Source organism: Clostridium sp. CX1 (assembly GCF_025398335.1).
Lineage (GTDB): Bacteria > Bacillota > Clostridia > Clostridiales > Clostridiaceae > Clostridium_AM > Clostridium_AM tanneri.
On record NZ_JAODOO010000002.1, the window covers coordinates 288,357 to 369,165 of the forward strand.

Annotated in this window: 69 protein-coding genes and 1 other RNA gene (1 of these 70 running past the window's edge); 21 read left to right on the forward strand and 49 right to left on the reverse strand. The window is 32.8% G+C overall.

Annotation, left to right across the window (positions count from 1 at the left end; genetic code table 11):
• Positions 1 to 462, reverse strand: partial view of an aldehyde dehydrogenase gene (locus N4T77_RS03280; protein ID WP_261670385.1) — the 5' end (the start) only. Its footprint begins 912 nt before the window's first position; 462 of the gene's 1,374 nt are visible here — the first part of the coding sequence; it begins with the start codon at positions 460 to 462; its stop codon lies beyond the left edge, outside the window.
• A gap of 292 nt (positions 463 to 754) precedes the next feature.
• Between N4T77_RS03280 and N4T77_RS03285 the strand changes: the two genes are divergently transcribed.
• The 3 genes from N4T77_RS03285 (at position 755) to N4T77_RS03295 (ending at position 3,843) form a co-directional block, all read left to right on the forward strand.
• On the forward strand, positions 755 to 1,951 hold the full coding sequence (locus N4T77_RS03285; protein ID WP_261670309.1) for a glycine C-acetyltransferase: 1,197 nt from the start codon (positions 755 to 757) through the stop codon (positions 1,949 to 1,951).
• A 37-nt stretch (positions 1,952 to 1,988) separates the two neighbouring features.
• Positions 1,989 to 2,945 carry an L-threonine 3-dehydrogenase gene (locus N4T77_RS03290; protein ID WP_261670311.1) on the forward strand — a complete coding sequence of 319 codons (957 nt, stop codon included), beginning with the start codon at positions 1,989 to 1,991 and terminating at the stop codon, positions 2,943 to 2,945.
• A gap of 160 nt (positions 2,946 to 3,105) precedes the next feature.
• A complete protein-coding gene (locus N4T77_RS03295) occupies positions 3,106 to 3,843 on the forward strand; it encodes an NADPH-dependent oxidoreductase (protein WP_261670312.1) in 738 nt (245 codons plus the stop codon).
• A 196-nt stretch (positions 3,844 to 4,039) separates the two neighbouring features.
• On the opposite strand, the gene N4T77_RS03300 is transcribed toward N4T77_RS03295, so the two are convergent.
• From N4T77_RS03300 to N4T77_RS03315, 4 genes are all read right to left on the reverse strand, one after another.
• Complete coding sequence (locus tag N4T77_RS03300; protein WP_261670313.1) at positions 4,040 to 4,408, reverse strand: NifB/NifX family molybdenum-iron cluster-binding protein; 369 nt, start codon at positions 4,406 to 4,408, stop codon at positions 4,040 to 4,042.
• Between the two features lie 14 nt (positions 4,409 to 4,422).
• The gene (locus tag N4T77_RS03305; protein WP_261670314.1) at positions 4,423 to 4,788 is read right to left on the reverse strand and encodes a helix-turn-helix transcriptional regulator; all 366 of its coding nucleotides are present in this window, start codon (positions 4,786 to 4,788) and stop codon (positions 4,423 to 4,425) included.
• 119 nt (positions 4,789 to 4,907) lie between these two features.
• Positions 4,908 to 5,549: a leucyl/phenylalanyl-tRNA--protein transferase gene (gene aat / locus N4T77_RS03310; RefSeq protein ID WP_261670315.1), complete on the reverse strand. Its 642-nt coding sequence runs from the start codon at positions 5,547 to 5,549 to the stop codon at positions 4,908 to 4,910.
• Positions 5,550 to 5,613: 64 nt separating this feature from the next.
• On the reverse strand, positions 5,614 to 6,720 hold the full coding sequence (locus N4T77_RS03315) for a glycoside hydrolase family 113 (RefSeq protein WP_261670316.1): 1,107 nt from the start codon (positions 6,718 to 6,720) through the stop codon (positions 5,614 to 5,616).
• 180 nt (positions 6,721 to 6,900) lie between these two features.
• Here N4T77_RS03315 and N4T77_RS03320 point away from each other — a divergent pair, with 180 nt between their 5' ends.
• Entirely contained in the window at positions 6,901 to 8,487 is a 1,587-nt protein-coding gene (locus tag N4T77_RS03320) for a cell wall-binding repeat-containing protein (RefSeq protein ID WP_261670317.1), read from the forward strand.
• Between the two features lie 461 nt (positions 8,488 to 8,948).
• Positions 8,949 to 9,626: a uracil-DNA glycosylase gene (locus N4T77_RS03325; RefSeq protein ID WP_261670318.1), complete on the forward strand. Its 678-nt coding sequence runs from the start codon at positions 8,949 to 8,951 to the stop codon at positions 9,624 to 9,626.
• Between the two features lie 52 nt (positions 9,627 to 9,678).
• Here the strand turns inward: N4T77_RS03325 and tkt are convergent, their stop codons facing one another.
• Positions 9,679 to 11,661, reverse strand: a complete 1,983-nt coding sequence (gene tkt / locus N4T77_RS03330) for a transketolase (protein WP_261670319.1) — start codon at positions 11,659 to 11,661, stop codon at positions 9,679 to 9,681.
• A gap of 375 nt (positions 11,662 to 12,036) precedes the next feature.
• On the opposite strand from tkt, the gene N4T77_RS03335 reads away from it, so the two are divergent.
• Entirely contained in the window at positions 12,037 to 13,341 is a 1,305-nt protein-coding gene (locus N4T77_RS03335; RefSeq protein WP_261670320.1) for an aminotransferase class V-fold PLP-dependent enzyme, read from the forward strand.
• A 157-nt stretch (positions 13,342 to 13,498) separates the two neighbouring features.
• Here the strand turns inward: N4T77_RS03335 and N4T77_RS03340 are convergent, their stop codons facing one another.
• Entirely contained in the window at positions 13,499 to 15,214 is a 1,716-nt protein-coding gene (locus N4T77_RS03340; RefSeq protein ID WP_261670321.1) for a methyl-accepting chemotaxis protein, read from the reverse strand.
• 233 nt (positions 15,215 to 15,447) lie between these two features.
• Between N4T77_RS03340 and N4T77_RS03345 the strand changes: the two genes are divergently transcribed.
• A complete protein-coding gene (locus N4T77_RS03345) occupies positions 15,448 to 16,566 on the forward strand; it encodes a DUF5667 domain-containing protein (protein WP_261670322.1) in 1,119 nt (372 codons plus the stop codon).
• A gap of 121 nt (positions 16,567 to 16,687) precedes the next feature.
• Here N4T77_RS03345 and N4T77_RS03350 read toward each other — a convergent pair whose 3' ends face one another.
• The 7 genes from N4T77_RS03350 to N4T77_RS03380 all read right to left on the reverse strand — a co-directional run bounded on the left by N4T77_RS03350 (position 16,688) and on the right by N4T77_RS03380 (position 25,384).
• Positions 16,688 to 18,898 (reverse strand): UvrD-helicase domain-containing protein, encoded by a 2,211-nt coding sequence (locus N4T77_RS03350; protein ID WP_261670323.1) that lies wholly within the window; start codon positions 18,896 to 18,898, stop codon positions 16,688 to 16,690.
• A gap of 194 nt (positions 18,899 to 19,092) precedes the next feature.
• Positions 19,093 to 21,693: an ATP-dependent chaperone ClpB gene (clpB, locus tag N4T77_RS03355; protein ID WP_261670324.1), complete on the reverse strand. Its 2,601-nt coding sequence runs from the start codon at positions 21,691 to 21,693 to the stop codon at positions 19,093 to 19,095.
• A gap of 191 nt (positions 21,694 to 21,884) precedes the next feature.
• Positions 21,885 to 22,676, reverse strand: coding sequence for an EFR1 family ferrodoxin (locus N4T77_RS03360; protein WP_261670325.1), 792 nt, complete (start codon positions 22,674 to 22,676; stop codon positions 21,885 to 21,887).
• A gap of 161 nt (positions 22,677 to 22,837) precedes the next feature.
• Positions 22,838 to 24,052 carry an LL-diaminopimelate aminotransferase gene (locus N4T77_RS03365; protein WP_261670326.1) on the reverse strand — a complete coding sequence of 405 codons (1,215 nt, stop codon included), beginning with the start codon at positions 24,050 to 24,052 and terminating at the stop codon, positions 22,838 to 22,840.
• Between the two features lie 156 nt (positions 24,053 to 24,208).
• Positions 24,209 to 24,406: a cold-shock protein gene (locus N4T77_RS03370; RefSeq protein WP_261670327.1), complete on the reverse strand. Its 198-nt coding sequence runs from the start codon at positions 24,404 to 24,406 to the stop codon at positions 24,209 to 24,211.
• Positions 24,407 to 24,595: 189 nt separating this feature from the next.
• Positions 24,596 to 25,141 (reverse strand): hypothetical protein, encoded by a 546-nt coding sequence (locus tag N4T77_RS03375; protein WP_261670328.1) that lies wholly within the window; start codon positions 25,139 to 25,141, stop codon positions 24,596 to 24,598.
• Positions 25,142 to 25,231: 90 nt separating this feature from the next.
• Entirely contained in the window at positions 25,232 to 25,384 is a 153-nt protein-coding gene (locus N4T77_RS03380; RefSeq protein WP_261670330.1) for a hypothetical protein, read from the reverse strand.
• A 347-nt stretch (positions 25,385 to 25,731) separates the two neighbouring features.
• Here N4T77_RS03380 and N4T77_RS03385 point away from each other — a divergent pair, with 347 nt between their 5' ends.
• A complete protein-coding gene (locus tag N4T77_RS03385; protein WP_261670331.1) occupies positions 25,732 to 26,841 on the forward strand; it encodes a DEAD/DEAH box helicase in 1,110 nt (369 codons plus the stop codon).
• A gap of 104 nt (positions 26,842 to 26,945) precedes the next feature.
• On the opposite strand, the gene N4T77_RS03390 is transcribed toward N4T77_RS03385, so the two are convergent.
• From N4T77_RS03390 to N4T77_RS03420, 7 genes are all read right to left on the reverse strand, one after another.
• A complete protein-coding gene (locus N4T77_RS03390; protein ID WP_261670332.1) occupies positions 26,946 to 28,055 on the reverse strand; it encodes a ribose-phosphate pyrophosphokinase in 1,110 nt (369 codons plus the stop codon).
• A gap of 249 nt (positions 28,056 to 28,304) precedes the next feature.
• Positions 28,305 to 29,606, reverse strand: a complete 1,302-nt coding sequence (locus N4T77_RS03395) for a pyrimidine-nucleoside phosphorylase (RefSeq protein ID WP_261670333.1) — start codon at positions 29,604 to 29,606, stop codon at positions 28,305 to 28,307.
• Between the two features lie 17 nt (positions 29,607 to 29,623).
• Complete coding sequence (deoB, locus tag N4T77_RS03400) at positions 29,624 to 30,805, reverse strand: phosphopentomutase (protein ID WP_261670334.1); 1,182 nt, start codon at positions 30,803 to 30,805, stop codon at positions 29,624 to 29,626.
• Between the two features lie 24 nt (positions 30,806 to 30,829).
• On the reverse strand, positions 30,830 to 32,056 hold the full coding sequence (locus N4T77_RS03405) for a NupC/NupG family nucleoside CNT transporter (protein ID WP_261670335.1): 1,227 nt from the start codon (positions 32,054 to 32,056) through the stop codon (positions 30,830 to 30,832).
• A 212-nt stretch (positions 32,057 to 32,268) separates the two neighbouring features.
• Positions 32,269 to 32,916: a deoxyribose-phosphate aldolase gene (deoC, locus tag N4T77_RS03410; protein WP_261670336.1), complete on the reverse strand. Its 648-nt coding sequence runs from the start codon at positions 32,914 to 32,916 to the stop codon at positions 32,269 to 32,271.
• Between the two features lie 214 nt (positions 32,917 to 33,130).
• Complete coding sequence (locus N4T77_RS03415) at positions 33,131 to 33,529, reverse strand: cytidine deaminase (protein ID WP_261670337.1); 399 nt, start codon at positions 33,527 to 33,529, stop codon at positions 33,131 to 33,133.
• Between the two features lie 89 nt (positions 33,530 to 33,618).
• Positions 33,619 to 34,554 (reverse strand): sugar-binding transcriptional regulator, encoded by a 936-nt coding sequence (locus N4T77_RS03420; RefSeq protein WP_261670338.1) that lies wholly within the window; start codon positions 34,552 to 34,554, stop codon positions 33,619 to 33,621.
• Between the two features lie 379 nt (positions 34,555 to 34,933).
• On the opposite strand from N4T77_RS03420, the gene N4T77_RS03425 reads away from it, so the two are divergent.
• Together N4T77_RS03425 and N4T77_RS03430 are read left to right on the forward strand one after the other, a co-directional pair.
• Positions 34,934 to 37,024, forward strand: coding sequence for a helix-turn-helix domain-containing protein (locus N4T77_RS03425; protein WP_261670339.1), 2,091 nt, complete (start codon positions 34,934 to 34,936; stop codon positions 37,022 to 37,024).
• Between the two features lie 142 nt (positions 37,025 to 37,166).
• Entirely contained in the window at positions 37,167 to 38,564 is a 1,398-nt protein-coding gene (locus N4T77_RS03430) for an MATE family efflux transporter (protein ID WP_261670340.1), read from the forward strand.
• 120 nt (positions 38,565 to 38,684) lie between these two features.
• Here N4T77_RS03430 and N4T77_RS03435 read toward each other — a convergent pair whose 3' ends face one another.
• Genes N4T77_RS03435 through modA form a run of 3 tightly spaced genes read right to left on the reverse strand, consistent with a single transcriptional unit; the run spans position 38,685 to position 41,288 of the window.
• The gene (locus N4T77_RS03435; protein ID WP_261670341.1) at positions 38,685 to 39,749 is read right to left on the reverse strand and encodes a sulfate/molybdate ABC transporter ATP-binding protein; all 1,065 of its coding nucleotides are present in this window, start codon (positions 39,747 to 39,749) and stop codon (positions 38,685 to 38,687) included.
• A gap of 2 nt (positions 39,750 to 39,751) precedes the next feature.
• Entirely contained in the window at positions 39,752 to 40,438 is a 687-nt protein-coding gene (gene modB / locus N4T77_RS03440) for a molybdate ABC transporter permease subunit (RefSeq protein WP_261670342.1), read from the reverse strand.
• Between the two features lie 46 nt (positions 40,439 to 40,484).
• The gene (gene modA / locus N4T77_RS03445; protein ID WP_261670343.1) at positions 40,485 to 41,288 is read right to left on the reverse strand and encodes a molybdate ABC transporter substrate-binding protein; all 804 of its coding nucleotides are present in this window, start codon (positions 41,286 to 41,288) and stop codon (positions 40,485 to 40,487) included.
• A 234-nt stretch (positions 41,289 to 41,522) separates the two neighbouring features.
• On the opposite strand from modA, the gene N4T77_RS03450 reads away from it, so the two are divergent.
• Positions 41,523 to 42,494: a helix-turn-helix transcriptional regulator gene (locus tag N4T77_RS03450; RefSeq protein ID WP_261670344.1), complete on the forward strand. Its 972-nt coding sequence runs from the start codon at positions 41,523 to 41,525 to the stop codon at positions 42,492 to 42,494.
• 98 nt (positions 42,495 to 42,592) lie between these two features.
• Here N4T77_RS03450 and N4T77_RS03455 read toward each other — a convergent pair whose 3' ends face one another.
• Positions 42,593 to 43,234, reverse strand: a complete 642-nt coding sequence (locus N4T77_RS03455) for a flavodoxin family protein (RefSeq protein ID WP_261670345.1) — start codon at positions 43,232 to 43,234, stop codon at positions 42,593 to 42,595.
• Between the two features lie 331 nt (positions 43,235 to 43,565).
• Between N4T77_RS03455 and N4T77_RS03460 the strand changes: the two genes are divergently transcribed.
• Positions 43,566 to 44,459 (forward strand): DMT family transporter, encoded by an 894-nt coding sequence (locus N4T77_RS03460; protein WP_261670346.1) that lies wholly within the window; start codon positions 43,566 to 43,568, stop codon positions 44,457 to 44,459.
• Positions 44,460 to 44,609: 150 nt separating this feature from the next.
• On the opposite strand, the gene N4T77_RS03465 is transcribed toward N4T77_RS03460, so the two are convergent.
• Positions 44,610 to 45,740, reverse strand: coding sequence for a tetratricopeptide repeat protein (locus N4T77_RS03465; protein WP_261670347.1), 1,131 nt, complete (start codon positions 45,738 to 45,740; stop codon positions 44,610 to 44,612).
• A gap of 428 nt (positions 45,741 to 46,168) precedes the next feature.
• Between N4T77_RS03465 and thiS the strand changes: the two genes are divergently transcribed.
• From thiS to N4T77_RS03490, 5 genes are read left to right on the forward strand one after another with little or no spacing between them, the layout of a single operon-like run.
• Positions 46,169 to 46,363: a sulfur carrier protein ThiS gene (thiS, locus tag N4T77_RS03470; RefSeq protein ID WP_261670348.1), complete on the forward strand. Its 195-nt coding sequence runs from the start codon at positions 46,169 to 46,171 to the stop codon at positions 46,361 to 46,363.
• Between the two features lie 3 nt (positions 46,364 to 46,366).
• Positions 46,367 to 47,170: a sulfur carrier protein ThiS adenylyltransferase ThiF gene (gene thiF / locus N4T77_RS03475; RefSeq protein WP_261670349.1), complete on the forward strand. Its 804-nt coding sequence runs from the start codon at positions 46,367 to 46,369 to the stop codon at positions 47,168 to 47,170.
• A 15-nt stretch (positions 47,171 to 47,185) separates the two neighbouring features.
• The gene (locus N4T77_RS03480) at positions 47,186 to 47,953 is read left to right on the forward strand and encodes a thiazole synthase (RefSeq protein ID WP_261670350.1); all 768 of its coding nucleotides are present in this window, start codon (positions 47,186 to 47,188) and stop codon (positions 47,951 to 47,953) included.
• Between the two features lie 2 nt (positions 47,954 to 47,955).
• On the forward strand, positions 47,956 to 49,110 hold the full coding sequence (gene thiH / locus N4T77_RS03485; protein WP_261670351.1) for a 2-iminoacetate synthase ThiH: 1,155 nt from the start codon (positions 47,956 to 47,958) through the stop codon (positions 49,108 to 49,110).
• 9 nt (positions 49,111 to 49,119) lie between these two features.
• Complete coding sequence (locus tag N4T77_RS03490) at positions 49,120 to 49,704, forward strand: thiamine phosphate synthase (RefSeq protein ID WP_261670352.1); 585 nt, start codon at positions 49,120 to 49,122, stop codon at positions 49,702 to 49,704.
• 53 nt (positions 49,705 to 49,757) lie between these two features.
• Here N4T77_RS03490 and N4T77_RS03495 read toward each other — a convergent pair whose 3' ends face one another.
• The 5 genes from N4T77_RS03495 to N4T77_RS03515 all read right to left on the reverse strand — a co-directional run bounded on the left by N4T77_RS03495 (position 49,758) and on the right by N4T77_RS03515 (position 58,318).
• Entirely contained in the window at positions 49,758 to 51,830 is a 2,073-nt protein-coding gene (locus N4T77_RS03495) for an MASE3 domain-containing protein (protein ID WP_261670353.1), read from the reverse strand.
• A 267-nt stretch (positions 51,831 to 52,097) separates the two neighbouring features.
• Entirely contained in the window at positions 52,098 to 53,300 is a 1,203-nt protein-coding gene (locus tag N4T77_RS03500; RefSeq protein WP_261670354.1) for an MFS transporter, read from the reverse strand.
• Positions 53,301 to 53,302: 2 nt separating this feature from the next.
• Positions 53,303 to 53,725 (reverse strand): MarR family winged helix-turn-helix transcriptional regulator, encoded by a 423-nt coding sequence (locus tag N4T77_RS03505; protein WP_261670355.1) that lies wholly within the window; start codon positions 53,723 to 53,725, stop codon positions 53,303 to 53,305.
• A gap of 179 nt (positions 53,726 to 53,904) precedes the next feature.
• Positions 53,905 to 54,366, reverse strand: coding sequence for a peptide-methionine (R)-S-oxide reductase MsrB (gene msrB / locus N4T77_RS03510; protein ID WP_261670356.1), 462 nt, complete (start codon positions 54,364 to 54,366; stop codon positions 53,905 to 53,907).
• A 37-nt stretch (positions 54,367 to 54,403) separates the two neighbouring features.
• Positions 54,404 to 58,318, reverse strand: coding sequence for an AAA domain-containing protein (locus tag N4T77_RS03515; protein ID WP_261670357.1), 3,915 nt, complete (start codon positions 58,316 to 58,318; stop codon positions 54,404 to 54,406).
• Positions 58,319 to 58,608: 290 nt separating this feature from the next.
• Here N4T77_RS03515 and N4T77_RS03520 point away from each other — a divergent pair, with 290 nt between their 5' ends.
• Positions 58,609 to 59,199 carry an NUDIX hydrolase gene (locus N4T77_RS03520; protein ID WP_261670358.1) on the forward strand — a complete coding sequence of 197 codons (591 nt, stop codon included), beginning with the start codon at positions 58,609 to 58,611 and terminating at the stop codon, positions 59,197 to 59,199.
• A 93-nt stretch (positions 59,200 to 59,292) separates the two neighbouring features.
• Here N4T77_RS03520 and N4T77_RS03525 read toward each other — a convergent pair whose 3' ends face one another.
• From N4T77_RS03525 to N4T77_RS03560, 8 genes are all read right to left on the reverse strand, one after another.
• Positions 59,293 to 59,967 carry an isochorismatase family cysteine hydrolase gene (locus tag N4T77_RS03525; RefSeq protein WP_261670359.1) on the reverse strand — a complete coding sequence of 225 codons (675 nt, stop codon included), beginning with the start codon at positions 59,965 to 59,967 and terminating at the stop codon, positions 59,293 to 59,295.
• A gap of 27 nt (positions 59,968 to 59,994) precedes the next feature.
• Positions 59,995 to 61,005 carry an ADP-ribosylglycohydrolase family protein gene (locus tag N4T77_RS03530; protein WP_261670360.1) on the reverse strand — a complete coding sequence of 337 codons (1,011 nt, stop codon included), beginning with the start codon at positions 61,003 to 61,005 and terminating at the stop codon, positions 59,995 to 59,997.
• Positions 60,998 to 61,948, reverse strand: a complete 951-nt coding sequence (locus N4T77_RS03535; protein WP_261670361.1) for a carbohydrate kinase family protein — start codon at positions 61,946 to 61,948, stop codon at positions 60,998 to 61,000. The genes N4T77_RS03530 and N4T77_RS03535 overlap by 8 nt, the downstream gene beginning before the upstream one ends.
• Positions 61,949 to 61,956: 8 nt before the next feature.
• Complete coding sequence (locus tag N4T77_RS03540; RefSeq protein WP_261670362.1) at positions 61,957 to 63,027, reverse strand: ABC transporter ATP-binding protein; 1,071 nt, start codon at positions 63,025 to 63,027, stop codon at positions 61,957 to 61,959.
• Entirely contained in the window at positions 63,027 to 63,821 is a 795-nt protein-coding gene (locus N4T77_RS03545) for an ABC transporter permease (RefSeq protein ID WP_261670363.1), read from the reverse strand. The genes N4T77_RS03540 and N4T77_RS03545 overlap by 1 nt, the downstream gene beginning before the upstream one ends.
• A gap of 3 nt (positions 63,822 to 63,824) precedes the next feature.
• A complete protein-coding gene (locus tag N4T77_RS03550) occupies positions 63,825 to 64,643 on the reverse strand; it encodes an ABC transporter permease (protein ID WP_261670364.1) in 819 nt (272 codons plus the stop codon).
• A gap of 176 nt (positions 64,644 to 64,819) precedes the next feature.
• Positions 64,820 to 65,920, reverse strand: coding sequence for an ABC transporter substrate-binding protein (locus N4T77_RS03555; protein ID WP_261670365.1), 1,101 nt, complete (start codon positions 65,918 to 65,920; stop codon positions 64,820 to 64,822).
• A 337-nt stretch (positions 65,921 to 66,257) separates the two neighbouring features.
• On the reverse strand, positions 66,258 to 67,313 hold the full coding sequence (locus tag N4T77_RS03560) for a tubulin-like doman-containing protein (protein WP_261670366.1): 1,056 nt from the start codon (positions 67,311 to 67,313) through the stop codon (positions 66,258 to 66,260).
• 149 nt (positions 67,314 to 67,462) lie between these two features.
• Between N4T77_RS03560 and N4T77_RS03565 the strand changes: the two genes are divergently transcribed.
• Entirely contained in the window at positions 67,463 to 68,293 is an 831-nt protein-coding gene (locus N4T77_RS03565; protein ID WP_261670367.1) for a helix-turn-helix domain-containing protein, read from the forward strand.
• 337 nt (positions 68,294 to 68,630) lie between these two features.
• Here N4T77_RS03565 and corA read toward each other — a convergent pair whose 3' ends face one another.
• The 5 genes from corA to N4T77_RS03590 form a co-directional block, all read right to left on the reverse strand.
• Positions 68,631 to 69,590: a magnesium/cobalt transporter CorA gene (corA, locus tag N4T77_RS03570; RefSeq protein ID WP_261670368.1), complete on the reverse strand. Its 960-nt coding sequence runs from the start codon at positions 69,588 to 69,590 to the stop codon at positions 68,631 to 68,633.
• A gap of 20 nt (positions 69,591 to 69,610) precedes the next feature.
• Positions 69,611 to 70,384, reverse strand: a complete 774-nt coding sequence (locus N4T77_RS03575) for an ADP-ribosylglycohydrolase family protein (protein ID WP_261670369.1) — start codon at positions 70,382 to 70,384, stop codon at positions 69,611 to 69,613.
• Between the two features lie 175 nt (positions 70,385 to 70,559).
• Positions 70,560 to 72,323 (reverse strand): PAS domain-containing protein, encoded by a 1,764-nt coding sequence (locus N4T77_RS03580; protein ID WP_261670370.1) that lies wholly within the window; start codon positions 72,321 to 72,323, stop codon positions 70,560 to 70,562.
• A gap of 242 nt (positions 72,324 to 72,565) precedes the next feature.
• Entirely contained in the window at positions 72,566 to 73,777 is a 1,212-nt protein-coding gene (locus N4T77_RS03585) for a multidrug efflux MFS transporter (RefSeq protein WP_261670371.1), read from the reverse strand.
• A 103-nt stretch (positions 73,778 to 73,880) separates the two neighbouring features.
• Entirely contained in the window at positions 73,881 to 74,711 is an 831-nt protein-coding gene (locus N4T77_RS03590) for an AraC family transcriptional regulator (RefSeq protein WP_261670372.1), read from the reverse strand.
• A gap of 187 nt (positions 74,712 to 74,898) precedes the next feature.
• On the opposite strand from N4T77_RS03590, the gene N4T77_RS03595 reads away from it, so the two are divergent.
• Entirely contained in the window at positions 74,899 to 75,159 is a 261-nt protein-coding gene (locus N4T77_RS03595) for a thioredoxin family protein (protein WP_261670373.1), read from the forward strand.
• Between the two features lie 107 nt (positions 75,160 to 75,266).
• Here the strand turns inward: N4T77_RS03595 and N4T77_RS03600 are convergent, their stop codons facing one another.
• Positions 75,267 to 75,884, reverse strand: a complete 618-nt coding sequence (locus N4T77_RS03600) for an acetate uptake transporter (RefSeq protein ID WP_261670374.1) — start codon at positions 75,882 to 75,884, stop codon at positions 75,267 to 75,269.
• Positions 75,885 to 76,146: 262 nt separating this feature from the next.
• Between N4T77_RS03600 and ffs the strand changes: the two genes are divergently transcribed.
• Positions 76,147 to 76,412, forward strand: an RNA gene (gene ffs, locus N4T77_RS03605) — signal recognition particle sRNA large type.
• Between the two features lie 95 nt (positions 76,413 to 76,507).
• On the opposite strand, the gene N4T77_RS03610 is transcribed toward ffs, so the two are convergent.
• The 4 genes from N4T77_RS03610 to N4T77_RS03625 all read right to left on the reverse strand — a co-directional run bounded on the left by N4T77_RS03610 (position 76,508) and on the right by N4T77_RS03625 (position 80,713).
• Positions 76,508 to 77,218 (reverse strand): VCBS repeat-containing protein, encoded by a 711-nt coding sequence (locus tag N4T77_RS03610; RefSeq protein ID WP_261670375.1) that lies wholly within the window; start codon positions 77,216 to 77,218, stop codon positions 76,508 to 76,510.
• A 155-nt stretch (positions 77,219 to 77,373) separates the two neighbouring features.
• Complete coding sequence (locus N4T77_RS03615; protein WP_261670376.1) at positions 77,374 to 78,243, reverse strand: site-2 protease family protein; 870 nt, start codon at positions 78,241 to 78,243, stop codon at positions 77,374 to 77,376.
• Between the two features lie 350 nt (positions 78,244 to 78,593).
• Positions 78,594 to 79,550, reverse strand: coding sequence for an alpha/beta hydrolase (locus tag N4T77_RS03620; protein WP_261670377.1), 957 nt, complete (start codon positions 79,548 to 79,550; stop codon positions 78,594 to 78,596).
• 317 nt (positions 79,551 to 79,867) lie between these two features.
• Positions 79,868 to 80,713, reverse strand: coding sequence for a methyl-accepting chemotaxis protein (locus N4T77_RS03625; protein WP_261670378.1), 846 nt, complete (start codon positions 80,711 to 80,713; stop codon positions 79,868 to 79,870).
• Between the last annotated feature and the right edge of the window lie 96 nt (positions 80,714 to 80,809).

Consider the following 80,809-nt stretch of genomic DNA (forward strand, 5'->3'; position numbering starts at 1 on the left):
TATTAGTTTAACTACTACCTTTGAAACATTTGTTGTGAATTCAGAGGGTTTTATTACTACACAATTCCCTGCAGATATGGCCCCTATAAGAGGCTCAATTACTAGTTGAAAGGGATAATTGAAAGGTCCCACTATTAATACGGATCCATAAGGTTCTGAGTATATGTAACTTTTTGAGCCAAAGTGAACCCTTGGTGTTCTCACAGTTTTTACCCTTACCCATTTCCCTAAGTTTTTAATAAAATGCCCTATACTATCATATAAATATCCTATTTCTGTGGCATAGGCCTCAAATTCTGGCTTATGTAAGTCCTTATATAGTGCATCAATTATTAACTTCTCATTTTCACTTATTCCTTTTTTAAGCTTTTTTAATTGATTTATTCTAAAATAGATATCTTTTGTTTTTCCTTCATAGAAATACTTTTTTTGTTCCTCTAAAGTATTTAATACTTCTTCCATATCCAACTTTTATTCCTCCTATCTTATCTTATATTATACTACTACAATAATTTTTATTATAATTTATGGTTGTACTTAATAGATTAATATAAGGGTATCTTCATTATCTATTACTAAAATAAAATTCAATTATTTTCCAATCCCTTTAGAAGGAAAATAATTATAAAATCACGAATGATTAATAAAAAAATAGGAATTCTATTTAGTGATAGAATTAATTAAAACAAAATATAATTAGACAGAAATAAAAAGTAAATATAAGATTAATTTAAAATTTCAAGGAGGCAAAGCTATGGGAAGTAAAGCACTAGAAAAATTTCTGACAGAAAACTTAAACGACTTAAAAAGTAAGGGTCTTTATAACGAGATAAATACAGTAATAGGTGCCAATGGGCCAATTATTGAAGTTAACGGTAAAAGGTTAATAAACCTTTCATCAAACAACTATTTAGGCTTGGCTAATAACGAAAGAATGATAGAAGCCAGTATTAAGGCTACAGAAAAGTATGGAGTTGGTGCTGGTGCTGTAAGAACAATAAATGGAACTTTAGATATTCATGATCAATTAGAAGAAACCCTAGCAAAATTCAAACACACAGAAGCAGTTATAACCTTCCAATCAGGATTTAACTGCAATATGGGCGCTATTTCCGCTGTAATGAATAAAAATGATGCAATACTATCAGATTCATTAAACCATGCATCAATCATAGATGGCTGCCGTCTATCAGGATCTAAGGTTATCAGATTTGAACACGCTGATATGGATGAACTAAGAAAAAAAGCTAAAGAAGCTAGAGATTCAGGACAATATGAAAAAATAATGGTTATAACCGATGGAGTTTTCTCAATGGATGGAGATATAGCACCACTGCCTGAAATGGTAAAAATAGCAGATGAATTTGATTTAATAACTTACGTTGACGATGCCCATGCTTCTGGTGTACTTGGTGAAAATGGTTCCGGTTCTGCAACTCACCATAATCTAGTTGGTAAAATAGATTTCCAAATAGGAACACTATCAAAAGCTATTGGAGTAGTTGGTGGATATGTAGCAGGAACTAGAGATTTAATTGACTGGTTAAAAGTTAGAGCAAGACCATTCTTATTCTCCACTTCTATGACTCCTGGTGCAGCAGCAGCATGTATAGAAGCAATTAATATACTAAGCGAAAGCACAGAGCTTGTAGATAGATTATGGGAAAATGGAAGATATCTAAAGAAAGGCCTTCAAGAGTTAGGCTTTGATATCGGTCATAGCGAAACTCCAATTACCCCTTGCATTATTGGAGATGCTGATAAGGCTCAAGAATTTAGTAGAGAATTATTTAATGAAGGTGTTTACGCTAAATCAATAGTCTTTCCAACAGTACCATTAGGAACAGCAAGAGTGAGAAACATGCCAACAGCTGCACACACTAAGCAAATGTTAGACGATAGTTTAGAAATATACGCTAAGGTTGGAAAAAAACTAGGCATAATAAAATAAATAAGGCTTTAATACTTTAATTTAAGGAGGAAATAACATGAAAAAAATATTAGTAACAGGATCACTAGGACAAATCGGATCAGAATTAGTTATGCATATGAGAAATATTTATGGAAATGACAATGTTATTGCAACGGATATAAGAAGAATAGAAGGTATGCCAGCAGTTGAATCTGGTCCTTTTGAAATAGTTGATGTTTTAGACTCAAAAGCTATGGCAGAAGTAGCAAAGAAACATAATGCTGATACCATAATACATCTTGCAGCCTTATTGTCAGCAGTTGCTGAAGCAAAACCAGTATTAGCTTGGGAAATTAACATGGGAGGACTATTTAATGCCCTAGAAGTAGCAAGAGAACTAAACTGCTCCTTCTTTACTCCAAGTTCAATTGGTGCCTTCGGACCTTCAACACCAAAGGTTAAAACTCCACAGGATACAATTCAACGTCCTCAAACTATGTATGGAGTTACTAAAGTGTCTGGTGAGCTTCTTTGCGACTATTACTTTAAGAGATTTGGAGTTGATACTAGAGGAGTACGTTTCCCAGGACTTATATCCTATGAAACATTGCCTGGTGGCGGAACAACTGACTATGCAGTTGATATTTATTATGAAGCATTGAAAAATGGTAAATATACTTCCTTTATTGATAAAGGAACCTTCATGGATATGATGTATATGCCAGATGCCCTAAATGCTATAGTTACTCTTATGGAAGCAGATCCTAAGAAACTTATTCACAGAAACGCTTTCAACATTACAGCTATGAGCATTGAGCCAGAAATGGTAGCAGCTGAGATTAAGAAGCATATACCAAGCTTTGAAATTAATTATGATGTTGATCCAGTAAGACAAGGAATTGCTAACTCATGGCCAGATTCTATAGATGACAGTGCAGCAAGAGAAGAATGGGGCTTTAATGCAAAATATGACCTAGCACTAATGTCAAAAGATATGTTAGAAAAATTAAGAGTAAAATTAAATATTAAATAATTTAAACTAAGAAGCCTGCGGTTTATACCGCAGGTTTTATCATTCTATAACATTATTATGAATAAAATAATCTCTCCTACTTATACTACCTGTAGCACAATAATTTGATACTATAGGTTTTTACCTTTCTAAAAAATACTTAAAGGAAGGAAGTTAATAAATGAATGAGACTATTAAGATAATCCAGAATCATAGATCCATAAGAAAGTACCTAGATAAAGATATACCTCAAGAGGTGCTAGTAGACATATTGAAGGCTGCACAATCTATGCCTACTTCTATCAATGGTCAGCAGGTTTCCATTATTGTTGTAAAGGATAAAAGTAGAAAGGATGTAATATCAGAGTTATCCGGTGGTCAGCCATGGATAAGTGCTGCTCCAGTTTTTTTAGTCTTTGTGGCTGATTTCTACAAGACATATTTAGCCTGTGAAAAAAACAAAACTACCCAAGTAATACATGAAAGTATAGAAGGAACCCTAGTAGGTACCTTTGATGCTGGAATTGCAATGGGAGGAACTATAGTTGCTGCTGAATCTTTAGGATTAGGAATTGTGCCTATTGGTGGCATTAGAAATAATCCTGAAAAGATAATTGAGCTACTGGAACTTCCTAAATATACTTATCCTATAGCGGGACTTGTTCTCGGATATCCCGAGGATTTATCCAAGGAAAAACCAAGACTTCCCTTTGAAAGCTTTATTCATAATGAAAGCTATGACAAGGAAAATCTTAAAGGTCATATAGACAATTATGATGATACTATGAGTAAGTACTATGCTGAACGAGGAGATAAGCAAAGCAACTGGTCTAGCCAAATTGCCCATGCCTATAAGGTTGTTTATTTTCCTAAGGTATATCCTACCATTAAAGAACAAGGCTTTAAAAACGATAAATAGCTACAGTTGTAAATATTATTACTGTACTGGTCTAAAGGGCTGTGGCACTAAGAATAAATTTTACATCATATTGTATTTGTTATTGAGTTGCAAACCAATATATTGTATGCAAATTTCTTAATGCTACAGCCTCTTTAATATTTTTACTGTACTACATTACTAAAGTTTTTATATTTTGCCCCTAACCTACTTAACTTTAATGCTCACAGTCATGATGGTTGCAAGTATTGTTAATAGAAAACTCCATTAGTTCATTTTTCTTTAGCAGTTCAATATTTTTCAACACCGTTTCATTAACAGCTCTATATACTTTTATTCCTCTTGCAGTTAGTTTATTTATAGCCCCTGCACCGATACCGCCAACTAAAATAGCGTCAACCTCTTCTCCTGAAAGTGCTTTCATTGGCTGGCACATTCCATGTTGATGATTTAAATCCCCGTTTTGAATTGCCTTTAATTCTTCTTTCTCTGAATCATAAATTAAGAATAATGGTGCTGTACCAAAATGATTGAACGGAACACTGTCTAACCCCTTATTTTCTTTTACTGGAACACATACTTTCATTTTTATTCCCCTTTCTAAACTTTATTTTTCTCACAACATTTATATTTATTTGCTTTGCAAGCTGCCTTACAATCCATAGGTATATCTACTGTAAATTTACAGTTACCTAAGGTTTTATCACCCTTTAGCTCATTAATAAAATCCGTTAGAAGCAGTAATGCTGTCTGCTGTAAATTATAATAGACATAGTACCCAACCTTTTCTCCTATAATAATTTCCGCTTCCCTAAGTATCTTTAAGTGCTGGGATACTGCCGCTTCTGAAATGTTCAAATGTCTAGAAATACCTTTTGCACAAATTTTTCTCCTTGAAAGTATAATTAATATTTTTAATCTAGTTTCATCTCCTAATGCTTTAAATATCTGTACTATATCATTCATAGATTTCTCCTATAATTTTAATTAAGCATTTCCTTAATTAAATAATACCTCACTTAACTAAGTCTGTCAACTAAATCCATTTATTCCTTATTAAAATATATAAAGGCCAATGCTCACTATTAAGCATTGGCCTTTATAATATTCAAGAATTCTTCTCTAGAGATATTTATTGCACCTAGACTTTCAAGATGTTTAGTATAAACTTGACAATCTACCAATGCAAAATTTTCTGCTTCTAATCTCTTGCAAAGAGTTATGAAGGCTGTTTTAGAAGCATTGTCCATAGTTGAAAACATTGATTCACCAAAAAAGCACTTTCCAATAACTATACCGTATAAGCCCCCTACTAATTTATCTTCATACCAGGCTTCTACAGAATGAGCAATTCCCAATTCATGAAGCTTGCAATAAGCTTCTATCATATCCTCAGTAATCCATGTACCACTTTCTTTTCTTACATTTCCACAGTTAGATATTACTTCCCTAAAGGAGGTATCAAAGGTAACTGTATACCTATTTTTCTTAAGCAGCTTTTTCATAGAATGGGAAACCTTTATATCCTTTGGATAGATAACAAACCTAGGATCTGGAGACCACCAAAGTATGGGATCTCCTTCTGAAAACCAAGGAAATATGCCATTTTTATAGGCAAGCAGTAGTCTCTCAGGAGATAAATCCCCTCCTACTGCTAAAAGTCCATCTTCCTCTGCAAGGGAGGGATGGGGAAATATTAAATCCTCTGGCAATCTAAATATAGTCATAATTAATTCCTCCAAATTTTCTATATACCTATCAATATTCCCTAAAATATATGTAAATAAAGCTTTATTCCTTTGGCTTATACCAGTTTCTAATAACTGCAGTACTCTCTTCACTTGGATAATATCTCTTATCACTACTTGTTTCACCTATAGCAAATATGGAAAAACCTAAAAACCACTGTTCCTTTTCAAAGTTTCTTCTATATGCCTCAAAACAATTTGCCTGCTCAATATTATTTACAACATCATTCTGATATGGATTCCAAGGATGTACAGAGGCACTGTTGGTTTTTGGAAAACCTAGTTCACCAAAGAAAATAGGTTTGCCCCATTTATCATGAAAGTTTTTTATTTCCTGCTTTATATTCTGTTTCCTATCGTATATTTCCGAACTTCCTATGGAGCTAGCCAAAGCTTCTATAGTATTTGTATCTCTGTCTGTAAGCTCAAAATATGCTGCAATAGAAATAAAATCTAGCTTTGAAAATAATTTATTATTCAACTTTTTTTCATAATCTACAATGGTTTCTGGTTTCCAATGGGCTGTATACCACCATCCAGTTCTGTAGGTTACCAGCCCTTTATAATATTGTCTCACGTAATCTATAGTGTCACACCAATAGCCTTCTGCATATTCCATATGTACAAAACTAGAACCTATATTTAAAGCATCTACATGATAAGGAACTGCTACCTCATCGATGAGTACCTTTAACACCTTTGTTTTCCAATTCCAAAAGAAAGCATCTATATTGTCCGGCTTCCAGGCAGTTTCATACTTACTACCATTATCTATCCATGGGTAGGGTTCTAATATTATGTTTATATGTTTACCCCTTAATTTTTTCATCAGGCTTTTTGCCCTCTTTATACTGCCTTCATCTACTGTCATATCACTAGAAGACAGGTTGTCTATATTTATCACTATAGGGATATTTAAAGTGTTTAGCTTAAACTTATCTATATCCCTTAGAACCTGTTCTATATTATAATCTGTAGATAGATTTCCAGATTTAATTTTCACTTCAAATTTTTCGTCTAGTGTTTTTCCCTGAAGTTTATTTATTTTTTTATTTATGAAGCCCCTAGCTTCTGGGTTAGTTTTTATGAAATAGCCTAAAGCTATTATAATAACCAATATAAAAAATAGTGCTATTTTTTTCTTACTCATCTCTTTCTCCCGTTCTGCTATATTGAATTTTAAATTCCCTCTAAAATATTATAACTGTTTTAATAAAACAAATCTATGTATATGCAAAATAAGCTTTTCTTGCCATCTGTGGAAAACCTTATATAACCTTGATATAATAAGGAGAGCCCCTATATTATTAAAATGAGGTGTATATGTATTATGAAAAAACTAAAGCTAAACTTATTTTTAATTTTTACTATACTTTTAATATCATTATATAATTTTAAGGTTCAGGCTTCTCCTAATATTACAAGGATCTCTGGAGATAGCAGATATAAGACCTCTATAGAAATAAGTAAATATGGCTGGAATAAATCAGATTATGTAGTCTTGGCTTCCGGTGAGAATTTTGCTGATGGCCTATGTGCTACTCCCCTGGCTAAAAAGTATGATGCTCCTATTCTTTTGACAGAAGGAAGGGATTTGTCTCAGGATATTTCTGAGGAGCTATCAAGATTGAATGCCAAGAACATATTAGTTATAGGCGGAACCGCTGTAATATCAGACTCAGTAAAAGAAGCTTTAGAAAAGCTAGGCTATAGTTGCAGAAGAATATCTGGACAAGATAGATATGAAACCAGTGTTAAAATCGCAGAGGAATTAGATACTCCTAAGGAACTAGTAGTTGTTAATGGAGATAACTACCCTGATGGATTATCCATATCTCCTGTAGCTGCTATGAAGGGAATTCCTATTCTATTAGTTAATTCCAATATTATACATAATTCAGTGTTAAACTATATCAAGGATAAAAAAATAAACACCACTTATGTTATTGGAGGTCCAAACTCCATAAATCTATCTGTACTAAGTGCTTTTAGTAATGCTACTAGGATATATGGAGATGATAGGTATTCTACAAATATGAAGGTATTTCAACAATTTTTTGACGCAACCTCATTAAATTCCTCCTATATTGCCAGCGGAGAAGGCTTTCCTGATGCTTTAGCCTGTTCTGCTTTATCCGCTAAAAACTTAAAACCCTTACTTCTTATGGACAAGTCTGGTACCACTGAATCCTATAAATACATATACTCTAACAAGGACAGCATAGAAAATATGATAGTTGTTGGTGGCGGCGGTTCTATAAGACCAAGGGTGGTAAATAATTTAATGGGTGTTCCAAATAAACTTATAGATAACTTAAATTCTGTAGGAAACTCCTCGCAGGTTATAATTGTAGAGTCACCTTCCACAGGAACTTTCCAGGTTACTGCTTCAGCCTATGAGCTTATTGATGGAAAATGGTCAGAGTATATATCTCCCTTCAGTGCTGTTATAGGTATGAATGGATTTTCCACTAATAGACATGAAGGCGATAAGACAACTCCTGTTGGTGCCTATCATTTTCCCTTCTTATTTGGTTGGAATGGAAATCCTGGGTTTAAGTATCCCTTTAGAGCAGCAGGTCCTTATGATTACTGGGTAAGTAATACTACCTGGGATGAGTATAATGTTTGGATGACTTATAAGGGTGATCCTAAAAAAAGATTTGCAGACTATGAGCTTTTATCTTCTCAACCATTATATAAATATGCTGCAGCAACAGATTTTAACTATAACTCAGATAAAATATACGGCAAAGGCAGCGGCATATTCCTACATATAGCCCCTTACTCCGGCGGAGGAACCTTAGGTTGTGTAGGAATGCCTGAAGACAAGCTTTTAAAAATACTGCTGTGGATGGATCCATCAAAAAATCCAGTAATAATTATGGGTCCTACCGCTGAATTAAATAGCATGTAATACTTAATCAAAAAAATATCAATTTGCTTTAAATATACTATTGTGTTAGACCCCTAAATATGCTATTATAATTACATCAAGAAACAACAATTTTCTTGGTAAAGCATTCTGAAATATGCGTTACGCTCTTGTTTTGAACCTACATTTAAGCTACGGGAGTCCGATAAGTTAGATATGGAAATGTACTTTCTTATGAGTCCTTTTTACGGCATTGAAGGCGATTGAAACATCTATGCTGACACCCACCTATCGGGAGATAGGTATCAAAATTAGAGTACCGGTATTTTGGACATTTAATTAGAATTTAAAGCCAACGCTTATTTTAAGTGTTGGCTTTTAGCTTTTCTATAACACATAGAAAAAATTATTTTGACGGAGTTTGTAATAGAGCCTATACTTCTATTTTTCTAGTTTATCTGATATTATTAGACTATCTTAATAAATTTAGGCAGGGTGATAACATGGCTGTTAACATTAAAAATGACTGGATGGACTTATTGAAAAATGAGTTCGAAAAGGATTATTACAATCAATTAAGAAAATTCCTAATAAAAGAATATAATTCTACCATTATATATCCAGATAAATATGATATATTTAACGCCTTAAACTTTACAGCATATAAGGATGTAAAAGTGGTTATATTAGGTCAGGACCCTTACCATGGTCCTAATCAAGCTCATGGTCTTAGCTTTTCAGTAAAACCAGGGGTAGCTATTCCTCCTTCGCTGGTTAATATATACAAGGAATTGCAGGATGATCTTGGCTGCTATATACCTAACAATGGCTACTTAAAAAAGTGGGCTGATCAAGGAGTACTTTTGCTTAACACCTCATTAACAGTAAGGGGTGGGCAAGCGAATTCTCACAGGGATAAAGGTTGGGAGATACTTACTGATAGAATAATATCTATACTTAATGAAAGAAAAAAACCTATTGTTTTTATTCTATGGGGCAGTAATGCTATTTCTAAGAAAAAACTTATAACAAATAATGATCATTATATAATTACTTCTCCTCATCCAAGTCCTCTTTCAGCTTACAGAGGTTTTTTCAATAGTAAGCCTTTTTCAAAGACCAATAACTTTTTAATGTCTATAGGTGAAAAAGCTATTGATTGGCAAATTGAAAGTATTTAAGAACAGCTATTAGCTGCAGTCTAACTATGCAGTTAATAGCTGTTTTTGTTCCCTATTTCAATATATTTAACGCTTTCTCTACTACATTCTCTACAGTAAATCCAAATTCTTTAAATAATATTTCTCCTGGGGCAGAAGCTCCAAAGGTATCTATGGAAATTATATCTCCATCAAAACCTACATACTTGTGCCAACCAAAGGAACTAGCTGCCTCTACTGCCAGTCTTTTTCTTATATTAGAAGGTAGTATACTCTCCTTATACTCTTTACTTTGTTTTTCAAATATCTCCCAAGAAGGCATACTTACAACTCTTGCATCTATTCCCTTTTCCTTTAAAAGCTTTGAGGCTTCATATATCAATTCTACCTCTGAGCCACTAGCCATAAGTATAATGTCTGGCTGGGACTTTTCGCTGTTCTTTAAAATATATGCACCCTTTAAAGCTTCCTTTGAACTTTCCTTATATAGAGGTAAATCTTGTCTTGAAAGCACTAATGCTGTTGGTCCATCTTTTCTCTCTAAAGCATAAATCCATCCTGCAGCAGTTTCCTTTGAATCAGCTGGTCTAAATACTGTAAAGTTCGGAATACTTCTAAGAGAAGCTAAATGCTCTATTGGCTCATGGGTAGGACCATCCTCTCCAACTCCAATGCTATCATGGGTGAGAACATATACTACTGGCAGCTTCATAAGGGCAGATAACCTCATAGCTCCTTTCATATAATCACTGAATACAAAGAAGGTTGCCACAAAGTTTCTAAGACCGCCATGAACTGCAATACCATTGGCAATGGCAGCCATAGCATGCTCTCTTACTCCATAGTGAAGATTTGCTCCACTTCTATCCTCTGCTGAAAAATCCCCTTTATCCTTCATATAGGTTTTATTTGAAGGAGCTAAATCTGCAGAACCTCCAATTAGATTTGGAACTAATTTGGCTAATTTATTTATTATCGCTCCAGAAGATGCTCTTGTAGCCATCTTCTTATCGAAATTCCAAAGCTCTTCATTGTTTAGTAAATCCACAGGAAGTTCCTTGCTGTGCCAAGGGTCCCATTCCTCTGCAAGCTCTGGATACTTGTTTTTGTAGTCTTCAAAGAGCTTATTCCAGTTCTCCTCCTCCTTCTTCCCTTTAGTCTTAAGGGTTTCCATATGATCTCTAACTTCCTTAGGCACATGAAAATCTTCACTATAAGTCCATTTTAAGAACTCCTTTGTCTTGTGAATATTCTCTATTCCCAAGGGTTCACCATGAACAGAAGCTGTTCCCTGCTTAGGTGATCCATATCCTATTTGAGTTTTTACTATTATTAAACTTGGTCTTTTTTTATCTTCCTTTGCAGTACCTATTGCTTTGGTAATTTGTTCAATATCATTGCCATCTTCAACAGTTAATACCTGCCAGCCGTAAGCTTCATAGCGTTTTGCTACATCTTCTTTAAAGGCAATATCCGTGTTTCCCTCTATAGATATATTATTAGAGTCATATAAAAGTATAAGTTTACCTAATTCTAAAGTACCTGCTAGGGATGCTGCCTCTGCAGATACTCCTTCCATCATACAGCCATCTCCAGTTATAGCATAGGTATAATGATTTATTACCTCATAGCCTGGTTTGTTAAACTTATTAGCTAAGTATGCCTCTGCCATTGCCATGCCTACTGCATTGGCTACACCCTGGCCTAAAGGTCCTGTGGTAGTTTCAACCCCTACAGTATGACCATACTCAGGATGTCCTGGTGTCTTACTTCCAAGTTGTCTAAAGTTTTTAACATCCTCTACAGTAAGTCCGTATCCAAAAAGATGAAGTAGAGAATATAACAGTATAGAACCATGTCCAGCAGACAGCACAAATCTGTCTCTATTTATCCACTCTGGGTTTTCTGGATTATGATTCATTTGCTTTGCCCATAGAGCATAGGCCATTGGAGCTGCACCTAGCGGCAGACCTGGATGCCCTGACTTTGCTTTTTCAACACCTTCAGCAGATAGTAGTCTTATAGTATTTACTGTTAACTCTTGAATATTTTCCATTTTATAAGTTCTCCTCTCTTAATTACATGAAGCTAGTATAATATATAGTATGACTCTAAGTTTATATAATATTAGTCCTAAACGCTAAGTGCAGTAAAAGTACCCTATAATGCTTATGAAGTGGAAACTTGAATCAGATGGAGTTTCAACTCCATCTGATTCTTAGTTGAACGAATCCAGGGACGTAGTCGCTCTTTACTCCCTCCTAGAGAAAAGTAGAGAACCAAAATCTTTGATTTTGTGTGAATCACTTTCACACCGTGCGAGGAAGTATTAGAGCGGGTAGTCATCGGATAAATTACTACAAAATAGGGAGCCTAAGGTTGTCACTCCCTTTGCAACTTTGCATATTATTATCATAAGGAGTGATTTACTATGAGTCATAATAAAACAAAATTAGATTATAGATCCATGGTAGTGGGTGTAGATGAAAAGGTTCCTATCAGAGGTAGAAAAGTAACAGCGGCCATAAATTTTGATAATGCGGCTACTACTCCTCCACTTAAGTATGTCCTAGAGGAAATAGGAAGCTTTTCAAAATACTATTCCTCAATTCACAGAGGAACGGGATTTAAATCAGTATTTTCCTCTAAACTATACGAGGATTCTAGAAAAACAATATGCAAATTTGTTCACTGTAATCCTGATAAAAACACAGTGATTTATGTAAAAAATGCTACAGAAGCTATAAATAAGCTATCCTACGCTTTTTCCAACTTAGAAAAAGATTGTATAGTTTTATCTACACGAATGGAGCACCACTCTAATGACTTGCCTTGGAGAAATAAGTTTAAAGTTGATTATATTGATGTAGATGAAACCGGAAGACTTCTAGTAGAAGATTTAAAAAGCAAGTTGAAAAAATACGGCGGAAAAGTTAAATTAGTATGTGTTACTGGTGCCTCAAATGTTACTGGGTACAAAAATCCCATATATAAGATAGCTAGCATCTGTCACAGATATGGTGCAAAGATACTAGTTGATGGTGCTCAGCTGGTTCCTCACTATCCTATCTACATGGAATCCTCAAAGAAAGACGAGGAGATAGATTTTCTTGTTTTTTCAGCCCATAAAATGTATGCTCCCTTTGGTATAGGGGTACTTATAGGCCCTAAAGAATTTTTTATGCAGGCTGAACCTGACTATGTTGGTGGTGGAACCATAGATATTGTAACAGATGACTCTGTAACCTGGGCTAAGCCTCCTGATAAAAACGAAGCTGGTACCCCTAATGTTATGGGGGTTATAGCCTTAACTGCCTCAATTCATACCTTGATGAAATTAGGCATGAAAAATATAGACAAATATGAAATGGATATCTATAATTATGCTCTAAGTGAGCTAAAGAAAATACCCGGTGTTACAATATATTGCGATACAGACAGCCCTAGGGATAAGGTTGCAATTTTACCTTTTAATATAGATGGTGTTTATCATGAAGAAACAGCAAAATTACTATCACAAATGTCCGGAATTGCAGTAAGAAGTGGTTGTTTTTGTGCACATCCCTATGTAAGACGACTTTTAAAAATTCCAACTGAAGAAATGAAATTTTATCAGGACAACAAAAGCGCCAAACGTCCTGGGATAGTTAGACTTAGCTTTAGTTTTTATAACACTTACTCTGAAGTGGATGTGCTAGTAAAAACTATAAAAAAAATTATTAAAAATAAGTCTTAAGGATGATTATTCATGGATGAAGACAATTAAAATTCCTATTGCATAAGGCCTAAGTTATCTACTAACATTTATAATATTATATTTTATAAAACTTTAAGCCAATGCTTCTAAATATTAAGCACTGGCTTTTATTTTTTTAAACTATAAGATAGACTTTCTATAAATTAAACTCTTCAACAAGCTTTTCTAATTCTTTGGCGCTTTCTGCATTGTTATTTGCTTCCCTTATTACAAGTCCATTTTTATTATTAACTTCAGCAGTACTAGAAGCAATATCTTCTGAAGTCTTTGCCACCTCTGACACAGAAAGGGCAACTTCCTCCATGCTTTTTGATATATGATCTACAGAAGTAGAAATACTCTTAGAAACCTCTGCAAATTTCTCTACTATATTTTTTACAGTATGTCCATCCTTTTTATATTCACTACTTATTAAAATTAATTTGTCATAATCCTTAAGAACATCCTTCTCCACAAACATTAAAATATTCTGAGAGGAGTTTGTCAGTTTATCAACTGCCTTTAAGACTGTATCCACTTTACTTTGTATTTGTGCAACTGCTTTTGATGACTCTTCTGCAAGCTTTCTCACTTCTTCTGCAACAACAGCAAAGCCTTTTCCCTGCTCTCCAGCTCTAGCCGCTTCTATAGCTGCGTTTAGTGCAAGAAGGTTAGTTTGATTTGATATTGCATCTATGCTTTTTGCCATTTCTAATATCTCATTTACAACCTTTGCTTCTTCCAGCGCCTTCTCTAAACTTACCCTTGTTTGGCTATATATCTTTTCTGCACTTTCCCTTGATTGAATAGATTCATTATTCATAGAAGCAGCTTTTTCTTGTATATTTAAAGCAAGATCTAAGCCCTCCTGTGCTTTTTTAGCAGTTGTATTTACCTCCTCCTTTACTGTTAAAGACATTGAAGCAACTTCTTCAACTGCAGCAGAACATTCTTCCATTCCAGCTGAAATTTCTTCCGTAGAGGCAGATATTTGCTCAACTTCAGCGCCTATCTCTGCAAACATCTGGTTTGCAGATTCGCTGCTTTCCAGAATGGTAACACTCTTATTTTTAATTTCGCTCATACTTTCATTAAGCTTTTCAACGGCATTATTTAGAGATGCGATGATTTGTCCTATTTCATCCTTAGAAACTACCTTCATCTTAAAATTAAGATTTCCTTTTGCTAGCTCTAAAGCACCCTTTACTACTTCCTGAAGTTGACTTATGATACTTTTTCTTATAACATAGGTAGAAAGAACTCCAACTATAACACTTGTTGTTAAAAATATAACCATCAATTTTGAAGAAAGGGAAGCAGTTTGTCTAATAGTATCTCCTTTAGACTTAGACATTTCTTCTTGTAAGGTTATTATAGTTTCTATATTTTGTATCAAATTATTCTGTGGCTTTTCTATTGTAGTCATTACACCTTGAAGTTCTGCATTTGTTAGTCCACTCTTCATACCAGCCTCTATAGCCTTCCCAAAAGCAGAAAAAGTAATTTCGTCGTTAGCTAATAGCTCTTTATATACTTCTTTACCTTTTTCAGTGTAAATTAGCGCTCCTAGCTGCTTTTCCTTATCTCTGTAAAGCTCTTCATTTTCCTCTATTATTTTTTTCTGTTCTTCCATGTATTTCGGTTCATCGCTAATTGCTATATTTCTTACACTAATAGCAATTTTGTTAATATGACCTCTCATTTCATAGGATAAAGATACTTTTTTGTTGTCAGTAGAAATTAGATCTTCTACTATTTTATTAGTTTGGTTTAGACGAATTATTCCTAGTGAAGATACTGCCACTACAAGAATAATCATTAATGAAAATCCAATAAGCAGCTTGTTAGACAATTTAATCTTGTTAAAATTCATAAGACCCCTCCCAATGCATAATACTACTGTATGTATAAAAATCGACAGTATATATCATTTATCGCTACTATTTGTAAAACCTTTACTTAAATTTCTAAATTTTTGTATAAAAATTAATGTTAAATTTCTATAGTATTTTTAAAAAAATATTTATGCCCCCCCTTAAAAAGTAAAATACTTCCCGTATATATCTGTGAAAAGAATATGATAAGGAAATTTAGGGAGGAACAATCATGAAAAAAATTGCATTATTTGTTACAGCTTTAGCTGTATCTTTAAGTTTAGGAGGAAGGGCTTTTGCAGATACAACTGCTGAATCACTTGCAGACAAGGCTGGCATAACACCAGATAATACTATATTGTATCCTGTAGATCAAGCTTTAGATAACTTGAAGATTGACATGGCTTCCGGTGAAGAGAAAGAGGCTGAGGCTTTAGTTGAAGTAGCAGAAGAGAGACTTGGAGAAAGTGAAGTAATGGTCACTGAAAATAATGGTGAGCTTTCCACAGAAGCCTTAAATGAGTACAATGAAAAAATGACAGAAGCTCAAGATAAAGTAGATAGTGCTATAGAAAAAGCAACTGATGGTACTACAGACAGTGCTATAAAATTAGAGGATTTAGAAAAACTAGAAACAACAATAGCTGATAAACAAACAAAATCTATAGAGGTTCTAAAAGGCATAGAAAGCAAAGTTTCTGGAAACGCTAAAGAAACTTTAGCTCTAGTTATAGAAATGCAAACAAGAAAGAAAGAAGCAGTAGCGGCAGTTGCTCAAGAAAGACAAACACTAATTCAAAATAAGCAGGCAGTAAAGACTGCTGAAAAGAATCTAGAGCAAGCTAAAAAAGCTGGCGACCAGCAGGCAGTAAAAACTGCTGAAGAAAGCTTAAAACAAGCTCAACAAGCACTAGCTACTCAAACTGAAAAATTCAACCAAGTAGTTGCTACAAAGAAAGAAGCTATGAAAGGAGGAGTAGGTCAGTTAAAGAAACAAGCAAACAAAGAGAAAAAAGAAGAAGCTAAGGATGACACTACACCTCAAGAGGGTACTACCACTGAAAATAAGGATACATCAACTGTAACTGCTCCAGCAGAAAACAGCGAGACTACAACAAAAACAGATGGTACTGAGACAACTACAACTACTGAAGCTCCTGTTAACAACGATAGTACAGTTACAAATACTACTAAAGTTGATGTAACAGAGAAGGTAAATAAAGGTCAAGAGGTAAAAACTAATAAAGAAAATAACTCATCAAAGGAAAATAATGCTAAAGAAAATAAAGGTCAGCAAATAAAATCTGATAAGGAAAATAATTCATCAAAAGAAAATAAGTCTAATCACTAAAAGGGCTTAAACTAAAAGCCAGTGCTTGCATTGCTTAGCACTGGCTTTTAAGCTTTTCTAAACAAATAGTTTTCCTAAGGGTTAACTACAGTGTATTATTAAAATATCTATAAATTTCAATCTAAAGTATAAACTCACTTTTTTCTCCAGTATAATACAATGTTAGTTGGTGCAGTGCTCTAGTGCAAGCTATATAGAGAAGTCTTTTATCGAAGTCACTTTTATAATTGACTTTAGAAACATTATAGACAAGCACTACGTCAAATTCTAAACCCTTGGCTAAATAGGAAGGCACGACTAATAAGGAGTTTTTCTTTTCATAATTTCTATCATTTAAAACCTTTATATCTATGCTGTCCTTTAATCTAATTTGAATATCCCTGGCCTCTTCTTTAGTTTTACATATTATAGCTATTGACTTATATCCCCTTTGATAAAACTTACGTACATCTTCACAAAGAGATTTATCTAGTTGATTTAAATCCTCCATAAATTTAACTTCCGGTTCTGACTCATGTCTCTCGAAAGATATAATATCCTGTTTTTTATTAAGCAGTCTTTGATTAAAGGCATTAATTTCAAAAGAGGATCTATAACTTTTATTTAGAGTAACCTTAAAGGATTTTGCTTTGAGAAGTATACGCTCCACATAATCGTATATATTGTCATCTCCACTTCTTTCCAAGGTCTGGTTAAAGTCCCCTAACACAGTATATTTTGCGTTTCTAAATAATAGATTAAAAATGTGATAGTGAATAGGATAATAGTCCTGTGCCTCATCTATTACTACCTGTTTAATTTCACCAAAGTCTTCATTACCTGCCATTTTAAGCTTAATGTATAAAAGAGCAGCGGAATCCTCATAGGATATAAATCCTCTATTAAGGTTTTTATTAGTTTCAGTTATAATTTTTTCTATGTTATCAGGCAGCTTAATACCTTTAGATAACCTAAAAAACAAGTCCTTATCCTTAAAAATCAGCTTATATAATCTCATGTAATCTATCTCAGTAAAACTGTGAATGTACTCCATAAGTTTATTAGCTTCTTTAATAGCTATAAGCCTACTAAAGGACTTTATTTCAAGACTATGAGATTCCGTAGTTCTTTCCACAACCTTTTCAATGGCTTCAAGTCTTTTCTTTCTTAGAGGATGAATCTTATTGAGTATCATGTTTTCTAGTCTCTTTAGCCTTTTGGCTGCTGGCATATTAATCTTATTATTAAGAAATACATCTTTTAACTGTTGTGCTGTTTCAATTATTTTCCCGTTATAGTAAACATCTTTAAAGGGAATTAATTTTCTCTCATAGTATTTAATCACTCTATCAATTATTTCTACAAATTCACTGGAACCCTTAAATTTTATACTTTCAAGTTTAATAACAAACTCTTCGCTTCCCTGCAGCTCCATGAGCCTTTCCATCTGATTTTGTCTTTTCTCACCTTGAACAAAATCATCAAAGGTTAGCTGTTCTACATTTTCTTCTCCTAGCTCTGGCAGTACGTCAGATATATATTTACTAAATATTGAATTAGGAGAAATTATCATAACATTATTTGCACTTAACTTTGAGTTTAAGCCTTCATAAAGTAAAAAGGCTATTCTATGCAGTGCAATAGAGGTTTTTCCACTTCCTGCTGCGCCTTGCACAATTAAAAGATCACTTTCGGTATTTCTTATAATAAGATCCTGCTCCTTTTGAATAGTTTCAACTATACTTTTCATTTTAGGAGAAGAGTTTCTGCCTAATATCTCCTGAAGTATTTCATCATTTATTTTTATACTGCTGTCGAAAAAATACTTAAGCTTAGAATCTTCAATTTTATACTGCCTTTTTAGCAAAACCTCTCCATTGACAATACCTGCTGGAGACTTATAGAAAGCCTTTCCTAATTCATTTCTATAAAATATGCTGGATATAGGAGCTCGCCAGTCGTATACATAGATATCCTCCTTTTCCGAATCCATTAAATTACATAGACCAATATAAATTTTCTCCCTATCCCCAAAGCCTTCTTCCGAAAAATCAAACCTTCCAAAGTAGGGAACTTTAATCAGCCTATTATATCTGTCAATTCTTTTTTCTGTTCCTATATAATCTCTTGTTTTTGTATCAGCTTCATTTAAATATGCTATCATCTCTGGTATTTTGTCAAAGTCCTCTGAACCGTGAGAAGTATTCTCCCACATTTCTCTTCTTGAAGATATAACATTACCTAGTTTTAAATTTAAAGCTTCCTCTTCCTTTTTAATTTCCTTTTTAATAATAGATAAAGTTTTTTCAAGATAATCTAATTCTTCTTTTTGGCTCTCATCAAAATTATTCATTTAATCACTCTCCTATAATTTTAAAATAAAATCTTGACATTACCATTAATGTTGTGATAAGATTATTGTGTAAAATAATTAATTATGATAAAATCGTTATAATTCTGCACAAAACTTAATTATACTCTTAGAATATAACTTTGTAAAGATAAAAGCCAATGCCTAATTAAATTAAGCATTGGCTTTTGAATATGCTATTCAACTATAATTACAATATTATCATCCTTACCATCTACAACTATAGTAGAGCCATCGTAAACTTCACCGGCTATTATTTTTCTAGCTATATTAGTTTCCAGAGTGTTTTCAATATATCTTCTTAGTGGTCTAGCTCCATAAACTGGATCATAACCTTCCTCCGCTAAAAGCTCTTTAGCCTCTTCAGTAACCTTCATAGTGATATTTCTGTCCTTAAGTCTCTTTCTTACATCTTGAAGGAATATATCTATTATTTTCTTAATACCTTCATTGTTTAGTGGTCTAAATAATATAATGTCATCTAATCTATTTAAAAATTCAGGTTTAAATCTTCCCTTCATTTCCTTCATTACTGCATTCCTAATATTTTCATCAATAGAATTTTCACTTTTATTTTCAAGAAGATAACTGCTTCCTATATTAGAAGTCATTATTATTATTGTGTTCTTAAAATCAATAGTTTTTCCTTTATTGTCTGTAAGCCTTCCGTCATCTAAAATTTGAAGAAATACATTAAAGACATCCTCATGGGCTTTTTCTATTTCATCAAATAAGATTACTGAATAGGGTTTTCTTCTAACAGCTTCTGTTAGCTGTCCTCCTTCTTCATAGCCTACATATCCTGGAGGTGCTCCTATAAGTCTTGATACTGAATACTTTTCCATATACTCAGACATATCTATTCTAATAATATTTTCCTCACTATCAAAAAGATTTCTAGCTAAGGTCTTTGCAAGCTCTGTTTTACCTACTCCTGTTGGTCCCAGGAATATAAAGGAACCTATTGGTCTTCTTTCATCCTTCATACCAGCTCTCGCTCTTATAACTGCATTAGACACACTTCTTGTTGCCTCTTCTTGACCTATAACCCTCTTTTGTAAATCCTCTTCAAGGTTTAACAGTTTTTCCCGTTCTCCTTCTACTAATTTAGACATAGGAATTCCAGTCCATTTAGCTACTATTTCAGATATCTCATTTTCCGTTACCTCTTCTTTTAGTAGAGCACCTTCATAATTTTCCTTCATTTCCTCTTCTTTTTTCTTTATTTCAGCCTCAAGCTTAGGAATAAGACCATACCTCAATTCTGCTACTTTATTTAAGTCATATTCTCTTTCGTATTTTTCAATGTTTCCTCTTGCCTCATCTAATTGCGCCTTTAGATTTCTTATTTGGAGTATATGTCCCTTCTCTTTATCATATTTAGCTGTCATTTCATCATTTTTTTCCTTAAGCTCTGCAAGCTCTTTGTCTAACACTTCTAGCCTTGATTTTGATGCCTCATCATTTTCCTTTGATAAAGCCTCTTTTTCCGTTTCTAATTGAAAGAGTTTTCTTCTAACCATATCTAATTCTGTTGGAAGAGAATCTATTTCGCTTCTTATCATAGCACCAGCTTCATCAATTAAGTCAATAGCCTTATCTGGCAGAAATCTTCCTTGAATATATCTATGTGATAGCTTTGAAGCTGCCACAATAGCAGAATCATGAATTCTAATACCATGATGAATTTCAAATCTTTCCTTCAACCCTCTAAGTATAGAAATAGTATCTTCCACAGTAGGTTCATCTACAGTTACCTTCTGAAATCTTCTCTCTAAGGCCTTATCCTTTTCAATATACTGTCTATATTCATCAAAGGTAGTTGCACCTATACAATGAAGTTCTCCTCTGGCAAGTAGTGGCTTAATAAGATTGCCAGCATCCATAGCTCCTTCTGTTTTACCAGCTCCCACTATGGTGTGAATTTCATCTATAAATAATATTATTCTTCCATTGGAGCCTTGCACTTCCTTAAGTACAGCCTTCAATCTTTCTTCGAATTCCCCTCTGTATTTAGCTCCAGCAATTAAAGCTCCCATATCTAAGGAGAATATTATCTTATCCTTTAACCCTTCAGGAACATCTCCTCTTACAATTCTTTCTGCTAGACCTTCTACTATAGCAGTTTTACCTACACCTGGCTCTCCGATTAATACTGGATTATTTTTAGTTCTTCTCGAAAGAATTCTAACAGTTCTTCTTATTTCTTCATCCCTTCCTATAACAGGATCTAACTTATGCTTTTTAGCTAATTCTACTAAGTTTGTTCCATACTTAGCTAATGCATCATAGGTTCCTTCAGGATCTTGAGTATCCACCCTTTGACTACCCCTTACTTGAGATAACACCTTCATAAACTCTGATTTTTTTATATCAAATTTAGCTAATAGGCTTCCTACCAACCCTTTATCATCTATATCCATAATAGCTAACATAACATGTTCTACACTAATGTAGGAATCCTTAAACTTTTCAGCTATAGAATCTGCCTTAACTAAAACCTCTTCTATTCTCCTAGTTGCATAAACCGCTGAGTTTTGAGCTCCTTCTCCTAAAACTTTAGGCATCTTATCTAACTGAAGGTGTATATCTTCCTTTAAAGCCTTGATATTCACACCTATCTTCTCAAATATGTTAGGTACTAACCCATCTTCTTGGTTTACTAAAGCTGAAAACAGATGAATTACATCTACCTGTTGATGGTTATACTTAACCGCTGTTAGTTGGGCATCATTTAAACTTTGTTGTACTCTTATAGTCATTTTTTCTATGTTCATATTCAGCTTCTCCTCTCCTGTTGTTATTTTTAATCTATAATTAAATAATAATACAAAGGTCAAAGAAAGTCAAAGTGCATTTTTACTTTGATTTTATGTCTATTATATTCAAAAACAGCAAACCAATGCTTAGTCCTATTAAGCATTGGTTTTTCATACAGTATATTTAAGTATACTTAATTACAATTCCATTAACTATTTACCTTCATTTCCTCTACAGTAATATTAGGATTTTTGTATCTTCCCTTACTCTCTGTACCTTTACCATATTGAATAGCTCCAACTGGACAAAGATGAATACAGGCTAGGCATTGAGTACAGACTTTTCCCCATTTAGGTTTTCCCTCTACCTTTATAGTTTTGCAGTTACATACACTTTCGCAAATACCACAGCCTGTGCAATTATCCTTTGCATAAAACTTTTTAGTATTAGCAGCACCTTTAGCAAATAGAGGATTGATAACACCGGTTAAAAGACCTGGCATAGCTCCCTTAGTAATTTGAAAGACATTCTTCTTTCTTTCCTTTATAACTTTGTTTATATTTTTTAAGCTTTCTTCTGCAGCTAAAAGCTTTTTCTTCTCTATTTCCTTTGAGTCAACATTACCCATGATAATGTAGTTGTTAGGCATTTCAATAGAAAAGCCACTATTTAAATTTAAATTCTTTTTCCTTAAGGCATCACCTAAAACCTTCATAGTGTTTCCTATATTTGCCCCACAGGTTGCTACAGAAAAAATGTAGTTATCTTTATAATTATTAAGTTTTAGTTTTTCAATAAACTCAATAACCATCTTCGGTGGTGCCCAAGCGTACACTGGATATACAAAACCTATAACTTCATTATCCTTTAGAGTATAATTGAAGTCAGCATCTTTTTTGCCCATTTCTGCTGCTATAGATATTAGCCTATCATCGTTATCCTCCGCAATGCTTTTGGCTACTTGCAGTGAATTCCCCGTTCCAGAAAAATAAAATATCATATTATCCCCTCTTTTTTCTTATACTTTATAATTATTATATTTTATCATAAATAGGTGTGAATTTTTGCTATAATCTAAAAAGCTTTTTAACATTTTTTCACAGAAAGTTTAAGGTCAATGCTCAAGTTTTATTGAGCATTGACCTTTAGAACTCTATTCTTTTAAAGTTTATTAATTCTTTCCATGGCGTCTAAGGTATTTTCATAAGTACCGAAGGCAGTAAGGCGGAAATATCCTTCTCCCTGTGGACCAAATCCAATTCCTGGTGTACCTACAATATTGGCATTTTCTAATAGGTAGTAGAAAAACTCCCAGGAGGTTATGTTTTTTGGTATTTTCCACCAAATATAAGGTGCGTTTACACCACCATAGACAGAATAACCTGCCGACTTTAATCCTTTAAGGATTAACCTTGCATTATTCATATAGTAATTCACTTGCTTTTTTATCTCTTCTCTTCCCTCTTTAGAGTAAACTGCCGCTCCAGCTCTTTGAATAATATATGGCGCACCATTGTATTTTGTTCCATGCCGTCTAGCCCAAAGTGCATTCAGCGAAACACTACCACATTTTAAAGCCTTCGGAACAACTGTATAGCCAAGTCTTACACCTGTAAAACCAGCACTTTTTGAAAAACTCTTCAGCTCAATAGCACAGTTTTTAGCACCCTCACATTCATAAATGGAATGAGGTACATTGTCTTCAGAAATATATGCCTCATAGGCTGCATCATATATAATAATGGCCTCTATTTTATTAGCATAATCAACCCAAAGTTGCAGCTGTTTCTTTGTAAGCGTTGAGCCTGTTGGATTATTAGGCAAACAAAGATAAATAATGTCTGGTCTTTCCTTTGGAAGCTCTGGCACAAAATTATTATCTGGAGTACATGGCAAATAGATAACGTCGCTCCATCTTTTTGTAATTCTATCGTAGTTTCCCGTTCTTCCAGCCATTACATTTGTATCTATATATACAGGGTACACAGGATCACAAACAGCAATTTTATTATCCACACTAAATATTTCCTGAATATTACCTGCATCGGAATTTATGCCGTCGCTTACGAATATCTCCCCTATTGAAATATCAATTCCTCGAGATTTGTAATCCCCCTTTACGATGGCATCACGTAAAAACTCATAACCAAGTTCCGGTCCATATCCTTTGAAAGTTTCTATATGTGACATTTCATCAACGGCTTCATGTAATGTATTAATGATGTTTTGTGCTAAGGGCTGAGTAATATCGCCAATCCCCAGGTGAATAACTTTCTTATCAGGATTTTTCTCCTTAAAGCTAGCTACTTGCTTTGCTATTGTTGAAAAAATATAGCCTTCTGGCAACTTCAAATAGTTATCGTTAATCTTGTACATAATAAAGCCTCCTTGCTGCACTATAACATCATTATATTCAACAAATCTCTGTTATGGCACTATCTTCTACAGGAGGCATAGTTTCATTATTATATTATTAAACAATTAAAAACCCCTTAAATAATCATATTATTTAAGGGGTAAAATATTCACTAATTAGATAACTGTAATATTTTCTGCTTGAGGTCCTTTTGGTCCTTCAACTACGTCGTAAGAAACTTCTTGACCTTCTACAAGTGTTTTAAATCCATCAGAATTTATTTGAGAAAAGTGTGCGAAAATGTCTTTTCCATCTTCTCCTGTAATAAATCCAAATCCTTTTTCTGAATTAAACCATTTAACTGTACCTTTCATGACTGTACCTCCGAAATTTTATTTTTCTTAAACTCTTTGTAATAATCCACAAATAAAATTTCGATATTATAATACTATTTTTTAATAAGTACTAACTGAAATATAATTGTGTTAAAATTAATTACGATTTGCTTAAGCGATTTTTATATTATATCACTCTTTATTATATAAATCAAGTGGTTTTTTCTACTAATCTACATAGGTAACAGGAACATTACTTATTCCTAACTCCTTCGCTGCTGCATATTGATCCTGACCTGATACCATAACCATAGTTTCTTTTCTTACTGTAATTGGCTTATTAAACTTGTTATTATTTTTCATATAGCTTATTGCCTTGTTTTTTGCACGTTTTACAGATAAGTCCTCGTTATCATTTACTATCCTTGAGATATCTATTATCTCATCTGTTCCCGTTGGTAATTCATAATTTAAATCTATCTCTCCATCCTTATCCTTTGGTAAATTAAATATTTTTATCGACGATGCCTCTACAGCTATAAAGGGAACGCCTTTGCTATTTACGCAAGCCTTCAATTTGCCTTTAATGACAAAGTAGTTTACATCCTTCATACCCGTTGATGCATTTTTCCAATAATCCTTTTTAACAATTACTCTGCAAACGGATTCCTTTTCATCATAGGTACCTATTTTAAATAGTAAATTAACATCTCCACTGTCCAATCTATTTGCCTTTACAGGTATTCCCTTAATTATAATTTCACCTTGATTCATAAGTTAAATCCTCCTTGTAATTTCATATAATTTACTAGCTTTACAACAAAATTTTTAAAAAGAAAACACCTAGAAAGTACAATCTACTTTCTAGGTGTTATTAACTAAAATTATATTTAATTCTATATTAATCCTTCCAAAAACTACACAGCTCACAGCAGCAATACTATGTTCACCTTTAATGTGTTTATACATATTAGAATCCATTCCAAATGTAGAACCTTTTTCATTACAAGCTAACATAATCTTCACCACCATTAATTTATTTTACAGTATTCATTAAGATGTTTTAGACTTTATCTTTACCATTAAAGATATTGTATCACTATACCTATAAACTTGCAATGCAAATTTATTCTATATTAAAATTTATAATCTACAATATGATGTTATTATTTTCAAATGCTTATGTAAATATTCATAAATTGATAGCTTTTACTAATCCTCTATATTAATATTTGCCTCTCTAATGTATAATAATACTGTTAATGGCTTATAAGAACCTCCATACTATAAAACTATTAGCATTAAATTACAGCCAAGTTACTTAGTTGAAGTAAATATAAATTAACGATGAAAGGTATGAAAAAATGAATTTTAACGAATTAGGAATAAGTGCAGATATTATAAACGTACTAAAGCACACAGGTATTACTACACCAACAGCAGTTCAACAGGACAGTATCATCCCTATTAAAGAAGGAAGAGATGTTATAGCAGAGGCACAAACTGGTACAGGGAAAACCCTTGCCTTTTTGATTCCTATTTTTGAAAATATATCACCTAAAGTAAACTCAGTTCAAGCATTGATTGTATCTCCAACAAGGGAGTTAGCTATTCAAATAACAGAACAAGCTATGAAACTTAAGGAGGCTAAAGATATAAATATATTAGCAGCCTATGGTGGTAAAGATATAGGTTCCCAGCTAAAAAAACTAAGTGGGAGCATTCACCTAATTATTGCCACTCCTGGTAGACTTTTAGATCATCTGGACAGAAAGACAGTAGATCTTACTAAGTTAAAAACCTTAGTGCTAGATGAAGCAGATCAAATGCTATTAATGGGTTTTAAAAACGAAGTAGAAGCTATTATAAAAGAGACTAACAAAAAGCGTCAGACACTGTGCTTCTCTGCCACTATGAATTCAGAGGTTAAAAAATTAGCTTATAGATATATGAAGGACCCTTTAACAGTTACTGTAGAAAAAGAAGAAGTTACTCTTAGCAGTATTCAGCAACATGTTGTTGAAACTACAGACAGAAGAAAGCAAGATGCTTTATGCAAGGTTTTAGATGAGGATAATCCCTTTATGGCTATTATATTCTGCAGAACTAAAAGAAGAGTAGATGACCTTGAAATGGCTCTACATAGACGTGGATATAACTGTGAAAAATTGCATAGTGATATAATTCAGTCAAAACGTGAAAGAATCATGAAAGCCTTTAGAAACGCAGACATTCAATATTTAATAGCTACAGATGTGGCAGCTAGGGGTTTAGATATAAGCGGAGTGGGTCATATATACAATTATGATATTCCTGAAAGCGTAGAGTCATATATACATCGTATTGGCAGAACTGGAAGAGCTGGAGAAAGTGGCTACACTTGTCTTTTCATAGATCCAAAGGATAAATTGACTTTAGAGGAGATAGAGAAGTCTATAAAATTTAAAATTCCTAGAAGAGAGTTAGATTTATAAGATTTATTTTCTGTAAGTCCATTTTTCAATAATAGCTTCAAACAGAGAAAGGGCTTCTCTCTTATGTTTTCACACATTTTGAGACAGCCCCTCTAAACAACATTTTACTTGTTACTTAATAATTCCTCAATAACCCTAGTGGCATCTAAATAAGAAGATATAGATTTATTATAGTTCAATTTATTTACAACCATTGCAATAAAGAAAGACATATCTACCTCTCTAAACCACTCCGCTTCCTTTACATGTGGAGGTATATAAGTCAGGTTTGTTGAATAAACCCTCTTTATTATTCCTTCTCTATAAAATCTCTCGAACTTTTCTATTCCTTCAGTAAAGAAAGCAAAGGTAGCTGCTACATAGACATTTTTTGCGTTACGCTTCTTAAGCTCTAAGGCAATGTCAAATACAGATTCCCCTGAGGCTATCATATCATCAACAATTAATACATCACAGCCTTCCACATCTCTTCCCATATACTCATGTTCTACAATAGGATTTTTACCATTTACAACTCTTGAGTGATCTCTTCTTTTATAAAATAAGCCTACGTCTACCCCTAATACACTGGAATAGTAAATTGCCCTATCCATAGCACCGGTATCTGGACTTATAACTATCATCTTGTTCTTGTCTATCTCTAAATCTTCCTCATCCTTTATGAAAGTCTTAACTATATCGTAAGTAGGATACAGATTTTCGAAAGAAGTTAGTGTAATAGCATTTTGAACATTAGGATCATGAGCATCAAAGGTTATTATCTCATGTACTCCTAGCCTTTCTAATTCCTGCAGAGCCATTGCACAATCAAGGGATTCTCTTCCTTTTCTTCTGTGCTGTCTTGATGCATATAGCAGGGGCATTATTACCGTAATTCTTTCTGCCTTTCCTCTAATTGCAGAAATCGTTCTCTTAATATCTTGAAAGTGTTCATCTGGTCCCATGTGATTCATAAAACCAAACATTTTATACTCTATACTATAATTTCCAACGTCACAAAGTATGTATACATCTTTTCCTCTTATAGACTCTTCTAATTTTATTTTTCCTTCACCATTAGAAAATCTTATGTTCTCACTTTTAATTAAATAGGACTTATCTTCATCTCTTTTTTCTCTAATATGGTAATTTATTTTTTCTCCAAGTTCTCTACAGCTTTCTAATGCTACTATACCTAATTCACCATTAAATAAAGGGTTTGTAATATTATCCATCTCAATCCTCTTTTCTTAAAGTACTGCTATTTTCCTGTTATATTATAAGTTATCTTAGCTATTTATGTCTATACATAATTATATGTTTATGCAAGAAATTATACTGGATACCTGAATCTATATATTATTACATATTTATATAACAGGTTATCTTAGTTACCTATATCTGTAGGCTAGTATTAATTTAACTCCTTTAACCTATAAAAATAAGCAGTAGGTTTTTTAAAGTCCTACTGCTTATAAATATGCTTATTCTGTAATTATTTTGTGGATTAACACTGGATTTACTGATTCACTGCTTATAGAAATGTTTGCATAAATCTTATCCATTACGCTTGCTACATCTTCACGATTTGAGTAAATAGTTACAAGGCTTTCTCCCTTTTCTACCTTGTCGCCTACTTTTTTACGTAACATTAATCCTACAGCTAAATCAATTTCATCTTCTTTTGTAGCTCTTCCTGCACCTAAAATCATAGCTGCCACACCGATTTCGTCAGCTACAATGTTAGAAACATATCCACTTTCCTTAGCTGGAACTTCAATTATATATTTTGCTTGTGGTAACTTTTCTGGACTGTCTACAACAGATGCATCTCCACCTTGGTTCTTTAAGAATACTTTGAACTTCTCTAAAGCTTTACCATTTTTCATTACTTCAACAAGCATTTCTCTTGCTTCCTCTAATGTACTTGCCTTTTTAGCTAATACAACCATTTGGCTTCCAAGAGTTAAAACAAGTTCTGTTAAATCCTCTGGACCTTCTCCTTTTAAAGTATCAATAGCTTCTTTTACTTCAAGAGCGTTACCAATAGCAAATCCTAATGGCTGTGACATATCAGAAATTATTGCCATAGTGTTTCTTCCTACGTTGTTACCTATTTTAACCATTGCACGAGCTAAAGCTTCTGCATCTTCATTAGTTTTCATAAATGCTCCTGCACCAGTTTTAACGTCTAGTACTATAGCATCAGCTCCAGCTGCAATTTTTTTACTCATTATTGAACTTGCAATTAAAGGAATTGAGTTAACAGTTCCAGTTACGTCACGAAGTGCATATAACTTCTTATCTGCTGGAGTTAAGTTACCACTTTGACCAATTACAGCAACCTTATCACGGTTAACTAATTCAATAAACTGATCCTTAGTGATTTCTACATGGAAACCTTCAATAGCTTCTAACTTATCAATAGTTCCTCCAGTATGACCTAAACCACGACCAGACATCTTAGCTACTGGTACATCTAGTGCAGCTACAAGTGGTGCTAAAACAAGAGTTGTTGTATCACCAACACCGCCTGTTGAGTGCTTATCTACCTTTATACCTTCGATTGCTGATAAATCAATAGTTTCTCCAGAATTAACCATTGCCATTGTTAAATCTGCTCTTTCACGGTCATTCATATCTTGGAAGTATATAGCCATTGCTAAAGCACTTGCTTGATAATCAGGAATTGTTCCTTTAGTATAGCCTTCTATGAAAAATTTGATTTCTTCTGTTGTTAATTCTTTTCCATCACGTTTTCTTGCAATTATGTCTACCATTCTCATTTTTTCATACCACCTTTTTATATTAATTTTTGTAAAAAGCTTTCGCCATACTTTGGCATTTGTATATTAAAGTTGTCTGAGATTGTTGCTCCTATATCAGCAAAGGCTTTACGTACCCCTAATTCCTTTCCTTCCTTAAATCTCTTGGAATAAGCAAGTAATGGTACAAACTCCCTTGTATGATCTGTTCCCTTGTAAGCTGGATCATTTCCATGGTCTGCTGTAATTATAAGCAGATCATCTTCCTGTAATTTTTCAAAGACCTCTGGTAATCTTCCATCAAATTCCTCTAAAGCATCTCCGTAACCAATAGGATCACGACGATGTCCATAAGCCGCATCAAAATCTACTAAGTTAAGAAAACTGATGCCCTGGAAGTCTTCATCTAGTAAGGAAATAAATTTATCCATTCCATCCATGTTAGAAACAGTTTTAATTGATCTTGTTACACCTTCTCCATTAAATATATCTGAGATTTTTCCAAGAGCAATAGAATCTAAGTTAGCCTGCTGCAGATAATTCATTACTGTATCGCCAAAAGGCTTTAAAGCGTAGTCATGACGATTAGAAGTTCTCTTGAAAGTATCTACAGATCTTCCCACAAATGGTCTAGCAATAATTCTTCCAAGTGTATAAGGCTCTTCTAGAGTTATTTTACGGCAATACTCACAGATTTTATACAGCTCCTCTAAAGGTATAATTTCTTCATTGGCAGCTATTTGAAGTACTGAATCTGCAGAGGTATATACTATTAGTTCTCCTGTTTCAAGTTGTCTTTCACCAAATTCCTTTATAATCTCTGTTCCACTAGCTGGTTTATTGCCGATAACTTTTCTTCCAGAGAAAGTTTCTATTTTTTCGATTAATTCCTGAGGAAAACCATCTGGGAAAACACGGAAAGGTGTATCGATGTATAGGCCCATCATTTCCCAATGGCCAGTCATTGTGTCTTTTCCACAGGAAAGTTCCTGCATCTTTCCAAAGTAAGCCTTTGGATGAATAGCTTTTTCTACACCTTTAATGTCATGAATATTAGATAACCCTAACTCAGCCATATAAGGCATATTAAGTCCATTTTTAGCTTCAGCAATATGAGCTAATGTGTTGACACCTAAGTCATCAAATTCCTTTGAATCTGGTGACTCACCAATACCTACTGAATCCATAACAATGACATGTATCCTTTTAAAAGCTTTCATTATTAATTCCTTCTTTCTTTTACTTTATACGATTAATCCAACAATAGTTGCTGTTAATACACTTACTAGAGTTGCACCATATAGTAATTTTAAACCAAAACGTGCAACTACGTTTCCTTGTTCTTCATGAAGTCCCTTTACTGCTCCTGCAATAATTCCTATAGATGAGAAGTTTGCGAAAGAAACTAAGAATACTGAAACAATGGCTGTTGCTCTTGCTGATAACTGAATAGTTCCACCTGCTAATAGGTTCATTGCAACGAACTCGTTAGATACTAATTTAGTTGCCATTATGCTTGCTGCTCCTATTGACTCATTTAAAGGTACTCCCATTAAGAATGCAAATGGTGAGAATACATATCCCAGCATATCCTGGAATGAAATACCAAATATTCCTTTGAACATTGTATTAACCATAGCTATTATTGCTACAAATCCAATTAACATAGCTGCAACTATAACTGCTACCTTGAAACCATCCATAATATATTCTCCAAGAACCTCGAAGAATGTTTGTTTCTGCTTAACTTGAGAATCACTTGTTATAGCAGCTTCTGCTAATGCTTGTTCTTGTTCAACTTCTAAAATATCTTCTTCATCTGTTACAGTATATGGATTTATAATTGAAGCTATAATAAATCCACCAAATAGGTTTAATACTAATGCTGTTACAACATACTTAGGTTTTAAAAGAACCATATAAGATCCTACGATTGACATAGATACTGTTGACATCGCTGAGGCACATAGAGTATATAGACGATGTTTTGGTAATAATCCAAGTTGTTTTTTAACTGATATAAATACCTCTGATTGTCCAAGAATAGCTGATGCCACTGCATTATAAGATTCTAATTTACCCATTCCGTTTACTTTACTTAAAACTAGTCCAATATATTTAACTATAAAAGGAAGTATCTTCCAGTGTTGTAAAATACCAATTAATGCTGAAATAAATACTATTGGTAAAAGAACACCGATAAAGAATGTAAACTGGTTATCATTAACTATACCGCCAAATACAAAGTTTACACCTTCTGCGGCACATTTAAGTAATACTTCAAAGCCACTTGCTATACCACCTACTAAGATATTACCTGCTTCTGTATTTAATAGCGCAAATCCAAGTATGAATTGTAAAACAATCATTGTTACAATAGGTTTGTATTTTACATTTTTCTTATCGCTGCTGGCAATCCATGCAAGTCCTAGTGCAACAACTAAACCTATAATTCCTATAATATATTTCATTCAAATGCTCCTCCTTATAAACTATAAGTTTATTAATACCATATTATATAACGATTACAGCTAAAAATTTTTATTCATATTTACTGATAAAAAAAATAAATTTTAACATCCAGCTTTGTATTTATACTCTAAAACCTTAGGTTGTCACAAAACTGGATGCTGCTCTTAGTAGTATTTATAAATAGCTATTTGTTATCTAAAGATTCCACTACTTAATTTTCAGAAACGATAGCAATACTTGCGCTTGCACCGATACGACTTGCACCAGCTTCTATCATTTGCATAGCTTCTTCTTTGTTATGAACACCACCGGAAGCTTTAACACCTATATTTTCACCTACTGTTTTACGCATTAATCTAATATCTTCTACAGTAGCTCCACCTTTAGAGAATCCTGTTGATGTCTTTACAAAATCTGCACCTGCTTTTTTAGATAACTCACAAGCTCTTACTTTCTCCTCTTCTGTTAAAAGACAAGTTTCAATAATTACCTTTACTAAGGCTTTTCCCTTTGCCGCTTCAACAACAGCTCTGATATCTTCTTCTACATAAACATCGTTTTTATCCTTTAACTCACCAATGTTTATAACCATGTCTACTTCTGTAGCACCATTTTTGATAGCATCCTTTGTTTCAAAAGCTTTTGTTTCAGTTGTACTAGCTCCTAGAGGGAATCCTATAACAGTACATACATCAACTCCAGTATCCTTTAGTCCTTCACTTGCTGTCTTAACCCAAACTGGATTTACACAAACAGATGCAAATTTATATTCTCTTGCTTCCTCTATTAACTTAAGGATTTGCTCCTTTGTTGTATCCGGTTTCAACACAGTGTGATCAATCATCTTAGCAATGTTCATTTATATATCTCCCTTTCTTGTTTAAATTATAGTAATATAATAAAACCTTTTTGAACATTTGTAAAGTAATTAATGAAAATTTGTTCAAAATAATATTTTACAAATTATTCAATGATTTATAGATCTTTTAGTGGTAAAAAAGTAAAAGCATACTTTATTGTAACCTTTTATAAAGAAAAGGATTACAATAGTATGCTTTAAATTTAATATATCATTACTTTTCCAGATCCTTCTTTGTGAAAGCCCCTGGTAAAATTTCCTCCAATGATTTAACTATAAATTCGTTTTCATTCTTTCCTAAGATTATTTTAACATCTTCTGAAGCAAATTCTGCTATTACCTGTCTGCATATGCCGCAAGGGTAAGTGTAGTCGTTTTCTACTCCTACTATAGCTATTGCTTTAATTTCTCTATGACCTTCTGACATTGCTTTAAATATTGCTGTTCTTTCTGCACAATTAGTTGCTCCATAGGATGCATTTTCTATGTTACAACCTGTATATATTGTTCCATCTTCAGTTACTACTGCCGCTCCAACTTTAAAGTTAGAGTAAGGAACATAAGCATTCTTTCTTCCTTCAAAAGCCTTGGAAACTAACATTTTGTAATCCATATCAATTACTCCTTTTCCTATTGATTATGATTTTATAATAAAGGTTTTTTGCACATTTGTAAAGATATAAATGAAATTTTGTTCATCCTCTATTCTAAAAGCTTCTTTGCAGTGTATTGATCTGTAATTAAAATATTGGCATTTTTTCCTTCTAAGGCTCCTTTTATCGCTCTTACTTTATATTTACCACCTGCTACTAGAATAGACTTTTCCTTTTGTTTAAGAGAATCTAAGGATATTCCTATAGTACGACTATTAATTTGTTCGCAACAGATTTGACCTTTTTCATCGAAAAATCGAGCACAGATATCTCCTACGCTTTTTTGCTTTAATAATTCCTTCTCTTTTTCACTTAAGTAGCTTAAACGAAAAAGTAGTGCTTCATCATGAATTGCACCAACGGTAAAGATTGCTACATTTGCTTGAACTCCCATTTCCATAGTGTTTTTGATATGGCGGTCTTCCTCTACCAGTTGTTTTACAGTGGCACTATCAAAAATTACTGGCAGCGGTAAGTATCTTGGTACTGCTTGAAAAGCTTCAGCGAAAAAAACTGTTGTTTCTGATGCATATGTGTTTTCTTCCGAATGACTGATACCTCCATTTAACTGAACTACTTCTACACCTTTAACATTTTGCGGAACAAGCCTTTTAGCCACTTCATACATAGTTGTTCCCCAACTTACTCCAAGTATGTCTCCATTTTTTATAGTATCCTGTAAATATTCTGCTGCTTCCTTACTGATATATTCTCTTATAGAAATATGATCATCTGTTGGTGAAAAGACAACACGAACATCTCTTAGGTTGTATTTCTCCTTTAATTGATGAGCTAACTTGTCTAAATCAGCAAAGGGGTCCATAATATCAATCCTAACGTAACCCTTTTCTTTGGCGTATTGCAGAAGTCTTGATATAGTTGGCCTTGATATGCCAAGCTGCGTCGCAATTTGCTGCTGGCTATAATCTGATTGATAATAGAGTCTTGCTACTTCCACACTTAATTGTTGCTTTTCATTATCCATAATTTTCACTTCCTATCCTTTTGCTATTTTCTAGAACTATTATATTGTGCTTTGCATAATAAAGCAAAGTGTAAAGCAGTAATAATGATTACAAATTCTATTTCCACTATAGTTTAAAGCTTCTATAGACTTCTCTATCTATTTAGAGATCCCTTTTAATATTATACATAAAAATAACTAAATATAAAATTCATCTATTATTTTAAATTCATTATAACTTATAGTGATTTTTAATACAATTATTTACATCAGCAACTTCACTTTTTAGAAAACATATATGTTAAAAAGTTAAATTATTCTTAATACAAAGCATTTTTACCTCTAGATATGATAAAATTTAAATGACAATACTATTAAATTAAGGAAATGAGGATGATTTATGAGAAGGGAATACGTAACTTTTACGGAAGAACTTCCAGTTAACATTAGCTTAAATACCATTAAGGAATATCCACTACACTGGCATAAATGTATAGAAATAATATTTGTTTTGAAAGGCACCGTATATGTTCAGATAGAGTCTGAAACCTATGAGGTTCGAGAAAGGGAAATTGAAATAATCAACGAGGACGAGCCTCACAGAATATTTTCTGATGATGAAGATAATAAAATACTAATATTTAAAATGGATGTGGAATTCTTTGAAAAGTACTACAACGACGTGAAAAATATTTATTTTTACACTAACTCAACAAAGGAGTGGGCACAGGAAGAAGAAAAATATCAAGTCTTAAGAAGATTTTTATCTATACTTGCCTGTGAAGCAATTCAGAAAAGCGATGATTATGACGAAGAAATAGAAAAGCATATGGTAAAGTTATTATTTCATTTGGTCAATAACTTTCATTATCTATTATATGATGAAGAGGATTTAAAGGAAAATGATATACAATTCGAGCGATATCACAGAATATCTAAATTTATTTATAATAACTATATGAATAAGATAAGCTTACAGGATATAGCTGAACGTGAATTTTTAAGTTCCTATTATCTATCTCACGAAATAAAAAATATGGCAGGTATTAATTTTAAGGAGTTTTTAAATTCTACCAGAGTTCATGAATCTGTTAAGCTTTTATTAGACACAGAAAAAACAATATCGGAAATTTCCGAGGATGTAGGCTTCTCTCATACCAGATATTATAATAAGTATTTTAAGATGTATTATAATGTAACCCCTCTTCAGTACAGAAAAAAGAATAATATACCTGAAAAGAAATATGAAAAATTTAAAAAGTATGAAGAACTTAATATAGAAGAGGCTATTGATTACATTTCTCCCTACCTTGAAGATTATGATAGATTTAACTACGAAAAAGAAATAATTAAGATAAATGTGGATGTGGCTAATCTAGGCGAAGACCTTAATGACTACTGGAAAGAGATAATAAACTTGGGAGATGGAATAGAACTATTAAAGGAAAGAGAACAAAGCTTTGTAAAGGATATTCAAAAAAACATAGGTTTTAAATACGGCATAGTTCAGTACTTATTTCATAAAGATATGAGAATTTATTTTAATAAAAACTTAGATTTTCTTAATTGGAATGAAGTTGAGAAGCTTATGGAGTTTATGGTGGATATTAAGCTTATTCCCATGATTATATTGGATAAGACCTTTGATGAAATAGAGTTGTTTTTAAGACTTCTAGAGAGTTTTATACTATATTTTCTAGATCTCTATGGTATTGAAGAAATCCAGAATTGGAGATTTAGAACAGCAAAGGATCTCCCACAGGATTATATTGAAGCTGCCCAAGAAATATTTGATAAGTATGAATTAGAGGACATAATAGAAGAAGCCTTTGAAGAAGATACCACAGTAAACTCTATTTTTGATACTTCCTACATGCTTCCTTATATAATCCATAACTTCATAAATGAAAAAAAGGATATGTTGTTCTTAAAAGCCTATGATACTGTAGAAGAAAATTCTGTAATGAGCAATGAATTATTCTTTGGTTCACCAGGCATAACCACCCTTAACGGTATAAGAAAAGCCTCCTATTATGCATATTACTTTTTATCAAGACTAGGAAATGTTTTAATTAAGAAGGAGGATGGCTATATCGTAACAAGGCATGAAGATAACTATCAGATTCTTATCTACAGCTTTAGCGAAGACCTTAATGAGATTATAGAAAATGAAAACTCAGCAAAACATAAAAGAAAAAAAACTGTTACTGAAAGAGAAATATCTTTATCTCTTAAGAACCTTCAATATGATTATAAGGTAACAATGTATGAAATAGGGCAAGAAACAGGATCAGCTTTTAATAACTGGACTCTTATGGGAAAACCGAAAAGGCTTACCGATGAAGAAATGGAGGTTTTATATAATATCTCCCAACCAAGAATATTTTTAGATTTTGCAAAGAAAAAGCCTGTATATAACTTAATATCAAAGATAGAAGGGTATGGAGCTGTACTAATTACCCTTCAAAAAGTACAAAAACACCTTTTTTAGGGTGTTTTTTTGTTATTTCACAGTTTATGAATAATGGAACTTCTGCAACTTTGTACTTTTTGTTCAGCAACTAAGTGAATGTTGGAATTATAGGAAAACCTTATAATAGAGGTATGAATAAAAAAATTTGAGGTGAAAGTTTATGTTAGTAGATGGAGACAGGAAAAATGAAAAAATCAACTTCCTTACAGAAGATATAGGAAAACTGTTACTAAAGTTCTCCATTCCAGCTATACTGTCCTTGTTTGTAGCTGAAATGTATAATATGGTTGATTCAGTATTCTTAGGTCAAGTTATAGGACCATTGGGAATAGGAGCATTAACTATTGCATTTCCAGTACAGAGATTGTTTCTTGCCATAGCAATGCTTGTTTCAATAGGAACTTCCAGTGCAGTTGGAAGAAGTTGTGGTGAGAATGACTATTCAAAAGTTAAAAAAATAATTCCAAATGCCTTTATTGTGTTAACTTTAATAATTGTATTTTTAGCAGTTGGAATATATATATTTAGAGATAGTTTAATTATAAAATTAGGAAGCAGCGAAAATATATTTCCCTATGCAAAAGCATATATATCAATTATTTTAATAGGTTCACTATTTCAGGGGTTAATGTTCTTGATGTCCTATATCTTAACTGCCTTTGGAAACACAAAAGTTCTTTTATCAAGCATTTCTATCGGTGCAGTATGCAATGTTTTTATGAATTACCTTTTAGTGGTTAAATTTAATTTTGGAGTTGAAGGAGCAGCAATTGCTACCGTTGCTTCACAAATATTTGCCTTTGCATATGCTCTTATGAAATTCATAGAAACTAAAAAACAGATGAATTTAACCTTTGAAAGCAAATTTGATATAAGTATAGCTAAAGGAATAGTACTTGTTGGTTTTTCTACATTTATAGTTGAAATATCCGATGCAATACTATCCGTAGTACTAAATAAGGTACTTGTTAATATAGGTGGAGACACTGCAATTGTTGCTGTTGGTCTTATAAGCAGAGTGTCAATGATTTTATTCATTACTGTTATAGGTATAAGTTCAGCTCTTCAGCCTATAGCCGCTTATAATTATGGGGCAGAAAACTACCATAGAGTGAAAGAGATAGTTAAGCTTTCAATAAAATCTGTTACCATAACATCAATTTTTCTATGGGCACTGACAATGATATTTGCAAAGGATATTATCGGAGTATTTGTTAACGATCAAGCTATCATCAATTACACTGTTGCCGCTTTTAGAATAGTAATTTCAGTATTTCCTTGTGTAGGAGTATACTTTATTGCAATTTACTACTATCAAGCAATGGGAATGGCAAAGTCCTCCTTATTACTTTCAGTGTTTAGAGAAATACTAGTTCTTATTCCTCTTCTTCACATTATGGTGTACGGATTCAACCTTGGAGTATTGGGAGCCTGGGCAGCTTATCCTGCTGCAGACATTATCTCTTTCATAGTTGCAATAGTATATATTAAATGCAATAGAGCTGAAATGGAGGAAGAGATTCCTATAAAGACAAAAGCAAGAGTTGCTACAGCATAGCTGGCAGCTTTCAAAATTTAAGTACAGTTATTCCTAATATTATATTAATTTAAAAGCCAATGCTTAGTTTTTAAGCATTGGCTTTTGATTTTTTAATTTAACTATTTCCAAACTCTTTTCTTACTTAATCATAAAAACTTTTTCCGGATTAATATGTATATTCAATGGTTGTTGTAATCTTTTTAAAGTTTCCCACTTTTCTTTTGACACTTCCCATTGTAAACTTTTAGTTTTGACATATGGTTTTTCTTCAACACTGTCTAAATAAAGGGTAACAGAAAAAGGACTTTCTTTTACATAATTTATTTGACATTTACAAACATTATTCTTCCCCTGCTCCTCTGTAAGAATAATATTATGTGCTCTGATGCCTACATAGGATAAAGGATCACTTACTTTTTTATTAAGCTTAATTGTACATCCCCAATCTAAAGCTTCTACGGTATTTTCATCTATTAGTTTAGTTCTAGAAATATTTTTACATCCTGTAAGCTGTGCTGCTGAAAGTGTGGGCGGATTCTCAAATATATCCTCTCTACTTCCACAAGCTGCTACCTTCCCTTTACTAAGTACTACTAGTTTGTTGCAAACACGATATACCTCATCCATGTTATGGGATACAAATACTGCAGTACCTTTGTACTGGGATAAGGTATCAATAATCTTTTTTTCCATTTCACCTCTTAAATAGTTATCTAAAGCAGAAAAAGGTTCATCAAGCAATAGTGCTTCCGGGTCTATAGCTAATGCTCTAGCAATAGCAACCCTTTGCTGCTGTCCTCCGGAAAGCTGGCCTGGAAATCTGTTTTCAAGTCCTTGAAGCTGCATCATTTCTATTTTCTCATCAACTATTTTAGCCTGCTCTTGCTTTGATAGATTTTTTATTCCAAAGCTAATATTTTGAGTTACAGTCATGTTAGGAAATAATGCGTAGTTTTGAAATAGAAAGCCAATCTTCCTTTTACGGCTTGGAATATTTATTCCTTTTTCTGAATCATAAAGAACTCTTTCATTTAATACAATTCTTCCTTTACTTGGATTTTCTAAACCGGCGATACATCTAAGTGTCATACTTTTTCCAGAGCCTGAAGCCCCCAGTAAACCAAGAACATTGTCATCAGTATTAAATTTTACTTTTAAATCAAATCCAGGCAGCTTTTTTTCAATATCAACATAAAGTCCCATTTTTATCTTCTCCTAAAACCACTTGTGAATTTTCTTTGATGTTCAGACCAATAATTCATTAATAGCATCACTGTTATAGAAATTCCGACGATTAATATAACCCATATAAGTGCCTTATCCATTTCCCCACTTTCAGCGGCAAAATAGATTGCAACAGGAATAGTTTGTGTTTTTTGTGGTATGTTTCCTGCCACCATAAGGGTTGCTCCAAATTCTCCAAGACATCGTGCGAAGGAAAGAACTGTACCTGCTGCTATGCCTGGCCATGCTAAAGGCAATATAACCTCTGAGAATACTCTCCACTCAGATACTCCTAGTGTTCTTGCTGCACTTACAATATTATTGTCTATTTGTTCAAAAGCTCCCTTTGTTGTATTATACATAAGAGGGAAAGCTATTACACAAGCAGCTATTACTGTAGCAGGCCATGAAAAAATTATAGTAGTTCCGAACTTTAAAAGCAACTTACCAATAGGTCCATTTTTGCCGAATATTAATAACAAAAAGAAGCCTACAACTGTAGGTGGCAGAACAAGGGGCAATGTAAATATAATATCTATTATAACCTTAAACTTACCCTTATAATTTGTCATCCAATATGCTGCAGCAATTCCAATAAAAAACGTTATAAATGTAGCTACAAAGGTGGTTTTAATTGAAACCACTGCTGGTGAAATATCAAAGCCCATGTCTTGTCCCTCCATCAAAATTAACACAAAAGATTAATTATATATTCTATCTTGCAACCTTAAATCCGTATTTTTCAAATACAGCCTTAGCTTCATCACCTTCCATAAATTTAACAAAGTCCTTTGCTGTTTCTATATTCTTACTTGCTTTAACAACACCAACTGGATATACTACAGGCTTATGAGAACTTTCCGGCGCAGTAGCTGCAACTTTAACTTTATCAGAAACCTTTGCATCTGTTAAATAAACAAGGCCTGCATCTACATTTCCTGTTTCAACCCAAGTTAAAACTTCTTTTACATCTTTAGCAAAAATAGATTTTGGTTGTACTTTATCAGATATTTTCAAAGATGTCAAAATCTCTTGTGAATACTGACCTACTGGTACGCTTTTTGGTTCACCAAGTGCCACTTTCTTGACTTTATCCCCTGCTATACCATTGAAATCTTTAACTACTGTTGAATCCTTAGGCACAATTAATACTACATCATTTTGCAAAAGATTTTTTACTGTGCCCTCTTCCATAAGATTTTTACTCTTTAAAGCATCCATTTGCTTTGCAGCTGCAGACATAAATATATCTGCTGGAGCCCCCTGTTCAATCTGTTGCTGTAGTGTCCCCGATCCTCCAAAATTATATGTAATCTTAACCTTTGGATTTTCTTTAGTATATAACTGTTTTATCTCCCCCATTGCATCCTTTAAACTTGCAGCAGCAGATATAGTTAGAGTTACAGCTTCTTCATTTTTACTCTGACTTGTTGAAGCATTAGTACTTCCACAACCAACAGACATAGCTAAAGTTGCAAAAATCAAAGTAGATAATAATGTTTTTTTAAACCCTTTCACAAAAATCCCCCCAATAAAGTTATTAAAATATATTGTATACAAAACATAATATAACATGACATAACATATTAATAAACCAATATTATTTATGTTTTGTACTGTAACGTTATGTTTATTATAATTTTATTCTGTTACTTAATCAAGTATTTCTGGAAAATATATGATATAATTACATTGATAAAGTTTTAATTATATATATTAATTTGTTATTGTACCAATGAAAGGAGACTATTTATGTTAGAAGATACATCATTAACTGCCCAAGAAGTAGCAGACATATTGAAAATCACTAAAAATACTGTATACGAATTAATAAAGCGTGGAGATTTAAACGGTTATAAAGTGGGAAAAAAAATTAGAATTGATGTAAAAGATGTGGAAGATTATAAAAATAAGACTAAAAATAGAAGAGGTACTAAAACCGATGTTCAAGAAAAAAATATTTCCACCGCCACTAATTCATATGCTTTTTCTATCAATGATACAAAAGTATACTCTAGCAATGAATTTGTAATTTGTGGCCAAGATGTACTTCTGGATATACTATCTCGTTACTTAGAACTTAATTCCCAAGGAATCCATGTGCTTCGTTCCTATGCAGGTAGTTTTAATGCCTTACTTGGACTTTATCATGGGAAAGTGCAGATAGCTACTTCTCATCTATGGGATGGTGATTCTAATGAATATAATATACCTTACGTACGAAGAATGCTGCCTGGTATTCCATCATTAATAATTCACTTGGCCTGCCGTACCCAAGGCTTTTACGTACAAAAAGGTAATCCAAAGGGTATTAAAGGCTGGGAGGATTTAAAAAGACCGGATATTAATATAGTTAATAGAGAAAAGGGCAGTGGCTCAAGAGTTCTTCTCGATGAACACCTAAGACTTATTGGAGTTCCTGGATACACAATAAAGGGCTACCATCGAGAATGTGTTTCTCATCTAGCTGTAGCCAGCACTGTTGCCCGTGGTGAAGCAGATATTGGATTAGGAAATGAAAAGAGCAGTCAACAGGTACAGGGAGTTGATTTCATTCCATTACAGAAGGAAAGATATGAATTAGTTATGAAAAAAGAAGATATGCACAAAAAACCCTTCAAAGCAATAATTGATATTATTCGTTCTGAAGAATTTAAAATGGAGCTTTCAGGAATAGGCGGATATGATCTTACTGAAACAGGAAAATTAATAGCTGAATTATAGACTAAAGAATATTTAAATTGTTAGGTGCTACCTAAGTATTATGAATTAAAACAACAACATTTAGGTAGTACCTGATACCATTACTGTTCAAGTAAAAGTTATTTTACAAGTCTCACTCCTATATGGAAGGCCTTATCACAGTCCTTAGGAAAGACTTCTTTGCGTATTCTTATCTTTTCATCTAATTCAAACATATCTGAAACTACCTTTGAATAGTCATCAAATTGATAAGCATCAGCAGAATACATATATTCTGACTCCTCACCAAAAAACCTCTTTAGCATCATTTTATTAGCATCAAATTGTTTATCATAACCTATGTCCTTGAGGATTTTTTCTGGCGCACCCATAGTATATATAAAGGCTGTAGGCATTTTTTTAGGAGTAAGCTTAGGACTTTTAGTATATTCTACTAAAGGAAACATTAATCTTTCTATAAATGATCTAGTTTCTCCAGTAACAGCTCCCAAATACATAGGTGAACCTAAAATCAAAGCATCTGCTTCCTGAATCTTTTCTAATACCGCAGTAAGATCATCTCTCATTGCACATTTACCATAGCTTTTTCCATCCTTTATCCTACATGCAAAACAGCTAGTACATCCTTTAAAATTCAAATCATATAGATGGATTAGTTCTGTTTCTGCTCCTTGTGACGCTGAGCCTTCAAGAGCTTTATTCAGCAAAGTGGCAGTGTTCCACTGCTTTCTTGGACTTCCATTAATACCTATTACTTTCATAATTCAATTCCCCCTAACAGATTATATACTACCATTATAAGTACAAGTAATTTCTAGTAATAGTGCGCACTTTTTTGATATATACTACCCTTTTAGTTACCATATAACTAACTTAACTTAGATAAGAGCTTCAGTTCACTCCATTTCTGAGGCAAAAGAAGCTGAAGGATGCCGGTGCAGCTGGCCTTTGCATAATGAGTGAGGCAATGACTTGCCTAAACCCTTTAGATTTTAAATTCTTTTTAGATGAACAAAGTTATAGACATATGTTTGCTATGGTCTTAAAATATAATAGGAAGTTAAAGCTTATCAAAAATGGAGGAATTTTATTATGCAATCACATTTAGGAGTATTGGCTGCCTTAGCCACAGCAGTATGCTGGACAATCACCGCTGTAGCCTTTGAGTCTGCAGGGAAAAAGGTTGGTTCCCTCAGTGTAAATATAATAAGACTTTTTATAGCCTTTGTACTGCTTTCAGTTTACAACCTTTTCACTAGAGGATTTCTTTTACCAACGGATGCTTCCGGTTTCACCTGGCTATGGCTGCTGTTATCAGGAGTAATAGGCTTTGTTTTAGGAGATTTATTTTTGTTTCAAGCCTATGTAGAAATTGGTTCCCGTATATCACAGCTTATAATGTCTATAGTTCCGCCAATAACTGCTGTTACTGGTTATTTTCTAATGGGAGAAAAAATAACCCTATTAGGCTTTATAGGAATGACTACAACTATTGGAGGCATTGCCCTTGTAATACTGACTAAAGATTCTGATGAGGAAAAAATCACTTTTTCCAGACCTTTGAAGGGACTTACTTATGCCTTTCTAGGTGCATTAGGACAGGCTTTCGGACTGGTTTTCAGTAAATTTGGAATGGGTGACTACAGCCCTTTTGCTGCCACTCAAATTAGAATTATAGCTGCAATCTTTGGTTTTTGTATTGTTATTTCAGTAAAAAAATACTGGGGAAATGTCTATACAGCTATGAAGGATAAAAAGGCTATGAAAAATATAACCGTCGGCTCTATATTTGGACCTTTTATTGGTGTATCCTTATCTCTACTTGCTGTTCAACATGCACCTACAGCTATTGTTTCAACAATAACCTCTATAACACCTATATTAATCATACCTGCCTCTATTATGATTTTTAAGGAAAAGATAGTGGCAAAGGAGATTTTTGGATCTGTCGTGGCTCTTATAGGAGTTACTCTGCTATTTATATAAATCTTATAACATTACTAAGCATTATAAACCTTTTGCTTTTTAAACAAAATTTAGTTAAAAAATAGAGAAGGGACTTTTCATATTGCAGCTTTATGCATTATGAGACAGTCTCGTCTGACAGTGCTTACTTTTTAAGCACTGTCTTTTAAGTTACTTATTATTTATTTCACTAATCATTCCCCTAGCATATTCTGCATATTCAGTATTTGGATAGTCGCTCTTAACTCTTTCAAAGAATGTTAGAGCCTTTGTGTTATCGTTAACTTCTTTATAGCAGTTTCCTATTTGGTAAAGAACCCATGGCATAATATCTAATTCCGGTGCTACCTGTTCAACTTTTAAAAGTTTTGGCAATGCTTCTTGATAATTTCCTTGCTTATATAGTTTATTACCTTGGTTATATATGGTCCATACATCATTTGTCTTTATACTATTCCATAGTCTATCAAACCTAGACTTTTCCATCTCATCTAGTTTTAAAGACTTTAATATTATTAAGTTATCCAACGCCTTTTCATAATTTCCATCGTAATAAAATTTTTCAGCATCATTTAAAGTTGAATTAAGGATAGTTTTATTATTATAGTTGTCAAGTTCTTCCTTTGTAACTTGAAAATTCTTTTGCAGTGTTTTTTGTTTTTCATCCATTCTTTTATTCTTTTCCCTTGTAGCTCTCTGCTTTTCAAGTTCCTTATCTTCTTTAGTCTCAGCCTTACCAGCACTGTTGAAAATACTTTTAATAGCAGAAGACTTACTATAAGCTGCTGCTGATATGGTGATTATTATAGCTAAGGCTAAAAATAATACAGCATACTTTCTTCCAGAATTCTTGGACCTTTTTATTTTATTATTTCTAGATAACCTTGAAACTCTGTCTCCCTTCACATAGTTATCAGCGTCAAAATCAGTATTTTTTATGGTATCCAGACCTTTTCCGCTAGTTACATCCCCTTTTAATTCTTGCAAATACCTGTTTGCTGATACAGTATAGATGTCATATTTAGCTAGTTTATTTAAAACTTTCTCAGCCTTACTATATTTCTTTTTATAAAAGTAGCAAAGGCCTAAGAGTTTTAATGCTTCAGGAAAATCCGGATTAAGAGATAAGGACCTTTTCAGGTCATTTATTGCCATCTCAACACATCTTATTTTTAAGCTTTTAATAGCCCTGTTATAAAAAGCTATGGATTTACGAATAGCCTTTGGAATCTCATGTGCATTAAATTCCTCATCACTGATATTAATAGGATTCATTTTGTCTATCTCATAGTTAAAATTCATCAATCTAGTCCCACCTTTATTTCAAATACATAATTTATTAAGTTTAAAACATGGCAAACTTCTATATATTACAATTAACGCTAAATTATATGTAATAATTATATATTTTTAGACATTATTTTTCAATATATTACAAAAATCAATATTTTAATGTAGCTTTAAGGTTATAGGATACAGATTTTCCCCTCTCCAATATTACTACTATAAAACAAACATACTAAAAGCCGTGAGTTATATTAATTCCTTGGCACTACGAGCTTTACTGCCTTTCATAAGTATTTCTTTAAAGATAAGGCTTGACCAAAATATACGAATATAGTATAATCCAATTAATTGCAACAGAAGCACAAAATGGGGTACACCACCGAAAGGGTGTAAGTCTCATTTTGTGCTTTTTTTGTCTAAAATTTTAGAAAGGTAGTGAGAAAGTGAAGGTTAATGGAATCACAATTTTTTTAGAGAAAAATCAAAGTTTATATGATTTTCTGAAGGCTCAAAATTATGATATGTGTAAAATTGCAGTTGAGCGGAATGGCAAAATTGTTCCAAAGGCAACTTACAAAGATGTTGAACTTTACGATGAAGATACTATAGAAGTTGTTAGGTTTGTTGGAGGAGGTTAAGCAATGAAAATAACTGTAAATGGAAAGAAATTTGAATTAGAGTGTAAAACAGCCTTTGAACTAAGAGACCAAATGGGAAATGAAAAGGATATTGTAATTCTCAATGGTTTTCAAATAGATGAAGATTGCAAAGTGTCAGAAGATGATGTTTTAAACATAATATGCAAAGGTACTATGCCTAAGAAAGATGAACTTGAGAGCATGATGATGGCAAGACATACTCCAAATGTACATAGAAAGTTAAAGGAAGGCAAGGTGGCCATAGCTGGATTAGGGGGACTTGGATCTAATATTGCAGTTATGCTTGCAAGAATAGGTGTGGGACAACTGCTTTTAGTTGATTTTGATGTTGTTGAGCCAAGTAATCTCAATAGACAAAGTTATTATATAAGCCATTTAGGAATGCCTAAAACTACGGCTTTAAAGAAACAGATAGCGGAAATTAACCCTTTTATAAAAGTAGAAACCCAAAACGTAAGAGTAACAGAGGATAATGTTAAGGAGCTCTTTAGTGGGTATGATATTATTTGCGAGGCCTTTGATAAAGCTGATGCAAAATCAATGCTGGTAAATGTGGCACTAGAACAGCTTACAGATACTAAAATAGTCTCTGCTTCTGGTATGGCTGGCTATGATAGTTCTAATTTAATTAAGACAATAAACCCAATGAATCGCTTATATATGTGTGGAGACTTGGAAAATGGAGCAAGAATTGGAAAGGGATTGATGGCACCAAGAGTGCAGATCTGTGCTGGTCATCAAGCAAACATGATTTTGCGATTGTTACTTGGAATAAATGATGTATAGGAAAGGATGTTGAAAATGGGTGATAGTTTAATAATTGGCGGACATGAGTTTAAATCAAGGTTTATATTAGGTTCAGGTAAATATTCATTAGAATTAATAAAAGCAGCTATTGAAAGCGGTGAAGTAGAAATGATTACTCTAGCCTTACGCCGTGCAAATACAGGTGGAGAGGAAAATATATTGGATTATATACCGAAAAATATTACGTTACTGCCTAACACTTCTGGAGCAAGAAATTCAGAGGAAGCAGTGAGGATTGCACGTCTGGCAAGAGAAATGGGCTGCGGCGATTTTGTAAAGGTAGAAGTAATTCATGACTCTAAATACCTAATGCCAGATAACTATGAAACAATAAAGGCTACAGAACTTCTTGCAAAGGAAGGATTTATTGTTATGCCCTACATGTATCCAGATCTAAATGTGGCAAGGTCTCTGGTAAATGCCGGAGCAGCAGCAATAATGCCTTTAGCTGCACCAATTGGAAGTAATAAAGGGCTTTGCACAAAGGATTTCATAAAAATCCTGTTAGATGAAATAGATTTACCAATAGTTGTAGATGCCGGTATTGGCCGTCCATCACAAGCCTGTGAGGCCATGGAAATGGGTGTTGATGCAATTATGTGCAATACTGCAATTGCAACAGCAAGAGATATTCCATTAATGGCAAAGGCATTTAGACAAGTCATTGAAGCAGGCCGTGCAGCCTATCTTGCTGGCCCTGGACGAGTATTGGATTCTAAGGCAGAGGCATCTAGTCCTTTAACTGGATTTTTGGAGGAATAGTTATGGAAGTCAGTAGAACAAACCCTATGGAATATCTAGAGGACATGGAAGTAATAAGCTCTGATATTATGGACAAAGTCTTAAGATTAGTAGAAGAATATGCTTACCATCAATACACCGAAATAGATGTACAGAAAGCTCTATTGAAAGATACTCTCTCAATAGATGATTATGGTGCCATATTATCTCCGGCAGCAATGCCCTATTTAGAAAAGATGGCTAGAAAATCAATGCTAGAGACCAAGAAGCACTTTGGTAACTCTGTTTGCATTTTTACACCATTGTATATTGCAAATTTTTGTGAAAACCATTGTGTATATTGTGGCTTTAACTGTCAAAATAAAATCCATCGTGGAAAGCTGTCTTTAAAAGAGATAGAAGAGGAACTTAAGGAAATTGCCTCTACAGGATTAAAAGAAATTTTGATTCTCACCGGTGAATCCCGCCATAAGTCTGGAGTAGAATATATTGGCGAAGCAATTAAATTGGCTACAAAATATTTTTCTACCATTGGTATTGAAATCTATCCTCTAAACTCAGAGGAATATGCTTATTTACATCACTGTGGTGCAGATTTTGTTTCTGTTTATCAGGAGACCTATAATACAGATAAATATGAACAGGTTCATTTAAAGGGACCAAAACGAGTTTTTCCCTACCGTTTTCACTCCCAAGAACGTGCACTTCTTGGAGGAATCCGTGGTGTTTCTTTTGGAGCATTGCTTGGTCTAGATGATTTTAGAAAGGACGCCTTTGCAGCAGGTTTACATGCCTTTTTTATACAGCAAAAATATCCTCATGCAGAGATTTCCTTCTCAGTACCTCGTTTAAGACCTTACCTTAACAATGCAGATAATAATCCTAACGATGTTCATGAAAAACAGCTTTTGCAGGTTATGCTTGCTTATCGTTTGTTTATGCCCTTCGCTGGAATTACAATATCTACAAGAGAAAGGGCTGGTTTTCGTGATAACGTTGTAGGAATGGCTGCTACAAAAATATCCGCTGGCGTAAATGTTGGAGTAGGAGGTCACAAAGAGGAACAAAAAGGGGATGAACAATTTGAAATTTCTGATCCCCGCAGCCTTGCTGAAATACACCAGATGATTTTAGACAGAGGATTGCAGCCGGTCTATACCGACTATATCAGAATATAGGAGAAATATATGCTAATTTGTGTAACTAATCGAAAACTCTGCAGGGATGATTTTCTTAAACAAATAAATTTAATAGCTAAAGGAAAACCTAAGGGAATTATGCTAAGAGAAAAGGATTTAAACCTGTGCCAATATGAAAATTTGGCTCTAAAAGTAAAAAGTATCTGCGATACTCATCAGGTACCACTTATTATAAATGAAAAAATTGAGATTGCAGCTAAAATGAAAATACCCTATATTCATTTATCAATGGCAGATTTAAGGATATATAAGAAGGAGCTGCATCAATTTACTCATATAGGAGCTTCAATTCACTCCACCTCTGAGGCAAAAGAAGCAGAAAAATTAGGCGCTACCTATTTGGTTGCTGGACATATATTTGCCACTGATTGTAAAAAGGGAATACCTCCAAAAGGAATTTCATTTTTAAAAGAAGTGTGTAATTCCGTTGTAATCCCTGTATTTGCTATTGGAGGAATTACAAAGACTAAGGTAAAGGCTGTGAAAGATGCCGGTGCAGCTGGTGTTTGCATAATGAGTGAGGCAATGACTTGCTTAAATCCTTTAGATCTTGCAGAGAGCTTTAACTTTTAAAAAGGGACATATGCTTGGGGACTCTGCCCCCAAGCCCCTATTGTCTCATTTTGCTAAAAATATATATCAGAAAATTCTATATGCACTGGATCTATCCTATCACTATCTGCGGCAATTTCAAGATCAGCTTCATTAAAATCCAACACTTTAGTTGGAAACTGCATCTTAAATTCACTACCCTCTCCATACTTGCTGTTTACAGTAATTTTACCTCCCTGCATATCAACAAGGGCTTTTACAATAGAAAGTCCCATTCCGCTGCCCTCATGATTTCTTGTTAGGGACTTGTCCACTTGTCTGAACTTATCAAATATCACTTCAAGCTTTTGCTTTGGTATTCCAATTCCTGTATCTCTAACAGATATAATAATACTCTCTCCCCTGTCCTCTATTAATACAAATATATCGTCTCCTGGATTTGTGAATTTAACTGCATTGGAAAGAAGATTAAGCATAATTCTTTCCATTTTTTCTATGTCACAGGCCATTATTTTTTCCTCTACATCAGTATCAAACACTAATCTAACCTTCTTAGTTTCTACGTATTGAGCAACAGATAAAGTTATTTCCTCAATTACATTTACAATATTACAATTAGTAAGACTTAGTTTTAAAAATCCTGAATCTATTTTTGTACTATCAATTAGGTTGTTAACTAACCTAAGAAGTCTATAACAATTATGCTTTACTGACTTTATATTTCTTTCTAGTTTTTCTCTAGTATTGTCCGAGGAATCGTCAATAATATATTTTTCTATAAATTGTACTGTAGCATGTATAATATTTAAAGGAGTTCTAAACTCATGGGAGATGTTAGCAAAAAACTCCCTTTTTAAGTTATCGTATTCTATTACTTCGTTTAGTAATTTTCGTTCAGTTATGTCTCTAACAACACTAATAACAACATTTTTTCCTTCTTTTACAGAACAAGTACTTGTAATATCAACATCTACAATTTGTCCATTGAGTTTGATAAACTTCTCTTCAACTATTGGCACAATACTTGACTCTTCCTTTAAGTTATCTAGTCTTTTATAGAGCAAACTGTGATAATCTTTATGAATAAAGCTGGATAACATCTTCCCTTGGATTTCACTAGAGTCTGATGCTCCCAAAAGCTTCTTTGCCTCGTCATTTACAAGTTGTATCTCTCCATCTACATGAACAAATATAGCATCAGGTAAGTTGTCTACAAGGGTTTTATATCTTTTTTCACTTATGATAAGCTCATTTTCTGTAATTCTATGTTTCCTTATTTCTATCTTTAATTTCTCATTAGATTTTTCTAACTCTTCAGCTTTTAGCTTTAATGCTTGATTTGTTTCACTTAACTGATAAAATAGAAGTTCATAGGGATTTTTAATACATATAGTACTTACAACTTTGTACATAAGGTAAGAAGATACTGCATACATTACATGACCAATCATATTAGATATATCAAAAACATCTGAATATAGGGTAAAAAATATTTCTGAAACAATCATTATTGCAAGAGAAAATATCATATAAGTATATACACTTTTATCAAAGGCCTTCTTGTTCTTCATTAAAATAAGAATTGAAGCTATTGATATTAATGCTATTACGTATTCACCTAGTTTTTTAAATAAAGTTAATCCTACTCCTGTTACATAACAATCAGGGAATATCCCCCATAAAAATACAGACAATAATAAAAATATAGATATTATGAGGTAAATTAGAATTGAAGTCTTTTCCTTCAACTTTTTCTCGATAAAAGTAAATGCTATAAGAAGAGAGACACTTTGTAAAAATCTTGTAATAATCCATAGTTGTGTAGCTAAATTTGCTGTATCTCCATAAAATATTCCAATACCTTTATAGGTTAAAGCATGAAGCAGATTAAAGAAACCAGAAAAAGCAAATGAAATTCCTAAGAAAGTAAAATAACTATTGTTTGATATTTTGTAGGTATTTATAGCAATTATAGAAACACTAAAGTAAAAGATTACGGTGGCTACTTCAATAACAGTGTGAAACAATAAATAATTTATAAAGCTAATATAGATTAAGATTACTCCTAATGTGGTTGCTAAAATTATTTTCTTAAAAACCTCTGGTTTAACTAGGGCCTTATCTTTGTCCATAATTTTAGTTTCCATGTTTAATCAACTCCATTTCTTTTATATAATAACATAAATGTTAGAATAAAATTATTTACTAACGATTATTATTTAGTAATAACCATTATTAGGTAATTATCTTACTTTGTTTTCATATTATAACATTATATTCTAGGTTTTTCAAATTTTTCACAAATCCTACTTTGTAATAAAAGAAAATATCAAAAAGCCAATGCTTAGTATTGTTAAGCATTGGCTTTTACATTTTATATACTCCTTTTTATCTTAGCCTTGAAGGATTTGTCTTTAGGCAGACACTGACTCATCAGATTCCTCTATGTAGGCTATTTTTCTACCATGTAGAAAATAATATAGGAAAAGACAAAGAAATATCACTACTGCCATAATCATATACAAACCACGATAACCAATTAATGGCACAAAGTAACCTAATATAAATGGTCCAAGACCTACACCTAAATCTTGAAAAATAAAATTAGTAGAAGTTGCTAGTCCCATGCGGTGCTTAGGTGAAACTTTTACTGAAATCGCTTGGACACTAGAGGAAGTAGTACCATATCCTAGCCCCACTAAAGCTCCAGCTAATAAAAGTGAGAAGCCTTTGTGGCTTTGACTAAGAATAACTAAAGCTATAGCAAACAATAAAATAGCTGGATACATAACAAAGTTTTCACCTTTTTTATCAAAGCATCGTCCAGTAAAAGGGCGTGAGACTAAAACAAACACTGCATAAACTATAAAGAAAAAACTACCTATGTTAACCAGATTAATTTCCTTAGTATAGGAAGTAAGGAAAGTAAGAATGCTGGAATAGCCCAGAGCAATTAATGCAGCAATAATGGAAATGGGAATAGCTTTTATTTCAAAGAAACTTTTCAGTGAAAAACCTTTTCTCTTTTCTAATTGCTCTTTGGTAAATTCTAATCTTGGAATCTTTATAAAGAACACAGCAATAAAACTAAATACTAAAAATATAATACATATAACAAAATTCATGTAAAAGGTACTATGTCCAACTATAAACATCCCTAGAAAAGGTCCAATTGCGGCAGCAACAGTAACACTTAATGCATAATAACCGGTACCTTCACCACGACGATCCTGTGGAATAATTTTTGCTACAATTGTCCCTGTTGCTGTTGAGGCAATTCCCATTGCAGCTCCATTTAAAAAACGGTTAATCAAAAGAAATGCCATACTATTAACTAAAACATATAGACATGTAGTAAACAAAAATAAAATAAAGCCTATATAAAGCATCTTTTTCCACCCTACTTGATCAATATATCTACCAGAAAAGATACGTGCAATAAGTATTCCTATGACAAATATTCCAGAGGCTAGCCCTGCTTCACTAGGTGAGGCATGAAACTTTTCCGTTGCAAATAGGGTGATGGTCACCATTAATAAGTAAAAAGTAAAATAAAGAAAAAAGTTGGCTGTGGATACAATTAAGAAATTCTTAGTCCACAATTTAGATTTATTCATTTTTATTTCTCCTTTTCTTTTGTAATGTTTTCTAGTATTTTAGGAAGTACTTCAAAGATATTTACCTGTTCCTCAAAGGGAATATCTTTCATTACGCTATACTCTAACTTTGTTATTTTTTCACGACATAATTGATAAATCTCTTCTCCTAATTCCGTTAGCTGAATTATTTTTTCCCGTCGGTTTTTAGTTACTATTTCCTTTACTATAAGTTTTTCCTCCAAGGTATGGACTCTCCTAGTAACACTAGGCTTTTCTATATTATAATGGCTAGAAATATCCACAAGAGAAGATGGTCCATTGGTTTTCAAGTAAATAATAACTTGCCATAGGGAGTAAGAAAGATCATATTCTCCTAATAGCTCATTTAATTTGCTTATAAGCGGTCGATATATTGTTAAGAATCGTTGAAAAAAACCTTGCATTTCACTACCTCCTGAAAATTGTTACCCTGGTTAACTGTTACCCTAGGTAATTATACCCCTTTTTTTCTTAATGTCAAGAGGCCTAATAAAAAGCCAATGCTTAACAAAATATAAGCATTGGCTTTCTTAATAATTATTTTTAGCATTTAACCTACTACATGATTCACAGAATTATATCCTTACTTATCATTGTCCTCTACTAATGGAATGTATTCTTCATACCCTTCTTCCTTCATCTTTTTAACAGGAATAAATCTTAAGGCAGCAGAGTTGATGCAATATCTTAAGCCGCCTTCTTCCACAGGTCCATCTGTAAAAACATGACCAAGATGGGAATCTGCATGCTTACTTCTAACTTCAATTCTATGCATGCTATGACTAAAATCCGCCTTCTCCTTTATAAACTCTCTGCTTATAGGCTTTGAAAAAGCTGGCCAACCGCAGCCAGAGTTAAACTTGTGAGTTGAAGCAAATAGAGGCTCACCAGAAACAATATCAACATATATTCCCTTTTCAAAGTGGTTATCATAAGTGTTATTAAAGGGTCTTTCCGTTGCATTTTCTTGTGTAACCTTATACTGAAGCTCATCAAGCTTTTTTAACAATTCTTCTCTACCAGGCTTTTTGTAATCTCTGGCCATAAAATCCCTCCTTAAATCTTTATATAATTCTATCCTGTTAAACCCCTTTATTGTCTCCTTCTGTAAGCTGATTAACTATTCTATCAACTTCCTTATTAGGATTTCTCCACCAGTCCTTGCTCCATATTCTTATGATTCTCCACCCTCTAGATTCTAAATATCTCTGTCTATGAATATCTCTTTCCCTAGCTGACTTTGAACTATGATAGGTTGCTCCGTCACACTCTATGCCTAAGATATAGCTTGAAGTCCTTGTATCATATATTGCTAAATCAATTTTATACCCGGATACTCCTACTTGGGTATCAACCTTATATCCTCTTTTAACCAAGGCTTCATATACCTCTGCTTCAAAATCGCTGTCATGTCTTCTTTCTCTATTCCTATTAACATCGCTGTCTAGAAGACTATTTAGGATTAATTGTGCTCCTTCTTTATTTCCCTTTGATACTTCTCTAACGTACTGGAGATACCTTTTAAAGAGCCTAGGACCATTATTTTTTGAAGAATCAACACTTAATTCCTCTGGCTCTATTGAGGTTAGAACATATATCTTCTTTTTAGCTCTGCTTATTGCAACATTTAACCTGTTTTCTCCACCATCCTGTGAAAGAGAACCAAAGTTCACAGATACTCTTCCATTTTCATTTTTAGCATAGGCTGTGGAAAATATTATGATATCTCTTTCATCTCCCTGCACATTTTCAATGTTCTTCACAAAAAGACTTAAATCTTCATTATTTTCTTCCCTCTCTATCTCTTTAACATATGCCTTCTTAAACTCCTCATCTTTCTGACCTCTCTTTTCCAGCATATCTTCAATAAGGGATTTTTGATTTATGTTAAAGGTTATTATTCCTATGGTTTCTTTATTTTTTCTCTCTTTAAATAGCCTTGCTACAATATTTACTATTTCCTCCGCTTCCCTTTCATTATACCTATCTATCCATCTGCCTTCCACCATTATTCTTTCTATAGGAGCTCCATATTCACTTTCACTTTTTAAGTTTGGCGATACTTGAAGTCTTCCTCCATAGAAGGCATAGTTTGAGAAATTGATTAGTTCATCATACTCTGAACGATAATGATAGCTTAGGTGAACGCTATTATAATTTACCTTGGCAAGGTCCAGTAAACTTTCCTCTTCAAGAGCTGCTATGTTATCCATATCCTCTTCTTCATCACAGCCATTAAATCTGGAATTAAAAGTTGAAGATGGTTTAAGCTGCTTATCATCCCCTGCTACTACAACTTGTTTTCCTCTGAATATAGTTGGAATAGCATTTTCTACAAAGATTTGTGATGCTTCATCAAAAATCACTATATCAAAGATCTTTTCCTTAAGAGGAAAAACCTCTGACACAGTTTCAGGGCTTAAAAGGAAACAAGGAAATATCTTTAATATCAAGTCACTGTATTCTTCAAAGTATTTTCTTATAGGCAAAAGAGATCTTTTTTTATTTGCTTGCCTTTTAAACTCTCTAAAGTTACTCTCCTCTGCTAACTTCGGTATTTTTTCTGCCCATTTATCTAAAATATATTGTCGACTTAATTTTTGCTTTATAGCCATACTATTTTCTACGTCTTCAACTATACTGTTAAAAGAATTTATTTGTTCAAGAACCTTTTGAACCTTTTCTTCCTTTTCTATTTCTAAAATATTATAGAGTATAGTAAATTCCAAAAGAGAATTTATTCTTTTCCTCATCACCGTTATATTGCTATTATAAGCATAATTTAATATCTTACGTTCTAACTTCTCAAGATTTTTCACAGTTATTAGATCATCTCTGTACTTCTCTATTGTATTTAGTGCATCTATAATATCTAGAAAGTATTCAGTTAAATCCTCACCCTTTAAGAATTTTTCAATAATCATATTATAAGCTTTATCATTGAGAGCTTTTTTTACAACTAATATGTCCTGAAAAGCTTTCTGTATTGGTAGATATATTTTTACTACCTTATCTATAAATTCCCTCTCTTTTACGTAAAATTGTTTTCTATTTTCTTCTTCCAATCTTTTATTTTCAGAATAGCTTAACCAGTAGCCAATGCTCCACCATCTTCCATCATTTATCTTATTAAGAAGAGAATTATTATATTTTTCATTAAGTACTACTGCTAACTTTTCTGCTTCTTCCTTATCTAGTTCATAGGAATGCTTCTTAAATAAACTCATTAATCCTTCATAGATTTTATCTTCCTCTAAGCTAATCTTTATAATGTTTTTTATAGGTAGTACCATAGCTTCTATCTTTTCAGATAACTCATCTATGTCCATAAAGTTCATTGTAGGATTAACATCTTCTATAAAAGGATTTTTACTGAGAAGTTCACTATACTTCTGAAAGGCTTCCACCTCTTTATCTTTAATTCTTTCTATAGCGTTTCTTAATTCGTAATATTTTCCTTCCTTAAAATCATTATTTTTTTTGAATCTATTAAAGTCTTCATATCTTTCATCTTCTTTTCCTATTATCCCTTTTGTTTTGGAATACATTTCCTGCAGTGAAATGCCATAACTCCTTTCCTTATGAAGCACTTCACCTACAAGTTCTAGAAGCTGAATTCTGTCATCTATAGACTTAGCTAACCTTGCTATTTCCTCTTTGCCTTTATTTGTGGCAGCTTCACTTTCCTCTAATGCTTCTGCAATAAAAGAATAGAATCTTTTTTTATCTCCATTTATATCATGGATAAGCACAGACTTCTTATTTAGTTCTTCCAATCTGTTATATATTACATCAAGTGCTGCTCTTTTTTCAGATACCATTAGCACAGTTTTATCCTTTGCCAGAGCATCTCCTATAATATTGACAATAGTTTGTGATTTGCCTGTACCTGGTGGTCCGTATATGACCAGCTGTTTTGAGTCGTTAACCTTCTTAACTGCTTTTTCCTGACTATAATCTAAAGGAGATATTAAATATAGGTCCTTTTCACTAAAGGAAAGTTTACCATGTTCTTCTTTTTCCTCTTCAACAACTGTGCCTACAGAATTACTTTTAAGAAGCTGACTTAAAAGTTCATTGTCAGTTTCCATAGTTTCCAATTCCATATAATCCTTATATATAGAGTTTGCCATTGGAAATTGTCCCACTACTATATAATTTTTAACCTTAATCTCACCTAAACTGTATTTTGGAATAGTATTCTTTTTATAATCATTAAACTTCAAAGGCTCAGTTTCTTCATAGTTTACTATAATACTGTTGTCTTTTAAGTCCTCTATAATCTTTAGTATAAAATCCTCTTCTATATCCTCAAACTCTGTTTCTATAGCTGGTAACTTAATTTCATTATGTTTGGAACAGGCCATTAAAAAAACTTTATTAATGAGAACAGGCCTATCTACTATATTGTTGCAATACCACTGATCTCCATTTCTTGAAAAGGTAACAGGAAATAGTACTAAAGGTGCTCTTACAAAAGTTTCATCTTTAAGATTCCCCTCAACAAAGGGATAGCCAATATACAGCTCATATCTGCCTGTTTCCTTATGTATATCACCTATTTCCTTATGTAGTGCTTTTAAACTGGCAGAAAAATCAATTATCCTTTCCCCATTTTCATTTATCTTTGCCAGTTCCCAGTCTAACTTTTCATTAAAGGTTTCTTCAATTACTAAAAGTTTATCTTCTAGTACTTTCATATCTAGCTTTTCTTCTTTAAGTTTTTCTATTTCCAGTTTTTTATCTTTAGGAAGTTCTTTTCTTAAAATTTCTTTTTTGTCATTTACATAGGCATAGGAGTCCTCTAGTAATAGAAAGCTTTTACTTTCTCTGTTTAACATCCACTGAATAAGTTCCTCAGCTATTCCTTTTCTTATATCTTCAAGCTTAACTATATCAAAGGCTCTCTTTTTAGGAAGTGTCATGCTTACTAGACTTCTGTTTCTTCCGCTTAAATTAATAAGTCTCTCCTTATATTTCTGGAGAATTTCCTTCATAAATCTTCACCTCAACCAAAGATAGTACAGTTTTTTGCTATAAATGATCCATACTATGTTTATTAAAAGTACTTAGCTAATGCTAATTCCTTGTATGCATTATAAAATAATTATGCCCAAGTGAACCATATTATAGTACTAAAGTATTTGACCATTAAAAGATATCTACTTGTGCTTATCATTTTTATGAAAAATAGATTTGCCATTAGCTGCTGGTAATATGTATAATTTATTTATTAGGAAGATTTTAACTGAAATTTTTTACAAATTAACTATAAGGGGTGATGTTAATGAAAGATAAAAGAATAACTAAGCTGACTACTTTAGCAGAAACTAAATTTTTAAGTCTTTTTAATGCTGAATACAAAAACAAAAAAGGAGCTACAAAACACTGGACAATTGCTTCAAGAAAAAGCCTTGAAATTTTAAAGGAGCAGTACTTCCAAGACAGGAAAGAAAAAGTGGATGCAGTTGTTATGAATGCTATTCACAAGGAAAGTAAAAAACTAGTATTAATAAAACAATTCAGGGTTCCTTTAAATGACTTTATCTATGAACTTCCTGCAGGTCTTATAGATAGTAATGAGAGCATTGAATCCGCTGTAGCTAGAGAATTAAAAGAAGAAACTGGACTCTCTCTTTTAGAAATTGATGAGGAAAAGACAAGAAATATAGCTTATGTTTCACCTGGAATGACAGATGAATCTTTGGCTTTAGTATACTGCAGCTGTACAGGTGAAATAACAAGCAAATATCTTGAGGAGAATGAAGACATCGAAGCTATGCTAATTTCTCGCAGTGAAGCAGAAGAATTGCTAAAAAAAGATGTTAAAATGGATATAAAAGCATATATGGCACTTCTAAGTTTTATTAACTGTTAGTAAACTTGGATTTTAAAAAAACGTACTAAATTTTTTCAGTACGTTTTTTCATTACATAATAGTATTTTTTTAAGATCTGAAGCTGTCCATCCCTTATTCTATAGTTTTAATCAATTCAACACCATTTCCCGCCATAATAAATGATGCTACAATATTTAAAAGGTCTGCTTTATGTGTTCCAAGATCATAGGTCTCCACCGTATCCATAGGAACTATTATCCTTGACTCTATATCCTTTATATTATAATAAGCCTTTGCACAATTTGAAAATTGTTCAATACATATATCAGTGCAATCACCTATTACGATCATATTGGTTATTTGGGAATTCTCCTTTAGCCACTGTTGGAATTTGTCTTCAAGAAAACCATTGGTAGAATTTTTTTCTATAAGGGTATAGCCACCAACTTCCTTTATTTCATCGATAATCTCACTCTCTAAGCTTCCCTTAATACAGTGAGGCGGATATGCCTTAAGCTCAGGGGATTTATCTGTGTGACTATCTGCAAAGGCTATAACTGGTATGTTATTTTCTCTGCATAATTTCATTGTTTCCACAGTATTTTCTATTAAAGACTTAATTCTCGGGCTGTACAAACTGCCTTCTTTACAAAAACCATTTACCATATCTATTATTATTAGCACAGTATTTTTAGGATTTAAGTCTTTTATATGCAATGATGGTTTACTGTTTAATTCATCTAGCATTTTCTCAAAGGCAGATTTTAATTCTTCTAAAAATAAATATCTATTTCTCACACTTTCCATGCTTATCACCCTCAATTAATAATTTTTTTATTTAAAGTTACTCTTTCTTTTATCTCTAGCAGAAAGAATATTCTCAGCCATCTTGTAAAAATCTATATGATTGGTCTTTTCTACATGTGATTTCCACTGATCTCTAATACTTGATGCACCGCCGAAAGCACCACAGAGGGCACCAACAATAGCACCATTAGTATCAGCATCATCGCCGATATTAATTACTGCAGGTAAACATTCCTCATAAATTCCACCGCCAGCATAAAAAACACCTAAACTTAAAGGAATAGACTCATAGCTCTTCATACCTGCTCCAATTAATCGGTACAGCATTTTACAGACTTCATCTAAGCTTTTATCCTTATTGCTGTCTACAACCTTTATAGCCAGTTTTATTCTTTCTTCAACGGAAGGCGACGGTATATCATACCCCTTTTCTTCTCCATAATGTGCTCCATAAATTGCTGCTTTCATCACCTCAGAAATTGGCTCCTTCCCTTCTACTGCACAGGCTACAGCAGCTGCTACAGCACAGGTGGAAGCTGCTCCTGGCTTGCTGCCGTGAGATACAATGGCTGATTGAAAGGCATCCTCTACAGCATTTTTTACATCTCCATGATGGAAGATTCCTATTGGTGCTACTCTCATAGCACCACCGTTGGTATCTCCCAATCTCGCTGCCTTAATATAATCTTCTCCGCTTATAATAGAAGTTAGAAATCTTCTTGTGCTTGGCCCAATAACCGTTGTTTCCAACATCTTATTTTTAATTGCCCATTGTCTCATTTTATCTACAAAAAGCTCTACATGAAAGCCAGCTTTCTCTATTAAAACTGACGCAATAATAATACTTTCTTCAGTATCATCGGTTATTTCTCCTTTCTCTAAGGAACCATGAGCCCTCTGCTCTGATGATGGTTTGTTAAAGCCTAAAATCCTTCCATAGGATTTTTCTATTTGATTCGGTGTCATAAATGATGCAGGCATTCCCATAGCATCACCTATAGCTGAACCTATTAAAGCTCCATAAGCCCTATTAAGCATGATTAGTCTCTCCTTTCATAAGTCTTTCTACATCTTCCAAGCTATACTTTCCATTTGGTCCCATAAAAGTGGTATTTAAAGCACCGCAGGCACTACCTATGCTAAGCACTTCTTCAAATTCAAGGTTATTTAAAAAACCATAAATACATCCTGCTGCAAAGCTATCTCCTGCTCCTGTAGTATCCATTGATTTTACATTATAAGCTGCCCCTTTGTATTTTTTGTTGCCTTTATAAGCAGTGATTCCCTCTCCTCCATTTTTAATTATTAAGTATTCTATCTTATATTTTTCTATCCATTTATCAACCTCTTCCTCTGCATTTAACTTTATTTTGATTTTCTCTAGTTCATTAGCATTAGGTATTAAAACATCACATAACTCTAAAATTGAATATAATATTTCTGACTCTATTTCACCTACTAAAGGACCTGGATCAAACATAACAGAAGCTCCTCTTTCTTTAACCTCTTTTATAAACCTTAATATTTTTGCTGCATAGCTACTTAATAGATAATACCCTGTTAAATAGACAAAGGCAGTTTCTTTTACCAAATTAGGCTTTATGAGGCTATAGGAAAACATCTCTTCACAGCCCTTATAACTCATAAAGGTTCTCTCTGTAGCAGAATCTAAAACTACAATGCAATAACCTGTGGTTTTATTTTTTTCTACAGCAACACAGTCATTATTAATATTGTTTTCTAGGAGAAACTTTTCTATTGTATCGCCATCTTCATCCATGCCTATAGCAGATACAGGATATGCATCAATTCCAAGATTTTTTAGTGCACAGGCAACATTTATTGTACATCCTCCTACCCTGTTAAAGGAATCTGTAATTAAAGTATCCTCTCCCCTAATGGGATACTTATTTACTAAAATATATTTATCAACTATTATCCCGCCCATAACAAGGACCTTATTTTCCTTAATTACTGTCATAAAATCACCTACTCATTTAAAATAATACTACTTGCTTTATCCCAGGTTAAATATACATTATCTCCGTTTTTAACTTTTTCTTCTCCAAAGAAATTCTGCTGCTGCACTATCACTTCTTCTCCCATAACCTCAACCCTGTATATAGAAAGGTTACCTGCATAGGTAATAAATTTGATTACTCCCTTTAAAAAAGTCTTATTACTAGGCTTTTCTTTTTCAATAGAAATTTTCTCTGGTCTAATTGAAAGAACACAATTTTGATTTAAATTTAGCTTTTCTTCCGCTTCTATATGTATCCTATCTCCATTTTCCATTTGAAGACAGTAGATATCCTCTCTGATATCCCTTATTACTCCTTTAAAGAAATTTGATTGTCCTAAAAACCCTGCTACAAAGGAGTTAACTGGCTTTTCATAAATAGCATGAGGAGTATCTAATTGTATAATTTCACCTTTATTCATAACTGCTATTTTATCAGATAAAGTTAAAGCTTCTTCCTGATCATGGGTAACGAAGATTGTTGTTATACCAACCTTTTTTTGAATTTGACGTAATTCAACCTGCATATCAACCCTTAATTTTTTATCTAAGGCACTTAAGCTTTCATCTAAAAGCAGTAATCTTGGTTTTATTACTAATGCCCTAGCAAGGGCAACTCTTTGCTGCTGTCCTCCAGATAATTGCTTAGGCTTTCTCTTTTCGAAGCCAGTTAACTGTACCATTTCAATTGCTTTTGCTACTTCTTTTCTAATTTCGCTTTGTGACATCTTTCTTTGCTCAAGTCCATAAGCAATGTTTTGCTCAACATTCATATGAGGAAACAGAGCATAGCTTTGAAATACCATTCCTATATTTCTTTTATACACTGGGATTTTATTAATCACTTCATCCTCTATTATTACATCTCCTCCATCTGGACTTTCGAAACCTGCAACAATTCTTAAAGTTGTGGTTTTTCCGCAGCCGGAAGGTCCCAGCAGGGATAAAAAGGTTCCCTTTTCAATACTTAGGTCTACGTTGTCTAAAACTGTATTTGAATCGTACTTTTTACTTAATTTTTTTATTTGAAAATATGACATTAAGCTCCCCTCCTAAATATATTTTTAAGGGATGATTGCATAAGAAGAGCAATAAGTATAATTATTATTAAAGAAACAGCTAAAATAATCGTTGCTACTGCATTAATCTCCGGTGTAAATCCAAATTTAATTGAAGAATATATTTCAATTGGCAGAGTACTATTGCCAGTAGGAATTAGAAAATAAGAAATAACAAAATTATCAAAGGATATCATAAAGGATAAGAATCCTCCTGCAATAACTGCCGGAAATATGGCAGGCAGTATTATCCTTCTAAAAGTTGTCCATTCATTTGCTCCAAGACTGTAGGATGCCTCTTCTATTGCTTTATCCATATCAGAAACTCTAGCACCTATTACTAATACTGCATAAGGCAGTGAAATAATAACATGTCCAATTATTAATATAAATAAATTCTTGCTTAATCCAACCTTCATTAAAAATAGTAATAGTGATAATCCCATAATAAGCCATGGAATTGTCAACGGCATAAGGACTATAGAGTTCACAGTATTCTTTATTTTTTTCTTTCCTTCAGGGATTTCAAGGACCAAGGCAGTTCCTAGAATTACACAGAGGACAGCTGTAATAAAAGCAATATAAACACTGTTAATTGCTGCATTTATCAGTTTTGTATTATTAAAAAGCTCTAAATACCATTCAGTGCTAAAGGTAAAAGGAAGTGCATTATATCTTGATTTATTAAAGGACATCACCGCCATAACAATTATTGGCATGTATAGAAATGTGAATATTAATAGGGCATAGGTCCATCCAAATATCCGCTTTTTCACCTGCTACACCTCCCTGTTAAACTTAGAAAATATGCCTAGAGATACTAGCACCAAGGCAAGAAGTATAAAGGCTATTGCTGCACCAAAATTCCATCCATAGATTTCAAAAAATTGATCTTCAATAATTGTTCCTATAACGGAACCATTTACTCCACCTAATATTCTAGGTTCAACAAAGCTTCCAAGACATGGTATAAATACTAAGATAGAACCTGTTAGAATTCCTGTTTTACTTAAAGGAAGAGTAATATTTATAAAGGTGTTAAAAGCAGTAGCTCCAAGGCTTTTTGATGCTTCTATAATAGAATCGTCTAATTTTTCCAAGGACATATAAATTGTAATAACCATGTATGGAAAGAAAATATGTGTAAGTCCAATTATAACTGCTGCCTGTGTAAACAGAATACCTAAGCTACCATTTCCAATTATGTGAAGCTTTCTTAGAAATATCTCTAATATGCCACCATCTCTAAGAAGGTTGAGCCAGGAGTAGGCTCTAACAAGTTCGCTTGTCCAAAAGGGTATGATAATAAGAAGAAGCATAATTCCTTTGCCCTTTCGAACAATTTTAGCCATAATATAGGCCATAGGGTAAGCTATTAATAAACAAATAACTGTTACAATAAAACTTATCTTTATAGTTTTTGCAGTTAGTTTTACATATAGACCTTTAGAAAAAAAATCTATGTAATTTTGTAATGTAAAGCTGGCTGATTGTCCATCACTTAAAAAGCTAAAATAGAGCATTATAAATAATGGTACAATACCAAAGGCAATAAGAACAAAAAGTGCAGGGCTCATAAGTAGATAGTTTTTCTTCATTTCTCTTCCTCCATTCAAAATCACTTTTTGTTAAATATGGATACTTCAATCTAGAATTAAGTCTATGTATAGGTATATATTAGTGATTCTGAAGTCATATTCAAAAATTACTTATGATAGAGAAGAATTACTAATATATACCCCGCACAAATTAAATCTTAAATTTATATATCACACTATTTTGCCTTAACTTCCTGCCATAATTCATTCCAAGCTTTCTTAGTTGCTTCATCCTGATAAGATATAAAGTATAGTTTACTTAGCACAGCTTCGCTCATGAAGTTGTCTTCAACTAATTTTGGATCAAGAGCAGCTATTGCAAGTTTATTTGTGGGAGCTGGTCCGCCGGATTTTGCCCAGTTTTCCTGGAATTCCTTACTGGTCATAAAGTCAATGAATTTATAAGCTAGGTCTTGATTTGGTGCATTTTTCACTATACTCCAGTTATCAACCCAACCAATAGCACCTTCTTTTGGTACCACAAATTTTATTGGCTGTCCCTCTTTTTTCATGGAAGCAGATTGTCCACTCCACATAACTCCAAGGGCTACTTGGTTGTTTGCAAATAATTTAGACCACTCATCACCAGTTTTCCAATAGGTCTTGTTTAGTGGCTTTTGTTCAAGAAGTTTATTCTTAATTGCATTTAAGTCACTTGGTTTATTTGGGTTTTGTCCAAGTGCAATAGCTGTAAGCATTACTGCATCATTGAAATCATCTCTAAATCCAATTTGTCCCTTATACTTTTCATCCCATAGAACATTTACACTATCAATATTTTCTTTGATTATATTTGTGTTATAAGCTAATGCTGTAGAACCCCAAACCCATGGAACAGCATAAGTCTTTCCATTCATACTGTTTTCAGGTAAGTTCTTAAACTTATCTACTATGTTCTTATAATTTTCTAATTTATTAGTATCTATTGCTTCAAGTAAATCCTCTTTTTCTGCTACTGGAAGTACAGAAGCATTAGGAAGTACTACGTCTATTTTGCCTTTTCCATCAGTTCTTAGCTTTGTGAGTAATTCTTCTTCTGAAGACATATAAATATGTTCAACCTTACATTTATACTTGTCTTCAAATTCTTTTACTACCTCTGCTTTGTCTGAGCCATAATCCTTCCAGTTAACTACTACAAGAGTTTTAGCAGCACTATCAGACTGTTGTCCACTGGTTGCTTGATTTGACTTTAAGCCACAGCTTGTAAAACCAACTGTAAAGATAGTTGTTATCACTAGTGCCATTCCTTTTTTCAAGAAACTTTTTCTACTCATTTTTATTCCTCCTATAAATAATTAAATTAAGATATTTTTATTATTGTTATTTCTACATATGTTTACATTTCTGTATACATATGTACTATTTCTATATTCCATATATTCTATATATTCTTAAAATACCCTTCTTTTTTGCAAGAAATGGTAGTCAAAATAAGATTAGGAATGCATGCATTCCTTTCTGATTAAATATTTTATATAAAAAAATCACATGAGGTTTAATCCTCATGTGATTTTTTATTTCTATACTTTAAACTTTATACTAACCTGTACTAACATTTAAACTTATCTAAATTGTCAATGTCTGACTTTAATTGTTTTAGTAATACTAATCCTAGAAAGTATAATTGTCTTCAAGTAAATTATTAAGTTCACTATTATTAAGTACGTCTATTTCTTCTTTTTCTTCTTTATTATTCATATTTAAATCAATCATAACACTTCTTTTTTTACTTCTTGATAATTTTCTTTTATTTTTCTCTTCTAAAGCCATCTTTATTAAATTTATTGATTCTGTAGGAGTTTCACATCCTCCAAGAACTACTATGTTATTCTTATTATTATATGTTATATATGTACTTTTATAAACTTCGAATAATTTAGTCACTTCATATGGATCATATCCATCAATTTTTAAATTAATACCTAAATAATCACAATCATATAGATCTGGCTGAACAAATACACTGTTTTTTATGGCTAAATCAACAGCAGTCTTAGCATCTTTTAGGCCATCATATAACTTTAAAACAAGACCTGATCCTTCTGCTGTATTTATTCTAAATGAATCTTTATTATCAATACTACCATCAGCATGAATACCTATTATGTTATATGCCAAATCTAAACTTTCAATTACTTCATTATTAATTTCTTTGTAGGTATTTCTCTTATTATTATCTACAAACTTAACATCGCTTATTAAGTCCATTATACTATTTATATCATTCCAACACTCAATAGTATTTTTAAATGCCAATTCATCTTCCTTTAAACTAGGTAAAACAGCTACTACATTTACTTTGGCATTTGGTAATACTTTTTTTACTATTTGTATAAAGGTTTTTATTGCGCCGGAACCTGTTCCCCCAGCCATAGTTGTAAATACTACAACTACTTCTGTTAAAGGATATTTGCTTAGCAATGTTCCTATGGCATTAATATTATCTTTTAGCATTTCTTTAGATTTATTTCTATCTCTTCCTGAACCATCTGTTCCTGGATATACATATACATTTTTTATCATATCGGCATTTTTTAGTGGTTTTATATCAAATAAACTGCTATTTAAGAATAACCCATTATATCTTTGATTTTTACTTAATAATCCATCTACTATATTTCCAGCACCTTGTCCTAGTGCAACTAATAACATTTTACCTTTTTCCATAATTACTCTCCTTATTACATTATTATATACCTATTATCGAAGAAAATTTTGATAACCTTATATTTTAAATCCTTTTTTTAAAAAAATTATAATAATTACTTAAGTTTACCTCTTATCCATTCGAAAAGAGAAGGGGAGGATTAATTATTATGGATAATAAAGATAAATACATAGATACACAAAAAGTTAGTGCTAAAATTGAAAATAAAAAAAGAGGCGAAATATTGTACTATTCTATTGAACAGGTTGCTAATTTATTAAACGAAAATACTAGTAACATAAAATACTACACAAGTATATTTGACGATCTGTTAAAAATTGCAATAGTAGATAAAGAGTTACGTTATACTAGTAATGATGTTGATAAATTAGAATTCTTAATAAAATTAAAAAATAAAGGTATGTCTCTTAAAGAGATTCAGAGCTATTGTAATAAGCTGCCTTTAAATGGTACTGAAGTCCAGGAAAGCAATTTATTATCTGTTGAAGAACTTATTGATTTAATTAAAGAAGAACAACAAATTCAACTTAATAATTTTAAAGTTCAATTAATGAATGATATGCAAAACTCCAATTCATTATATCTTCAAAATATTACTACTGCAATCATTGAAGTTCAAAATAAGACTCTTGATGAATTTAAACAAAATTTATCTATGGAAATTAAAGAATATATAGATTCAAAATTTGATGATTTTAATGAAATTAACATAAATTCACATGACAAACTTCTTGCTAAAATTACAGGATTTATGTCAGAAAAAATTGACAGCAAAAATGATGAATTAAAACTTAATTTACAAAATGATTTCAACACATTTGTTCAATCATCTTTAACTAATAGTGAGCGTTTAATAAAAGAAGTTAAAGATTTTAAAAGAGTTATACAGGATGCTTATTTTACTCAATATCAAGTAGAAATTGATAATGCTAATACAGGCTTTTTAGGTAAATTACTTCAAATGATTAAGGCTAAATAATATTTTTAAGAGGATTAATCTTATACTCTTTTTTAACTGTGCTGTTAATAATTTTATATATTTTCTTTTAACAATCAATTTAAAATTAGTAGCTTTCAATGCTTAACCAGCATGACAATGCATATCGTACCCATCTTTGGTTAATAATATATATATGGCAATGCTTAGGAGCAACCTAATCATTTATGCTGCTCCATACAGAAACGGATAGTTCCAAACTATCCGTTTTGTCCGCTTCTAGTAAAGCCTAACCAATGAACCTCATTGATTTGAATTCTGTAAATATAATTTAGTTTTGGTTAGATCATTTATTACTGTTTGTCATTCCTCTCCAAACTTATTTATAAATATCAAACCATCCCTTTCTTTTAAACCATAAAAACATAAGTACTGCAATGCCAAACATAAAAAATAAGGCTGCAAAATATCCATATCTCCATCTAAGCTCTGGCATATAGTCAAAGTTCATTCCATAAACTCCTGCAATAAAAGTAAGTGGTATGAATATTGTGGAGATAACTGTTAAAACCATCATGTTAGTATTCATTCTATTAGAGTTTATTGACATATAACTATCCCGCATATCTGCCGTTATATCTCTGTTAGCTTCTATCATTTCAGATAACTTCAGCAGATGATCATGTACATCTGCAAAATAAAATTTATTTTCTTTGAACCAGTTTAACCGTTCCGAGTTAACTATTCTATATAGTAAATCTCTCATAGAGTTTACAATCCTTCTTAACTGCAGCAAATCTCCTCTAATGTCAAATACCTGGTCAACTAACTTGTATACAGATAAGTGATCAACATTATTGTCAATTTTCTCTAGACTGTCTTCTATTTTATATATTGCAGGAAAAAACTGATCCACAACTTTATCTAGTATGGAGTAGGCAACATAGGTAGGTCCCTCTTCCCATGCCCTTTTATTCACTGATATTCTCTCCCAGGCATGATCTAGTTCATCTTGATGGGTCCTATGTACAGAAACAATATAATTTGCTCCCACAAACAATCCTATATCTTCAGGGCATAGTGTTTCTTTGTTTAATGCATTTATAACAAAAAAATCGTAATCTCCATAATAATCAAGTTTTGGTCTATTTGATATCTGCAGACAATCTTCTATGGCTAAAGGATGAAAGCCAAAGTGATATCTAAGAAGCTTTTGTTCACCTTCATTAGGTTCTTCCATGTCTACCCAGTACCAACTTATATCTGGATCTGATAAGCTGTCAATGGATGTATAATTCTTTAATTCTAAGTTTTTACTTACAGTTATTATGCGAATCAAGTGTTTTCACCTCAGTTATATCAATTATTGTCTAGCTGCTGATAAAATGCTTTCAAAACTTCTTTCATTTCCTCAGGCAGCAGTTCCTTAGCTCCTTTAAGTATATAATCTGGAATTTCCTTATAATAGGCTTCTGCAATGCCTCCAGTTATGCAGGCAATGGTATCACTGTCACCACCTATGGATATTGCATTTCTTATAGCATCTTCATAATCAGTGGATTCCAAAAAGCTTCTTATAGCCTGTGGAACACTTCCCTGACATGAAACATCAAAGCTATACCAGCTTCTGATACTTTCTAGGCTTTCCTCTAAATTATATCCAAAATTCTTTTCAACATAATCCTTTATTTCATCTTTTTTTCTACCCTTCCTTGCAAGGAATATTGAAGCAGCTGTTGCCTTTGCCCCCTTTATTCCTTCTAGGTGATTATGTGTTACAGCAGCACTTTCCTCTGCTTTAGCAAGAACTTCTTCAATAGAATTATAGTAAAAGCCAACAGGACTAACTCTCATAGCAGAGCCATTACCATAGCTGCCATAGGGTTCTCTTTCGTCAAGCATCGCCCATCTCATGAAGCTGCCTCCAAAACCTGCATTAGAATATTTCCTAAACCAGTATTTGTAACTTTCAGAGAAAGACTTGTCCTTAATAATAGCCTCCATTGTTGCAACTGTAAGTACTGAATCATCAGTAAACCTTGATTTTGGAGAGAACAACTCAAAACTTTTAGTTTTTATATTGTTCCACTCATACACAGATCCTATTATATCTCCAGTTATTGCTCCAAGCATATTCTTCACCCTCCTTATGCTTTAAATTATTCCTCTACTGGTTATATGAGTATTTTACTCCAATTATATCAAAAATATTTCAAAAAACTCTAATAATATGATAATATAGCCACCGACTAATTATAGACCGGTGGCTTTCTCTTTAAAGATACTACTGAAAAATATGGTTTAGAATTTACATATTTCTAGATTGAATCTCCTTCACAATTTTATCTATAAGTTCCTGTACTTCAAAGCCTCCTCTTCCACTAATCATTTCAAGAGTTGCTATTGAAGACATAGTTTTAAAGATAACTGGATTCTTTAGTTTACTGAATTTAGGTGATAGGTTAACTAAAAATTCTTTTATAAAAGGATATTTATTTACTAATTCTCCAAGGGTAGTTTCCTCTGTAATACCATATATATTTTCAATTGTATCTTTATTTTCCTTTTTACTTTCCGACTTTTTATTGTTCCAAGATAGAAGCCTTTGACTGCCAGTTAGGCCTCTTATTTTAGTTGCATCCTGTACCATTTCTAGTACTCCTCTGAAGTTTCCTTCACTGTCTCTTACAGCATTATATAGTATATATATGAACTTTCCGTCAAGTTCTAGCCAAAATTCAGCTTCATCATGCTCTCCTTCTCTAAAGGCTCTGACTATTTCCTGAACGGTATCTACACTCTCCCTTGGATGGCAATTCTGTACCTTTCTTCCAATAACTCCTGGACTTCTTGGAAACACTCTATGACTAACATCATTGTAGAACTTTACAATTTCATTTTCATCTACAAAAGATATATCTACATTAAGGTGCTTAAAAATAAGGTTTATCTGATCAAGAGTAAGTTTTCCTTCGCTAACTTCTAATTCTGCCTCATTAGAATGGGCTGTAAATAGACCATGTTTTTCCAATACCTTTGAAAGGTCCTTAAGTAGTTCATCCTTTTGAAAATTAGCAGTATTCTTTTCTTTCCTATTACCGTAAGGAGGAGGTGTTTCAATCAAGCAATAGCCAATCTCGTCATCTCCCTCTCTCATTTTAACAAAGTCTTCCTCAGAAAGAAGATCCATGGACGTTGGAAATAAGATTTCTTCTTCCTTCACCATCATATCCTCTACTCTTTCTATAACTTCCTCTTGAAGCCTTAAAAACTCCTCATCTTTATCTTCTTTTAAGTATCCTTTAGCCTTTTTGATTATATCTCTTATCTCATTGTCTAATGTCCACATAATTTTTGAAGGTTTATCAAAGCCCTTGCTTTCTAATGCGGCAAATAACTGATTTTGCTTTCTAGAAAAATGAATATTTATTTGTTCTAGTTTCTCATAGAGTTCTTCCCATTGATTTTTTATAAATTTGTTCTTCAGCATAGACCTCATTTTATTTAATACTGCTCTTATAGCCCTTACTTCATCTAAATAAGTTCTAATTGGGTGTCCAACAGGTAAATCCAGCTTATTACTTACAAGTATTCCATCGAAAATTTCTAAAAGTTCCTCCATTTTTTCCAATAATAAATCATTGGAAATTCCCTTCTCCTCAATGTATTGTTCACAAACTGCAAACTCCTGAGCTGTTACCTCTTTGAAGGAATTCTGCACTTTCTTTTTAGCTTCTTTTAAAGATAAATTCCCCTTTAAATAATCAACCTCTATATTCATTATTTTTTGTATTTTTTCTTCATCAAATTTTAAATTTTCTCCTATACCAATCTTATCACCTTCAACCTTAGGCCAGAAATAAACATGAAATTCATCATCGCTTATTTTTTCTACCTGTTTATCAAAGCCCTTATCCTCCATCATTTTGTACATAGGAAAAGGCTCAAAATCTTTAATTATATGTATTCCTTCATTAGGTTTCAATTCTTGAATTGCCTTTGTAATACAGTCTCTGAAAGATTCATGCTCTCCACGGCCATCTATAGTGATATAATTTATTTCTTTTCTCATACCTTTACCAACCTTCCTCCCTATAGTTGATTTGTAGTTTTAATAAACAGCACTAGTTTTATTATGATATTTTATTAAAACCTTCATCCTCATTAGTGTTCCTAATATTTAGGTTATCTATTATAGTAATAAATTACCATAGGTATGTTACGTTAAAAATTTAAAAGCCAATGCTTAGGTTTTATTAAGCATTGGCTTTTGAATTTTTATTTAAAGTTCTCTTATATTAATTTCCATAGTCATTAATTGGCAAATTGGCTGCGTTTATTATAACTAATCCTCTTGCATACAGTTTTATAAACCCAAAGTGCATTTATAAGCAGCAATATACTAGTGATAAAAAATACATATCGGATACCAAAGTAGGCTGCCACCTGTCCTCCAAGTATTGAGCCAGCAAAGGTACCTAAATATTGTGCAGACATGCTAAAGCCAAAAACTCTTCCTGTAAGAGAATTAGGCGTTATCTTCTTAATTAGTACATTAACCGATGGAGTAAGCCCAGCTGTAGCTAGTCCTAGCAGAAAACGAAGTACTGTCAGCTGAAAAGGACTTTTTACAAAAGCCTGTGGTATAAATATAATTCCTGCTGCTATCAGAGCTGCTAACATTACCTTTTGTGCTCCAATTCTATCTGAAAGCTTTCCTAATCTAGGTGCTGCTATAATACTTGATAAGCCTGAAGCTGAAAAAGCTATTCCAGATATCAGTGCAATGTGTTCTGTATTTTGAGATAGCTGAGTAATATACACAGTTATAATTGGCTCTATTGAATAAAATGCTAATTGCAAAATAAAAGCTGTTATAAACATAGTAACAAGCAAAGCAGGATTTGGAATCAGGTCCCAAACCTCTTTAAATTTAAGAACTTTTCTATCGGACTTTCTAAAGTTCTCCTTTACAAAAATATAGGTTAATGCAAATACTATTAACATCAACACACCTGTCATAAAAAATATACTTCTAAGTCCTATAGTTTCTTCTAAATAACCACCTACCATTGGTCCTAACAAGGAACCTGAGATAGATGAGGTTGCAATTACGCCTAAGGCCCAACCGGCATGCTCCTTATCTGTTTGAGTTGCAATAAGTGTAGTACAAGCAGTACTGTAGCCTGCAACAACTCCCTGGAGCATTCTTAATATCATTAACTGATATACATTTTGTACAAATCCCATGCAGAATATTACCACTGCCATTCCAAGACTTGCACGTAAAAGCATTGGTTTTCGACCGAATTTGTCTGCAGCTTGCCCCCAAATTGGCGAAAAGATTGCTAGAATTATAAAGGTAACTCCAAAAGTAATTCCTGACATCTGTTCAATCTGCGCTGTATCGTGAACACCCAGCTGGCCTATATAAAGGGGCAGCACAGGGGCAATTTGACTAAGCCCTATGGCTGTTACAAACATTCCAAACCAGCAAACTATTAAATTTCTTTTCCAGATTTCCATAAACTTAAGCCTTCCTTCTTTGATAATTCCATTTAAGCATTATAATATTTAGTAATTGTACCTTGATTATACTTTGTGAAAGGGCTTAAATCCATGTATCAAATTAAACTCCATGGACATTTTTGCTATAATATTCTGAAGGACTTTTGCCTTCAATTTTTTTAAATATACGACTAAAGTAAAATTCGTCTTTAAATCCCAGCAGTTCAGCTACCTCTTTTATCTTTTTATCTCCTTCGCTTATAAATTCCTTTCCTTTATCAATTTTAATCTTATTAAAGAATTCAATTACAGAATATCCTGTAGTTTCTTTAAAGGTCCTAGATAAGTAGGCTGGAGACAGCTGAACTAACTCTGACAATTCGGTAAGAGTTAGTCTCCTATTTATATTTTCATGCATATATTTAATAATTTTTTCTACTTTTAAAGATGTTGAATAGTTAGTGTTTTTCTTTTTTATATTCCCAAAAATCTCATATAGCAGCTGCTGAAGCATTGCTTTACAAATAAGCTCGTACCCTGGAAACTTTTCAGTCCAACACCTAATTAGCCTTTTGAATGTATCAATAATAGGATAGTAATCCTTTAATTCTTGCATATGCTCTAATGGAAGTAATTTATTTTCCTCCTTAATGCTCCATTTGGAATCATTATAATCTACCTCTGCGTAGCTAAAATGAATGGACAAAAAACACATTGGATCATCAATATCTGTTTCTATGGAATGAAGTAACTCTGGATGAAAGTAAAACAACATCCCCTTCTTAATAAAATATCTCTTGTTTTCCACTGTAATAATTCCTTTTCCATCGGATATAAGTAATAATTCATGGTGTTGAATTTTTCTAGTTATTCTTCTTGGAAATTTCCACTCTTCCTTTGATTCTCTATGGTTGCAATAATGAATGTAGAAATATAGTTTACTTATTTTCATATTTGCCTCCAATTTTAGTTTTCAATTCTTTTATTATAACAAATTATGTGTTTTATGCTATATTAGAACTGTATCAATATATAAACTATTAATCAACTTAATGATTAAGTTGGAATACCATATTATAAAAAAGAAAGAATAACTATATATTATTTATTATAAAATAAAGGTTAGGTGATGATTAAAAATGAAACCAATTATGATGTTTATTACTAGCTGGTGCCCTTACTGTAAAACTGCAGCTTCTTGGATAGAAGATATAAAAAGAGAAAATCCCAAATATGCAGATATTGAAGTTAAAATAATAGATGAAGAACTTGAGCCATCTATAGCTAAGCAGTATGATTACTATTACGTGCCTACCTACTTTGTTGATGAAGTTAAAATCCATGAAGGAGCTACTTCTAAGAATCAGCTTATAGATGCCTTTGAAGCCGCTTCTAAATAGTAATTATAAGGGGATGCTTCTCTGACTTAATAAAAAAAAGCCTCTTGCAGTGATAAGTTATAAAATAATTATAACCATTATCACTGCATAGAGGCTTTTAAAATTTATTATTTTTTAAATATACCAAAAGGCTTTCCTATAGGTAAAAATACTCTTCCAAAGTGAGGATTTAACACAGATGCAGCTGCCCCATAAAAAGAAGCCATAGATATTAAAAATTCTGCAATTGCTGCCATCTTATGTGGGAATTCCCCCATCACTCCAAAGGAATCAAGAGTTAAACCTAGGAATAAGAAGTTTATAAGGAAAAATATTATAAATAATGACTTATTTGTTTCCGCAGCACCTATAGTCATGAAAATAGTGAATATTAAATACCCTAAAAATGCAAATCCAAGTTGCTTAGTGTCTATTGATGCTACAAGCCCCTGTCCAAATACTCCTGCCTTAATCATCCATGAAGCTGCCACTGCAAACCAGAAAAATGCATAAGCACCAAAGGCAGTTGTTCCAAAAGTGTTTTGTCTTTTAGAATCATTTATACAGGCAAATAACTGAGCAAATCCTCCTAGAAATATTGCCCACGGAATAACAAAAGAAACTCCTTCTGTAAGTCCAAGTTTTTGAGATGATGCTACAAGTGTTACCATAGCTAGTCCAAATAACCCTAAAGCTGATGGATCACAATTAGCGATCTTAACATTTTGTGTTTGATTAGTATTCATATAAATCCTCCTAAAAATAATTACTATAAGACATTATCAAAATTTGTCGATAACGTCAATGTTTTTATTTGGTTTACTTTATTTTTAGTTTGCATAATATTTTATTTGTAAACAAATATAGCATTAATGATCTATAATACATTTCAATTGGGTAAATCGCTAACTTTAGGATTAGATTACCATGAATATATCCCTTGAATGAGAACTTTAATTATGTTATTATAGTCTAGCAGCAAGGAAATAACTTAATTAAAGATAAAATTCGTGCTAGATGGGGAGCCAGCGGTGCCCTGTAACCTGCAATCCGCTACAGCAGGATTGAATTCCCACTATAGGCTTTACTTTGCTCAGTCTGCCTAATCAAAGTGGTATTGAGAATTGGGTCCCATGCAGCAGAAGCTCATGAAATCCGTCAGATCCGGAAGGAAGCAGCGGTAAGTGATCACTTCTGAGTGCCGTGGATAAACCTGGTTTGAGCTAACTAGATTAGTAACGTGGGTAGGGTAATTGTCGATAGTGGGTGCACGAAGTACATAGATTATATTTAGAATTTTTAAAGCCAATGCTTATGTTGTGAGCATTGGCTTTTTTACTTTCTAGCAGTCAGTACTTGTTCCTATTCCCTAAATAGCTACATCCTGATTCCATAAACTAAAACTGTTATTTTCCCATTTTAAAGTGTTTAAAACATATCCTAAGGAATCTGCATTAAACCTGCCCGCTATTTTTTGATATGCTAACAATTCATATATTCCATCATAGTTAAAGTCCACAGGGTACAGTCCGCTTAATGGATTCACAAAGCCACTTATTGGCTCCTTAAGCTTGCCATTTTTATCATATATTTCATTTAGGTATTCTTCTCCTCTAAGAGATATGTCTATAATATATTTCTTATTATTTTTTCTACTTATAACTTCTACTTTATAATTATCTTTATAGGTAACATCGTATTTATATTCTTCATTATACACATTGAAATCAAATATTAATTTTGGTGTATTATTAATAAAGGAATAAACATAGTGATACATTATTGCACCGCTTCCTCCAGAATCAATACTGATTAAGATATCCTTTACCTTGTCTCCATTAAAATCTCCCAAAAATATTCTCGGATTATATCCAGCATTTTCACTTAGCGGCACAGTAGTAAGCCTTCCTGTTCTCCCATCCTGTACTACAAGGGTTATATTTTGAATAAACCCACTCATAGGTGTTCTAGTGCCTGTGAGGAATACAGTATCTGGTATTCTATCCCCGTTCACATCTCCTCTTGTGCTAAAGACTATAACAGGACTCATTGCATTTGCTCTAAAATAACAATTATACATAATTCTCTCCTTAATCATAGATATCCATAATATTTTATGAATTCAAGCAGAGAATTGCTACCAATGTCCCCAGCTTTTTTAGATTAATACATTAGTTAAGCATCTTTCTATTGAATTTATCCAATACTATTCTTCTTAGCCTGCTTTTAAGTGCTCTAAAAGTTTTTAGGCGCTATATTATATAAATAGGCACTTAATAGCCCTAATAAAGCTATCATTCCGAAATAGGTGATTGCAAAAAATAATCTTGCTGACTTATCAACCTCATAATATTTTTTATTTTCATCCTTATAATATTTGTAAATTTGTACTGCTCCCATTATCAAAAATATTAATATTATGGAGTTAAAAGATTTTATTAGAGCAAATATCATTACAGGAATTCCCAAAATCCATAAAGCCGGTGATATGGCAGTTACAATACGGCCGCCATCTAGAGGATGAATTGGAATAAGATTGAATAAATTTAATATGAATCCCGTATAAGCCAAAGCTAAGAATAACTCTTGCTTAGTATAATAATATACTGCCAAAGCTCCAACTGCACTTATGCTTCCTAGTAAAGGCCCTCCTATTGCAACCCAAGCCTCTGTTTTCGCATCCTTCGGTTCCTCTTTCATAGATATAAAAGCCCCTACAAAGGGTATGAATATTGGAGCACTTACCTTCAAGTTAATTTTTTTTGCTGCAAAATAATGACCCATTTCATGCATGAATATTAGTAAGACAAAACCTGCTGCAAAAGCCATACCATATATTTTCGCATATACCCAAATCATAAGCATCATAGAACCAAAAGTAGAAAGTAGCTTGCCCAATTTAAGAAATACTATTAACCCCTTAAGTTTCAAAAAGATAAAGCCTAATTTACCTATAATCTTAAGTTTAGCTAAAGCTGCAACTCCAATCCCTAGGGCTGCTAGTATACCTTTTTTCTTTTTCTTAGCCTTTTCTGTGTCTTCTGCAATAGTTACAAAATCAACACCATTCTCATTTCTGACCTCTATTTTACTATTGTCGTCCATTATCCCACCCCTTATTAAAAAATATTAAAAAGTATTAGTAACCATATTATATAATTATATATACATTATTATAGGTGAGATATATCAAATAATCAACTATTCCTATGCCCTAAAAATCCTTTCATAGGTTCAATTTATGCCTATAAATAGAAATAGTGTTAACTTGCTCCATTTACCATTTACTTGGTATCATTTTCGATAAGTAAGAAAATCTATAGTTTGTTTGGAAGGCTCTACTATGTTGGGTGCCTCTGCTTTAATCAATACTTAGAATTGGCTATTAACTTAAAAATAGTTACGAAAAGCACTCAGTTTGTATTTAGCTGAGTGCTTTTATCTAATTCTCTATATTAACCTGTTAACCACTGCTCTAAAACTATCTTAAGCTGTGGATGCATAGGTTTATGGAGTTCACTTTTATATTGTTTCATTATATCTAAAACTGTCTTTTCCCCACTAAACTCTTTTAACATGTGATCCATATTTTTTATAACCACTGCTTTAATATTGTCTTTTTTAAGGCTCTCTACTACTTTTAAATCCTCTGCATTGGCCTGCACATCTTTATCTCCTGTAACTGCTAGAATAGGACACTTTGCATCACTTAAAGCCTTTAATATATCTTCACTGCTGTATTTGAAATGCTCCCTAAACCACTTTGCAGGAACCTTTTTACCCTTTAATCTTATTGTGTCTTCTGTAGAGTTTATCATTTTATTAAATAAATCCTCCTGCTGCTTTCTTATAGTGCTTTCCCTTACAGCAAGTCTTAATAGAAACCCTTTTAGACCTTTCTTATGTTTTACTTCCTCTAAAATTTGAGCATTTTGATATTTCATAGGTGCCCATAAGTTCGTACCTGCTCCAGCAAGCAGTACTAAACCAGCTGAGGGGTTTATAGTATTAGCAATAGTAGCTAATATACAGCCTTCACTATGACCTACCAATATAATTTTATCTCTGTCAACTTTAGGATGATTTTGCAGAAACTTAATATTACTTAATATATCATTTATCAAATCTGACATTCCAACGGTAAGTGGATCTCCCTCACTTTCACCTACAGCTCTCTTATCATATCTAAGAGTTATAAAACCTAGGCTTGTAACAAAATGAGCTAATTCCTTATATATATTAGCCTCCATTGGAGGCTTTTTCATATTTCCATCTCTATCTGCACCGCCAGAACCATTGACAATCAAAACTGCTGGAAATTTTTCAGCTTCACTGTTAGGTACTGTTAAGGTTCCTTTTAAAACTACATCACCTTTTATAGTTACTTGCTCTTCTATAAAGTCAACCTTCATAATGCTATCTCCTTTCAATGTTTATCTATCTTTTCGTAAATATGCAAGGTGCAACCTGCACAGACTAGGTTGTGTCCTTTAAAAATTTATCTCCCAGGCATAGTTATTGTTGAAATATATCCACTTACCTGCATATATGTTTTTAAACTAAATATTATTGTACTAGATATTGTTTTAAAAAACCTAAAAGGACTGCCGCACTAAAATAATTAGTACCACAGCCTTTCAATTCTTAGCTAGCTTTATGCTATCTTGTGTTCAAATTTAAGACCAATCTTTAGTATATTAAGATTAAGCATTGGCTTTTGAACTTTTATTTAAATAGCTGTTTCTGCTATTTTTTCTATTTCCATGGCTGATGAAGTTAATTCCTCCATAGATGAAGAAATTTCTTCTGTAGCAGAAGCCTGTTGTTCTCCAATCTCAGCAACTCCTGATAAGGTACTAACCATATTTGACACACTAGTTTCAATAGATTTAAGAATTACATTAATATCTTTTACAGATCTAACACTATTATCCGCCATTTTTCGTATTTCATTAGCAACTACAGTAAAACCTTTTCCATGTTCACCAGCACGGGCTGCTTCTATAGCTGCATTTAATCCAAGTAAATTTGAACTTGTTGCTATTTGGTTAACAAATTGCAATATTTCAGATGTTTTTTTAATTTCACTGATTACAGCATCTCCAATATCCTTTAAAGAATCTAAATCTTGTGAAAGCTTTACAGATGTATTGGCAAGTTCCTCTATTGTACTGCCTATTTCTTCTGATGTGGAAGCAATTGTTTCGGAAGCATTATGTAATATTTGTTGTGTATTAACACTTACACCTAAGGCAATTGCACCAATAATATCTCCATTTTTATTTTTAATTGGAGTAGCACTGGACTTTGTTGGCGTTCCATAAATATCAGAAGATAAAACTTGTACTACTTTTTTACCAGTCTGCTGGCATTTATAAAATCCAGATTCATGAGGAATAAAATTTCCTACGGAAATTTTTGCATCAACCTCTTTTCCTGGAAGATAATATACAAACTTTTCTTTATCAGATATAGCAAACATACAATCCATAGGTAGAGTAGATTGTATAAGAGGCAGTGTTTTTATTAAATTAGCAATAATATCTTCTTCTTGATTCTTAATTAAATTCTCCATATTAATTCCCATCCTTTACTACAATAACAAATATGACATAATTATATCATATATGACAAAATTTGTTGAGATAAAATTAAGTTGTTTTTGACGTTT

What these genes read in the sequence shown, in the direction of transcription:
- N4T77_RS03380 (WP_261670330.1), bottom strand. Translation starts at nt 25,384, where the DNA reads ATGTTAGCTTGTAATGAAAAAGGTTCTACATTTGGAATGGATTCTAAT.
- N4T77_RS03620 (WP_261670377.1), bottom strand. Translation starts at nt 79,550, where the DNA reads ATGAAGGTTGACTTTATAGAAGAGCAAGTAACTATAAAAGGTGATGTA.
- deoC (WP_261670336.1), bottom strand. Translation starts at nt 32,916, where the DNA reads ATGAACATTGCTAAGATGATTGATCACACTGTGTTGAAACCGGATACA.
- N4T77_RS03505 (WP_261670355.1), bottom strand. Translation starts at nt 53,725, where the DNA reads ATGCAAGGTTTTTTTCAACGATTCTTAACAATATATCGACCGCTTATA.
- N4T77_RS03560 (WP_261670366.1), bottom strand. Translation starts at nt 67,313, where the DNA reads ATGGAAAAAGGTAAAATGTTATTAGTTGCACTAGGACAAGGTGCTGGA.
- N4T77_RS03315 (WP_261670316.1), bottom strand. Translation starts at nt 6,720, where the DNA reads ATGAGTAAGAAAAAAATAGCACTATTTTTTATATTGGTTATTATAATA.
- msrB (WP_261670356.1), bottom strand. Translation starts at nt 54,366, where the DNA reads ATGGCCAGAGATTACAAAAAGCCTGGTAGAGAAGAATTGTTAAAAAAG.
- N4T77_RS03295 (WP_261670312.1), top strand. Translation starts at nt 3,106, where the DNA reads ATGAATGAGACTATTAAGATAATCCAGAATCATAGATCCATAAGAAAG.
- N4T77_RS03465 (WP_261670347.1), bottom strand. Translation starts at nt 45,740, where the DNA reads ATGAATTTTAACTATGAGATAGACAAAATGAATCCTATTAATATCAGT.
- clpB (WP_261670324.1), bottom strand. Translation starts at nt 21,693, where the DNA reads ATGAACATAGAAAAAATGACTATAAGAGTACAACAAAGTTTAAATGAT.
- N4T77_RS03625 (WP_261670378.1), bottom strand. Translation starts at nt 80,713, where the DNA reads ATGGAGAATTTAATTAAGAATCAAGAAGAAGATATTATTGCTAATTTA.
- N4T77_RS03500 (WP_261670354.1), bottom strand. Translation starts at nt 53,300, where the DNA reads ATGAATAAATCTAAATTGTGGACTAAGAATTTCTTAATTGTATCCACA.
- N4T77_RS03425 (WP_261670339.1), top strand. Translation starts at nt 34,934, where the DNA reads ATGAGAAGGGAATACGTAACTTTTACGGAAGAACTTCCAGTTAACATT.
- N4T77_RS03360 (WP_261670325.1), bottom strand. Translation starts at nt 22,676, where the DNA reads ATGATATTTTATTTTTCTGGAACGGGGAATTCACTGCAAGTAGCCAAA.
- thiH (WP_261670351.1), top strand. Translation starts at nt 47,956, where the DNA reads ATGGAAGTCAGTAGAACAAACCCTATGGAATATCTAGAGGACATGGAA.
- N4T77_RS03515 (WP_261670357.1), bottom strand. Translation starts at nt 58,318, where the DNA reads ATGAAGGAAATTCTCCAGAAATATAAGGAGAGACTTATTAATTTAAGC.
- N4T77_RS03390 (WP_261670332.1), bottom strand. Translation starts at nt 28,055, where the DNA reads ATGGATAATATTACAAACCCTTTATTTAATGGTGAATTAGGTATAGTA.
- N4T77_RS03610 (WP_261670375.1), bottom strand. Translation starts at nt 77,218, where the DNA reads ATGTATAATTGTTATTTTAGAGCAAATGCAATGAGTCCTGTTATAGTC.
- tkt (WP_261670319.1), bottom strand. Translation starts at nt 11,661, where the DNA reads ATGGAAAATATTCAAGAGTTAACAGTAAATACTATAAGACTACTATCT.
- N4T77_RS03600 (WP_261670374.1), bottom strand. Translation starts at nt 75,884, where the DNA reads ATGAATACTAATCAAACACAAAATGTTAAGATCGCTAATTGTGATCCA.
- N4T77_RS03290 (WP_261670311.1), top strand. Translation starts at nt 1,989, where the DNA reads ATGAAAAAAATATTAGTAACAGGATCACTAGGACAAATCGGATCAGAA.
- deoB (WP_261670334.1), bottom strand. Translation starts at nt 30,805, where the DNA reads ATGAAAGCTTTTAAAAGGATACATGTCATTGTTATGGATTCAGTAGGT.
- N4T77_RS03450 (WP_261670344.1), top strand. Translation starts at nt 41,523, where the DNA reads ATGTTAGAAGATACATCATTAACTGCCCAAGAAGTAGCAGACATATTG.
- N4T77_RS03300 (WP_261670313.1), bottom strand. Translation starts at nt 4,408, where the DNA reads ATGAAAGTATGTGTTCCAGTAAAAGAAAATAAGGGGTTAGACAGTGTT.
- N4T77_RS03370 (WP_261670327.1), bottom strand. Translation starts at nt 24,406, where the DNA reads ATGAAAGGTACAGTTAAATGGTTTAATTCAGAAAAAGGATTTGGATTT.
- N4T77_RS03495 (WP_261670353.1), bottom strand. Translation starts at nt 51,830, where the DNA reads ATGGAAACTAAAATTATGGACAAAGATAAGGCCCTAGTTAAACCAGAG.
- N4T77_RS03455 (WP_261670345.1), bottom strand. Translation starts at nt 43,234, where the DNA reads ATGAAAGTAATAGGTATTAATGGAAGTCCAAGAAAGCAGTGGAACACT.
- N4T77_RS03550 (WP_261670364.1), bottom strand. Translation starts at nt 64,643, where the DNA reads ATGAAGAAAAACTATCTACTTATGAGCCCTGCACTTTTTGTTCTTATT.
- N4T77_RS03565 (WP_261670367.1), top strand. Translation starts at nt 67,463, where the DNA reads ATGGATAATAAAGATAAATACATAGATACACAAAAAGTTAGTGCTAAA.
- N4T77_RS03345 (WP_261670322.1), top strand. Translation starts at nt 15,448, where the DNA reads ATGAAAAAAATTGCATTATTTGTTACAGCTTTAGCTGTATCTTTAAGT.
- N4T77_RS03535 (WP_261670361.1), bottom strand. Translation starts at nt 61,948, where the DNA reads ATGACAGTAATTAAGGAAAATAAGGTCCTTGTTATGGGCGGGATAATA.
- N4T77_RS03395 (WP_261670333.1), bottom strand. Translation starts at nt 29,606, where the DNA reads ATGAGAATGGTAGACATAATTGCAAGAAAACGTGATGGAAAAGAATTA.
- thiF (WP_261670349.1), top strand. Translation starts at nt 46,367, where the DNA reads ATGAAAATAACTGTAAATGGAAAGAAATTTGAATTAGAGTGTAAAACA.
- N4T77_RS03575 (WP_261670369.1), bottom strand. Translation starts at nt 70,384, where the DNA reads ATGCTTGGAGCAATAACTGGAGATATAATAGGATCTGTGTATGAGTGG.
- N4T77_RS03415 (WP_261670337.1), bottom strand. Translation starts at nt 33,529, where the DNA reads ATGGATTACAAAATGTTAGTTTCCAAGGCTTTTGAAGGAAGAAAGAAT.
- N4T77_RS03480 (WP_261670350.1), top strand. Translation starts at nt 47,186, where the DNA reads ATGGGTGATAGTTTAATAATTGGCGGACATGAGTTTAAATCAAGGTTT.
- N4T77_RS03305 (WP_261670314.1), bottom strand. Translation starts at nt 4,788, where the DNA reads ATGAATGATATAGTACAGATATTTAAAGCATTAGGAGATGAAACTAGA.
- N4T77_RS03385 (WP_261670331.1), top strand. Translation starts at nt 25,732, where the DNA reads ATGAATTTTAACGAATTAGGAATAAGTGCAGATATTATAAACGTACTA.
- N4T77_RS03595 (WP_261670373.1), top strand. Translation starts at nt 74,899, where the DNA reads ATGAAACCAATTATGATGTTTATTACTAGCTGGTGCCCTTACTGTAAA.
- N4T77_RS03405 (WP_261670335.1), bottom strand. Translation starts at nt 32,056, where the DNA reads ATGAAATATATTATAGGAATTATAGGTTTAGTTGTTGCACTAGGACTT.
- N4T77_RS03460 (WP_261670346.1), top strand. Translation starts at nt 43,566, where the DNA reads ATGCAATCACATTTAGGAGTATTGGCTGCCTTAGCCACAGCAGTATGC.
- N4T77_RS03375 (WP_261670328.1), bottom strand. Translation starts at nt 25,141, where the DNA reads ATGAATCAAGGTGAAATTATAATTAAGGGAATACCTGTAAAGGCAAAT.
- N4T77_RS03490 (WP_261670352.1), top strand. Translation starts at nt 49,120, where the DNA reads ATGCTAATTTGTGTAACTAATCGAAAACTCTGCAGGGATGATTTTCTT.
- N4T77_RS03580 (WP_261670370.1), bottom strand. Translation starts at nt 72,323, where the DNA reads ATGAGAAAAGAAATAAATTATATCACTATAGATGGCCGTGGAGAGCAT.
- N4T77_RS03590 (WP_261670372.1), bottom strand. Translation starts at nt 74,711, where the DNA reads ATGAAAATAAGTAAACTATATTTCTACATTCATTATTGCAACCATAGA.
- aat (WP_261670315.1), bottom strand. Translation starts at nt 5,549, where the DNA reads ATGACTATATTTAGATTGCCAGAGGATTTAATATTTCCCCATCCCTCC.
- N4T77_RS03585 (WP_261670371.1), bottom strand. Translation starts at nt 73,777, where the DNA reads ATGGAAATCTGGAAAAGAAATTTAATAGTTTGCTGGTTTGGAATGTTT.
- N4T77_RS03430 (WP_261670340.1), top strand. Translation starts at nt 37,167, where the DNA reads ATGTTAGTAGATGGAGACAGGAAAAATGAAAAAATCAACTTCCTTACA.
- N4T77_RS03285 (WP_261670309.1), top strand. Translation starts at nt 755, where the DNA reads ATGGGAAGTAAAGCACTAGAAAAATTTCTGACAGAAAACTTAAACGAC.
- N4T77_RS03555 (WP_261670365.1), bottom strand. Translation starts at nt 65,920, where the DNA reads ATGAGTAGAAAAAGTTTCTTGAAAAAAGGAATGGCACTAGTGATAACA.
- N4T77_RS03530 (WP_261670360.1), bottom strand. Translation starts at nt 61,005, where the DNA reads ATGCTTAATAGGGCTTATGGAGCTTTAATAGGTTCAGCTATAGGTGAT.
- N4T77_RS03435 (WP_261670341.1), bottom strand. Translation starts at nt 39,749, where the DNA reads ATGGGACTTTATGTTGATATTGAAAAAAAGCTGCCTGGATTTGATTTA.
- N4T77_RS03325 (WP_261670318.1), top strand. Translation starts at nt 8,949, where the DNA reads ATGGCTGTTAACATTAAAAATGACTGGATGGACTTATTGAAAAATGAG.
- N4T77_RS03350 (WP_261670323.1), bottom strand. Translation starts at nt 18,898, where the DNA reads ATGAATAATTTTGATGAGAGCCAAAAAGAAGAATTAGATTATCTTGAA.
- N4T77_RS03320 (WP_261670317.1), top strand. Translation starts at nt 6,901, where the DNA reads ATGAAAAAACTAAAGCTAAACTTATTTTTAATTTTTACTATACTTTTA.
- N4T77_RS03540 (WP_261670362.1), bottom strand. Translation starts at nt 63,027, where the DNA reads ATGTCATATTTTCAAATAAAAAAATTAAGTAAAAAGTACGATTCAAAT.
- modB (WP_261670342.1), bottom strand. Translation starts at nt 40,438, where the DNA reads ATGGGCTTTGATATTTCACCAGCAGTGGTTTCAATTAAAACCACCTTT.
- N4T77_RS03615 (WP_261670376.1), bottom strand. Translation starts at nt 78,243, where the DNA reads ATGGACGACAATAGTAAAATAGAGGTCAGAAATGAGAATGGTGTTGAT.
- N4T77_RS03520 (WP_261670358.1), top strand. Translation starts at nt 58,609, where the DNA reads ATGAAAGATAAAAGAATAACTAAGCTGACTACTTTAGCAGAAACTAAA.
- N4T77_RS03420 (WP_261670338.1), bottom strand. Translation starts at nt 34,554, where the DNA reads ATGGATAATGAAAAGCAACAATTAAGTGTGGAAGTAGCAAGACTCTAT.
- N4T77_RS03525 (WP_261670359.1), bottom strand. Translation starts at nt 59,967, where the DNA reads ATGGAAAGTGTGAGAAATAGATATTTATTTTTAGAAGAATTAAAATCT.
- N4T77_RS03340 (WP_261670321.1), bottom strand. Translation starts at nt 15,214, where the DNA reads ATGAATTTTAACAAGATTAAATTGTCTAACAAGCTGCTTATTGGATTT.
- N4T77_RS03365 (WP_261670326.1), bottom strand. Translation starts at nt 24,052, where the DNA reads ATGTACAAGATTAACGATAACTATTTGAAGTTGCCAGAAGGCTATATT.
- N4T77_RS03335 (WP_261670320.1), top strand. Translation starts at nt 12,037, where the DNA reads ATGAGTCATAATAAAACAAAATTAGATTATAGATCCATGGTAGTGGGT.